Annotated in this window: 109 protein-coding genes and 1 other RNA gene (2 of these 110 only partly in view); 50 read left to right on the top strand and 60 right to left on the bottom strand. The window is 67.0% G+C overall.

From position 1 onward, the window contains the following. The 3 genes from zapE to mdh all read left to right on the top strand — a co-directional run. A protein-coding gene (gene zapE, locus GY40_RS07065; RefSeq protein ID WP_038359758.1) for a cell division protein ZapE crosses the window boundary here: on the top strand, positions 1 to 1087 show its 3' portion. Its footprint begins 92 nt before the window's first position; only the last 1087 of its 1179 coding nucleotides appear in the window; the start codon falls outside the window, past its left edge; it ends in the stop codon at positions 1085 to 1087. Positions 1088 to 1257: 170 nt separating this feature from the next. Beyond that, positions 1258 to 1857 (top strand): TetR/AcrR family transcriptional regulator, encoded by a 600-nt coding sequence (locus GY40_RS07060; RefSeq protein ID WP_038359756.1) that lies wholly within the window; start codon positions 1258 to 1260, stop codon positions 1855 to 1857. Positions 1858 to 2184: 327 nt separating this feature from the next. Next, positions 2185 to 3150 (top strand): malate dehydrogenase, encoded by a 966-nt coding sequence (gene mdh, locus GY40_RS07055; protein ID WP_038359754.1) that lies wholly within the window; start codon positions 2185 to 2187, stop codon positions 3148 to 3150. A gap of 57 nt (positions 3151 to 3207) precedes the next feature. Here the strand turns inward: mdh and GY40_RS07050 are convergent, their stop codons facing one another. Then, complete coding sequence (locus tag GY40_RS07050) at positions 3208 to 3846, bottom strand: 2OG-Fe(II) oxygenase family protein (RefSeq protein WP_038359752.1); 639 nt, start codon at positions 3844 to 3846, stop codon at positions 3208 to 3210. Between the two features lie 176 nt (positions 3847 to 4022). On the opposite strand from GY40_RS07050, the gene sucC reads away from it, so the two are divergent. From sucC to lpdA, 5 genes are all read left to right on the top strand, one after another. Further along, positions 4023 to 5219, top strand: a complete 1197-nt coding sequence (gene sucC, locus GY40_RS07045) for an ADP-forming succinate--CoA ligase subunit beta (RefSeq protein WP_038359749.1) — start codon at positions 4023 to 4025, stop codon at positions 5217 to 5219. 9 nt (positions 5220 to 5228) lie between these two features. Continuing rightward, a complete protein-coding gene (gene sucD / locus GY40_RS07040; protein WP_038359746.1) occupies positions 5229 to 6113 on the top strand; it encodes a succinate--CoA ligase subunit alpha in 885 nt (294 codons plus the stop codon). Positions 6114 to 6331: 218 nt separating this feature from the next. Then, positions 6332 to 9289, top strand: coding sequence for a 2-oxoglutarate dehydrogenase E1 component (locus tag GY40_RS07035; protein ID WP_038360384.1), 2958 nt, complete (start codon positions 6332 to 6334; stop codon positions 9287 to 9289). Between the two features lie 105 nt (positions 9290 to 9394). Further along, the gene (gene odhB, locus GY40_RS07030; RefSeq protein WP_038359743.1) at positions 9395 to 10624 is read left to right on the top strand and encodes a 2-oxoglutarate dehydrogenase complex dihydrolipoyllysine-residue succinyltransferase; all 1230 of its coding nucleotides are present in this window, start codon (positions 9395 to 9397) and stop codon (positions 10622 to 10624) included. Positions 10625 to 10756: 132 nt separating this feature from the next. Continuing rightward, complete coding sequence (gene lpdA, locus GY40_RS07025) at positions 10757 to 12157, top strand: dihydrolipoyl dehydrogenase (protein ID WP_038359742.1); 1401 nt, start codon at positions 10757 to 10759, stop codon at positions 12155 to 12157. Positions 12158 to 12294: 137 nt separating this feature from the next. Here the strand turns inward: lpdA and folD are convergent, their stop codons facing one another. Continuing rightward, entirely contained in the window at positions 12295 to 13155 is an 861-nt protein-coding gene (gene folD, locus GY40_RS07020; protein WP_038359740.1) for a bifunctional methylenetetrahydrofolate dehydrogenase/methenyltetrahydrofolate cyclohydrolase FolD, read from the bottom strand. A 171-nt stretch (positions 13156 to 13326) separates the two neighbouring features. Here folD and GY40_RS07015 point away from each other — a divergent pair, with 171 nt between their 5' ends. From GY40_RS07015 to GY40_RS06995, 5 genes are all read left to right on the top strand, one after another. Next, a complete protein-coding gene (locus GY40_RS07015; protein ID WP_038359737.1) occupies positions 13327 to 14658 on the top strand; it encodes a cytosine deaminase in 1332 nt (443 codons plus the stop codon). Beyond that, positions 14655 to 16079: an FAD-binding oxidoreductase gene (locus GY40_RS07010; protein WP_038359736.1), complete on the top strand. Its 1425-nt coding sequence runs from the start codon at positions 14655 to 14657 to the stop codon at positions 16077 to 16079. Before GY40_RS07015 ends, GY40_RS07010 begins: the two co-directional genes overlap by 4 nt. Before the next feature lie 2 nt (positions 16080 to 16081). Next, complete coding sequence (locus GY40_RS07005) at positions 16082 to 16663, top strand: NAD(P)H-dependent oxidoreductase (protein WP_038359734.1); 582 nt, start codon at positions 16082 to 16084, stop codon at positions 16661 to 16663. Between the two features lie 102 nt (positions 16664 to 16765). After that, positions 16766 to 17248 (top strand): MarR family winged helix-turn-helix transcriptional regulator, encoded by a 483-nt coding sequence (locus GY40_RS07000; protein ID WP_038359732.1) that lies wholly within the window; start codon positions 16766 to 16768, stop codon positions 17246 to 17248. 95 nt (positions 17249 to 17343) lie between these two features. Then, on the top strand, positions 17344 to 18270 hold the full coding sequence (locus GY40_RS06995) for a DMT family transporter (RefSeq protein WP_051987588.1): 927 nt from the start codon (positions 17344 to 17346) through the stop codon (positions 18268 to 18270). 207 nt (positions 18271 to 18477) lie between these two features. Here GY40_RS06995 and GY40_RS06990 read toward each other — a convergent pair whose 3' ends face one another. The 3 genes from GY40_RS06990 to GY40_RS06980 form a co-directional block, all read right to left on the bottom strand. Continuing rightward, entirely contained in the window at positions 18478 to 20442 is a 1965-nt protein-coding gene (locus tag GY40_RS06990; protein ID WP_081925201.1) for a potassium transporter Kup, read from the bottom strand. Between the two features lie 79 nt (positions 20443 to 20521). Continuing rightward, the gene (gene ispG, locus GY40_RS06985) at positions 20522 to 21796 is read right to left on the bottom strand and encodes a flavodoxin-dependent (E)-4-hydroxy-3-methylbut-2-enyl-diphosphate synthase (protein WP_038359730.1); all 1275 of its coding nucleotides are present in this window, start codon (positions 21794 to 21796) and stop codon (positions 20522 to 20524) included. Positions 21797 to 21809: 13 nt separating this feature from the next. Then, positions 21810 to 22358 (bottom strand): Fur family transcriptional regulator, encoded by a 549-nt coding sequence (locus GY40_RS06980; protein ID WP_038359728.1) that lies wholly within the window; start codon positions 22356 to 22358, stop codon positions 21810 to 21812. A gap of 113 nt (positions 22359 to 22471) precedes the next feature. Between GY40_RS06980 and GY40_RS06975 the strand changes: the two genes are divergently transcribed. From GY40_RS06975 to GY40_RS06965, 3 genes are all read left to right on the top strand, one after another. After that, complete coding sequence (locus GY40_RS06975) at positions 22472 to 23257, top strand: 3-hydroxybutyrate dehydrogenase (protein WP_038359726.1); 786 nt, start codon at positions 22472 to 22474, stop codon at positions 23255 to 23257. Further along, entirely contained in the window at positions 23254 to 24327 is a 1074-nt protein-coding gene (locus GY40_RS06970; RefSeq protein WP_051987587.1) for a patatin-like phospholipase family protein, read from the top strand. Before GY40_RS06975 ends, GY40_RS06970 begins: the two co-directional genes overlap by 4 nt. Positions 24328 to 24540: 213 nt before the next feature. Next, entirely contained in the window at positions 24541 to 24957 is a 417-nt protein-coding gene (locus GY40_RS06965; protein ID WP_038359724.1) for a DUF3830 family protein, read from the top strand. Positions 24958 to 25111: 154 nt separating this feature from the next. On the opposite strand, the gene ybaL is transcribed toward GY40_RS06965, so the two are convergent. The 3 genes from ybaL to GY40_RS06950 form a co-directional block, all read right to left on the bottom strand. Beyond that, positions 25112 to 26992, bottom strand: a complete 1881-nt coding sequence (ybaL, locus tag GY40_RS06960; protein WP_081925197.1) for a YbaL family putative K(+) efflux transporter — start codon at positions 26990 to 26992, stop codon at positions 25112 to 25114. A gap of 194 nt (positions 26993 to 27186) precedes the next feature. Continuing rightward, entirely contained in the window at positions 27187 to 27507 is a 321-nt protein-coding gene (locus GY40_RS06955) for a polyhydroxyalkanoic acid system family protein (RefSeq protein WP_038359722.1), read from the bottom strand. A gap of 146 nt (positions 27508 to 27653) precedes the next feature. Beyond that, positions 27654 to 27863 (bottom strand): hypothetical protein, encoded by a 210-nt coding sequence (locus tag GY40_RS06950; RefSeq protein WP_038359720.1) that lies wholly within the window; start codon positions 27861 to 27863, stop codon positions 27654 to 27656. Between the two features lie 175 nt (positions 27864 to 28038). Here GY40_RS06950 and GY40_RS06945 point away from each other — a divergent pair, with 175 nt between their 5' ends. Continuing rightward, positions 28039 to 28716 carry a hypothetical protein gene (locus GY40_RS06945; protein ID WP_038359717.1) on the top strand — a complete coding sequence of 226 codons (678 nt, stop codon included), beginning with the start codon at positions 28039 to 28041 and terminating at the stop codon, positions 28714 to 28716. 104 nt (positions 28717 to 28820) lie between these two features. Here GY40_RS06945 and GY40_RS06940 read toward each other — a convergent pair whose 3' ends face one another. Next, complete coding sequence (locus tag GY40_RS06940) at positions 28821 to 29120, bottom strand: hypothetical protein (protein WP_038359716.1); 300 nt, start codon at positions 29118 to 29120, stop codon at positions 28821 to 28823. Positions 29121 to 29401: 281 nt separating this feature from the next. On the opposite strand from GY40_RS06940, the gene GY40_RS06935 reads away from it, so the two are divergent. Next, positions 29402 to 29716 carry a DUF4156 domain-containing protein gene (locus tag GY40_RS06935; protein ID WP_038359714.1) on the top strand — a complete coding sequence of 105 codons (315 nt, stop codon included), beginning with the start codon at positions 29402 to 29404 and terminating at the stop codon, positions 29714 to 29716. Positions 29717 to 29881: 165 nt separating this feature from the next. On the opposite strand, the gene iolB is transcribed toward GY40_RS06935, so the two are convergent. From iolB to GY40_RS06895, 8 genes are all read right to left on the bottom strand, one after another. Further along, positions 29882 to 30679, bottom strand: coding sequence for a 5-deoxy-glucuronate isomerase (gene iolB, locus GY40_RS06930; RefSeq protein ID WP_038359711.1), 798 nt, complete (start codon positions 30677 to 30679; stop codon positions 29882 to 29884). Positions 30680 to 30831: 152 nt separating this feature from the next. Further along, on the bottom strand, positions 30832 to 31716 hold the full coding sequence (gene iolE, locus GY40_RS06925; protein WP_038359709.1) for a myo-inosose-2 dehydratase: 885 nt from the start codon (positions 31714 to 31716) through the stop codon (positions 30832 to 30834). Between the two features lie 32 nt (positions 31717 to 31748). Continuing rightward, positions 31749 to 33599 carry a 3D-(3,5/4)-trihydroxycyclohexane-1,2-dione acylhydrolase (decyclizing) gene (iolD, locus tag GY40_RS06920; protein WP_156115889.1) on the bottom strand — a complete coding sequence of 617 codons (1851 nt, stop codon included), beginning with the start codon at positions 33597 to 33599 and terminating at the stop codon, positions 31749 to 31751. Between the two features lie 18 nt (positions 33600 to 33617). Beyond that, entirely contained in the window at positions 33618 to 35552 is a 1935-nt protein-coding gene (gene iolC / locus GY40_RS06915; protein WP_038359703.1) for a bifunctional 5-dehydro-2-deoxygluconokinase/5-dehydro-2-deoxyphosphogluconate aldolase, read from the bottom strand. Between the two features lie 97 nt (positions 35553 to 35649). After that, a complete protein-coding gene (locus tag GY40_RS06910; protein ID WP_051987586.1) occupies positions 35650 to 36525 on the bottom strand; it encodes a MurR/RpiR family transcriptional regulator in 876 nt (291 codons plus the stop codon). A gap of 229 nt (positions 36526 to 36754) precedes the next feature. Further along, positions 36755 to 37558, bottom strand: coding sequence for an SDR family NAD(P)-dependent oxidoreductase (locus tag GY40_RS06905; RefSeq protein WP_038360369.1), 804 nt, complete (start codon positions 37556 to 37558; stop codon positions 36755 to 36757). A gap of 157 nt (positions 37559 to 37715) precedes the next feature. Continuing rightward, the gene (locus tag GY40_RS06900; RefSeq protein ID WP_038359701.1) at positions 37716 to 38735 is read right to left on the bottom strand and encodes a TRAP transporter substrate-binding protein; all 1020 of its coding nucleotides are present in this window, start codon (positions 38733 to 38735) and stop codon (positions 37716 to 37718) included. A gap of 56 nt (positions 38736 to 38791) precedes the next feature. Further along, a complete protein-coding gene (locus GY40_RS06895; protein WP_038359699.1) occupies positions 38792 to 40660 on the bottom strand; it encodes a TRAP transporter large permease in 1869 nt (622 codons plus the stop codon). A gap of 335 nt (positions 40661 to 40995) precedes the next feature. On the opposite strand from GY40_RS06895, the gene GY40_RS06890 reads away from it, so the two are divergent. The 3 genes from GY40_RS06890 to GY40_RS06880 are packed head-to-tail and all read left to right on the top strand — an operon-like array spanning position 40996 to position 44362. Next, positions 40996 to 41883 (top strand): IclR family transcriptional regulator, encoded by an 888-nt coding sequence (locus GY40_RS06890; protein WP_051987585.1) that lies wholly within the window; start codon positions 40996 to 40998, stop codon positions 41881 to 41883. Next, entirely contained in the window at positions 41880 to 43514 is a 1635-nt protein-coding gene (locus tag GY40_RS06885; RefSeq protein ID WP_081925195.1) for an acyl-CoA synthetase, read from the top strand. Before GY40_RS06890 ends, GY40_RS06885 begins: the two co-directional genes overlap by 4 nt. Beyond that, the gene (locus tag GY40_RS06880) at positions 43511 to 44362 is read left to right on the top strand and encodes a PCC domain-containing protein (protein ID WP_038359697.1); all 852 of its coding nucleotides are present in this window, start codon (positions 43511 to 43513) and stop codon (positions 44360 to 44362) included. The genes GY40_RS06885 and GY40_RS06880 overlap by 4 nt, the downstream gene beginning before the upstream one ends. Positions 44363 to 44564: 202 nt before the next feature. On the opposite strand, the gene GY40_RS06875 is transcribed toward GY40_RS06880, so the two are convergent. Further along, complete coding sequence (locus tag GY40_RS06875; RefSeq protein WP_038359696.1) at positions 44565 to 46190, bottom strand: acyl-CoA synthetase; 1626 nt, start codon at positions 46188 to 46190, stop codon at positions 44565 to 44567. A 174-nt stretch (positions 46191 to 46364) separates the two neighbouring features. Here GY40_RS06875 and GY40_RS06870 point away from each other — a divergent pair, with 174 nt between their 5' ends. From GY40_RS06870 to pepT, 4 genes are read left to right on the top strand one after another with little or no spacing between them, the layout of a single operon-like run. Further along, positions 46365 to 46625 carry an AbrB/MazE/SpoVT family DNA-binding domain-containing protein gene (locus GY40_RS06870; RefSeq protein WP_051987584.1) on the top strand — a complete coding sequence of 87 codons (261 nt, stop codon included), beginning with the start codon at positions 46365 to 46367 and terminating at the stop codon, positions 46623 to 46625. Beyond that, complete coding sequence (locus GY40_RS06865) at positions 46622 to 47017, top strand: type II toxin-antitoxin system death-on-curing family toxin (RefSeq protein ID WP_038359695.1); 396 nt, start codon at positions 46622 to 46624, stop codon at positions 47015 to 47017. Before GY40_RS06870 ends, GY40_RS06865 begins: the two co-directional genes overlap by 4 nt. Beyond that, the gene (locus tag GY40_RS06860; protein WP_038359694.1) at positions 47014 to 47901 is read left to right on the top strand and encodes a beta-keto acid cleavage family enzyme; all 888 of its coding nucleotides are present in this window, start codon (positions 47014 to 47016) and stop codon (positions 47899 to 47901) included. Before GY40_RS06865 ends, GY40_RS06860 begins: the two co-directional genes overlap by 4 nt. Before the next feature lie 20 nt (positions 47902 to 47921). After that, the gene (pepT, locus tag GY40_RS06855; protein WP_038359693.1) at positions 47922 to 49151 is read left to right on the top strand and encodes a peptidase T; all 1230 of its coding nucleotides are present in this window, start codon (positions 47922 to 47924) and stop codon (positions 49149 to 49151) included. Between the two features lie 103 nt (positions 49152 to 49254). Here the strand turns inward: pepT and GY40_RS06850 are convergent, their stop codons facing one another. Beyond that, complete coding sequence (locus GY40_RS06850) at positions 49255 to 52287, bottom strand: autotransporter family protein (protein WP_051987583.1); 3033 nt, start codon at positions 52285 to 52287, stop codon at positions 49255 to 49257. Positions 52288 to 52597: 310 nt separating this feature from the next. On the opposite strand from GY40_RS06850, the gene GY40_RS06845 reads away from it, so the two are divergent. Then, positions 52598 to 53959, top strand: a complete 1362-nt coding sequence (locus tag GY40_RS06845; protein WP_038359692.1) for an ABC1 kinase family protein — start codon at positions 52598 to 52600, stop codon at positions 53957 to 53959. Positions 53960 to 53970: 11 nt separating this feature from the next. On the opposite strand, the gene GY40_RS06840 is transcribed toward GY40_RS06845, so the two are convergent. Continuing rightward, complete coding sequence (locus GY40_RS06840) at positions 53971 to 54192, bottom strand: hypothetical protein (RefSeq protein ID WP_038359691.1); 222 nt, start codon at positions 54190 to 54192, stop codon at positions 53971 to 53973. Positions 54193 to 54466: 274 nt separating this feature from the next. Here GY40_RS06840 and GY40_RS06835 point away from each other — a divergent pair, with 274 nt between their 5' ends. From GY40_RS06835 to GY40_RS06815, 5 genes are all read left to right on the top strand, one after another. Next, the gene (locus tag GY40_RS06835; RefSeq protein WP_038359690.1) at positions 54467 to 54751 is read left to right on the top strand and encodes an aa3-type cytochrome c oxidase subunit IV; all 285 of its coding nucleotides are present in this window, start codon (positions 54467 to 54469) and stop codon (positions 54749 to 54751) included. A gap of 36 nt (positions 54752 to 54787) precedes the next feature. Further along, complete coding sequence (locus GY40_RS06830) at positions 54788 to 55927, top strand: Re/Si-specific NAD(P)(+) transhydrogenase subunit alpha (RefSeq protein ID WP_038359689.1); 1140 nt, start codon at positions 54788 to 54790, stop codon at positions 55925 to 55927. Between the two features lie 17 nt (positions 55928 to 55944). Then, complete coding sequence (locus tag GY40_RS06825) at positions 55945 to 56379, top strand: NAD(P) transhydrogenase subunit alpha part 2 (RefSeq protein ID WP_038359688.1); 435 nt, start codon at positions 55945 to 55947, stop codon at positions 56377 to 56379. Between the two features lie 3 nt (positions 56380 to 56382). Then, positions 56383 to 57789, top strand: a complete 1407-nt coding sequence (locus GY40_RS06820) for an NAD(P)(+) transhydrogenase (Re/Si-specific) subunit beta (protein ID WP_038359687.1) — start codon at positions 56383 to 56385, stop codon at positions 57787 to 57789. Between the two features lie 129 nt (positions 57790 to 57918). Beyond that, positions 57919 to 58770: an alpha/beta hydrolase gene (locus GY40_RS06815; protein WP_051987634.1), complete on the top strand. Its 852-nt coding sequence runs from the start codon at positions 57919 to 57921 to the stop codon at positions 58768 to 58770. A 56-nt stretch (positions 58771 to 58826) separates the two neighbouring features. On the opposite strand, the gene GY40_RS06810 is transcribed toward GY40_RS06815, so the two are convergent. The 5 genes from GY40_RS06810 to GY40_RS06790 all read right to left on the bottom strand — a co-directional run bounded on the left by GY40_RS06810 (position 58827) and on the right by GY40_RS06790 (position 62248). Beyond that, the gene (locus tag GY40_RS06810; protein ID WP_248311104.1) at positions 58827 to 59684 is read right to left on the bottom strand and encodes a tetratricopeptide repeat protein; all 858 of its coding nucleotides are present in this window, start codon (positions 59682 to 59684) and stop codon (positions 58827 to 58829) included. 246 nt (positions 59685 to 59930) lie between these two features. After that, positions 59931 to 60164 carry a 30S ribosomal protein S21 gene (gene rpsU, locus GY40_RS06805; protein ID WP_038359685.1) on the bottom strand — a complete coding sequence of 78 codons (234 nt, stop codon included), beginning with the start codon at positions 60162 to 60164 and terminating at the stop codon, positions 59931 to 59933. 167 nt (positions 60165 to 60331) lie between these two features. Continuing rightward, positions 60332 to 61432, bottom strand: a complete 1101-nt coding sequence (locus GY40_RS06800) for a 5-(carboxyamino)imidazole ribonucleotide synthase (protein WP_038359684.1) — start codon at positions 61430 to 61432, stop codon at positions 60332 to 60334. Further along, positions 61429 to 61929 (bottom strand): 5-(carboxyamino)imidazole ribonucleotide mutase, encoded by a 501-nt coding sequence (gene purE, locus GY40_RS06795; RefSeq protein WP_038359683.1) that lies wholly within the window; start codon positions 61927 to 61929, stop codon positions 61429 to 61431. The genes GY40_RS06800 and purE overlap by 4 nt, the downstream gene beginning before the upstream one ends. A 100-nt stretch (positions 61930 to 62029) precedes the next feature. Next, entirely contained in the window at positions 62030 to 62248 is a 219-nt protein-coding gene (locus GY40_RS06790) for a YdcH family protein (RefSeq protein ID WP_038360360.1), read from the bottom strand. 229 nt (positions 62249 to 62477) lie between these two features. Here GY40_RS06790 and GY40_RS06785 point away from each other — a divergent pair, with 229 nt between their 5' ends. The 3 genes from GY40_RS06785 (at position 62478) to GY40_RS06775 (ending at position 63613) form a co-directional block, all read left to right on the top strand. Further along, the gene (locus GY40_RS06785; protein ID WP_038359682.1) at positions 62478 to 62666 is read left to right on the top strand and encodes a YdcH family protein; all 189 of its coding nucleotides are present in this window, start codon (positions 62478 to 62480) and stop codon (positions 62664 to 62666) included. 141 nt (positions 62667 to 62807) lie between these two features. Then, entirely contained in the window at positions 62808 to 63068 is a 261-nt protein-coding gene (locus GY40_RS06780) for a GlsB/YeaQ/YmgE family stress response membrane protein (protein ID WP_038359681.1), read from the top strand. A gap of 32 nt (positions 63069 to 63100) precedes the next feature. Continuing rightward, on the top strand, positions 63101 to 63613 hold the full coding sequence (locus GY40_RS06775; RefSeq protein ID WP_248311103.1) for a YidB family protein: 513 nt from the start codon (positions 63101 to 63103) through the stop codon (positions 63611 to 63613). 42 nt (positions 63614 to 63655) lie between these two features. On the opposite strand, the gene GY40_RS06770 is transcribed toward GY40_RS06775, so the two are convergent. Further along, entirely contained in the window at positions 63656 to 65284 is a 1629-nt protein-coding gene (locus GY40_RS06770; protein ID WP_038359680.1) for an acyl-CoA synthetase, read from the bottom strand. A 175-nt stretch (positions 65285 to 65459) separates the two neighbouring features. Between GY40_RS06770 and GY40_RS06765 the strand changes: the two genes are divergently transcribed. After that, complete coding sequence (locus tag GY40_RS06765; RefSeq protein ID WP_051987582.1) at positions 65460 to 66128, top strand: Pr6Pr family membrane protein; 669 nt, start codon at positions 65460 to 65462, stop codon at positions 66126 to 66128. Here GY40_RS06765 and GY40_RS06760 read toward each other — a convergent pair. Further along, positions 66076 to 66846 carry a sulfite exporter TauE/SafE family protein gene (locus GY40_RS06760; RefSeq protein WP_038359679.1) on the bottom strand — a complete coding sequence of 257 codons (771 nt, stop codon included), beginning with the start codon at positions 66844 to 66846 and terminating at the stop codon, positions 66076 to 66078. The two genes, GY40_RS06765 and GY40_RS06760, sit on opposite strands and share 53 nt — an antisense overlap. 174 nt (positions 66847 to 67020) lie before the next feature. Between GY40_RS06760 and GY40_RS06755 the strand changes: the two genes are divergently transcribed. From GY40_RS06755 to GY40_RS06745, 3 genes are all read left to right on the top strand, one after another. Further along, entirely contained in the window at positions 67021 to 68955 is a 1935-nt protein-coding gene (locus GY40_RS06755) for a propionyl-CoA synthetase (RefSeq protein ID WP_038359678.1), read from the top strand. Positions 68956 to 69065: 110 nt separating this feature from the next. Next, positions 69066 to 69365, top strand: coding sequence for a hypothetical protein (locus tag GY40_RS06750; protein ID WP_156115888.1), 300 nt, complete (start codon positions 69066 to 69068; stop codon positions 69363 to 69365). A gap of 23 nt (positions 69366 to 69388) precedes the next feature. Further along, entirely contained in the window at positions 69389 to 71086 is a 1698-nt protein-coding gene (locus GY40_RS06745) for a methyl-accepting chemotaxis protein (RefSeq protein ID WP_156115887.1), read from the top strand. 51 nt (positions 71087 to 71137) lie between these two features. Here GY40_RS06745 and GY40_RS06740 read toward each other — a convergent pair whose 3' ends face one another. Beyond that, positions 71138 to 71866, bottom strand: a complete 729-nt coding sequence (locus GY40_RS06740; protein ID WP_038359672.1) for a DUF1013 domain-containing protein — start codon at positions 71864 to 71866, stop codon at positions 71138 to 71140. 175 nt (positions 71867 to 72041) lie between these two features. Continuing rightward, positions 72042 to 73052: an NAD(P)H-quinone oxidoreductase gene (locus GY40_RS06735; protein ID WP_038359671.1), complete on the bottom strand. Its 1011-nt coding sequence runs from the start codon at positions 73050 to 73052 to the stop codon at positions 72042 to 72044. Positions 73053 to 73241: 189 nt separating this feature from the next. On the opposite strand from GY40_RS06735, the gene GY40_RS06730 reads away from it, so the two are divergent. Both GY40_RS06730 and GY40_RS06725 read left to right on the top strand, forming a co-directional pair. Continuing rightward, positions 73242 to 73442, top strand: coding sequence for a DUF1192 domain-containing protein (locus GY40_RS06730; protein WP_038359669.1), 201 nt, complete (start codon positions 73242 to 73244; stop codon positions 73440 to 73442). Between the two features lie 340 nt (positions 73443 to 73782). Continuing rightward, on the top strand, positions 73783 to 74310 hold the full coding sequence (locus GY40_RS06725; RefSeq protein ID WP_051987581.1) for a protease adaptor protein RcdA: 528 nt from the start codon (positions 73783 to 73785) through the stop codon (positions 74308 to 74310). Positions 74311 to 74518: 208 nt separating this feature from the next. On the opposite strand, the gene rpmE is transcribed toward GY40_RS06725, so the two are convergent. Beyond that, a complete protein-coding gene (rpmE, locus tag GY40_RS06720; protein ID WP_038359667.1) occupies positions 74519 to 74755 on the bottom strand; it encodes a 50S ribosomal protein L31 in 237 nt (78 codons plus the stop codon). A 315-nt stretch (positions 74756 to 75070) separates the two neighbouring features. Here rpmE and GY40_RS06715 point away from each other — a divergent pair, with 315 nt between their 5' ends. Continuing rightward, positions 75071 to 76798, top strand: coding sequence for an ABC transporter transmembrane domain-containing protein (locus GY40_RS06715; protein WP_051987633.1), 1728 nt, complete (start codon positions 75071 to 75073; stop codon positions 76796 to 76798). A 21-nt stretch (positions 76799 to 76819) separates the two neighbouring features. Here GY40_RS06715 and GY40_RS06710 read toward each other — a convergent pair whose 3' ends face one another. The 12 genes from GY40_RS06710 to tkt form a co-directional block, all read right to left on the bottom strand. Then, positions 76820 to 77755: a DUF1015 domain-containing protein gene (locus tag GY40_RS06710; protein WP_038359666.1), complete on the bottom strand. Its 936-nt coding sequence runs from the start codon at positions 77753 to 77755 to the stop codon at positions 76820 to 76822. Positions 77756 to 77778: 23 nt separating this feature from the next. Further along, the gene (locus GY40_RS06705) at positions 77779 to 78798 is read right to left on the bottom strand and encodes a peptidoglycan -binding protein (RefSeq protein ID WP_038359664.1); all 1020 of its coding nucleotides are present in this window, start codon (positions 78796 to 78798) and stop codon (positions 77779 to 77781) included. A gap of 31 nt (positions 78799 to 78829) precedes the next feature. Beyond that, the gene (locus GY40_RS06700) at positions 78830 to 79837 is read right to left on the bottom strand and encodes a flagellar motor protein MotA (protein WP_248311102.1); all 1008 of its coding nucleotides are present in this window, start codon (positions 79835 to 79837) and stop codon (positions 78830 to 78832) included. Between the two features lie 137 nt (positions 79838 to 79974). Continuing rightward, positions 79975 to 80763 (bottom strand): inositol monophosphatase family protein, encoded by a 789-nt coding sequence (locus GY40_RS06695; protein WP_038359662.1) that lies wholly within the window; start codon positions 80761 to 80763, stop codon positions 79975 to 79977. An 87-nt stretch (positions 80764 to 80850) separates the two neighbouring features. Beyond that, positions 80851 to 81777, bottom strand: a complete 927-nt coding sequence (locus GY40_RS06690; protein ID WP_038359660.1) for a tetratricopeptide repeat protein — start codon at positions 81775 to 81777, stop codon at positions 80851 to 80853. Further along, positions 81774 to 82427, bottom strand: coding sequence for a thiamine phosphate synthase (locus GY40_RS06685; RefSeq protein ID WP_038359659.1), 654 nt, complete (start codon positions 82425 to 82427; stop codon positions 81774 to 81776). Before GY40_RS06685 ends, GY40_RS06690 begins: the two co-directional genes overlap by 4 nt. Beyond that, positions 82424 to 83578 carry a benzoate/H(+) symporter BenE family transporter gene (locus GY40_RS06680; protein WP_038359658.1) on the bottom strand — a complete coding sequence of 385 codons (1155 nt, stop codon included), beginning with the start codon at positions 83576 to 83578 and terminating at the stop codon, positions 82424 to 82426. The genes GY40_RS06685 and GY40_RS06680 overlap by 4 nt, the downstream gene beginning before the upstream one ends. A 260-nt stretch (positions 83579 to 83838) precedes the next feature. Then, the gene (fba, locus tag GY40_RS06675; RefSeq protein ID WP_038359656.1) at positions 83839 to 84921 is read right to left on the bottom strand and encodes a class II fructose-bisphosphate aldolase; all 1083 of its coding nucleotides are present in this window, start codon (positions 84919 to 84921) and stop codon (positions 83839 to 83841) included. 139 nt (positions 84922 to 85060) lie between these two features. Next, positions 85061 to 86254: a phosphoglycerate kinase gene (locus GY40_RS06670; protein ID WP_038359655.1), complete on the bottom strand. Its 1194-nt coding sequence runs from the start codon at positions 86252 to 86254 to the stop codon at positions 85061 to 85063. Next, a complete protein-coding gene (locus tag GY40_RS27895; RefSeq protein ID WP_051987580.1) occupies positions 86251 to 86748 on the bottom strand; it encodes a hypothetical protein in 498 nt (165 codons plus the stop codon). The genes GY40_RS06670 and GY40_RS27895 overlap by 4 nt, the downstream gene beginning before the upstream one ends. A 68-nt stretch (positions 86749 to 86816) precedes the next feature. Continuing rightward, positions 86817 to 87827: a type I glyceraldehyde-3-phosphate dehydrogenase gene (gene gap / locus GY40_RS06660; RefSeq protein WP_038359654.1), complete on the bottom strand. Its 1011-nt coding sequence runs from the start codon at positions 87825 to 87827 to the stop codon at positions 86817 to 86819. Positions 87828 to 87946: 119 nt separating this feature from the next. After that, the gene (gene tkt / locus GY40_RS06655; protein ID WP_038359652.1) at positions 87947 to 89944 is read right to left on the bottom strand and encodes a transketolase; all 1998 of its coding nucleotides are present in this window, start codon (positions 89942 to 89944) and stop codon (positions 87947 to 87949) included. Positions 89945 to 90274: 330 nt separating this feature from the next. On the opposite strand from tkt, the gene GY40_RS06645 reads away from it, so the two are divergent. Then, complete coding sequence (locus GY40_RS06645) at positions 90275 to 90589, top strand: DUF4164 family protein (RefSeq protein ID WP_318652320.1); 315 nt, start codon at positions 90275 to 90277, stop codon at positions 90587 to 90589. Between the two features lie 36 nt (positions 90590 to 90625). Further along, complete coding sequence (locus GY40_RS06640; protein ID WP_038359650.1) at positions 90626 to 90994, top strand: cell division protein ZapA; 369 nt, start codon at positions 90626 to 90628, stop codon at positions 90992 to 90994. Positions 90995 to 91180: 186 nt separating this feature from the next. Here the strand turns inward: GY40_RS06640 and pal are convergent, their stop codons facing one another. Next, entirely contained in the window at positions 91181 to 91699 is a 519-nt protein-coding gene (gene pal, locus GY40_RS06635) for a peptidoglycan-associated lipoprotein Pal (protein WP_051987579.1), read from the bottom strand. 366 nt (positions 91700 to 92065) lie between these two features. Between pal and GY40_RS06630 the strand changes: the two genes are divergently transcribed. Further along, positions 92066 to 92866: an aldolase gene (locus tag GY40_RS06630; protein ID WP_038359648.1), complete on the top strand. Its 801-nt coding sequence runs from the start codon at positions 92066 to 92068 to the stop codon at positions 92864 to 92866. A gap of 73 nt (positions 92867 to 92939) precedes the next feature. On the opposite strand, the gene tolB is transcribed toward GY40_RS06630, so the two are convergent. The 5 genes from tolB to GY40_RS06605 all read right to left on the bottom strand — a co-directional run bounded on the left by tolB (position 92940) and on the right by GY40_RS06605 (position 97857). Further along, positions 92940 to 94217, bottom strand: coding sequence for a Tol-Pal system beta propeller repeat protein TolB (gene tolB / locus GY40_RS06625; RefSeq protein WP_051987632.1), 1278 nt, complete (start codon positions 94215 to 94217; stop codon positions 92940 to 92942). A gap of 65 nt (positions 94218 to 94282) precedes the next feature. After that, complete coding sequence (gene tolA, locus GY40_RS06620) at positions 94283 to 95488, bottom strand: cell envelope integrity protein TolA (protein WP_038359645.1); 1206 nt, start codon at positions 95486 to 95488, stop codon at positions 94283 to 94285. 28 nt (positions 95489 to 95516) lie between these two features. After that, positions 95517 to 95966, bottom strand: a complete 450-nt coding sequence (locus tag GY40_RS06615; RefSeq protein WP_038359644.1) for an ExbD/TolR family protein — start codon at positions 95964 to 95966, stop codon at positions 95517 to 95519. A gap of 11 nt (positions 95967 to 95977) precedes the next feature. Next, entirely contained in the window at positions 95978 to 96688 is a 711-nt protein-coding gene (gene tolQ / locus GY40_RS06610; protein ID WP_038359641.1) for a protein TolQ, read from the bottom strand. Positions 96689 to 96942: 254 nt separating this feature from the next. After that, complete coding sequence (locus tag GY40_RS06605) at positions 96943 to 97857, bottom strand: LysR family transcriptional regulator (protein ID WP_051987578.1); 915 nt, start codon at positions 97855 to 97857, stop codon at positions 96943 to 96945. Positions 97858 to 98126: 269 nt separating this feature from the next. On the opposite strand from GY40_RS06605, the gene GY40_RS06600 reads away from it, so the two are divergent. Further along, positions 98127 to 99056, top strand: a complete 930-nt coding sequence (locus tag GY40_RS06600) for an AEC family transporter (protein ID WP_038359639.1) — start codon at positions 98127 to 98129, stop codon at positions 99054 to 99056. Between the two features lie 75 nt (positions 99057 to 99131). Here GY40_RS06600 and GY40_RS06595 read toward each other — a convergent pair whose 3' ends face one another. The 3 genes from GY40_RS06595 to ybgC form a co-directional block, all read right to left on the bottom strand. After that, positions 99132 to 99590: a DUF2852 domain-containing protein gene (locus tag GY40_RS06595; protein WP_038359637.1), complete on the bottom strand. Its 459-nt coding sequence runs from the start codon at positions 99588 to 99590 to the stop codon at positions 99132 to 99134. A gap of 92 nt (positions 99591 to 99682) precedes the next feature. After that, positions 99683 to 100342 (bottom strand): TetR/AcrR family transcriptional regulator, encoded by a 660-nt coding sequence (locus GY40_RS06590; RefSeq protein WP_038359635.1) that lies wholly within the window; start codon positions 100340 to 100342, stop codon positions 99683 to 99685. Between the two features lie 55 nt (positions 100343 to 100397). Next, positions 100398 to 100802, bottom strand: a complete 405-nt coding sequence (gene ybgC, locus GY40_RS06585) for a tol-pal system-associated acyl-CoA thioesterase (RefSeq protein WP_038359633.1) — start codon at positions 100800 to 100802, stop codon at positions 100398 to 100400. A 123-nt stretch (positions 100803 to 100925) separates the two neighbouring features. Between ybgC and GY40_RS06580 the strand changes: the two genes are divergently transcribed. After that, positions 100926 to 101438, top strand: coding sequence for a hypothetical protein (locus tag GY40_RS06580; protein ID WP_038359630.1), 513 nt, complete (start codon positions 100926 to 100928; stop codon positions 101436 to 101438). Between the two features lie 179 nt (positions 101439 to 101617). On the opposite strand, the gene GY40_RS06575 is transcribed toward GY40_RS06580, so the two are convergent. From GY40_RS06575 to ruvC, 5 genes are read right to left on the bottom strand one after another with little or no spacing between them, the layout of a single operon-like run. Further along, the gene (locus GY40_RS06575; RefSeq protein ID WP_038359628.1) at positions 101618 to 102163 is read right to left on the bottom strand and encodes a DUF3828 domain-containing protein; all 546 of its coding nucleotides are present in this window, start codon (positions 102161 to 102163) and stop codon (positions 101618 to 101620) included. After that, positions 102160 to 103185: a Holliday junction branch migration DNA helicase RuvB gene (gene ruvB, locus GY40_RS06570; RefSeq protein WP_051987631.1), complete on the bottom strand. Its 1026-nt coding sequence runs from the start codon at positions 103183 to 103185 to the stop codon at positions 102160 to 102162. The genes GY40_RS06575 and ruvB overlap by 4 nt, the downstream gene beginning before the upstream one ends. A 23-nt stretch (positions 103186 to 103208) precedes the next feature. Beyond that, positions 103209 to 103706, bottom strand: a complete 498-nt coding sequence (locus tag GY40_RS26490; RefSeq protein ID WP_051987577.1) for a hypothetical protein — start codon at positions 103704 to 103706, stop codon at positions 103209 to 103211. Beyond that, positions 103703 to 104320, bottom strand: a complete 618-nt coding sequence (ruvA, locus tag GY40_RS06560; protein ID WP_038359624.1) for a Holliday junction branch migration protein RuvA — start codon at positions 104318 to 104320, stop codon at positions 103703 to 103705. Before ruvA ends, GY40_RS26490 begins: the two co-directional genes overlap by 4 nt. Before the next feature lie 23 nt (positions 104321 to 104343). Then, positions 104344 to 104859, bottom strand: coding sequence for a crossover junction endodeoxyribonuclease RuvC (ruvC, locus tag GY40_RS06555; RefSeq protein ID WP_038359622.1), 516 nt, complete (start codon positions 104857 to 104859; stop codon positions 104344 to 104346). Between the two features lie 154 nt (positions 104860 to 105013). On the opposite strand from ruvC, the gene GY40_RS06550 reads away from it, so the two are divergent. Further along, positions 105014 to 105793 carry a sulfite exporter TauE/SafE family protein gene (locus tag GY40_RS06550; RefSeq protein WP_038359620.1) on the top strand — a complete coding sequence of 260 codons (780 nt, stop codon included), beginning with the start codon at positions 105014 to 105016 and terminating at the stop codon, positions 105791 to 105793. A gap of 131 nt (positions 105794 to 105924) precedes the next feature. On the opposite strand, the gene GY40_RS06545 is transcribed toward GY40_RS06550, so the two are convergent. Next, positions 105925 to 106671, bottom strand: coding sequence for a YebC/PmpR family DNA-binding transcriptional regulator (locus GY40_RS06545; protein WP_038359618.1), 747 nt, complete (start codon positions 106669 to 106671; stop codon positions 105925 to 105927). A gap of 227 nt (positions 106672 to 106898) precedes the next feature. Here GY40_RS06545 and GY40_RS06540 point away from each other — a divergent pair, with 227 nt between their 5' ends. After that, on the top strand, positions 106899 to 108302 hold the full coding sequence (locus tag GY40_RS06540; RefSeq protein WP_051987576.1) for a globin-coupled sensor protein: 1404 nt from the start codon (positions 106899 to 106901) through the stop codon (positions 108300 to 108302). Between the two features lie 67 nt (positions 108303 to 108369). Here the strand turns inward: GY40_RS06540 and GY40_RS06535 are convergent, their stop codons facing one another. The 3 genes from GY40_RS06535 to ssrS all read right to left on the bottom strand — a co-directional run bounded on the left by GY40_RS06535 (position 108370) and on the right by ssrS (position 109996). Continuing rightward, positions 108370 to 109191 carry a TIGR00282 family metallophosphoesterase gene (locus tag GY40_RS06535; RefSeq protein ID WP_038359615.1) on the bottom strand — a complete coding sequence of 274 codons (822 nt, stop codon included), beginning with the start codon at positions 109189 to 109191 and terminating at the stop codon, positions 108370 to 108372. Positions 109192 to 109245: 54 nt separating this feature from the next. Then, positions 109246 to 109833 carry a 5-formyltetrahydrofolate cyclo-ligase gene (locus GY40_RS06530; RefSeq protein ID WP_248311101.1) on the bottom strand — a complete coding sequence of 196 codons (588 nt, stop codon included), beginning with the start codon at positions 109831 to 109833 and terminating at the stop codon, positions 109246 to 109248. A 6-nt stretch (positions 109834 to 109839) separates the two neighbouring features. Then, a non-coding RNA gene (gene ssrS / locus GY40_RS26965) (6S RNA) lies at positions 109840 to 109996 on the bottom strand. A gap of 159 nt (positions 109997 to 110155) precedes the next feature. Between ssrS and ybgF the strand changes: the two genes are divergently transcribed. Together ybgF and tilS are read left to right on the top strand one after the other, a co-directional pair. After that, positions 110156 to 111070 carry a tol-pal system protein YbgF gene (gene ybgF, locus GY40_RS06525; protein WP_051987575.1) on the top strand — a complete coding sequence of 305 codons (915 nt, stop codon included), beginning with the start codon at positions 110156 to 110158 and terminating at the stop codon, positions 111068 to 111070. Positions 111071 to 111129: 59 nt separating this feature from the next. Continuing rightward, a protein-coding gene (gene tilS, locus GY40_RS06520) for a tRNA lysidine(34) synthetase TilS (protein WP_248311100.1) crosses the window boundary here: on the top strand, positions 111130 to 111455 show its start. 667 nt of this gene lie beyond the right edge of the window; 326 of the gene's 993 nt are visible here — the first part of the coding sequence; it begins with the start codon at positions 111130 to 111132; its stop codon lies beyond the right edge, outside the window.

Genomic DNA, 111455 nt, shown 5'->3' with positions numbered 1-111455 from the left:
CGAGGCGCTGAACGCGGCGCTCGCCGCCCGCCGCCTTGCCCGCAAGGGCAGCGCGCTCGGCTGGCTCTTCGGCAAGAAGCCCGACACCGCCGAGGCGCCGAAGGGGCTCTACATCTGGGGCTCGGTCGGCCGCGGCAAGACCATGCTGATGGACATGTTCTTCGAGTCCGCGCCGGTGAAGCGCAAGCTGCGGGTGCATTTCCACGAGTTCTTGGCCGCGGTGCATGGCCGCATCAACGCCCATCGCCAGAAGATCAAGACCGGCGAGGTCAAGGACGGCGATCCGATCGCGCCGGTCGCGGCGGAACTGGCTGAGGAAGCCTATCTGCTCTGCTTCGACGAGTTCACGGTGACCGACATCGCCGATGCAATGATCCTCGGGCGCTTGTTCACGGCGCTCTTCGCCGCCGGCGTCGTCGTGGTCGCGACCTCGAATGTCGAGCCGTCGCGGCTCTATGAGGGCGGGCTCAACCGGGCGCTGTTCCTGCCCTTCATCGATTTGCTTCAGACCAAGGTCGAGGTGCTCAAGCTCGATGCGCGCACCGATTTCCGGCTGGAGAAGCTCGGTGGCGCGCCGGTCTATCACGTGCCGGCCGATGCGAAGGCGAAAGCTGCGCTCGATGCTGCCTTCAAGGGGCTCTCCGGCGTGGCACAGGGGCCGCGGACCGTGCTCAACGTCCAGGGGCACGAACTCGTGCTGCCGCAGGCGGCCGGCGGCGTAGCGCGGGCAAACTTCGTCGATCTCTGCGCCCAGGCCTATGGCGCCTCGGACTATATCGCGCTGGCGCAGCGCTTCCACACGCTGGTGCTCGACGATATCCCGATCCTCGATTTCGACCGACGCAACGAGGCCAAGCGCTTCATCATCCTGATCGACACGCTCTACGAGCACCATGTGAAGCTCGTCGCCTCGGCGGCGGCCGAGCCGCATGAGCTCTATCGCGCGAACAAGGGGCGCGAGGCCTTCGAGTTCGACCGCACCGTCTCGCGCCTGATCGAGATGCGCTCCGAAGAGTATCTCGCGATGCCGCATGGCCGGCCCGACTCGGCGGCGAGCGGCGACACCACCGGGCTGGTCGAGACGTGAGTGCCGCGGCGGGGGAGGGTAAGGCAGTCATCCTGGGCAAGCTGCGCAGCAGCGCCGACCCGGGATCCATGCCTGAACCTTCGTCGGAAACGCTCCGGCATGGATCCCGGGTCAAGCCCGGGATGACCGAGAGGTTCAACGCAATCTCGGGATTGGGGGCCCGCTGAGCCATGCCGCAGCGCGAGCCGAGCGAGACACGCATCCTCACGGTCGCCAGCGAGCACCTGCGGACGTTCGGGCTGAAGCGCTTCACCGTCGTCGCCGTGGCGGAAGAGGCGGGCATGACCCATGCCAATGTCTATCGCTATTTTCCGTCCAAGGGGGCGCTGATCGATGCGGTGGTCGATCTCTGGCTCAAGGCGACGGAGCGGCGGCTCGCCGACATCGCCGATGGCCCCGACCCGGCCGATGACAAGCTCGAGCGGCTGATCCTGGCGCTCGCCAAGGCCAATCGCGACCTGCTGAGCGAGGATCCGCATCTCTTCGCGGCGCTGTCGCTCGCCGTCGCCAAGCGCCATGCCATCAGCCGGCGCAACCGGACGCGGGTCAGAGCGCTGTTCGAGCGCGTCGTCGACGAGGGAATCGCCACCGGCGTGTTCGAGCCGCGCGATCGCGACCGGGCCATCGCCTTCGTCATCGATGCGACGCATCGCTTCATCCATCCGGCCTCGCTGGCGCTGGAAGCCGACGTGCCGCTGGCCTCGGTCGATACCCGCCTCTCGACGCTGATCCGCGTCATCCTGCGGGTGCTCGGTAGCGGCATCGTGTGAAAAAATTTGGTGACCAATTACAATTTCTGTAAATTGTAATTGCCCGATTTTTGCCCCAAACGACTGAAAGTCGACATGGAGCCTCTTGCAAGTCATTGAAAAAAAAGAGGCCGCCTGTTTCGCCGCGCGAATGGGAGCGCCTCGCCCCGCAAAAGCCGTGTTTTCTGCGAGGGTTGCGGCAAAAGGGCGGTTTGGGCCAAAGGAAGCCACGGTTTGGCCGGCCCGCTGGCCATCGTAGCGCCAAGGTATTTTGGCCAAGGCATTCCGGATGTCGAAAGCCGGCCGCAGCCGGCTTCGATCGAAGCGCCAGAAGAGAAGGACTAGGCTATGGCCCGCAAGAAGATTGCCCTCATCGGTTCAGGCCAGATCGGCGGCACGCTCGCCCACCTCGCCGGCCTGAAGGAACTCGGGGACGTCGTCCTCTTCGACATCGCCGAGGGCATCCCGCAGGGCAAGGGCCTCGACATCGCCGAATCCGCGCCGGTCGACGGCTTCGACGCCGGCTACAAGGGCACGAACTCCTACGAGGACATCAAGGGCGCCGACGTGATCATCGTCACCGCCGGCGTGCCCCGCAAGCCCGGCATGAGCCGCGACGACCTGATCGGCATCAACCTCAAGGTGATGAAGGCGGTCGGCGAAGGCATCAAGCAATATGCGCCGAAGGCCTTCGTGATCTGCATCACCAACCCGCTCGATGCGATGGTCTGGGCGCTCCAGAAGTTCTCCGGCGTCAAGCCGAACATGATCTGCGGCATGGCCGGCGTGCTCGATAGCGCCCGCTTCCGCTACTTCCTCGCCGAAGAGTTCAACGTCTCGGTCAAGGACGTCTCGGCCTTCGTGCTCGGCGGCCATGGCGACGACATGGTGCCGCTGGTCCGTTACTCCGGCGTCGCCGGCATCCCGCTGCCCGACCTCGTCAAGATGAAGTGGACGACGCAGGAGAAGCTGGACGCCATCGTCGAGCGTACCCGCAAGGGCGGCGGCGAGATCGTCAACCTGCTCAAGACCGGCTCGGCCTTCTATGCGCCTGCCGCTTCCGCCATCGCGATGGCCGAGAGCTATCTCAAGGACCAGAAGCGCGTGCTGCCGGCGGCCGCCGCGCTGAAGGGCCAGTACGGCGTCAAGGACATGTTCGTCGGCGTGCCGGTGGTGATCGGAGCCAAGGGCGTCGAGCGCGTCGTGAAGATCCGCCTCAACGGCGCCGAGAAGGAGATGCTGGCGAAGTCGGTGGCTTCGGTGCAGAGCCTGATCGACGCCTGCAAGAGCGTCGATCCGTCGCTGGCCGGCTGAGGCATGCGCCCGGCGCAGGCACATATCCGGCAGGTGTTCGGGGGACGGCTCAGCCCGTCACCCGAACCGCAGCACCTTCTTGACCAGATGGGTGAAGGAGCCGCGGCTCTTCTTGCGTTCGACGTCGGCCTGGCTTCTGAGCCAGGTCATCTGGACGACGCGCCGCTCGCCGACGAAGGATGTGTGTCCGTGCCAGGAGTTGTCGGCGCGACGGAACGCGAAGAGCGAGCCGGTGATCGGGCTGATCTCTTCCTTCATGTTCTCGAAATCGGTGCCGTTGTAGAGCACCCGCAGACGTCCGGCCGGCGAGTCCTGCCAGGCGTCGTTGAGATAGACGAGCAAGGTCGCGATCTTCGACTCGCTGTCGGTGTGGATGCGTCCATCCTTAGCGGCGGAGAGCTTGCGGATCGTGATCATCTTCGGCTTGTCGACGAGGTCGATGTCGAGCTTTTCGGAGACGATTTCGGCCATCTCGCGGCTCTTCATCTCCTCCAGGAGTTTCGCGAAGGTGCCGTGCCGGTTGACGTCCTCTTCGGGGTGGTAGCCGGACTCGCGGATGTCGGGGAAGTCGTTGCGCAGGCCGTCCACCGCACCGGGCAGGATGACATCGCTGGCGATGAGATAGTTGTAGGGCTCGCGTTCAGTTCGCGCCGCGCGGACGGAATCGAGGTTGATACAGGAATACGACGTCGCCATTTCACTGTCCTCCCGTCAGATGTTTCATCTGATTGTGGATTTTTATCACCGGAATTCGGACGCGCGCAATCGCAGGCGATGCTCCGCCGCGCCGGGGTTTCGCCATCTTCGATCGTATGGGGCGCCGCACCCGATGCCGGCCCCTTTTTCTTCAAAGCCCAGTCAGGAGCTACCGGATGAACATCCACGAATACCAGGGCAAGGCCATTCTGAAAGAGTATGGCGCGCCCGTCTCCGCCGGCTTCCCGGCGTTGACGGTGGCTGAAGCGGTCGAGGCCGCCAGGAAGCTGCCGGGTCCGCTCTATGTCGTGAAGTCGCAGATCCACGCCGGTGGCCGCGGCAAGGGCAAGTTCAAGGAGCTCGGCCCCGACGCGAAGGGCGGCGTGCGCCTGGCCAAGTCGGTCGAGGAAGTCGAGGCCCACGCCAAGGAAATGCTCGGCAACACGCTGGTCACCGTGCAGACCGGCGAAACCGGCAAGCAGGTCAACCGCCTCTATATCGAGGACGGCTCGGACATCGAGAAGGAGTTCTACCTCTCGGCGCTGGTCGACCGCGAGACCTCGCGCATCGCCTTCGTCATCTCGACCGAGGGCGGCATGGACATCGAGGCCGTCGCCCATGACACGCCCGAGAAGATCGAGACGTTCTCGGTCGATCCCGCGACCGGCATCATGCCGCATCACGGCCGCGCCATGGCGCGCATCCTCGGGCTCTCCGGCGACCTCGCCAAGCAGGCCGGCACCGTGCTCGGCCAGATCTACAACGCGTTCGTGGCCAAGGACATGGACATGCTGGAGATCAACCCGCTGATCGTGACGACCCAGGGCCAGATCAAGTGCCTGGACGCCAAGATCTCGTTCGACTCGAACGCGCTCTATCGCCATCCCGAGATCGTCGCGCTGCGCGATACGACGGAAGAGGACGAGAAGGAGATCGAGGCCTCCAAATACGACCTCGCCTACATCGCGCTCGACGGCACGATCGGCTGCATGGTCAACGGCGCCGGCCTCGCCATGGCGACGCTCGACATCATCCAGCTCTACGGTGAAAGCCCGGCGAACTTCCTCGATGTCGGCGGCGGCGCCAGCGAAGAGAAGGTGACGGCGGCGTTCAAGATCATCACCGCCGATCCGAAGGTGAAGGGCATCCTCGTCAACATCTTCGGCGGCATCATGAAGTGCGACGTCATCGCGCGCGGCGTCATCGCGGCGGTGAAGGCGGTCGGCCTTCAGGTTCCGCTGGTGGTGCGCCTCGAAGGCACCAATGTCGAGGAAGGCAAGCAGATCATCCGCGAGTCCGGCCTCAACGTCATCCCCGCCGATGACCTCGACGACGCCGCGCAGAAGATCGTCGCCGCGGTCAAGAAGGCCTGAGGAGCAGATATGTCCATCCTGATCGACAAGAACACCAAGGTCATCACCCAGGGCTTCACCGGCAAGAACGGGACCTTCCATTCCGAGCAGGCGATCGCCTATGGCACGCAGATGGTCGGCGGCACCTCGCCGGGCAAGGGCGGCGCGATCCATCTGGGTCTGCCCGTCTTCGACACCGTCGCCGAGGCGAAGGAGAAGACCGGCGCCACCGCTTCGGTCGTCTATGTTCCGCCGCCGGGCGCGGCCGATGCGATCTGCGAGGCGATCGACGCCGAGATCCCGCTGATCATCTGCATCACCGAGGGCATTCCGGTGCTCGACATGGTGCGCGTCAAGCGCTCGCTCTCGGGCTCGAAGTCGCGCCTGATCGGCCCGAACTGCCCCGGCGTCGTCACCGCCGGCCAGTCGAAGATCGGCATCATGCCGGCCAACATCTTCAAGCCGGGCTCGGTGGGCATCGTCTCGCGCTCGGGCACGCTGACCTATGAGGCGGTGTTCCAGACCACGCGCGAAGGCCTCGGCCAGACCACGGCCGTCGGCATCGGCGGCGACCCGGTCAAGGGCACCGAGTTCATCGACATGCTCGAGATGTTCCTCGCGGACGACAAGACCGAGTCGATCGTGATGATCGGCGAGATCGGCGGCTCGGCCGAAGAGGACGCGGCGCAGTTCATCAAGGACGAAGCCAAGCGCGGCCGCAAGAAGCCGATGGTCGGCTTCATCGCCGGCCGCACGGCGCCTCCGGGCCGCCGCATGGGCCATGCCGGCGCGATCATCTCGGGCGGCAAGGGCGGCGCCGAGGACAAGATCGCCGCGATGGAAGCGGCCGGCATCCGGGTTTCGCCGTCGCCGGCGCGCCTTGGAAAGACCTTGGTCGAAGTGTTGAAGGGCTGAGGCCCTGGTGCCTTTCCGGGGCGCGTCATGGTTGGGCTTGACCCGACCATGACGTCCCCGAGGAAGCGACGGCAAAACGGCATGAGATGGTCGGCTCAAGGCCGACCATGATGGAAGACCAAATGCTCAGGGCGCAGGCCCGAGCATGACGGCAAGTTGAAGGATGTCCGGGCAAGGGTTCGGACATGTCGCAAGCGGTGAAGGAAGGCAGGAGCATCATGGCTCGCCAGGACATCAACGAGGCTCTCGCACAGACCGGGTTCCTCTACGGCGGCAACGCGGCCTATATCGAGGATCTCTACGCCCGCTACGAGGCCGATCCCAAGTCGGTCGACGAGCAGTGGCAGAGCTTCTTCGGCGCGCTGCAGGACGACAAGCAGTCGGTGCTGGACAACGCCAAGGGCGCCTCCTGGAAAAAGCCGAACTGGCCGGTCGTCGCCAATGGCGAGCTGATCTCGGCGCTCGACGGCAACTGGGCCGTGGTCGAGAAGGTCATCTCCGACAAGCTCGGCGCCAAGGCCAAGGCAGCCGGCACGACGCTCTCCCCCGCCGACGTCCAGCAGGCGACGCGCGATTCCGTGCGCGCGATCATGCTGATCCGCGCCTACCGGATGCGCGGCCATCTCCATGCCAAGCTCGACCCGCTCGGCATCGAGAGCCGCAACGACCCCGAGGAATTGTCGCCGGCCGCCTTCGGCTTCGGCGAGGCCGATCTCGACCGCAAGATCTTCATCGACAACGTGCTCGGCATGGAGTTCGCCACCATCCGCGAGATGGTCTCGATCCTGCAGCGCACCTATTGCGGCACGGTCGGCATCGAGTTCATGCACATCTCCGACCCCGAGCAGAAGGCCTGGCTGCAGGAGCGTATCGAGGGGCCGGACAAGGAGATCGCCTTCACCAAGGAAGGCAAGAAGGCGATCCTCAACAAGCTGGTCGAGACCGAGGGCTTCGAGAAGTTCCTCGACCTGAAGTTCACCGGCACCAAGCGCTTCGGCCTCGACGGCGGCGAGGCGCTGGTTCCGGCGCTGGAGCAGATCATCAAGCGCGGCGGCGCGCTCGGCGTGCGCGACATCGTCTTCGGCATGGCCCATCGCGGCCGCCTCAACGTGCTGACGCAGGTGCTGGGCAAGCCGCACCGCGCGCTGTTCCACGAGTTCAAGGGCGGCTCCTTCGCGCCCGACGACGTCGAGGGCTCGGGCGACGTGAAGTACCATCTCGGTGCCTCCAGCGACCGCGAGTTCGACGGCAACAACGTCCATATCTCGCTGACCGCCAACCCGTCGCATCTCGAGATCGTCGATCCGGTGGTGCTCGGCAAGGTGCGTGCCAAGCAGGATCAGTTCGGCGACGTCGTCGAGCGTTCCAAGGTGCTGCCGCTGCTGATCCATGGCGACGCGGCCTTCGCCGGCCAGGGCGTGGTGGCGGAGTGCCTCGGCCTCTCCGGGCTGAAGGGCCACCGCACCGGCGGCTCGCTGCACTTCATCATCAACAACCAGATCGGCTTCACCACCTATCCGCGCTATTCGCGCTCCTCGCCCTATCCGTCCGACGTGGCGAAGATGGTCGAGGCGCCGGTCTTCCATGTGAATGGCGACGATCCGGAGGCGGTGGTCTTCGCCGCCAAGATCGCGATCGAGTTCCGGCAGAAGTTCCACAAGCCGGTCGTGGTCGACATGTTCTGCTATCGCCGCTTCGGCCATAACGAGGGCGACGAGCCGGGCTTCACCCAGCCGCTGATGTACCGCAAGATCCGCGGCCACAAGACGACGCTGGAGCTTTACGGCGCCAAGCTTGAGGCCGAGGGCGTGGTTCAAGCCGGCGAGCTCGACGAGATGCGCGCCGCCTGGAAGGCGAAGCTGGAGGTCGAGTTCGACGCCGGCCAGGCCTTCAAGCCGAACAAGGCCGACTGGCTCGACGGCCGCTGGGCCGGCATGAAGGCGATCCGCGCCGACGAGGACGATCCGCGCCGCGGCGCCACCGGCGTGCCGGCGGAGACGCTTAAGGAGATCACCGAGAAGATCACGGCCGTTCCGGCCGGCTTCAACGTCCACAAGACGATCCAGCGCTTCCTCGACAACCGCAAGAAGGCGGTCGAGAGCGGCGAGGGCATCGACTGGGCGACGGCCGAGGCGCTCGCTTTCGGCTCGCTGCTGCTTGACGGCAATCCGGTGCGTCTCTCCGGCCAGGATTGCGAGCGCGGCACTTTCTCGCAGCGCCATTCGGTGCTGATCGATCAGGAGACCGAAGCCCGCCACACCTCGCTCAACCATATCCGCGAGGACCAGGCCCGCTACGAGGTCATCAACTCGATGCTCTCGGAAGAGGCCGTGCTCGGCTTCGAATACGGCTACACCCTGTCGGAGCCGAACGCGCTGACGATGTGGGAGGCGCAGTTCGGCGACTTCGCCAATGGTGCGCAGGTGGTGTTCGACCAGTTCATCTCGTCCGGCGAACGCAAATGGCTGCGCATGTCCGGCCTCGTCTGCCTGCTGCCGCACGGCTATGAGGGCCAGGGTCCGGAGCACTCCTCCGCCCGCCTCGAGCGCTTCCTGCAGATGTGCGCCGAGGACAACATGCAGGTGGCGAACTGCTCGACGCCGGCGAGCTATTTCCACATCTTGCGCCGCCAGCTGAAGCGCGACTTCCGCAAGCCGCTGATCCTGATGACGCCGAAGTCGCTGCTGCGCCACAAGCGCGCCGTCTCCGACCTCGCGGACCTCGCCGAGGGCTCGACCTTCCACCGCGTGCTGGCCGATGATGCCGAGCGCGGCAAGTCGACCACCAAGCTGGTCAAGGACTCGAAGATCCGCCGCGTCGTGCTCTGCTCGGGCAAGGTCTATTACGACCTGCTGGAGGAGCGCGAGAAGCGCGGCATCGACGATGTCTATCTGATGCGCGTCGAGCAGCTCTACCCGTTCCCGCTGAAGACGCTGGCGCAGGAGCTGGCGCGCTTCAAGGGCGCCGATGTGGTCTGGTGCCAGGAGGAGCCGAAGAACATGGGCTCCTGGACCTTCGTCGAGCCCTATCTGGAATGGGTGCTGGGCCATGCCGGCTCGAAGTCGAAGCGGCCGCGCTATGTCGGCCGCCCGGCCTCGGCCGCGACGGCGACCGGCCTGATGTCCAAGCATCTCGCCCAGCTCAACGCCTTCCTCGACGAGGCCTTCGCGGCCTGACGACCCTCCCGGCGATGCTTTACGCACTGCCGGATTTCCCTGCCGCATCGGCGTTTCCGCCGGTGCCGATCCGACCGCCAGAGAACGAGACAACAGAGGCCTGACATGGCGACCGAAATCCGCGTACCCACCCTCGGCGAATCCGTTTCCGAGGCGACCATCGGCAAGTGGTTCAAGAAGCCGGGCGAGGCGGTGAAGGCCGACGAGCCTTTGGTCGAGCTCGAGACTGACAAGGTGACGCTGGAGGTCAACGCCCCGGCCGCCGGCGTGCTCGGCGAGATCGTCGCCAAGGAAGGCGATACGGTCGGCGTCAGCGCGCTGCTCGGCATGATCGCCGAAGGCGGTGCGGCTGCTGCCGCGCCCGCTCCGAAGAAGGAAGAGAAGCCCGCCGCCGCGCCGGCTCCGGCCGCTGAGGCTCCGAAGGCTGCCGCCACCAAGGCCGCTGATTCCGGCCCGGCCGTGGCGCGGCTGGCCGCCGAGAGCGGCATCGACGCCTCGTCGGTCCCGGCCTCGGGCAAGGATGGCCGCGTCACCAAGGGCGACATGCTTGCGGCGATCGCGACCGGCGCCAGTGCCGCGCCGGCGGCGCCTGCCGCTCCGGTGCAGGTCCGCGCCCCGTCGGCGCCGGACGATGCCTCGCGCGAAGAGCGCGTCAAGATGACGAAGCTGCGCCAGACCATCGCGCGCCGCCTCAAGGAGGCCCAGTCCACCGCCGCGATGCTGACGACCTTCAACGAGGTCGACATGACCAACGTCATGGCGCTGCGCAACCAGTACAAGGATGCCTTCGAGAAGAAGCACGGCGTCAAGCTCGGCTTCATGGGCTTCTTCGTGAAGGCCTGCGTGCAGGCGCTGAAGGAGATCCCGGCCGTCAACGCCGAGATCGACGGCACCGACATCGTCTACAAGAACTACTACCATATCGGCGTCGCCGTCGGCACCGAGAAGGGCCTGGTGGTTCCGGTGGTGCGCGATGCCGACCAGCTCTCCATCGCCGGCGTCGAGAAGAAGATCGGCGAGTTCGGTCGCAAGGCCCGCGACGGCAAGCTCTCGATCGAGGAGATGCAGGGCGGCACCTTCACCATCTCGAATGGCGGCGTCTACGGCTCGCTGATGTCGACCCCGATCCTGAACGCGCCGCAATCGGCGATCCTGGGCATGCACAAGATCCAGGAGCGCCCGATGGTGGTGAACGGCAAGATCGAGGCCCGGCCGATGATGTATCTCGCGGTCAGCTACGACCACCGCATCATCGACGGCAAGGAGGCCGTGACCTTCCTCGTGCGCATCAAGGAAGGCCTGGAGGATCCGGCGCGGCTCGTGCTCGACCTCTGATCGCGTTTCGCGAGGTTCACTTCGACGTCATGCCCGGGCTTGTCCCGGGCATCCACGACTTTTCTCCCGGCCTCCCGAGACGTGGATGGTCGGGACAAGCCCGACCATGACGGGCACTGCGAGGCTATAGAGATGTCCTACGATCTCGTCGTCATCGGAACCGGCCCCGGGGGCTATGTCTGCGCCATCCGCGCCGCCCAGCTCGGCCTCAAGGTCGCGGTGGTCGAGAAGCGCGCCACTCATGGCGGCACCTGCCTGAATGTCGGCTGCATTCCCTCCAAGGCGCTGCTGCACGCGTCCGAGATGTTCGAGGAGGCCGGCCACACCTTCGAGAAGCTCGGCATCGTCGTCGGCACGCCGAAGCTCGATCTCAAGGCGATGATGGCGCACAAGCAGGAGACCATCGACGCGAACGTCAATGGCGTCGGCTTCCTGCTCAAGAAGAACAAGATCGACGCCTTCCACGGCACGGCTTCGATTCCGGCCGCCGGCAAGGTCGTCGTCACCGCCGAGGACGGCAAGACGCAGGAGATCGAGACCAAGAACATCGTCATCGCGACGGGTTCGGAATCGGCGCCGCTGCCGGGCGTGACCATCGACGAGAAGACCGTCGTCACCTCGACCGGCGCGCTCGAAATCGGCTCCGTGCCGAAGGAGCTCGTCGTCGTCGGCGCCGGCGTGATCGGCCTCGAGATCGGCTCGGTCTGGGCCCGTCTCGGCGCCAAGGTCACCGTCGTCGAGTTCCTCGACCGCATCCTGCCCGGCATGGATGGCGAGGTCGCCAAGCAGTTCCAGCGCATCCTGGAGAAGCAGGGCTTCACCTTCCAGCTCGGCTCCAAGGTCACCAAGGTCGACGTGGCCAAGAAGGGCGGTGCGACCGTCACCGTCGAGCCTGCCGCAGGCGGAGAGGCCAGGACGCTCAATGCCGATATCGTGCTGGTCGCGATCGGCCGCCGTCCCAACACCGATGGTCTCGGCCTCGATAAGGCGGGTGTCGCCACCGAGCGCGGCCGCGTCGTCATCGACGACCATTTCAAGACCAATGTCGCCGGCATCTACGCGATCGGCGACGTGGTGCGCGGGCCGATGCTGGCGCACAAGGCCGAGGATGAGGGCGTCGCGGTCGCCGAGATCATCGCCGGCAAGGCTGGCCATGTGAACTACGACGCCATCCCCGGCATCGTCTACACCGCGCCGGAAGTCGCCGCGATCGGCAAGACCGAGGAAGAGCTGAAGGCGGCCGGCGTCGCCTACAAGATCGGCAAGTTCCCGTTCACGGCCAATGGCCGCGCCCGCGCCATCCGCCACACCGAGGGCTTCGTGAAGGTCCTGGCCGATGCCGCGACCGATCGTGTGCTCGGCTGCCACATCATCGGCCCGCATGCCGGCGACCTGATCGCGGAAGTAACCGTGCTGATGGAGTTCGGCGGCTCGTCCGAGGATCTCGCCCGTACCTGCCACGCGCATCCGACGCTGGCCGAGGCGGTGAAGGAAGCGGCGATGGCCGTGGAGAAGCGCCAGATCCATATGTGATCGGGTTGGCGGGCCGTGCCTCTGGCGCGGCCCTGCTGCAGGAACGAAAAAAGGAGCTGCAGGATTGCAGCTCCTTTTTTTAGGGGCTAACCGAGGAAGGGCCGGGCCGCCCGTGGCGGTCTCGCTGATTGCTGCGCTCAACCTCGTCGGGCGTGAAACGCCGTCAGCGTGTTCTTGAGCAGGCAGGCGATGGTCATCGGGCCGACGCCGCCGGGGACGGGCGTGATCGCGCCCGCGACCTGTACCGCCTCGGCGAAATCGACATCGCCCGTCAGCTTGCCGTCGGGCAGGCGGTTGATGCCGACATCGATCACGGTTGCGCCGGGCTTGATCCAGTCGCCCTTGACCATGCGCGGGCGGCCGACGGCGGCGATGACGATATCGGCGCGCTTCACCACCGCGGGCAGATCGCGCGTGCGCGAATGGGCGATGGTGACGGTGCAATCGGCCTGCAACAGGAGCTGCGCGACCGGGCGGCCGACCAGTTCCGAGCGGCCGATCACCACGGCATCGAGACCCGAAAGCGACGGAAGCGCCTGCTTCAGCAGCAGCATGCTGCCGAGCGGCGTGCAGGGTACGAGGCCGTTCTTGCCGCCGGCGAGCAGGCCGGCATTGATCGGGTGCAGGCCGTCGACATCCTTGGCCGGGTCGATGGCGTCGATGATGCGGCCGGTGTCGATATGCTTCGGCAGGGGCAACTGGACGAGGATGCCGTCGACGCTGTCATCGGCATTGAGTTCGGCGAGCTTGGCCAGCAGTTCGGCCTCGGTCGTCTCAGCCGGCAGGCGATGGGCGACCGAGTTCATGCCGACCTCGACGGCGAGCTTCTCCTTCGAGGCGACATAGACTTTGCTCGCCGGGTCCTCGCCGACGAGGACGACATGGAGGCCAGGGACGATGCCGCGCGCTGCCTTGAGCGCGGCGACCTCGCGGGCGATGCCGGCGCGCAATTCCGCTGCTACGGCCTTGCCGTCGATGATGCGTGCCTGTTGCGCCATGATGCGTCCTCCTGCCGGAAGCCGCTCTCATGCGCGATCCCGCCCGCACGGACAAGCCCGGATGCGACGGCTGCGTGGCCTTCTGCGCCATGGGCCCTGCGGCGGTTGCGCTTGCGGGGCACAGGGCGGGCCGATATCCAGTAGCGGAGGGCCGATGCGGGAGGTGCGGAAGTGACGACGGGTTTCGCCACGCTTCCGGATGCATCCGCCTTCCGCCTGCTCAATATGAGCGCGCCGCTTTGCCTGATCGATGGCGGCTCCTTCGCCGCGGATCGTGACGGGCTTGCCCGGATCGACCTTGCGATTGCCGATGGCCGGATCGAATCGCTGTTGCCGGCGGGAACCGAGACGCTGACGAACGATCGGCCGACGCTCGACCTCGAGGGCGGCATCGTGCTGCCGCGTCTCGTCGACTGCCACACTCATCTCGACAAGGGTCATATCTGGCCGCGCAGTCCCAATCCGGACGGGACGTTTCCGGGCGCGCTCGCTGCCGTCGCCAATGACCGCGAGGCGAACTGGTCGGCGCTGGATGTCCGGACGCGCATGGATTTCTCGCTGCGCACGGCCTTTGCCCATGGCACCGCCGCGATCCGGACGCATCTCGATTCGCTCGGCAAACAGATTGGTATTTCCTGGCCGGTCTATGCGGAGATGCGGGAGCGCTGGGCCGGGCGCATCTCCTTGCAGGCCTCGCCGCTGTTCGGCGTCGAGCAGGCGCTCGATCCGGCGCATATGGCGGTAGTGATCGCGGCGGTGAAGATGCATGGCGACGGGCTTCTCGGCTGCGTCACCTACATGATCCCGGAGCTCGACCGGGCGCTCGACTTCCTGTTCCGGGCGGCGAGCGAGAACGGCTTCGATCTCGATTTCCATGTCGACGAGAGCAACGACCCGGCAGCCCGCTCGCTCGAGCACATCGCCGATGCGGCGCTGCGGCACCGCTTCACGGGCAAGATCCTGTGCGGGCATTGCTGCTCGCTCAGCTTGCAGGCACCGGAGGACGAGGCGCGGATCATCGGCAAGGTGAAGGAGGCCGGCATCGCCGTGGTCTCGCTGCCGCTCTGCAACCTCTACCTGCAGGACCGGCAGATGGGCCGCACGCCACGCTGGCGCGGGGTTACGGCGCTGCATGAGCTGAAGGCGGCCGGTGTGCCGGTGATGGTCGCTTCCGACAACACCCGCGACCCGTTCTATGCCTATGGCGATCTCGACCTCGTCGAGGTGCTGCGCGAGGCGACGCGCATCCTTCAGCTCGATCATTCCGGTTCGGACTGGCCTTGCGCCGTGGCACGGACGCCGGCGGCGGCGATGGGGCTCGACGGCGTCGGCATGCTGGCGGCGGGCGGGCCGGCCGATTTCATCGTGACGCGGGCGCGGAGCTGGACCGAGTTCTTCGCCCGGCCGCAGGGGGACCGCAGCGTGCTGGTCGCGGGCAGGGCGATCGACCGGACCTTGCCGGATTACCGCGAGCTGGATCATCTGATGGGTAGAGCATCATGACGAGCCGCTACGACATCGCGGGGCTGAAAGCCCGCATCAGTGGCGTCCGCACCGAGGAGAACCCGGCGCTGGTGAAACAGAAGAGCCGCGACTTCTTCTGGTATTCGCCGGTGCTGAAGCGCCAGCTCGATCAGGTCGTGGCCGATATCGTCGTGTCTCCGACGAGCGAAGCGGAGGTCATTCAGACGCTCGCCGCCTGCCACGCGCTCGGCATTCCCGTGACGCCGCGCGGCACCGGCACCGGCAATTACGGCCAGGCGATGCCGCTTTCCGGCGGCGTGCTGCTCGATCTCGCCGGTTTCAACAAGGTCAAGGAGATCGGCGCCGGCCGCTATGTCGCCGAGCCCGGCGCGATCATGGCCCGCATCGACGACGAGACACGGGCGCATTCGCGGCAGGAACTCAGGCTGCACCCCTCGACCTATCAGACTGCCTCGATCGGCGGCTTCATCGCCGGCGGCTCGGGCGGCGTCGGCTCGATCAAATGGGGCGGGCTGCGCGACTGGGGCAACATCATCCGGCTCAAGGTCGCGACGATGGAGACCAGCCCGCGCCTGCTCGAATTCGCGGGCGAGGACCTGCACAAGGTCGCCCATGCCTATGGCACCAACGGCATCATCACCGAGGTCGAGATGCCGCTCGGCCCGGCCTATGATTGGGTCGATGTCATCGTCGGCTTCGAAAACCTGCGCGTTGCGACCGAATTCGCCAATGCGGTCGGCGAGCAGGACGGGCTCGCGCTCAAGAACCTCAGCGTCTTTGCCGCGCCGGCGCCGCATGATTATTTCCTGCGCCATCGCAAGTTCCTGCCGCGCGACAGCCATCTCGTCGTCGTCATGGCTGCCGATTTCGCTGTCGATGCGCTTTGCGCCTATGTGCGGCGCTTCCGGGGCGCGGAGCTCCTGCTGCGCTCGGACACGCTCTCACCGGAGGATGCCAAGGGGCTGCCGCCGGCCTACGAGCTCGGCTGGAACCACACGACGCTGCGCGCGCTGCGGGTCGATCCGGCGATCACCTATCTGCAGGTGCTCTATCCCTTCCCGGATCAGGTCGAACTGGTCGAGGCCATCCATCAGCGCTTCGGCGAGGAGCTCATCGCGCATCTCGAATTCGTGCGCTTCGATGGCAAGATCACCTGTTTCGGCCTGCCGCTATTGCGGTTCACGACGGAGGAGCGGCTGGACGAGATCATCGCCATCCATGAGGAGATGGGCGCACCGATCTTCAACCCGCATCGCTACACGCTGGAGGAGGGCGGCATGAAGCAGACCGACGAGACGCAGCTCGCCTTCAAGCGCGAGGCCGATCCGCAGGGGCTGCTCAACCCCGGCAAGATGATCGCCTGGGAGGACCCGGATTACGACTACCGCTCGGGCAAGACCTTCCTGTTCCGCAGCCTGTCCGAAGCCGGGGCCGGCTGACGATGCGCGTGCTCGTCCTCTTCGCCCATCCCGACCCGGAGAGCTATGGCGCCGCCCTGCACCGGACGGTCGTCGAGGGGCTCAGGCGGGCCGGGCACGAGGTCGATGACTGCGACCTCTATGCCGAGGGGTTCGATCCGGTTCTGAGCCCCGACGAGCGCCGCTTCTATCACGACACAGCCAGCAACAGATCGAACGTTGCCGGCTATGTCGCTCGATTGCAGGCGGCCGACGCGTTGCTGCTGTGCTTTCCGGTCTGGAATTTCGGCTATCCGGCGATCCTGAAGGGGTTCTTCGACCGGGTCTTCCTGCCGGGCGTCTCCTTCGAGCTCGTCGATGGCAAGGTCGAGCCGGCGCTCGGCAACATTCGCAAACTCGTCGCAGTGACGAGCTATGGAGCCACGCGCTGGACGGCCTTTCTGATGGGAAATCCGCCGCGCAGGCTGGTTTGCCGGGCGTTGCGGGCCGTTTGCCATCCGGCGGTGCGGACGCTCTATCTGGCGCATTACGGCATGAATCGCGCCACGCCCGAAAGCCGCGCCGCCTTCCTGCAAAAAGTCGCGGCGAAAGTCGCGGTCTTTTAAGACCGACATGGGATTGTCATCTGTCTGTCATGTTGGCGGGCGAATACGCAGCCGGCGAAGCGTCTTCCTTATCCGCGCAAGGATCCGCCGAAGGATGGCTCCATGACCAAGGCTCTCGAGAAAAGCGTCGGTCGCGCCCTGCTCGTGACAGCGCGGCTGCATCGCTCGCGGATGGGCGAAAAGCTGAACGGGCTCGGCCTCTTCCCCGGGCAGGAGCAGGCGCTGAAGGCGTTGCAGCCGGCACCGATGACGATGGGTGAGCTCGCCTCGCTGCTCAGGGTCAAGCCGCCGACCGTCTCGAAGACGATCGGCCGGCTCTCGCTGCAGGGTCTGGTGACGCGCGAGGGCGGCAATCGGGACGGCAGGCTGGTGCAGGTCGCGCTGACGGAAGCCGGGCAGAAGACGGCGGCCGAGCTCGACGCGGTCTGGAACGATGTCGAGGAGGAGTTGCTCGACAAGCTCGATGGCAAGGAGCGCAAGCAATTGCGCAAGCTGCTGCGCAAGGCGGCCAAGGGCCTCTCCAAGGCCGGCGCCGACCATGACGATCCCGAGATCGATGGTGAAGAGGCCGATAGCGACGCCTGATTGATGCATGGAGCGCATGCGTTCCGGTGCTGGCAGGCCGCCTCAAATCGTTTAAGCCTGATCTCCTCATTCGCTCAGATCATAGCGAGGCGGGCTTGCCTGCGCCTTCCCAGAACGTCGACGAGGCGCGCCGCGCGCGCCTGACGGCCATTGGCCTGATGTGCGCTGCCGTCATCTGCTTCGCCCTGCTCGACACCAACGCGAAATGGCTCGGCCTCCACGGCATGGACCCGCTGCTCGTCGCCTTCGCGCGTTACGGCGTCAGCGTCACGCTGGTCTCCTTCCTGATCAATCCGTGGAGCCATCCCGGCGTGCTCGGGGCCAAGCGGCCCTGGCTGCAATTCTTCCGCTCGCTGATGCTGCTTGCCTCGACGGTGCTGAACTTCTTCGCGCTGCGCTATCTGCAGCTCGCCGAGACGATCTCGATCATGTTCGCGGCGCCCTTCCTGGTCGCGCTGGCGTCGGGGCCGCTGCTCGGCGAATGGCCCGGACCGCGCCGCCTCATGGCCATCGGCATCGGTTTCCTCGGCGTGCTGGTGGTGACGCGCCCGGGCGTGGGCGGGATGCATCCGGCGGCGCTGCTCTCGGTCGCCGGCTGCTTCTGCTACGCCTTCTATGCGCTGTCGACACGGGTGCTGGCGGCCTCCGACTCCTCGGAGACCACGATGGTCTATTCCGGGCTCGCCGGCACGCTGGCGCTGCTGCCGGTCCTGCCTTTCGTCTGGACGACGCCGCAGGAACCTCTCGCCTGGGCGGCGCTGTTCGCGACCGGCTTCTTCGGCGCCGTCGGGCACTGGATGCTGATCCTGGCGCATCGGCTGGCGCCGGCGACGGTGCTGGCGCCCTTCATCTATTCGCAGCTCGTCTGGATGGTGCTGATGGGTTGGCTCGTCTTCGGGCAATTGCCCGATCGCTGGACCTTCATCGGCGGCGGCATCGTCATCGCCTCGGGCCTCTACCTGCTCTATCGCGAGCGAGTACGGCATGTGCCCGAAGAGGCGAGTTCGGCGCGGCTGGACTGAGAGGCTCCCGGCAACCCTGCTGCGGTGTCCGACTGACGGCGTTTTCCGCGCGTCCGGTGCTCACGTGCGAAGAGGCGACACGGTGCGGCTGGATCGAGCGTAGCGGGTCGTCATGCTCGGGCTTGACCCGAGCATTTCCTGAGCGAGATATTCTCGGGTCTGTGCTTCGCTCCGCCCGAGAATGACGAGGCGCGTTCGGACTTCCGCTCAGACCGTGACCTGCGTGCCGACCTCGACGACGCGGCCGGTCGGGATCTGGAAGAAGCTCGTCGCGTCGGTCGCGCTCTTGGTCAGGCTGATGAAGAGATTGTCCTGCCAGACCGGCATGCCCGATTGCGGCGAGGGCTTGATCGAGCGGCGTGAGAGGAAGAACGAGGTCGACATGATGTCGAACTTGAAGCCCTGCTTGCGCAGCATGGCCAGCCCCTTGGGCACGTTCGGGCTCTCCATGTAGCCGTAGACCAGATCGACGCGCCAGAAATCGTCGGTGATGCGGGAGAGGCGCACGCGCTCCTCCTCGGCGACGCGGGGCGTGTCGACCGAGCGCACGGTCAGGATGACGTTGCGCTCATGCAGCACCTTGTTGTGCTTGAGATTGTGCAGGAGCGAGGCCGGCGCCGTCTCGGGATCGCTGGTCAGGAAGACCGCCATGCCCTTGACGCGTGCGGGCGGGCTCTTCGACAGCATGCCGACGAGTTCGAGCAGCGGCACATCCGTCTTGCGGGTCTTGTCGAACAGGATCTTGGTGCCGCGCATCCAGGTCCACATCACCACCGTCAGCGCCATGGCGAGCAGCACCGGCACATAGCCGCCATGGAACAGCTTCAGCATGTTGGCCGAGAAGAAGGAGAGGTCGACCAGCAGGAAGGGCAGAATGATCGCCGCGGTGGCCGGCAGGCTCCAGCCCCAGTGGCGCCGGATGACGATCGCCGCGAGCATGGAGGAGACCACCATCGTGCCGAAGACCGAGATGCCGTAGGCGTGTGACAGGCTCGACGAGGTCCGGAACGACCAGACCAGGATCAGGACGACGATGAGCAGCATCAGGTTGACGCGCGGCACGTAGATCTGGCCCGAGGTCTGCTCGGAGGTGTGGCGGATCTCCATGCGCGGCAGCAGCCCCAGCTGGATCGCCTGACGGGTCAGCGAGAAGGCGCCGGTGATCACCGACTGGCTGGCGATGATGGTCGCGACCGTCGCCAGCACGACGAAGGGCAGCAGGAAGCCCTCCGGTGCCAGCCGGTAGAACGGGTTGTCGATGGCGCTCGGGTCGGACAGGATCAGCGCTCCCTGGCCGAGATAGTTGAGCCAGAGCGCCGGGAAGACGACATAGAGCCAGGCGCCACGGATCGGCCCGCGCCCGAAATGACCCATATCGCCATAGAGCGCCTCGGCCCCGGTCACCGCCAGGCAGACCGAGCCGAGCACCGCAAGAGCCACGCCGGCATGGTCGTGGAAGAACATCAGGGCGTAATAGGGGTTGATCGAGCGGAAAATCGTGAGGTCGTCGGCGATGTGGTAGATGCCGAGTCCGGCCAGCGTCACGAACCAGATCAGCATGATCGGGCCGAAGAAGGTCGCCACGCGCTGGGTGCCGTGGCTCTGCACGACGAACAGGCCGATCAGGATCGCCGAGGCGATCCACAGGATGTAGTCGTCGAGCACGGGCGTGACCAGCTTGACGCCCTCGACGGCCGAGAGCACCGAAATCGCCGGGGTGATGACGGTGTCGCCATAGAACAGGCCGGCGCCGATCATGCCGAGCAGCAGAGCGGCCCGGCTGCGGTTGCGGCCCAAGGCGCGCTGCGCCAGCGCCACGAGCGTGAGGATGCCGCCTTCGCCGTTGTTGTCGGCCCGCATCAGCAGGACGACATATTTCAGCGTCACGACGATGACGAGCGACCAGAGGATCAGGGACAGAACGCCGATGACGACCGTCGGCGGAATGACGACATTCTCCTGCCCGCCGGTGGCCGCCAGCAGGGTTTCGCGCAGCGCGTAGAGCGGGCTCGTGCCGATGTCGCCATAGACGACCCCGAGAGCCCCGAGGGCGAGCGCGGTATAGCCGTGCTTGCCGTGGCCGGGGCCGCCGGCGGCACCATGGCCATCGTCCAGACCGAAACGGGAGTCTTCCGGCCTGACGGTCGAAAGACCCGTTTGTTCATGCCCCATTGGGGATCTCCGCTCGTGCTGCAGTGCAGCGGAAGGCCGGGGCCTCTACCATAACGCAGGCGGCTGGCAAAGGGAGCGGTCAGCCGGCTGCGCCGAGCCCGGTACCGAAGCGGTGGGCGATATAGTTTGCGACCATGGCCTTGAACTCCTCCGCGATGCCGGCGCCCCTGAGGGTCGCAACCTTCTTGCCGTCGACGAAGACGGGGGCCGTCGGTGCCTCGCCGGTGCCCGGCAGCGAGATGCCGATATCGGCATGCTTCGACTCGCCGGGGCCGTTGACGATGCAGCCCATCACCGCGACGTTGAGGTTCTCGACGCCGGGATATTGCGTCTTCCACTCGGGCATGGAGTTCGAGATCCAGTTCTGGATATCGCGCGCGAGCTCCTGGAACACGGTCGAGGTCGTGCGGCCGCAGCCGGGGCAGGCGGCGACGAGCGGCACGAAGGCCCGGAAGCCCATGGTCTGGAGCAGCTCCTGCGCCGTCTTGACCTCGAGCGTGCGGTCGCCGCCCGGCTCCGGCGTCAGCGAATAGCGGATGGTGTCGCCGATGCCTTCCTGCAGCAGGATGCCGAGCGCGGCCGAGGAGGCGACGATGCCCTTCGAGCCCATGCCGGCCTCGGTCAGGCCGAGATGGATGGTGTAGTTCGCCCGGCTCGCCAGCATGCGATAGACCGTGATCAGGTCCTGCACGCCGGAGACCTTGGCCGAAAGGATGATGTATTCGCGGCCGAGCCCGATCTCCTCGGCGCGCTCGGCCGAGAGCAGGGCCGACTGGACCATGGCCTCGCGCATGATGGCGCGGGCATCGAGCGGACGGGGCGAACGGGCGTTCTCGTCCATCAGCGCCGTCAGCAGCTCCTGGTCGAGCGAGCCCCAATTGGCGCCGATGCGCACCGGCTTGCCGTGCTTGATCGCCATCTCGACGATCTGGCCGAACTGCTTGTCCTTCTTGTCCTTGAAGCCGACATTGCCCGGATTGATCCGGTATTTCGCCAGCGCCTCGGCACAGGCCGGATGGTCGGCCAGCAGCTTGTGGCCGATATAGTGGAAGTCGCCGACGAGGGGCACGTCGACGCCGATGCGGTCGAGCCTTTCGCGGATCTTCGGCACGGCGGCGGCGGCCTCGTCGCGATCGACCGTGATGCGCACGAGTTCCGAGCCCTGCCGGGCCAGCGCAGCGACCTGCGCGACGGTGGCGGCGATATCGGCCGTGTCGGTATTGGTCATCGACTGGACGACGATGGGTGCCCCGCCGCCGACCGTGACATGGCCGACCTTGACCGGGACGGTGAGCTGGCGGGCCAGCGGGCCTGCGTGTTCCGGCGTCAGATAGGAAAAGGCGCGCTCGTTCATGCGGGCTGCTCTATCACGGGCCGGCGTTCCGGCAATGCTCGCAGCGGCCGACGATCTCGACCATCTGATGCGAGGGCGAGAATTGCCGCGTTTCGGCGATCGCCGCCACCGCTTTCTTCATCGCGGGCGAAGAATCCTCATCGACGCCGCCGCAGACCTCGCAGATCAGGAAGGCGACGACCTCGTTCGCACCATGCCCGTGCAGGCAGGCGACATAGGCGTTCTTCGAGGAGAGCCGGTGGACGAAGCCCTGCTCGACGAGGAAGTCCAGCGCCCGGTAGATCGAGATCGGCGCCAGCCGGCGCCCGCCTTCCGGCGAGATGCGGTCGGCCAGATCATAGGCGCCGACCGGCCGGTGGTCGGCATGGAGCGCCTCCAGCGCCTTGCGCCGGATCGGGGTGAGGCGCAGGCCGCGTTCCCGGCAGATCCTTTCGGCGCGGGCCAGCGCCTCCGCCGCGTGCTGGCGGTGGTCCACCGCATGGCGGCAGGCTTCGTCGCCATGCGTATGCGACGCATGGTCATGTTCGCCGTGATGATGCGCGTTCGACTGCATTTTCGTCATGTTGCGTTGCAAAGACTCATCGGGCAACGTGCGGCGATATCGTGTCGGTGCATTGCCTCGTTCGAACCCGAACCTAAGCATTTTCTCCCCGATTGTCAGGAGCCTTGACGCTCATGTTCCTCAAAGACCGTACTGCCGCCATTACCGGGTCGACCTCCGGCATCGGGCTCGCCTATGCCCGCGCACTGGCCAAGGAAGGCGCCAATCTCGTCATCAACGGCATCATGCCCCCAGCCGATGCCGAGAAGCTGCGCACCGATCTCGAGCAGGAATTCGGTATCAAGGTGGTGTTCTCGCCCGCCGACATGACCAAGCCCGCCGAGATCGCCGGCTTCATCGCCGAGGGCGAGAAGGCCTTCGGCGCCATCGATATCCTGATCAACAACGCCGGCATCCAGTATGTCGCGCCGATCGACGAGTTCCCGCCGGAGAAATGGGATCAGATCATCGCGATCAACCTGTCCTCGGCCTTCCACACCATTCGCGCCGCGCTGCCGAAGATGAAGGAAAAGGGCTGGGGCCGCATCATCAACACCGCTTCGGCGCATGCCTTCGTCGCCTCGCCGTTCAAGAGCGCCTATGTCTCGGCCAAGCACGGCATCGCCGGCCTGACCAAGACGGTGGCGCTCGAGGTCGCGACCAAGGGCATCACCGTCAACGCCATCGCGCCGGGCTATGTCTGGACCCCGCTGGTCGAGAAGCAGATCCCCGACACGATGAAGGCGCGCAACATGACCAAGGAGCAGGTCATCAACGACGTGCTGCTCGACGCCCAGCCGACCAAGGAATTCGTCACGGTCGAGCAGGTGGCGGCGCTCGCCCTGTTCCTCTGCACCGATGCGGCGAAGTCGATCACGGGCGCGACCTTGCCGATCGATGGCGGCTGGACCGCCGCGTGAGCGGGCGCCCGCACCGCCGCTCGGAGCCGGTCAAGGGCCTGGCGGGACCGAAAGCGGAGAAGACCGTCTCGCTCGCCTTGCAGGGTGGTGGCGCGCATGGCGCCTTCACCTGGGGCGTGCTCGACGTGATCCTCGAAGATGGGCGCCTCGGCATTGAGGCGCTGACCGGGACGAGCGCCGGCGCGATGAATGCCGTCGTGCTGGCCGAGGGCTGGCTCGACGGTGGCGCGGACGGTGCCCGCGCCAAGCTCGAAACCTTCTGGCGGGCGATCAGCGTCGACGGCAAATATGGCGGCTCGGAACGCTCGCTGATCGACACCATGCTCGGCGCCTGGGGCAATAGCACGGGAACACCGCCGGGCATGCTGTTCTTCGAGATGTTTTCGAAGGTGGCGAGCCCCTACGACGTCAATCCGCTCAACATCAATCCGCTGCGGGGCGTCGTCGCCGACCTGATCGATTTCGAGAAGGTCAGGGCGCAGGACGCCGTGAAGCTGTTCATCGCCGCCACCAATGTGCGAACCGGCAAGATCGCGGTGTTCGACGGCGCGCAATTGACGCCGGACCATGTGATGGCCTCGGCCTGTCTGCCGATGGTGTTCCAGGCGGTCGAGATCGATGGCGAAGCCTATTGGGACGGCGGCTATATGGGCAATCCCGCCCTGTTCCCGCTGTTCTACAAGGCGCATTGCGACGACATCCTGCTGGTCCAGATCAACCCGATCCAGCGGCGGGAACTGCCGACCAAGGCACGGGAAATCCAGGACCGGCTGAACGAGATCACCTTCAACGCTTCGCTTTTGCGCGAGCTGAGGGCGATCGATTTCGTCAATCGCCTCATCGACGACGGCAAGCTGCCGCGCGACGAATACAAGCGCGTGCTGATGCATCGCATCGACGGCGGCCCGCCCCTGGCGGAGCTGACCTCCTCCTCCCGCATGAATGCGGAATGGGACTTCCTGCTCCGGCTCAGGGATATGGGCCGGGCGGCGGCGAAGCGCTGGCTGAAACGCAACTACGACGCCATCGGCAAGGTCGGCACGCTCGACCTGAAGGAGGCGATTACCTGAAGGCTCCGGCTGTCCGGACCTTCAGTCCTCATCCTTCGAGACGCCGCTTTGCGGCTCCTCAGGATGAGGGCTCGATGCATTCGCGGATGGCGCACGCAGCGAATTCTTCGCTTTTCGGCCTCGCACCTGTTCCGCCGCCACCGCTTGCGCAGGACTGGCCCGCAATGCCATTCACCGGAACCTCAGGCTCCCTTTTAGAGAGACGGTCATCCCATGCAGAAACTTGTCGTCACCGCCGGCCCGTACACCTTCGGCGGAAAGTTCGAGCTCGAGGCGGCCCCGAAGACCTGCGCCGCCTTCCTGCGGCATCTGCCCTTCGTCAGCAAGATCGTCCATGTCCGCTGGAGCGGCGAGGGCGTGTGGATGCCGCTCGGCGATCTCGATTTCGGTGTCGGCTACGAGAACAACACCAGCTATCCCGCGCCGGGGCACATCATCCTCTATCCGGGCGGCGTCAGCGAGACCGAGATCCTGCTCGCCTATGGCGGCGTGCAGTTCGCCAGCAAGGCGGGCCAGCTCTCCGGCAACCACTTCATCACCCTGACCGAGGGGCTGGAGAACCTCTACGCGCTCGGCCGCAAGACGCTCTACGAAGGCGCGCACGACATCCGCTTCGAACTCGTCGGCTGAGGGCGGTCAGGCCGCCATCGCGGTGGCGGTCGCCGGCTCGCGGTCGAGCCTCACCGTCATCCCGGGCTTGACCCGGGATCCATGCCGGAGCGCTTCCGGTCGGGGTTCAGGCATGGATCCCGGCTCTCCGCTTCGCTGCGGCCGGGATGACGCTTCAAGCCGCCGTCGAGGTATCGGCCGGCGGTGGCAATTCCGCCCTGGTGTTCGGCTTCTCCCGCATGGCGGGAGCATCGGCCGGAGGGGCGACATCGGGTCGGGCCTGCGCGTCCGCCGCAGCCTCGCCGTCGCCGCTTCGGGGCGCGCCCGTCGCGGCGTTCAGATTGCCGCACAGCGAGAGCATGGCGCGTGCGATCTCGGCCTCGCCCATGATGGTCAGCGTCGCGCCGCATTTCGTCAGATGCTCGACCTCCGCATCCGAATGGGCGCGGGCGACGATCGGCAGGGTCGTGTTTTCCGTGCGCGCCTGCTGGCAGACCTGCCCGGCCTCGAAGCTGCCAGGGATGGCGACGAAAAGCCGCGTGGCACGGCCGACCGCGGCAGCGGCCAGCACCTCGGGGTCGGCTGCGTTGCCGATGAGAAGCTCGGCGCCGTCGCGCTTCGCCGTCGCGATGGCGTCCGGGTTGTCCTCGATCACCAGGAGCTTGGCGCCTTGCGCCAGCAGCCCCGCGCCGAGCAGGCTGCCGACGCGGCCATAGCCGACCACTACGATATGGTTCGACAGGCTCGTCGGGATGACGTCGCGCTCCGGTTCCACGGCCGGCGCAGGCTGGGCGGCGGGCGCCGCGGCATCGGCCTCGGGCGCGTCGGCCGCGGGCTTGGGCTTGGCGCCGGTGTCGGCACCGAGCCGGTCGATCAGCGCGAACATCAGCGGGTTGAGCAGGATCGACAGGATCGCGCCGGCGAGGATCAGGTCGCGCCCCTGCGACGGCAGGATGCCGAGGCTGGCGGCGAGGCCGGCGAGGATGAAGGAGAATTCGCCGATCTGCGCCAGCGAGGCCGAGATCGTCAGCGCCACCGCGTTCGAGCGGCCGAAGGCGCGCACGATCAGCCAGGCTGCGACCGATTTGCCGATCAGGATGATGGCGAGCGTTCCGAGCAGCGCCCATGGCGCCCGCAGCAGGATGCCGGGGTCGAACAGCATGCCGACCGAGACGAAGAACAGCACGGCGAAGGCGTCCCGCAGCGGCAGGGTCTCCTCGGCGGCGCGCTGGGAGAGCGGCGATTCCGAGAGGATCATGCCGGCGAAGAAGGCGCCGAGCGCGAAGGAGACGCCGAACAGCGTCGCCGACAGGAAGGCGACGCCGAGCGCGACCGCTAGCACGGCGAGCCGGAACAGCTCGCGGGAGCCGGTATGGGCGACCCAGTGCAGCACCCAGGGAATGACCCTGCGCCCGACGATGAGCATGAAGGCGATGAAGGCGGCGACCTTGGCGACGGTGACGCCGAGTACGCCCCACAGGCCGAGATCAAACTGTGCCGAGAGTGGCGAGGGGCCGCCGGACTGTCCGCCGTTGATCGCACTGGCGACGGCGGGGATCGCGACCAGAGCCAGCACCATCGCGAGATCCTCGACGATCAGCCAGCCGACGGCGATCCTGCCCTTTTCCGTCTGCACCAGCCGGCGCTCCTGCAGCGCGCGCAGCAGCACCACGGTGCTGGCGACAGAGAGCGCGAGGCCGAAGACGAGGCCGGCAACCCAGTTCCAGCCGAGCAGCAGGCCGAGGCCAAGCCCGAGCAGGGTCGCGACCGCGATCTGGGCGATGGCGCCGGGAACGGCGATGGTTTTGACCGACAGCAGATCCTTCAGCGAGAAATGCAGGCCGACGCCGAACATCAGCAGGATGACGCCGATCTCAGCCAGTTCGTTGGCGAGGTTCTGGTCGGCGACGAAGCCCGGCGTGAACGGGCCGGCAGCGACGCCGGCGAGAAGATATCCCACCAGCGGGGAGATGCGCAGTTTCTGGGCGATGGCCCCGAAGACGAAAGCAAGGCCGAGGCCCGCGACAATGATGGCGATCAGCGGGCCGTGATGCATGTCTCTCCCGAAATCCGAACGTAAAAATCAAGCCTGTGGAATGATTTCGAGGATGGGGATTTGCGGCGGCGATTTCAACCGAAAGACGTGGAACCTTTGTGCCTGGGCGGCAGTTTTTTTAGGCGCGAGGCAAGGCGTTCGCCGCGGCGGGGAGAGACCGGCGCGATGCGGGCGGGCGGCGGGGCCGGCCTGGCTCAGGCCCTTGGCTTCTCCAGCAGGATCTGTCCCTGCTTCTCGACGCCGATCTTCAGCTTCTCGGCGAAGACGGCGAGCATCCAGGGTAGCGTCACTTCGACGCGCACCAGGGCGTCCTCGACATCCAGCCGCCCATGGACGGTGTGACCGAGCGCCGCGACGCCGAAATACAGGCTGTCGCCTTCCCAGCGCTCCTCGACGAGCTGCATCTTGACCATGCCGAGCCGGTCGCGGATGCGGTCGATGCCGCCCCGCAGGCGATCCAGCGCAGCTGCGCGGCCGAGATCATGCGAGATGGTGATCGAGACAGGCTTCGCCATGGCATTCCGGAAGAGGTTTCGGTTCACGGGGCTTGCCTGCACATGGCAACGGCGCCGGAGGATGTCCAGCGCCGGTGCAGCGATCGGCAGGTTTCCGGGCCCGCGCTTCAGATCCGCGCCAGCCCGTCCGAGGCCAAAGAGGCGGATCAGCTCCGCTCGCTCAGCCGCTTCTGACCTGTTTCGGTGACACGCCAGATCGAGCCGTCGGACTTGACCAGGCCGCGGCCTTCCAGAGCGTGAAGCATGGTTTCATCGAAGATGAAATGCCGGGTTTCTTCCTCGATGCTCTCGAGCGCGATCCATTCGGGATCCGAGAGGATGGAGGGATGCGCGATCTGGAGGTGCTGAACGTGCATAAGCGTCTCCTTCTCGTTTGATGCCCCTGTTGCAGGCTCAGATCGCATCCAATCTTGACGCGGTGATGGCCGAAACATCCTGCATCGATGACGGTGCGTTTTTCTGCCTCGGGCGGAACCCATCTTCCGATCGCCGGTTCACCTCGTAACCCTGTCCAGAAACGGAGTGTTCCCGATGGCGATGACCAACAGCTTCCCGCCCGATGTGCCGAAGGATGCGGAGGAGATGCGCGAGGAGGCGGGTGCCACCGTGCGCAGCCTGCGCAGCAAGGCGAGCGAGATGGCCGACAAGGCCGGCGAGGTGGTCAAGGACCATTACACCCGCGCGAAAGAGGCCGTGACCGATGCCGTCAGCGAGGCCGATCCGATGGAGACGGCCCGTCAGGGTGGGCAGGCCGTGGCCGGCGCCGTCGGGCGGCACCCGCTGGCGGCTTTCGGGCTCGGTGCGCTGAGCGTCGGGCTGATCGCCTGGGCTGCCTTGCGCAGCCGTGAGCCTGCTTCGCGCTGGGAACGCTACCAGCCGGATTACGGACGCTGGCGTAGCTGGCTGCAAGACCAGGGATCGGAAGCGGCCGATGCCGGGAATCAGGTGTTGCGGGCCGGCGGCAAATGGCTGCGCTCCCAGCGGGGCCAGGTCGACGACTATGCCGACCAGGCCAGCGACTATGCGGCGCGGGCACGCGGCTATGCCGATCTCGGCGGGCGCATGCTGGCGAAGCGGGCCGAACGCGAGCCGGTGGCGGCGCTGATCGGCCTGGGGCTTGCCGTTTATGTGATCGGTTCGCTGTTGACGTCGGCCTCGGTCAGCGAGCCGGCCACGGCTCCGGCGCGCAAGCGGGCCGCGCGGCGCTGACGTTTTCCGATAGGCCACAAAAAAAGTCCTGCGACGCCGAGCGCCGCAGGACCGGGATATCCTGGAAGAAGGAGGTGCCTTCCGAAAGAAGGCGCCTCGCTATCTCACCACCAGTAGCCACGGCGGCCGTAATAACCACGGCCGTAGTAAGCGCGGTTGTCGGCGGCAACGAGGGCGCCGCCGATGACGCCGGCGGCCACGCCGGCCGCAACCGCATTGCCGGTCTCGTTCGAGGCCCGGCGATTCTCGACATAGTTCGCCGAACGGCACTGCTGGTAGGCGCGGGTGCCGGGGCGGAAGCCCTGGGACTCGCAGGTGACTTCCGCGTCGGCCATCGATTCCTGCGCGGTCTGGCAACCGGCGAGAAGAGCGGCCATCGCACCAACGATCAAAATGCTACGCATTATTTATTCCTTTTCAGCCTCCCATTGGCCTGCTGGAGACTTAAGAGCAGCCGCGTTGGCAGGTCAAGAATGGGCATCGTGTTTGAGTTAAGTTCGCACGGCTGTTTTGTGACAATAGTGTCGTATCCGGTTCTTGGCGGGAGGCGGCGAAGGTCTTCCGCTTTGGAGACTTGCAACCGTCAGCCGCCGGAGCATTTCCCGATTGGCGTCGGGCTTGCTTTTGTGTCAAAGCGGCGGATCATGCGTTCGATACCTCCGAGAGAGACCATCCGGCCGTGACGATGAAGCCGCGTTTCCTGATCCTTCTGCCCATGCTTCTGCTCGGCGCCTGCGCCTACCAGACCTCGCGCACCAGCATCGTGGTGGTCACCAACACGCAGGGCGTGATCGAGAACTGCCAGAAGCTCGGCGAGATCGACGGCGATTCGGGTTTCGGTTCGGTCGTGCCGCTCGACAAGATGCGCGAGCTGACGCTGAACCGGCTGAAGATTCGCGGCGCCGATATGGGCGGCACGCATGTCTTCTCCGAAGTCGCCGACATCAAATGGGCCGGCGGCAAGACGACCGGCACCGTCTACAAGTGCAATCCGGGCTAGGGTTTCGCCTCCGGCTGCTACGGCGACGATGCTGTGACGCTTCATTCCTCTCGCTTCCCGCCGATCGCTGGGTGACAGCCCGGATCAAAGCGGCAAAGCGGAGCGAAACCGTCCTTTATTCGAAGGACCGGCGCGGCGAGCGGACAATCGCGCCGCGAGGCGGGCTCATCCCTTCAGCAGCCATTCGTGCTCGGCCGCGTTGTGGAATTTCCAGCTCCGCTTCGGGCCGGCCATCACATTGAGATAATAGAGATCGTAGCCGTGGCAGGTGGCGCAGGGGTGATAGCCCTTGGGCACCAGCACCACGTCGCCGTCCTCGATGGCCATGGCCTCGTCGAGGCTGCGGTCGTCGGTATAGACGCGTTGGAAGCCGAAGCCCTGGGGCGGGTTGAGGCGGTGGTAGTAGGTCTCTTCCAGATAGGTTTCGCGCGGCAGGTCGTCCTGGTCGTGCTTGTGCGGCGGATAGCTCGAGGTGTTGCCGGCGGGCGTGATGACCTCGACGACGAGCAGCGAATCGGCAGGTTCGGTCTCTGGCAGGATATTGGTGACATGGCGGGTGTTCGAGCCCTTGCCACGGACCTCCTGACCGAGATCGTCGGGGCGGATGACGCGCACGGGAAGTCCGCCGCCGAGACCCGGTGCCGTGCAGACCGCGAGTTCCAGATCGGTGGTGGCGGTGACGGACCAGGCGGAGCCTTCCGGGAGATAGACCGACCAGGGCTTGCCCTCGAAAGGGCTCATGCGCTGGCCGAGTTCGCCGAGGTTCTCGCCGCCGGCCGTGGCCTTGCCCTTGCCGGTGACGAAGACGAGGCAGGTCTCGCGGTCGCCGGTCTGCGCCGAAACGGTCTCGCCCGGCTTCAGGCGATGCAGGTCGAAGCCGACATAGGTCCAGCCGGCGCTTTCCGGCGTGACATGGGTGACGCGGCCATGGCTGCCGTTGGGCTTGACCTTGAGACGGGACATCGGTGCTTCCTCAAGCAGTCGTGTTCAATCAGGGCGTCATTCCGGGCGCAGCGCAGCGGAGGCCCGGAATCCATCATAAAGCGCATCGGCCTCCGATGGATTCCGGATCGGCGCCGCTTTCGCGGCTTGTCCGGAATGACGGTGGAGGATGTTCAGGCCAGCCCGGCTTCCTGGATGAAGCGCACCAGATTGGCATGCCCCAGCTTGGCATAGGCCGCGGGCTCGGCCTTTTTCGGGTCCTGCTCGGCCTCGACCACGATCCAGCCGGAATAGCCCTGCAGCTCCCTGAGCACGCGGACATAGTCGATCAGCCCGTCACCAGGCACGGTGTAGACGCCGGCGAGCACGGATTCGAGGAAGGACCAGTCCTCGCGATTCGAGCGCCACATCACGGCTTCGCGGATGTCCTTGCAGTGGACATGGTGGATGCGCGCCTTCCAGTGGCGGGCGATGCGGGCGGGATCGCCACCGCCCCAGGTGGCATGGCCGGTGTCGAGCAGGAGGCCCACGGCAGGGCCGGTGACGCCCATGAAGCGGTCGATCTCGGCCTCGGTCTGCACGACCGTGCCCATATGGTGGTGATAGACGAGCTGGAGGCCGTATTCCGCTTTCAGCGCTTCGGCGAAGTTGGTGTAGCGCGCGCCGAACTCGTCCCAGCGCGTCTTCGGCAGGACGGGCCTGGCCGAGAGCGGCTTGGCGATGTCGGAATGGATCGCGTTCGAGGTCTCGGCCGCGATCAGGACCGAGCAGCCCATGTCGCGCAGCAGCGTCGCATGAGCCTTCACCGCTTCCATTTCGGCAGCGACGTCGCGGACGAGCAGTTCGGTGGAATACCAGCCGGAGACCAGGGCATGGCCGTGGGCATCCAGGATCGGCTTGAGCTTGCCGGCCTCGCGCGGAAACTTGTTGCCGAGTTCCATGCCGGTGAAGCCGGCCTCGCGGGCTTGCTTCAGGCAGGTCTCGAGCGGGATGTCGCCGCCGATCTCCAGCATGTCGTCATTCGACCAGCCGATGGGGTTCGCGCCGATGCGGATCATGTCAGGGGTCTTTCTCGCCTATAGGAACGGCTTCAATTGCCGATGTTCTGGTGTTTGCGCAGCTTCTCATAACTCGCCCGCGCCGCGCGGACCTGCTCGCGCTCGCTGACCTCCGGCACCGCCACATCCCACCAGGCGCCGCCGGCTCCGGTCGAGATCAGCGGGTCGGTGTCGATGACCACGACGGTGGTGCGGGCGTTGGCCTTGGCCTGCGCCAGCGCGGCTTCGAGCTCGGCGATGGAGGCCGCCTTCACCGCGATCGCGCCCATGCTGGCAGCGTGCTGGACGAAGTCGATCTCCGGCAGGGTCTCGTGCCGGCAGTCCTTGAGCAGGTTGTTGAAGCTCTGGCCGCCGGTCGCCATCTGCAGGCGGTTGATGCAGCCGAAGCCCCGATTGTCGAGCAGGACGATGGTGAGCTTGAGGCCGAGCATCACCGAGGTCGTGATCTCGGAATTCAGCATGAGATAGGAGCCGTCGCCGACCATGACGACGACCTCCTTGTCGGGCCGCGCCATCTTGGCTCCGAGCCCGCCGGCGATCTCGTAGCCCATGCAGGAGAAGCCGTATTCGGCATGGTAGGAGCCGGGCGCGCCGGCCTGCCAGAGCTTGTGCAATTCGCCGGGCAGGCCGCCTGCTGCATGGAGCAGGATGACGTCCGAGCCGAGCGTGCGCTGGACCGCGCCGATGACCTGCGCATCCGAGGGCAGGGCGGCGTTGCTGGCTCCGGTCGCCTGATCTGCTTCCTTCCGCCACTCGGCCTTGCCGGACCTGGCATTGGCGGTCCAGCTTTCCGGGGCCTTCCAGCTGCCGATGGCTTCGGCCAGCTCGGCCAAGCCCTCGCGGGCGTCGGCAACCAGCGGCAGGGCACGGTGCTTGCCGGCGTCGAAGGGCTGGACGTTGAGGCCGATGATCGTCTTTCCGGCAGCGCCGAACAGCGTCCAGGAGCCGGTGGTGAAGTCCTGCAGGCGCGAACCGACCGCGAGGATCAAGTCGGCTTCCGCCGCGAGACGATTCGCGGCCGCGGTGCCGGTCACGCCGACGGCCGCCATGTTCAATGGATGATTGTCCGGTAGGGAGGACTTGCCCCCTTGCGTCTCGCAGACCGGAATGCCGGTCGCGGCGGAGAAGCGGGCCAATTCGTCACTCGCGCCGGAATAGAGCACGCCGCCGCCGGCGACGATCAGCGGCTTCTTCGCAGATTTCAGGGCGTCGGCTGCGGCCTTGAGTTCGGCGCGGTCGGCGCGCGGACGGCGCGGCGTCCAGAGACGCTCGTCGAAGAAACTCTCTGGGTAATCGTAAGCTTCGGCCTGCACATCCTGGCAGAGCGCGAGCGTGACCGGGCCGCATTCGGCGGGATCGGTCAGCACCTGCATGGCGCGGGTCAGCGCCGGGATGATCTGCTCGGGCCGAGTGATGCGGTCGAAATAGCGCGAGACGGGCTTGAAGCAGTCATTGGCCGAAACCGTGCCGTCACCGAAATCCTCGACCTGCTGCAGGACGGGATCGGGAATGCGGTTGGCGAAGACGTCGCCCGGCAGCAGCAGCACCGGCAGGCGGTTGACATGAGCGAGCGCCGCGGCCGTGACGAGGTTGGTCGCGCCGGGGCCGATCGAGGTGGTCGCAGCCATGAAGCGGCGGCGCATGTTCGCCTTGGCATAGGCGATCGCCGCATGGGCCATCGCCTGCTCGTTATGGGCGCGGAAGGTCGGCAGGCGTTCGCGCTCATGCCAGAGCGCCTCGCCGAGTCCGGCGACATTGCCATGGCCGAAGATCGCCCAGACGCCACCAAAGATCGGCAGGCGCTGCCCGTCGATCTCGGTCATCTGCGCGGCGAGGAAGCGCGTCAGCGCCTGCGCCATGGTGAGGCGGACGGTGCTCATGATCTGTCTCCGAGACGGAAGCTATGCCGCCTTGCGGCCGCGCGTGGCAAGCCAGAGGCCGGTCAGCGCTTCGAAGCGCCTGGCCATGTCGGCGATGGCCGCTTCATCGTCGAGCTTGCCGGAAAGCCAACCTTCCGCCGCGTTCATGAAGATGGTGCGGCCGACGGCGAAGCCCTTGACGATCGGGGCGCTGGCCGTGGCGGCAAAGCCGGCCTCCAGCTCCTCGGCGGGAGCATCGAGTCCGAGCAGCAGCACGCCGCGGCACCAGGGATCGTGCCTCGCGATGGTTCTCTCGATGGCGGCCCAGGCGGCGGCTGAGGATTGCGGCTCGAGCTTCCACCAGTCGGGCTTGATGCCCAGCGCGTAGAGCTCTTCCAGCGCGCGAGCGACGGTGTCGGATCCGAGCGGGCCGTTCTTGCCGGCGATGATCTCGACCAGCAATTCGCGGCCGACCTTGCGCGCCGCCTCGAACAGCCCGCGCAGCTTCTCCTGCTGCTCGCGCTTCAGCTCGGGCGCATCGTCCGGATGGTAGAAGCACAGGCACTTGATGCAGTGATCGACCGGCCATTCCGGCAGGAGCGAACCGATATCCTGGCTCGTCTCGAAGCGCAGCGGGCGCGAGCCCGGCAATTCGACCGGGCGGCCGAGCCAGGAGAAGGGGTGGCGGGCGAATTCGAACAGCGCTTCGCGGCCATGCTTCTCGTCGAGCAGCATGCCGTAGCCGGGGCGGCCATCGGCGACGCGGGCCGCGGCCTTGACCGCCAGAACCTTGAAGTCGCGGATGCGGGCCGGGTCGGCACCGAGCTTGTCGGCGAGCTCTTCCAGTTGGGAGCGATGGTCGCAGGCAAATGCCATCAGCGAGGGGATGTCGCGCCGGCGTGTCGTCGCCCAGTGGATGTGGTTGATGTCCTCATCCTTGCGCAGGGCGCGATGCGGGCTGCCGTTCTTGAGAAAGTACTGAAGCTCCTCGAAGGTCGGAATCTCCGGCGCGCAGAGCAGGCGCGAAACGGCGAAGGCGCCGCAGGCATTGGCCCAGGTCGCGGCGGTAGCGAGGCTCTCTCCGCCGAGCCATCCGCGCAGGAAGCCGGACATGAAGGCGTCGCCGGCACCGAGGACATTGTAGACCTCGATCGGAAAGCCCTTGCCGACGATGCCGTCCTCCAGATCCTCCGAGATCGCCCCCTCATAGACGATGCAGCCCATCGGGCCGCGCTTGAGCACGATGGTCGCTGGCGTCAGCGCGCGGATCGTCTTCAGCGCCTGAAGGAGCTCGCTCTCGCCGGAGGCGATCAGCACCTCCTCCTCCGTGCCGACGATCAGGTCGCAGCCGGGCAGGACCGTCTTCATCCGCTCGGAGACGGCCTGCGAGGCGATATAGCGGTTGTCGCCGGCATCGTGCCCGGCAAGGCCCCAGAGATTGGGTCGGTAGTCGATGTCGAGCACGACCTTGCCGCCGTTCTCGCGCATCAGCTTCATCGCCTTACGCTGAGCGGCCTCTGGCTTGGCCTGAGCGAAATGCGTGCCGGTGACGACGACGGCGCGGGCGCGGGCGATGAAGGCCGGGTCGATATCGCCTTCCTCCAGCGCGATGTCGGCGCAGTTGTCGCGGTAGAACAGCAACGGGAAGGATTTGTCGCTCTCGACCGAGAGGATGGCCAGCGCGGTGAGCCGTTCGGGGTCGGTCTTGAGGCCGTCGAGATTGACGCCCTCACGCGCGAGCTGCTCGCGCAGAAAGCGGCCGAACTGCTCGTTGCCGACGCGGGTGAGCAGGGCGGAGCGCAGGCCAAGCCGCGCCGTGCCGATGGCGATGTTGGCCGGGCAGCCGCCGACCGACTTAGCGAAGGAGGTGACATCCTCCAGCCGCGAGCCGATCTGCTGGCCGTAGAGATCGACCGAGGCGCGGCCGATGGTGATGACGTCGAGCGCCTGCGCCGATCCGCTGAGCGGTCCCGTCATATGCTCCTCCCGGCTGCGATGCTTCTCAGGCCGAACGGCCCTGGCTGCCGGCATGAAATAATAATTCCATTATTTCGTCAATGCGGAATGGATATTCCTATGCTTTTCCAAGCTGGCTGCGGCGGCGGCTCCTGCCGCGGCCGTCGCGGCGCGCCTCGCCGATGCCGACGGTCAGCGCCATCGCCAGCGCCATGGTCGAGGCCAGCGTCCGGAAGCCGCCGAAATCGGCTTCCGCGACCTCGAACCAGAGCTGCGCGAAGCTCGCGAGCGGCGAGAAGGCGCTGTCGGTGATGGCGACGAGCGGCACGCCGCGCTCGGCGAGGCCGCGGGCATCCTCGACGGTGGCCGGCGCATAGGGCGAGAAGCTGACGACGAGCACGGCGTCTTTCGGCGTGGCGAAGGCGATCATCTCGGGGTCGAGCCCGGCCGCCGATTCGACGAGCTGGTAGCGCACGCCGAGCTTGCCGAACGCATAGGCGAGATAGCTCGCGATGGGGTAGGAGCGACGGCGGGCGAGGATGTAGATGGTCTCGGCGCCGGCCAGCAGTTCGATCGCCCGGTCGAGCGTCCCCTCGTCGAGGCTGCGGCTCATCACATCCAGCGATTTGCGCGAGGCGGTGAGGAAACCGTCGAGAATGTGATGGTTGCCGGCCGGGCCTTCGCCGCTCCGCAAGGTGCTGAGGCGTTCCTCGTAGCTGGAATTGCGCTCGCGCAGGCGCTCCCGGAAGACGCCCTGCAGGCTGGTGAAGCCGTCGAAGCCGAGATGCTGGGCGAAGCGAATCAGCGTCGAGGGCTGGACACCGGCGGAAACGGCGATGCTGGCCGCGGTGCCGAAAGCGATTTCGTCGGGATTGTCGAGCGCATAGGCGGCGATCTGCGCGATGCGTTTGGGCAAACTCTCACGCTGGGCGAGGATCAGTGTGCGCAGGCCGTCGAAATCACGCGGCAGTTCCGTCGTCGCCATATCGCTCATGCGTCGTTCGTGCTCGCGGCGGATTCTCTATGCGCGACAGTTCTGGCAGCGATGACGAAATGGAGCAAGCGTTCCAATGGGGGAATGAACAGTCGATGGAGAGAGGGGGAACGTCATGCTCGGGCCTGACCTGAGCAGCTCTTGCCGGGGGCGGTTCCTGCGCCTCTTCCTGCCAGAGATTCTCGGGTCTCCGCTCCGCTTCGCCCGAGAATGACGCGAATGCTCTTGTTCAACCCAGCGGAGCGGTGGCGCAGCTCTGGCCGCCATCGACCGGCAGGCAGACGCCCGTGATGAATTTCGCCTCGTCCGAAGCCAGGAAGATCGCGGCGTTGGCGATGTCCCAGGCGGTGCCCATCTGGCCGAGCGGCACCAGCGCATTGCGGGCGGCGACCATCTCCTCGACGGAAGCGTATTGCGAGGAGATCTGCTTGTAGATCAGCGGCGTGTCGATCAGCCCGGGCATGATGCAGTTCGCCCGGATGCCCTGCCTGGCGTACTGCATCGCGAGCGCGACCGTCGCCTGGTTCACCGCCGCCTTGGTCGCGTAATAGGCGAAGTAGGGATAGCCGGTCCAGCGGATGGCGGCGAGCGAGGAGATGTTCACGATGGCGCCGCCGCCACCCTTCAGCATCTCCGGGATCGCGGCCTTAGCGCAGCGATAGACCGAGCCGAGATTGAGCTGGAGCGAAGCGTTGAACTGCTCCTCCGACAATTCGACCGGGCCGCCCATATGGGTGACGCCGACATTGTTGTGGAGGATGTCGATGCGGCCGAAATGCCGGGCGGTTTCGGCGACGCAGGCCTCGACCGAGGCGAGATCGGTGACATTGGCGGCGAGCGCCAAGGCCTTGCCGCCTTCGCCGGCGATGATCGCGGCGGTTTCCTCGGCGGCCTCGCGGTTCAGGTCGATGCAGGCGACGCTGGCGCCCTCGCGGGCGAAGGCTACGGCCGCGGCCTTGCCATTGCCCCAGCCGGGCCCGGAGGAACCGGCGCCGAAGACGATGGCGATCTTGCCCTTCAGCCGGTCGGCCATGGTCATAATCCGCAGTTCATAGAGAGAGTGTCATTCCGGGCGGAGCGAAGCGGAGACCCGGAATCCATCATAGGGCGATGCGCTCTACGATGGATTCCGGGTCGGCGCCGCTAACGCGGCTTGCCCGGAATGACGGGGTTCATATGCGAGACGCCGATCAGCTCAGCGAGCTGCCGACGGCCTTTTCCAGGATCGCCCAGGCCTCGTCGCCGTATTTCTTCTTCCATTCGGCGTAGAAGCCGGCCTTGCGCAGCGCCTCGCGGAAGGCTTCGGCCTTGGTCTCGTTGATGGCCATGCCCTTGGAGGCGAGCTCGCCCTGCAAGCCGGCATTGAGCTTGGCGACGTCGTCGCGCTCCAGCAGCGCGGCGGCGTTGATGTTCTTGGCGACGATGGCGCGCAGGTCTTCCGGCAGCTTCTCCCAGGCGCGACGGTTCGCCAGGAACCAGAAGCCGTCCCACATATGGTTGGTCAGCGAGAGGTACTTCTGCACCTCGAACAGCTTCGCGGTCGAGATGATCGCGAGTGGGTTCTCCTGGCCGTCGACGATCTTGGTCTGCAGCGCGGTATAGACCTCGGCGAAGTTGATCGAGGCCGGGGCCGACTGGAAGGCGGTGAACATCGAGGTCCAGAGCGGCGAGACCGGCACGCGGATCTTGAAGCCCTTGAGGTCTTCGGGCGTGGCGACCGGGCCCTTGGACGAGGTGATCTGGCGGAAGCCGTTGTCCCAGATCTTGTCCATGACGACGAGATTGGCCTTGTTGATCTGGCCGCGGACATAGGCGCCGAGCTCGCCGTCCATCGCCTTCCAGACGGCGTCGTAGTTCGGGAAGGCGAAGCCGATGCCCGAGAGCGAGGCGTTGGCGACCAGTGTCGAGAGGATCAGCGGCGAGAGCGTGAAGAACTCGACACCGCCCGAGCGCACCTGGCTCAGCATGTCCGTGTCGGAGCCGAGCTGGTTGTTCGGGAAGATCTGGATGTCGACGCGGCCCTTGGTCTCTTCCTTGATCTTGGCCACAGCCTCGTTGGCGCGCATGTTCATCGGGTGCGCGACGGGCAGGTTGTTGGCGTATTTATAGGTGAACTCGGCGGCCTGGGCGTTGGCGCGGCCGATATGGAAGGTGCCGATGGCGGAGGCGGCGGCTGTCGCCTGGAGCAAGGTGCGGCGCGAGATGGTCATGGGCGTTTTCTCCTTGAGAGCGTCTGTTGTTTGTTTCTTGTGGTTGGCGGTGAGCTTCACAGCACCCAGGTCGAGAGGCCGGGGACGAGGGCGATGACGACGAGGCCGACGAGGAGCGCGATGAGATAGGGCCAGATCGCGCCCATCGCCTCGTCGGGCGAGACGTTGCCGATCTTGCAGGCGATGTAGAAGCCGATGCCGATCGGCGGCGCCATCAGGCCGATATTCATCGCAGTGACCACGACCATCGCATAGTGCACGTCGTTGATGCCGAGGCTCTTGGCGATCGGGAACATCAGGGGCGCCAGCAGCACGATCGCCGGCAGGCCTTCCAGCACGCAGCCGAGGATCATGAAGACGACGATCGACACCGCCATGAAGCCGAGCCAGCCGCCGGGCAGGTTCGCCATGAAGGTGGCGAGGTCGCGGGCGAAGCCGGTCTGGGTCAGCGCCCAGGCCATGGCGAGCGCCGTGCCGAGAATGACGAGGATCGCGCCGGAGAGGGCCGCCGTCTCGACCAGCATCTGGTAGAACTTGCGCGGGCTGATGCCGCCATACAGCACGATGCCGATGACCAGGGCATAGAGCACGGCGATGGTCGAGACCTCGGTCGCGGTTGCGACGCCGCCGCCGACTGCGGCGCGGATGATGAAGGGCAGGACGAGCGCGGGAGCGGCGACGAGCGCGACCTTGCCGATCACCGCGAGCGGGGCGCGGCGCACGCCTTTCATGTCCTCCGCCGCTGCTTTCCAGCGGGCGAGGCCGGCGAGCGCCACCAGCAGCACGCCGGCGATGACGAAGCCCGCATTGAACAGGCCGGCGATCGAGACGCCGGCGACGGAGCCGAGCACGATCAGCACGATCGAGGGCGGCACGGTGTCGGCCATCGCGGCGCCGGTGGAGAGCAGCGCGATCAGATCCTTGGGCTTGTAGCCGCGCCGCTTCATCTCCGGGAAGAGCGCGGGGGCGACCGTCGCCATGTCCGAGACCTTGGAGCCCGAAATCCCGGAGACGAGATAGAGCGAGCCCAACAGGACATAGGACATGCCGGCGCGGACATGGCCGAGCAGCGAGGCCAGGAAATCGACGATGGCCTTGCCCATGCCGGTGGCGTCGAGGATGCAGCCGAGCAGGACGAAGATCGGCACGGAGAGCAGGATGAGGCTCGACATGCCCTCGTCCATCCGCCCGATCATCACGAGCATCGGGACGTTGGTCGAGAAGGCGAGGAAGGCGAGCGTCCCCAGCCCGAAGCAGAAGGCGATCGGCACGCCCGCGACGAGGCAGGCGGCGACGACGCCGATCAGGAAGATCAGGATGTTGTAGTAGCCGAGGCCCTTGAGCGTCGGCCCGAGCAGCCAGAAGGCGAGGCCGAAGCCGCCGATAATTGCGGCCGCAGCGGCGATGTCGACGAGGCGCGCGGTCTTGAAGAGATAGCGCAGGGTCAGCAGCCCCATCAGCACGATGCCGACGGCGATGGCCGAGACGCGCCAGCTCACGGGAATGTTGAGCGCGGCGGAGGTGACGTAGCTCTCTTCCACCGCATATTCGATGGCCGGATCGACCATCGCGGCCAGGAAGGCGGCGACGGCGGTCAGCGCCAGCGTCTCGGTGAACTCGCGCAGGCGCGGGGGCATCATGCCGACGAAGAGCGTCAGGCGCAGATGCTCGTTGCGGTCGACGGCGATGGCGGCGCCGAGCATGGCGAGCCAGATGAAGGCGATCGAGGCGACCTCGTCGACCCAGACGAAGGGCAGCGCGAAGACATAGCGCGAGACGACGCCGAGCAGCAGCACGCCGATGATGAAGGCGACCAGCGCGGCTGCGACCATCTCGACCGGGCGCATGATGGCGGAGCCCGGGCGCGCATCCGCGTTCTCGCTCAGGTTCTCAGGAATCGTCAGGGTATCGGCGATATCGCTCATGCGCCGGCCTCAGATGCCGGTCGCAAGATCGTCGCGCGTCCTACCGGACGCGACGTGACGATCTAGCCTTTTGCTTTGGCATCGGATTCTCCCGAAAAGCGCGTTCCGCTTTTCGGTCCGATGCTCAAGGCGCAATCCGCCCGTGATGCAGGATGCCCAAAGGGCCATCGTTCCGTTCCTCCCTTCGCGCCGATCTTGTGTGTCGCCGGCGTCGATTGTGGTCCACACTGTGAATAGCCAGGCAGCGGGACGGCCGGCAGATTACACGAGGGGTGCGGCATTGCAATCCGCAAAGCGCCCATCTAGGGTTGGGATACAAGAATAAGGTCCATATTATGGACTATCTGGAGGAGCGCTTGCCGCAGAATTCCGCGCCCGAAGCCGGCCTGTCCGGCTCGCAGAGCGTCGACCGGGCGCTCGGGCTGCTCTCGCTGATCGGGCGGGAGCCGGCCGAAGGCCTGCCGCTAGGCGAGATCGTTTCAGGCAGCGGGCTCAACAAGCCGACGACGCGGCGCCTGCTGCTGGCCTTGATGCGCGCGGGCCTGGTCGAGCAGGAGCCGCAGACGCGGCGCTATTGCCTGGGCGAGGAGGCCTTCGTGCTCGGCGTGCTGGCGGCGCGGCGCCACGGCCTGCTCGAAATCGCGATGGACGGCCTGCGCCGGTTGTCGGCGGAAACGCAGGATACGAGCTTCCTGACCGTCCGGCGCGAGAATTACGCGATCTGCCTGCATCGCGAGGAGGGGACGTACCCGGTGCGGACCCACGCCTTGCAGGCGGGCGACCAGCATCCGCTCGGGGTCGGCGCCGGTTCGCTCGCGATGCTGGCGGCCCTGCCCGACGATGATGTGGACCGGGTGATCGCGGCGAACGAAGCCGTGCTGCTGGCGCGCTATCCGGGCTTCGCGCCGGATGCCTTGCGGGTCGATATCGCCGAGACGCGCGCGCGCGGCTTCTCGCTCAATCCCGGCCGGCTCGTCGCCAGTTCATGGGGCATCGGGCGGGCCTTCCGCTATCCGGACGGGCGGGTCGCGGGCGCTTTGTCCATCGCCGCGATCGACAGCCGGATGGCGCCAAGCCGACAGGCGGAGCTTGCCGTGCCGCTGGCGCGCGAGGCCGAGCGCATGGAAGCGCTCCTGGCCGAGATGTTCGTATCCAAACGGGCCGGCAGGCCCATGGCGGCCGCTGTGCCGCGATCCATCGAGACAGGGAGAGCCGCAAGATGAGCTCTGCAACAGCCGCCCCGACCGGGGGCGTCGTGCCGATGACCCGGCGCGTGATGAACCTCGCCCATATCGCGACGCAAAATGCGCGGCGCTTGGCCGCGCATCCCGCTTTCATCTGGGGCGACAAGACGCTCGACTGGGCCGAGATCGATGCGCAGGTCTCGGCGCTTTCCGCGGGTTTGAAGGCGCGCGGCATCGGCAAGGGCGACCGCCTGCTCGTCCATTCCAAGAATTGCGACGCGATGTTCGTCTCGATGTTCGCGACCTTCCGGCTCGGCGCCGTCTGGGTGCCCACGAATTTCCGCCTGCTGCCGGACGAGGTCGCCTATCTCGCCACGGCCTCCGGCGCCAAGGGCTTCCTCTGCCATGGCGATTTCCCTGAGCATGCCGCGGCGGTCGCGGCTGCGAGCCCGGCGCCGGAATTCACCTGGCGAATCGGCGGGGGCGCGTTCGGCGAGGACGAGGTCGGCGCCGTCATCGCGCGTCATCGCGGCGAGAGGGTCGAAAATGCTGCGGTCGAGCATGACGATCCCTGCTGGTTCTTCTTCACCTCCGGCACGACCGGGCGCTCCAAGGCCGCCGTGCTGACCCATGGCCAGATGGGCTTCGTGATCACCAACCATCTCTGCGACCTCGTGCCGGGCTCGACCGAAAAAGACGCGTCGCTGGTGGTGGCGCCGCTTTCGCATGGCGCCGGCGTGCACCAGCTCATGATCTCGGCGCGCGGCGCGACCTCGATCCTGCTGCCGACCGAGCGCTTCGATATCGACGAGGCCTATCGGCTGATCGCCAAGCATCGCATCAGCAACATCTTCACCGTGCCGACGATCCTGAAGATGCTGGTCGAGCACCCCGCCGCCGACCAGCACGATCATTCGAGCCTGCGCTACATCATCTATGCGGGCGCGCCGATGTATCGCGAGGACCAGAAGGCGGCACTGAAGAAGCTCGGCAAGGTGATCGTGCAGTATTTCGGGCTGGGCGAGGTCACCGGCAACATCACCGTTCTGCCGCCGGCCCTGCACGAGGCCGAGGACGGGCCGAATGCCCGCGTCGGTACCTGCGGCTTCGAGCGCACGGGCATGCAGGTGCAGATCCAGGACGAAGCGGGCCGGGAGGTCGAGCCCGGCGTGCAGGGCGAGATCTGCGTGATCGGGCCGGCCGTCTTCGCCGGCTATTACGATAACCCGGACGCCAATGCGAAGTCGTTCCGTAACGGCTGGTTCCGCACCGGCGACCTTGGCCATATGGACGCTGAGGGCTTCGTCTACATCACCGGCCGGGCCTCGGACATGTACATCTCCGGTGGCTCGAACATCTATCCGCGCGAGATCGAGGAGAAGATCCTGACCCATCCGGCGATCGCCGAAGTCGCCGTGCTCGGCGTGCCCGACCCGGTCTGGGGCGAGATCGGCATTGCGGTCTGCGTCAACCGGCCCGGCCAGCACGCGACCGAAGCCGAGATCGCGGATTTCCTGTCGCCCAAGATCGCCCGCTACAAGATGCCGAAGCGTTTCCTGTTCTGGGAGGCCCTGCCGAAATCGGGCTATGGCAAGGTGCCGAAGCGCCTCGTCAAGGACGAGCTGGAAAAGCGCGGCGAGCTAGACTTCCTGAAGGGGAAGGCGTCGTGAGGCGGATCGAGCAGCCGGGCACTGGCACACCCGAACGCATCCAGTGGGTGGAATGCGGCGGGCGCGCCTTCTCGCTGACGCTGCCGGCTGGCGTGCCATTGCTCGAGGCGGTGAGGGACGGCTTCGCGGCCGAGGGCTTCACCTCGGGTGTGGTGAAGCTCGACGGGCTGAAGCTCGCGCCTTTCGCCTATGTAATGCCGGCGCTGTCGAAGACGCCGGAGCATGCGGCGTTCTATAGCGAGACCTTCCGGCCTGAGGGCGGGGCGCGGATCGAGGTCGGCGCGATGACCTTCGGCCAGCGCGACGGGGCGCCGTTCTTCCATGCGCATGCCTTGTGGGTGGAAGGAGACGGCAAGCGCAGCGGCGGGCATATTCTCCCGGAGGAGACGACCGTGGCCGAGACGATCACGCTGCAGGCGGTGGGACTCGACGGCGCGGCGTTCGTGGCCGAGCCGGACAGCGAGACCCATTTCAAGCTGTTCGGGCCGGTGGCGGCGTCGGCAGGTGGCGCCGGGGATGGGCGCTTCTTCGCGTTGCGCGTGAAGCCGAATGTCGATTTCTGCGGGGCGCTGGAAGCGTTCTGTGCCGAGCACGGCGTCCGCAAGGCTGTTATCCATGGCGGGGTCGGCTCGACCATCGGGGCGCGGTTCGTCGATGGCGGGTTGGTCGAGAATTTCGCGACGGAGGTCGCCATCACCGATGGTCGGATCGCTCCGGGCGTGGGGGGCTTCGAAGCAGCAATCGATGTCGCGCTGGTCGACTATAGCGGCGCGCTGGCGAGCGGGCGGTTGGTTCGGGGCGACAACCCGGTGCTGATGACCTTCGAACTGGTGCTGGAGGCGCGCTGACGGCTCTTCAGAGCCCGCGGGGAACCCTCTCCCGGAGGGAGAGGGCAGGGTGAGGGGTAGGCCGCTCACCGTGTTTGCCGTGAGGTGGTCGCTGCGTAGCGGTGAGGTCGCAGTTCACTGCTCCAGGGGCCTACACCTCACCCCTACCCCTCTCCTTATAGGAGAGGGGTTCCCGCGCTCTTCCGGCTCGTTGTCAGCCTTTTCAACCGCCCTTCTGCTTCGCGATCTCCCGGTTGCGCAGATCCTTGCGCATGATCTTGCCGGTTGCGGTCAGCGGCAATTCCGTCACGAACTCGACCTCGCGCGGGTACTGGTAGGCTGCCAGCCGGTCGCGCACGAAGGCCTGGATTTCGGTCGCCAGGTCCGCCGTCGGCGTCACATCCGGCTTCGGCAGGACGAAGGCCTTGACGATCTCGGTGCGGACGGGATCGGGCACGCCGACGACCGCGACCATCAGCACGGCCGGGTGGCGGATGATGCAGTCCTCTATATCGCCGGGGCCGATGCGGTAGGAGCCCGAGGAAATGATGTCGTCGTCGCGGCCCTGGAACCAGAAATAGCCGTCCTCGTCGCGGGCGCCGCTATCGCCGGTGACAAGCCAGTCGCCGATGAATTTCGCCGCCGTGGCCTCGGGCTGGTTCCAGTATTCCAGCATCATCACCGGATCGGGCCGCGCAACCGCGATCAGTCCCTGCTCGCCATCGGGCAATTCCTGGCCCTCGGGGGAGATCACTGCGACGCGGTGGCCCGGCACGGCGCGGCCCATCGAGCCGGGCTTCACGGGATAGAGGCTCGCGCAGTTGGCGACGAGCAGGTTCGCCTCGGTCTGGCCGTAGAATTCGTTGATCGGGAAGCCGAAGGTCTCGCGGCTCCAGTCGAGCATGTCGGCGCCGAGCGTCTCGCCGCCGGTGCCGATCGAGCGCATCGCGTAGCCGAAGCGCTTGGGATCACGGACCTGCCGCATCAGCTTGAGCGCGGTCGGCGGCAGGAAGGCGTTGCGGACCTTGTGCCGCGCCATCAACGCGAAGGCGGCCTCGGGATCGAATTTGCGGGCACGGGAGGCCAGTACGGGAACACCGCAATAGAGGCTGGGCAGGAGCACATCGAGCAGGCCGCCGATCCAGGCCCAGTCGGCCGGTGTCCAGAACAGGTCGCCCGGTTGCGGGAAGAAGTCCTGCGGCATCTGCACGCCCGGCAGATGGCCGAGCAGGACGCGATGCGCGTGCAGGGCGCCCTTCGGTTTACCGGTGGTGCCGGAGGTGTAGATGATCACGGCCGGGTCGTCGGCGCGCGTATCAGCTGCGGTGAAACGGTCGGAGGCCTTCGCCATCTCCGCTTCGAAATCGAGATGGCCGGCGCCGCCGACGACGAAGATCTTGCGCAGGTTCGGGAGGGCGTCGCGGATCGCCTCGACCTTGCCGATATTCTCAACGTCGGTGACCAGCACGCTGGCGCCGCTATGGCCGAGGCGGTGTTCCAGCGCCTCCGGGCCGAACAGGATGAAGAGCGGCAGGGCGATCGCGCCGCGCTTATAGGCGCCGAGATGGGCGATAGCGGTCTGCGGCGATTGCGGCAGGAGGATGCCGACGCGTTCGCCCGACCCGATGCCGTGATGGGCGAGGAGGTTGGCGAAGCGGTTCGAGGCGCGGGATAGCTCGTCGAAGGAGAGCGTCGCGAGTTTTCCGCCGTCCTCCTCGAAGATCAGCGCGGGCTTGCCGGTGCCGTCGGCATGCGCGTCCGAGCAGGCCGTGCCGATATTGAAGCGCTCGGGGATGCGCCAGGCGAAGCGGCGCAACGTGTCGTCGTAGGTGGTGCCGCGTTCGAGCATGTCGGGCCTCGGCGTTCTGGCAGAGCCTCGATTAGGCGTGCGACGCGGTGAACTGGCAAGCTGCGGACAGGCTCATCGGATTTTGGGAGAAGGGCACCCTGCTCTGAAATCGTGAAAGGGTCGCGGCGATACTCATTTTATGTTATACGTTCTGTATAACAGGAGGGCGGGGCCATGAGCGAGCTGAAAAAGGTCGAGGAGACCGAGGCGACGGTGCTGCAGATCCGCAAGATCGGCAATTCGCTCGGGCTGATCCTGCCCAAGGATCTGCTGGCGCAACTCGGTTTCAGCGAGGGAGACAAGCTCGAGATCGTTCGGCAGCCGGAGGGAGCGCTCAAGCTGCAGCGGCATGAGGATTTGCATGCCCGTGCGATGGCCATCGCACGGAAGGCCATGAAGGATTACGCTGGGACGTTGCGAGAACTTGCCAAATGACGGAGCCGCTTTGGCTTCCGCTGGAAGCGATCTGCGACATCCATTCCGAACAACTCGTGCTTTTTGGCGGACCCGACGGCATTCGTGACGCGGGTCTGCTTGAATCGGCATTGGCGCGCCCGATCAATCGTTTCTCCTATGGCGAGACCGACCTTGCCGTGTTGGCTGCCTGCTATGCATTCGGCATCGCGCGCAACCATCCTTTCATCGATGGCAACAAGCGCGTCGCTTTCCTCGCAATGATGACCTTCCTGCGATTGAATGGCGTCGCCTTCGCACCCTCGCAAGCCGATGCCGCAGCCGCTATCCTCGCGCTCGCGGCCGGCGAGGTCGATGAGGCCGGACTGACGCGCTGGATCCGCGACAATTGGCCGAAGGATATGCCGGCATGACCACCCCGATCTGGATCGAGGCCGCGATCAACGGTCCCTGGGGCAAGGAGCGCCAACCCGGCATCCCGATCAGCATCCCCGACATCGTCGCGGACGGCATCGCGGCGGTCGAGGCGGGCGCGGCGATCGTGCATCTGCATGTCTATGACGTCGAAACCGGGCGCCAGCGCGACGATTGGGAGCTCTATGCGCGGGCGATCGAGGGCATCCGCGCCAAGGTCGATGCCATCGTCTACCCGACGATCCCGATCCTCGGTTCCTCCTATGCCGGCGACATGATCAATTCCGGGCGCTACACCCATCTGGAAGAGCTGGCGAAGCGCGGCCTCGCCGAATGGGGCGTGCTCGATCCCGGCTCCTGCAACTGGACGAGTTTTGCCGGTATTCCGCAGGGCGAGGCCGGCTTTATCTACCAGAATCCCGGCGAGCATATCCGCGAGGGCATCGACGTCGCCCGGCGCAACAAGGTGCATCCGAGCTATGCGATCTACGAGCCCGGCTTCACGCGGCTCGGTGCCGCCCTGGCGCGGGCCCATCCCGACCTGCCCGTGCCGATCTACCGGCTGATGTTCTCGGATGCCTTCGCCTGGGGCTTTCCGCCGCGCGAATGGGCGCTCGAAGCGCATCTGAAGCTGCTGGCCGAAGATGCACCTGGCGCTCCGGTGATGATCGCGGGGCTCGGCGTGGATCTGTCCGAATTGATCGGGCCAGCCGTGGCGCGCGGCGTCCATGTCCGCGGCGGGCTGGAGGACGCGCCCTTCGGCTGCGCGAAAACGAATGCGCAGTTGATCGCGGAGACGGTCCGCCGGGTCGAGGCGGCAGGTGGTCGCGCGGCTGACGTCGACGAGGTACGAAGCAGCCTCGCCCGAGCGGGCGGAAGCTGAGAATCAGGGAATTGCGTTCGATGAGCCTGCGAGACGAGTTGCTGGAGCGGTTCTTCCGCTATGTCGCGGTCGAGAGCCAGAGCGATGGCGCGGCGACGACGCTGCCGAGCACACCGGGCCAGCAGGAGCTGGCGGAATTGCTCGCGGGTGAACTGCGCGCGCTCGGGCTTGAGGATGTCGTTATCGACGCGCATGCGACGGTCACCGCAGTGAAGCGTGGCACGCGCCCGAACGCCCCGCGCATCGGCTTCATCGCCCATGTCGATACGGTCGATGTGGGCTTGTCGCCGATCGTCAAGCCGCAATTGCTGCGCTTCGCGGGCGAGGATCTTCGTCTGAACGAGGCGCAGGACATCTGGCTGCGCGTGGCGGAGCATCCGGAGATCCTGCCCTGGAAGGGCCATGACGTCGTCTTCAGCGACGGCACCAGCGTGCTCGGAGCGGACAACAAGGCGGCGGTCGCGATCGTGATGACGCTGCTCGCGCGGCTTAAGGCCGAGGACGAGCATGGCGATATCCATGTCGCCTTCGTGCCCGACGAGGAGATCGGGCTGCGCGGCGCCAAGGCGCTCGATCTCGCCCGCTTCCCCTGCGATTTCGCCTATACGATCGATAGCTGCGAACTCGGCGAAGTCGTCTACGAGAACTTCAATGCCGCCGGCGCCGAGATCGTCTTCACTGGCGTCACCGCCCATCCGATGTCGGCCAAGGGCGTGCTGGTGAACCCGCTGCTGATGGCGCAGGATTTCATCGCCGCCTTCGACAGGGCGCAGACGCCCGAGAACACCGAAGGGCGCGAGGGGTATGTCTGGTTTACCGGCCTCGACGCGAATGCCTCACAGGCGGTGCTCAAGGCCAATATCCGCGATTTCGACCGCGACTCCTTCGCGGCGCGCAAGCGCAGGATCGGTGAGGTCGCTGAGGATATCGCCGGCCGCTATCCGACCGGCAAGGTGACCTGGAAGGTGAGCGACACCTACGGCAATATCAGCGACAGCCTGGGCGAGGACCGCCGCTCGGTCGAGCTGCTGATGACCGCGCTGAAGGAACTCCAGATCGCGCCGAAGCTCATCCCGATGCGCGGCGGCACCGATGGCGCGGCGCTCTCGGCACGCGGGTTGCCGACGCCGAATTTCTTCACCGGCGGCCTCAATTTCCATTCGCGCTTCGAGTGCCTGCCGGTGCCAGCTTTCGAAGCCTCCTATGAGGTGGCGCGGCGGATCTGCCTGCTGGCGGGGAGCGGCACCTAGAGCATCGGACCGAAAAGCGGATTCCCCTTTTCGATCCGATGAGACGGAGGTCGGGCGTAAGGGATCGTCGTCCACATGGCGACGATCCGCGATCCGCGAAGGGCTACCAGGTCACCTGCAACCCGACATTGCCCGAGATGCCGCGGCTGCGCTCGGAGGAGGCGTTCGTCAGATAGCTCGCCTTGGCGAAGAGGCTGACATTGCTTGCGACCTCCGCGGCGACGCCGCCGCCGATCTCGACAGCCGTCGCGCCATAGCGCGTGGTGATCAGATTGGCGTCGAACAGGGTTTTGTCGTTGCCGTCGAAGGTATGCCAGAGATCGACGGTGAGATAGGGCCGCACCGGAATCGCGCCCCAGGTGAAACTGCCCTGCAGGCGCGCGCCGATGCGGCCGGAGACGACATTCGCATCGCGGTGGTCGATCGATGAGAACAGGTCGTTCGTCCGGTCGAGCATCGAGCGCTGCCAGACGAGCTGTGCCTGCGGCTCCAGCACGAGGCCGGCGCCGAGCGCGATCGGATAGCCGCCCTCGATCGACCCGGTGAGGACCGAGCCCGTCGCATCCGCCTTGAGGCCGCGGTCCGAGCGCGGGTTGCCGTCGAGCCAGCTATGCATCGCGACCGCGTCGACATACCAGCCGCTCGGGCCGATATGGGTCCAGTAGCCGCCGAGGCTGTAGCTGTTGAGCGAGAGCCTGCCGGCCCGCGCGCGGAGCTGCCCGAGCGCGAAGCCGCGGGTGTCGCCTTCGGCCCGGCCGTAGCCGAAGAACAGGCCGAAGCGGTCGCGATGCCCGTCCGGCCTGTCGATGCCGTAGAGGTCGAGACCGGTCTGGAGCCCGACGATATTGCCCTTGAACTCCGGGCTGACGGTACCGGACTGCGCCTGTTCGCGATGCTCGCCGAAGATGCGGCCCCAGGCGGCCGAGCTCTGCTCGCCGCGGTTCAGCAGATACTGGTCGCCCCGGCGCTGGTGGAAGGTGCCGAGCGTGCTCAGCGCGACCATGCGGGCCGTGGATGGCGTCAGCGTGTTGGCGGCGACCTCGGGCCGATAGAGCGGGACCGTCGCACCTGCCGGGGCCGGCGCGACGGCGGGCATGCCGGGCGCCTGCTGCGGTACAGGCGGTTCAGGCACCCCGGGAGGAGTAGGTGTTGCAGGCGCCGCGGGAGGGGCAGTCGAGCGCAGATACCAGTTCTGCTCGCTGCCCGGCGTCACGCCGCCATGATACAGCAGATATTCGAAGGCGCCGGCGGCGATCGGCCCCGCTTGCGTGAAGGCTCCTGCGGTGGTCGCGCCGTTAACGGCACTGATCACCTCGATGCCGTTGCCAAGCGTCAGGGCGCCAGGGCCGCCCAGATTGACGACGCCAATGGCCGTGCTCCCATTGGCCGTGCCGTTGGAGATGATCAGCCGGTCGGAGGGGGAGGCGCTGTCGCCGAGGACGGTCTGAAGGCTGAGCCTGCCGTTCTGGCCGGTATAGTTGCCGAGGATGGTGAGGCTGTCCGTCGCCGCTGCGGGCCCGTTGGTGAGATCGATCAGGCCGGCATTGGTCACGGTCGCGAGCTGCCCGGCCGTGAACGGCACGATGGCGTGGCTGCCATTGCCGGCGAAGACAGTGCTGGTCGCATCCACCGTCAGCGTTCCGGTTCCCGTGCCCGCGTCGCCGAGCGTGAGCGTGCTGGCGAAGGTCAGGCGGGAGTTGTTCGTCAGCTCGATCAGCTCCCAGTTGATGAAGCGGGCGACGCCTGTGGCGCTTGTGTTCACCCAGGTCAGACGGTCGGTCCCGGTGCCGCCGTCGATCACGGCCGTCGGCACCAGATTGGCGTCCGTCAGGTTGGTGAAGATGGCGGTGTCGTTGCCGGCGCCGAGCTGGAAGCCCGAGGACAGCACGCCGCCGCCGTTCCAGTTGACGATGTCGCTGCCGTTGCCGCTGATGAGCGCACCGGCGACGGTGCCGCCGCTGACGTTGAAGACGTTGTCGCCATTGCCGAAATTGACGAAGCCGCCGATCGAGCCGCCCGAGAGGTTGAGCGTGTCGTTGTTCTGCGCGGCCAGGATGTTGCCGACGACCGTGCCGCCCGACATGGTCACGACGTTGTTGGCGAGCGTCATGTTGATCGAGCCGATCTGGCCGCCGGTGATCGTCACGAAGTCACCCTCGTTCAGGCCACCCGTGATGACGCCGCCGGAAATCGTCGCGAAGTCGAGCTCGCCGCCCTGATCGACCGAGCCGTTGATCGTGCCGCCGGTCATGATGAAGGTGTCGACGCCGTCGCCAAGGCCGCTGCCCTGGTCGAGATTCCCGTTCAGGGTGCCGCCGCGCATGATGAAGGTGTCGTTATTGTTGCCCTGGCTGACATTGCCGTTGATGGTTCCGGCGTTGTCGATCGTGAGCCTGTCATTGCCAGAGCTGAGGATCGCGCCGTTGATGGTTCCGCTGGCCAGATTGGTGACGGTGTAGACACCATTCCCGGCGAAGTTGAGCGCAGCTCCCGCGCCGCCATTGATCTGGGCGGCGCTGCCGCCGACGCCGTTGGTGATGGCGATGGTCTGTGCCGCGCCGGCGGCGCCTGTGCCGGCTGCGATGCCGTCGGTCGTTCCCTGGATGATGCCGCTGTTGTCGATCACCAGCGCCCGCGCCGCGGCGCCCGCCGCGAAGGTCTGGCTGATGCCCGCGCCAGCGCCGCCTGCCGCCGTGCCGGCGATCGTGGCGCCGGCATTGTTGACGATCCGGATCGTCGAGGCCGCATTGCCCTGCAGGATCGCGATGCCGGTCGCGGCACCTGCTCCGGTGTTCGTCGCGGATATCGTGCCGAAATTATTGAAGAGATTGCTTCCCGCACCAGCTCCCGAGGAAAAGCTCAGGCCGGTGAAAGCTCCGGCACCATTGCCCGTCGCGACGATGGAGCCGTTGTTGTTCAGCGTGTTCCCGAAGGTGTTGGTCCCGAATGTCAGCGCCTGGCCGCTCGGGGCCTGCTGGATCGTCGCGCCGGGGTTGACGTTAACGGTGACCGGCACGCCTGCAGGCGCTGCGAATCCGTCAGGGTCGGTGCCCGAACAGGTGACCGTCGCGCCCGCGCCGGGTGGGTCCGGCAAGCATTGCGCCTGAACAGGCAGCGCCGCGAGGAGGCTGCTCATGCCGGCCGCCAGTGCGATGGGGCTGCTTTCCAAGAACGGAAGCCGGAAACGCCGCTTTCTCAGCCGCGCATCACGCGTCTGGACTTGTCCAGACCGTTCGGTGCCAGAGCATCGCCGCATGCTCGCCTCACATCTGCTGATCCTGCACGCAAGATGCAGTGCGAATCGCTCGCAAGCAACCAAAGCGCGAGCATCAGCGTCGTGCTTCGGTGGCAACCGTCTCCAAAAAGTTAAAAGGCGTGGTGGGCTTGGTCGCGGCGGTGGCGATCCCTAGATGGCTGTTGTGGATCGAGCCGAACCCGAGAGACCGATGTCCGAACGCGATAGCGAAGCCAACCGATTCTCCGCCCGCGCGGCACGCTATGCCCGGGTGGGCGCGAATGTCGGCGGGGTGGCGGCGCGGATCGCGGGCGCCAGGCTCTTCGGCGTCGAGGGGCGCGACGCCTCCAATGCCGAGGCGCTGGCCAAGGCGCTGGGCGGGCTGAAGGGCCCGATCATGAAGGTGGCGCAGCTCGTCGCCACCATTCCCGATGTGGTGCCGCCGGAATATGCCGCCGAATTGCAGAAGCTGCAGTCGCAGGCGCCGCCGATGGGTGCAGCCTTCGTCAAGCGCCGGATGATGGCCGAGCTCGGCGCCAATTGGCGCGAGCGCTTCGACGAATTCGACCTGAAGCCGGCTGCGGCCGCTTCACTGGGGCAGGTGCATCGCGCGACGACGCTGGAAGGCACTCCGCTCGCCTGCAAGCTGCAATATCCCGACATGGAATCGGCGGTGGAGGCCGATATCGCCCAGCTCGAGGTGCTGTTCTCGCTGCACCGGCGCATGGGCGCGGTGATCGACACCAGCGAGATCGCCAAGGAGATCGGCGCCCGCGTCCGCGAGGAGCTCGATTACAAGCGCGAAGCCAGGCATGTCGCGCTCTATCAGGCGATCCTGGCGGAGACGCCGCAAGTGCGCGTGCCGGCTCTGGAGCCGGCGCTCTCGACCCGGCGGCTGCTGACCATGCACTGGCTCGACGGCAGTCCGATCCTCTCGCACAAGCAGGACGGGCAGGCGGTGCGCGACCGCATCTCGACCGCGATGTTCAAGGCCTGGTGGCGGCCCTTCAGCCATCACGGCGTCATCCATGGCGACCCGCATCTCGGGAACTACACGGTGTTTTCGGAGGGCGGCGAGCCGCGGGGCATCAACCTGCTCGACTATGGCTGCATCCGCATCTTCCCGCCTTCATTCGTCGGTGGCGTGGTCGACCTCTATCGCGGCCTGCAGCAGGGTGACGATGCCCGCGTCGTCCATGCCTATGAGACCTGGGGCTTCAAGGGGCTGACCAAGGACTTGGTCGACACGCTCAACATCTGGGCGCGCTTCATCTACGGGCCGTTGCTGGAGGACCGCGTCCGGCGCATCGCGGAGGACGTCAGCCCCGCCGAATATGGCCGCAAGCAGGCCTTCCAGGTGCATCAGGCGCTGAAGAAGCGCGGGCCGGTGACGGTGCCGCGCGAATTCGTCTTCATGGACCGGGCCGCGATCGGGCTCGGCGGCGTCTTCCTGCATCTTGACGCCGAATTGAATTTCCACCGGCTGTTCGAGGCGGAGATCGGGGGGTTCACGGTGGAGGGCGTCGCCGAGCGGCAGCACGCAGCGTTGGTCGAGGTCGGGTTGAAGCCCTAGGCTCGCGCGGCTCAGTCGCCACCACCGCCGCAATCGCCGCCGCCGCTGTCGTCACCGAAGCCTCCGCTTCCTCCGTCACCGCCGCCGGAGGTGCGGCGCCAGGCCGCGATGTCCTCCTCGTCGCGCTTGGTCTGCTCGCGCGCCTCGGCGAACCAGCGCCTGGCCCTCTCGCGCAGGGCAGGGTCGAGCGCGAAGGGATCATCCCCTTCGGTATCCTTGCGCGGGTCGTCCACGAAAAGCGCCTCCCTTCGATTGCGAGAATTTAGCCGAATCCGGAGGAGTCGTCCTCGCCGTCGCCGAAATGGCGTTAATCGCGGTCGCACGCAGGTTGTAAATTGCGCATGGTTGGCGTTGTTAAATCGATTTAAGTTTCGTATTTTCACCGAAACTGGACAGAAGGCCGCGAGGGCGCGGTTCATTTCACCGGCGCGCGACGCTGCCGCGTTGCCCGTCCGTCGCGGGTGCGCTACAGGCTAGAGAGACTGTGTCTTTTTCAGGATCGAGACCATGGCCGACCACGCCCATCACGCCGACATTCCCGCGATGGACTATCCCGAGCATGAGCGCACTTATGGCGGCTTCGTGCACATGGCCGAAGTCGGCACGGTGGCCTGCCTCGCCATCGTCGCGGTGCTCGCGGTTGGCGGCACCAAGCACGCCTGGGGCACCGCCCTGGTGGGCACGCTCCTCACGGTGATCGGAACCGGCGTCGGCATCGCCTCGGAGAAGATCTCCTGGCGCGCGCCGCTCGTGGCGCTCGTGCTGATGCTGCTCGCGCTGCTCCTCTACTGATCCGCTTCCCGTAACGCCGGAAAGGCCTGCCCCGCCATGCGCATTGCTGTCCCAGCCGAAACGCAAGGGGCGGAGACCCGCGTCGCCGCGACGCCGGAAACCGTCCGCAAGTTCAAGGGCCTCGGCGCCGAGATCGTCGTCGAAACCGGCGCCGGCAAAGCCTCCGGCATCCTCGATGCCGATTACGAGGCGGCGGGCGCAACGATTGCGAAGACGGCGGCGAAGACGCTTGCCGGGGCGAATATCGTGCTGAAGGTGCGCCGTCCGGGCGAAAGCGAGATTGCCGGGCTGCCGGCGGGCGCGCTCGTCATCGCGACGATGGATCCCTATGGCAACGAGGCACAGGTCGAGGCGCTGGCCAAGGCCAATGTCGCCGCCTTCGCCATGGAGTTCATGCCGCGCATCACTCGCGCGCAGGTGATGGACGTGCTGTCGTCGCAGGCCAACCTCGCCGGCTACCGCGCCGTGATCGACGGCGCCGCCGAATACGGCCGCGCGCTGCCGATGATGATGACGGCGGCGGGCACCGTGCCGGCCGCGAAGATCTTCGTGATGGGCGTCGGCGTCGCCGGCCTGCAGGCGATCGCGACGGCGCGTCGGTTGGGCGCCATCGTGACCGCGACCGATGTGCGCCCCGCCACCAAGGAGCAGGTCGAGTCGCTCGGCGCCAAGTTCCTCGCCGTCGAGGACGAGGAGTTCAAGCAGGCGCAGACGGCCGGCGGCTACGCCAAGGAGATGTCCAAGGAATACCAGGCCAAGCAGGCGGAACTGACCGCCAGCCACATCGCCAAGCAGGACATCGTCATCACCACCGCGCTGATCCCGGGCCGCCCGGCGCCGAAGCTGATCTCGGCGGCGATGGTCGAGAGCATGAAGCCCGGCTCCGTCATCGTCGATCTCGCCGTCGAGCGCGGCGGCAATTGCGAGCTGGCCAAGGCGGGCGAAGTCGTCGTCACGCCGAACGGCGTCAAGGTCGTCGGCCATCTCAACGTGCCGGGCCGGCTCGCCGCAACCTCTTCGGCGCTCTACGCCAAGAACCTCTATGCCTTCGTCGAGACGCTGATCGACAAGGCCGAGAAGAAGCTCGCAGTGAACTGGGACGACGAGCTGGTGAAGGCGACCGCCCTGACGAAGGACGGCGCCGTCATCCATCCGAATTTCGCGCCGAAGGCCTGAGCGAAGGAATTCCGACCATGGCAAATCCCTCTCCCGAACAGGCCATCGAAAGCGCCCGCAACGCCGCGGCGCTGGCCAGGCAGGCGGCCGAGCTCGCCGAGCGCTATGCCGACCAGGCGGCGGCAGCGGCCAGCATCGCCACCGGCGGCGTCGATCCGACGATCTTCCGCCTCGCCATCTTCGTGCTCGCCGTCTTCGTCGGCTACTACGTCGTCTGGTCGGTGACGCCGGCGCTGCACACGCCGCTGATGTCCGTCACCAACGCGATCTCCTCGGTCATCGTCGTCGGCGCGCTGCTCGCCGTCGGCGTCGAGGCTCTCCCGGCGCTCGGCGACGGGCCGATCTGGGCCAAGATCTTCGGCTTCGTCGCCCTCGTGCTCGCCTCGGTGAACATCTTCGGCGGCTTCCTCGTCACCGAGCGCATGCTCGCGATGTACAAGAAGAAGGGCTGACGCATGGCCGCCAACCTCTCAGCCCTGCTCTACGTCGTTTCCGGCGTCCTGTTCATCATGGCCCTGCGGGGCCTGTCGCATCCGACCAGCTCCCGCCAGGGCAACCGCTACGGCATGATCGGCATGGGGCTCGCCATCCTGACGACGGTGGTGTTCTTCCCGCCGTCGGGCTTCTCGGGCTGGCTGCTCGTCATCCTCGGCATCGCCATCGGCGGCGGCATCGGCGCCTTCATGGCCAAGCGCGTGCAGATGACGCAGATGCCGCAGCTCGTCGCCTTCTTCCACTCGCTGGTCGGCCTCGCCGCCGTGCTGGTGGCGGCGGCGGCGCTCTATGCGCCGGAGGCCTTCGGCATCGGCCATGTCGGCTCGATCCACGGCTCGAGCCTGTTCGAGATGGCGCTCGGCGTCGCGATCGGCGCGGTCACCTTCACTGGCTCGATCATCGCCTTCCTCAAGCTCGACGGGCGCATGAGCGGCAAGCCGATCATGCTGCCGCAGCGCCATGGCATCAATATCGGCCTCGCCATCGCGCTCGTCGTCCTGCTGGCGATCTTCATCAAGACCGAGAGCCACGGCGTCTTCTGGCTGATCGTGCTGGTTTCGCTGGTGCTCGGCGTGCTGCTGATCGTGCCGATCGGCGGCGCGGACATGCCGGTCGTCGTGTCCATGCTGAACTCCTATTCCGGCTGGGCTGCCGCCGGCATCGGCTTCACGCTCGGCAACATGGCGCTGATCATCACCGGCGCGCTGGTCGGTTCGTCCGGCGCGATCCTGTCCTACATCATGTGCAAGGGCATGAACCGCTCCTTCATCTCGGTGATCCTCGGCGGCTTCGGCGGCGAGACGGCCGCGGCCGGCGCGGCCGGTGCGGTCGAGGCGCGGCCGGTGAAGCAGGGCTCGCCGGACGATGCCGCCTACATCATGAAGAACGCCGCCAAAGTCATCATCGTGCCGGGCTACGGCATGGCGGTGGCGCAGGCGCAGCACGCTCTGCGCGAGATGGCGGACACGCTCAAGAAGGAAGGCGTCGAGGTCAAATACGCGATCCATCCGGTTGCGGGCCGCATGCCCGGCCATATGAACGTGCTGCTGGCCGAGGCCAACGTGCCCTATGACGAGGTCTTCGAGCTCGAGGACATCAACTCGGAATTCGGCCAGGCCGACGTCGCCTTCGTCATCGGCGCCAACGACGTCACCAACCCGGCGGCGAAGACCGATCCGCAATCGCCGATCTACGGCATGCCGATCCTCGACGTCGAGAAGGCCAAGACGGTGCTGTTCATCAAGCGCGGCATGGGCTCCGGCTATGCGGGCGTCGAGAACGAGCTGTTCTTCAAGCCCAACACCATGATGCTGTTCGGCGACGCCAAGAAGGTCACCGACGAGATCGTCAAGGCGCTGGCGCACTGAACGCCCCGCAAAAGCGGGAGCCGCTTTTGCGATGAGGGCTGTTCGAGACCAAACCCGCGCGCCGTCATCGGAATGCTGCAATGGGCCGGCTTGATCGCCGGCCCTTTTGCTTTCCGGATCCCCCGCCCGATGCTTCTGCGCCTGACCAGGATTGTGCTGCTGCTGGCGCTGGCGGCCTATCTCGCCACGCTCGGCCTGCTTTATGCCTACCAGCGCGACCTGGTTTTTCCGCTCAATCCGGCGAAGGCGGATATCGCCTCGGCGGGACTTCCGGCGGCCGAGGAGGTGTCGGTGACGACCGCCGATGGCGAGCGGCTCGTCGCCTGGGCGGTGGCGCCGCGGGGCGACAAGCCGGTGCTGCTCTATTTCCAGGGCAATGCCGGCAATCTCGGCGGGCGGGGCCGTGCAGAGAGGCTGAGGGCGCTGACCGCGGACGGGACCGGTCTTTTCGCGATCAGCTATCGCGGCTATGGCGGCTCGACCGGCAGCCCGAGCGAGGAAGGCCTGCAGGAGGATGCCCGGGCCGCCTATGCGGCGGCGGCGCAGCGCTACGGGGCCGACCGCCTGGTGGGCTATGGCGAGTCGCTGGGAACCGGCGTGGTGCTGAAGCTCGCGGCCGAGAGGCCGCTCAAGGCGGTGGTGCTGGAGGCACCCTATCTTTCGGCGCTGGCGGTGGCCGAGGCGCGCTATCCCTATCTGCCGCTCGGTCCCTTCATGCGAGACCCTTTCCGCTCGGACACGGTCATCGAGAGGGTCAACGCGCCGCTGCTGATCATGCATGGCGAGCGCGACGGGGTGATTCCCATCACCCAGGGGCAGGCGCTCTACGATCTCGCAAAGCCGCCCAAGCGCTTCCTGCGCTTCCCGGAGGGCCGGCATGCGGACCTGCCGGAGCATGGCGCGATCCCGGAAGTGCGGCGCTTTCTGGCGGATGTCGGGCAGGGGCAATTCAGCGGTGCGCAGGTCCGGACCGTACCATGACAAAGGCCGCCGGATCCGATCCGGCGGCCTCGATCTTCACAGTGCTTCGTCCGCGCTCAGCTCCTGAAGAGGCCGCCGCCACCGCCGCCGCCGAGGCGGGACTGGCCGGCGCGGGCCTGGGCATTGTTGCCGTCGAGGCTGAGCGCCCGCTGATAGGATTGCTGCGCCTCGGACTTGTTGCCCAGCTTCTCCTGGGCGAAGCCGCGGCCGGCCCAGGCATCGGCGTTGCGGTTGTCGACATTGAGGGCCGCGGTGAAGTCCTCCAGCGCGGCATCGTATTTGCCGAGCGCGTTCAGGCTCTGGCCGCGCGCCACATAGGGCGGGGCGGTGTAGGGGTTGCGGTCGATCACCGAGTCGAAATCGGTGACGGCATGTTGGTGCTGGCCTTCCTTCTGATAGACGAGGCCGCGCGAATGGAAGGCTTCGGGCGATTCCGGGTTCAGCCGGATCGCGGTGTTGAGGTCGCTGAGCGCCTGCTGCAGGTTGCCTTGCTGGCGCAGCAGATTGGCGCGGGCGACATAGGCCGGCCCGTAATTGGGGTTGACGGTGGTGGCCTTGTTGAAATCGGCCATGGCCGCATCGTTGCGACCGCTCTGGCGCAGGGCCAGGCCGCGATTCGTATAAGCCGAGGCGAGGTTCGGATCGAGCTGGACCGCCTTGGTGAAATCGCCGATCGCGTCCGAGAAGCGGCCGATGCGGGCGTAGGCGGCGCCGCGGGTGTTGTAGGCGCCGGGATCGTTCTGGTTGCGGCTGATGACCTCGCTCAGCGAGCCGATATTGACGCTGGCATCAGCGTTGTCGCTGGTGTCGAGCACGGCCACGGCTGGCTGGGAGGAGAGACCGGATACGCTGTCGCATCCGGCCAGAGCCACCGCCATGCCAGCGGCCGCCAGCCAATAACTGCCTCGGATCATGCTTCGCCTCATCGATCTCGGCCTCATCGGTCTCGTGCTTCGTCTGCCGCTGAGTCCCAAGCCTCAAGCCCGGGCTCCTTGCGGCGTGATCGCGCTCCCCAGCCGAACAGCGCCTCGTCAGACAAGACGCCCCAAACCCGCCAAAACTTGGTTAACTCCGGCAAAAAACAAGAGCGCCCGGAGCGGACTCCAGGCGCCTGTCATTCTCGGACCCGCCCAGCGCCGCACAAGGCGGCTTGGCCAGGCTCAGGGGCGCTTCGGCTTCACCGGCGCGGGCAGGAGGCCTTCGCGCTGCAGCTTCTTGCGGACCAGCTTGCGGGCGCGGCGGACGGCCTCGGCCTTCTCGCGCGCCTTCTTCTCGGAAGGCTTCTCGTAATGGCCGCGGAGCTTCATCTCGCGGAAAATGCCTTCGCGCTGCATCTTCTTCTTGAGGGCGCGGAGAGCCTGGTCGACATTGTTGTCGCGAACGAGAACCTGCACGTGAAACGTCCGTCCTTAGCGGGTTGATCCAAAAATACGGGCCGGCGATGCCGCATGCGGATCGCTCGAAGGTTCGTGCGGATAACAGAATTCGATTTGGCTGTCCACGGCGCGATGCCGCGAAAATGCAGCCGTGGCACGCTTTTTCGCCGGATCGGGGCGAGCGCTCAGCCGCGCTCGGACAAAACCCGGGTGACATGGCCCATCTTGCGGCCCGGACGAGCGTCGCGCTTGCCGTAGAGATGCAGATGCGCACCGGGCTCGGCGAGGATCTCGCGCCAGCGCAAAGCGGCGTCGCCGATCAGGTTCTCCATCTCGACGCGGCCGCGCAGCGCGGCGGAGCCAAGCGGAAAGCCGCAGACGGCGCGGACATGCTGATGGAACTGCGAGGTCTCGGCGCCCTCGCTGGTCCAGTGCCCGGAGTTATGCACGCGCGGGGCGATCTCGTTGACGATGACGCGCTCGGTGCCGCCGTCCTCCAGCACGAACATCTCGACGGCGAAGACGCCGACATAGCCGAGCGCCTCGCCGATCCGGCGTGCCGCATCGATGGCGGCGTCCGAGGCCGTCCTGCCCAGCTTCGCCGGCACGCGGGTGAAGGCGAGGATATGGTCGCGATGCTCGTTCTCGCAGACGTCGAAGGCGGCGAAGGCGCCGTCGAGCCCGCGCGCGGCGACGACCGAGACCTCGCGCTCGAAGGGCACGAAACCTTCGAGGATCGCGGGAAAGCGGCCGATCGCCTCATAGGCCTCGGCGAGGTCGGTGCCGGGAGCGATCTTGACCTGCCCCTTGCCGTCATAGCCGAAGCGGCGTGTCTTCAGGATCGAGGGGCGGCCGAGCGCGGCGACGGCGGCCTCGAGATCGGCCAGCGAATCGACGGCGCGAAACGGCGCGACCGCAAGGCCGAGATCGGCGACGAAGCTTTTCTCGCTCAGCCGGTCCTGCGTCACGGCAAGCGCGCGGGCTCCGGGATGCAGCGGCGTGCGCGCGGCGAGGAAGGCGGCGGTCGCCGCCGGCACGTTCTCGAATTCATAGGTCACGACGTCGACGGCGTCGGCGAAGTTGGCGAGGGCCGCTTCGTCGTCATAATCGGCGACGGTATGGCGGGTGGCCACGTCGAAGGCCGGGCTGTCCGCCTCCGGTGCGAAGACATGGCAGCGTATGCCGAGATCGGCGGCGGCGAGCGCCATCATCCGGGCGAGCTGCCCGCCGCCGAGGATGCCGAGCATGGCGCCCGGCGCGAGGCCGGTCGGAACAGGCGCGCTCATGCCTCGTCCCGATTCGGGCGCTCGGCGATGCCGGCGCTCTGGCGGGCGCGATAGGCCTCGAGACGTTCCGCCAGGGCCTCGTCCGAGAGCGCGAGCACGGCGGCCGCCAGGAGCGCGGCATTGACCGCGCCGGCACGGCCGATGGCGAGGGTGCCGACCGGGATGCCGGCGGGCATCTGCACGATGGAGAGCAGGCTGTCCTGCCCCGAGAGCGCCTTGGATTCGACCGGGACGCCGAAGACCGGCAGCGGCGTCAGCGAGGCGGTCATCCCCGGCAGATGGGCGGCGCCACCGGCACCGGCGATCACCACCTTGAAGCCTTCGGCCTTGGCGCCCTTGGCGAAGGAAAACAGCCGGTCCGGCGTGCGATGGGCCGAGACGATGCGGGCGTCATAGGGGATGGCGAGGGCGTCGAGCGCTTCGGCAGCATGACGCATCGTCGCCCAGTCGGACTGGCTGCCCATGATGATGGCGACGGGTGGGCTGGTCTTGGCCATGGATGCGCTCGGGCTTCGCCTTGGGAAGCGCGCGATCTAGACTGCCCGGCGCCCGATAAGCAAGGGCGAATCGGGTCTGGCGCCCATCGAATCGCCGTGCTCAGGCGATGATGTCGGGCGTCAGCGCATCCTCGATCTGCGAAATGCGGTCCTTCAGGTAGAGCTTGCGCTTCTTCAGCCGCTGCACCTGGATCTGGTTGATCGCGCCGACCCGCTCCAGCGCGTCGATGGCGCTGTCGAGATCGCGGTGCTCCTCGCGCAGCCGCGCCAGCTCCGCGGTGAAGGTCTCGACCTCTTCCGGGCTGAGCTCGAATCCCATGGCCATCTCATCATCGCCGCACTTGGCCGCGACTATGCCTTCGCCGCGATGCGCCTCGCAAGAGCGCGTGTCGCTGCCCAAGCCTCCGGGAGCCTTCTATTCACGGCTTCCGGGAAGGGAGCCGGAGTCGATCACAGAATCTCATGAATGCCGTGTGACAGTGCAGGGCAGACGTGAAGCCGGCTTTCTGTCAGATTGGTACGTCAACTGTTCATCAGGAGGATCCCAGATGTCGTTGCAGACCCGTCTTGTCGAACTCGAGCGCAAGCATCGCCAACTCGAGGACGCGATCGCCCGAGCCGTGGCGAGCCCTTCCTCCAGCGACCTCAGCGTGGCCGAGCTCAAGCGGAAGAAGTTGCAACTGAAGGATGAGATCGAACGCGTAAGGCTGACCATGCCGGGGCGAACCCTGCACTGAGACGACATTCCGCTTCGCCCGCGGGGCGTTACATGGATGCGGACTCGAACCGGCCCGAAAGGGCCGGTTCTTTTTTGCGCTATGGAACCTTCCCGGGATGTCGCATGTTGAAGCGTGGCGTTTCAACATGGGAGGGATAGCATGGGCATTATCTGGACCATCATCATCGGCTTTGTCGCCGGGATCATCGCCAAATTCATCACGCCGGGCTCGAACGAGCCGTCCGGCTTCATTCTGACAACAATCCTCGGCATCGTCGGCGCCTTCGTGGCGACCTATCTCGGTCAATCGCTCGGCTGGTATGCGCCGGGGCAGGGGGCAGGGCTGGTCGGCGCGGTGATCGGCGCCGTCATCGTCCTGTTGGTTTGGGCGATGATCAATGGCCGCCGCGGTTCTGTCTGATCCTGATCGAGTCCAGAAAAGGAGTTCCTGCCATGAGCAATGACAACGGGACCAGCAGCGGTTTTCCGTCGATGACGGCCCTGCTTGGGCTGCTCGCCGTCGCGGGCTACCAGCATCGCGACCAGATCTCGGAGTGGATCAGCAACAAGATGGGCGGCGGGCAGGGCGCCGCTCCGCCGGCCCCAGGGCAGGCGGGGGCCGCGCCCGGTCAGCAGCAGGCTGGCGGTGGCCTTCTCGGTAGCCTGGGCGGCTTGCTCGGCGCTGGCGGCGCCGGAGCGATCCTGAACAGCGGCCTCGGCGAGCTGGTCGACCGCTTCAACCAATCCGGGCAGGGCGACAAGGCCAATTCCTGGGTCGGGACGGGCCCCAACCAGGATGTCGCGCCGGGCGATCTCGAGCAGGCGCTGGGACCGGAGGTGCTCGACGCCATCGCCAAGCAGACCGGCCTCTCGCGCGAGGACCTGCTGGCCCGGCTCTCGAAAGTCCTGCCCGATGCGGTCGATCGCTATACGCCGGGCGGCAATCTCGGCAGCGCCAGGGGCTGAACGCTCCGGACGTAAGAGACATCGCCATGGCAGTGGCGCGGGCTAGAGGGTCCGCGCCATTTCGCGCAGGCGGAATTTCTGGATCTTGCCGGTCGAGGTCTTGGGGATCTCGGTGAAGATCACGGTCCTCGGGCATTTGAACGAGGCCAGATGCCGCTTGCACCAGGCGATCAGCTCCGCCTCGGTCGCGGGCTTGCCCGGCTTGAGCTCGATGAAGGCGCAGGGCGTCTCGCCCCATTTCTCGTCAGGCCGGGCGACGACCGCGGCGGCCTGCACCGCCGGATGCTTGTAGAGCGCATCCTCGACCTCGATCGAGGAGATGTTCTCGCCGCCGGAGATGATGATGTCCTTGGAGCGGTCCTTGAGCTGGATGTAGCCGTCGGGATAGCGCACGCCGAGGTCGCCGGTGTGGAACCAGCCGCCGGCGAAGGCGGCGCCGGTCGATCTCGGGTTCTTCAGATAGCCCTTCATCACGACGTTGCCGCGCATCATCACCTCGCCGAGCGTCTGGCCGTCGCGCGGGACGGGCTGCATCGTGTCGGGATCGAGCACGTCGAGCCCCTCCAATGCGGGATAACGCACGCCCTGGCGGGCTTTCTTCGCGGCCTGCTCGGCCGGCGGGAGCGTGTCCCAGTCGTCGTTCCACTCATTGACCACGGCCGGGCCATAGCACTCGGTCAGGCCGTAGAGATGGGTGACCTCGAAGCCGGCCTGCTTCATGCCGGCGAGCACCGCTTCGGGCGGCGGGGCGGCGGCGGTGAAGAAGGAAACGGTCTGCGGGAAGTCGCGCCGCTCCTCTTCCGGGGCGTTGAGCAGCGTCGACATCACGATCGGCGCGCCGCAGAGATGGGTCACGCCATGGTCGGCGAGCGCGTCATACATCGCCTTGGCCCGGACCTGGCGCAGGCAGACATGGGTGCCGGCGACGATCGAGATCGTCCAGGGGAAGCACCAGCCGTTGCAGTGGAACATCGGCAGCGTCCAGAGATAGACCGGATGGCGACCGAGATTGCCGGTGATGACGTTGGAGGTGGCGAGCAGATTGGCGCCGCGATGGTGATAGACCACGCCCTTGGGGTCGCCGGTGGTGCCGGAGGTGTAGTTCAGCGCGATCGCGTCCCATTCATCGTCCGGCATCCGCCACGCGAATTCGGGATCGCCGGAGGCGACGAAATCCTCGTAGTCGACGCTGCCGAGGCGCTCGCCCGGCCCGTCATAGACCGGGTCGTCATAGTCGATGACGAGCGGCTTCGCCTTGCAGAGCGACAGGGCCTCCCGGATCGTGCCGGAGAATTCGCGGTCGGTGATCAGCACCTTCGCTTCGCCATGGTCGAGCGAGAAGGCGATGATGGCGGCGTCGAGCCTGGTGTTGAGCGTGTTGAGCACTGCACCGGCCATCGGCACGCCGTAATGGCATTCGAGCATGGCGGGCGTGTTCGGCAGCATCGCTGCGACCGTGTCGTTCTTGCCGATGCCGTGTTTCGCCAGCGCCGAGGCGAGGCGGCGGGAGCGAGCATAGAACTCGGCATAGGAGCGGGCGAGCGGGCCGTGGACGATCGCGGTGTGGCTGGGGAAGATCGCGGCGGCGCGCTCGAGGAAGGTGAGCGGCGTCAGCGGCTGGTGATTGGCCGGGTTGCGGTCGAGATCGGTGTCATAGGGCGTGGTCTTCATCTTGGGCCTTCCGCCGTCGTGTCGCCGCAGGATTAGCCGCTCGCCGGCTCAACCGTAATCCATCCCTTTTGCCGATGCGGCGCAATCGTCGATGGCGGCGGGCTTGCGGTGCGGAAGGCTTGCGGTGCGGAAGGCTTCTCGCCACGATGCCATGGAACCGGTCTGGAGAGAGACGATGCGGGTCTTTGCTGCCCTGGCGGGGATGACCGGCTGGGTGGCGCTGGCGCTCCAGTTCTACCTGAGCGTGGTCAACGGCAGCGCGCGGGGGCTGCCTGCCGGCGAGATGGTGCTGCGTTATTTCAGCTTCTTCACGATCCTGACCAACATGCTGGTCGCGCTCGTCCTGACGCGGGCTGTGCTCGCTCCCGGTCGCGGCATCCTCGGCCGGCCCGCAGTGCAGGCGGCGACAGCCGGCTATATCGCCGTTGTCGGCCTGATCTATGTCGTCATCCTGCGCCACACATGGGCGCCGACCGGCCTGCAATGGTGGGTGGATGTGGCGTTGCACTATGCCATGCCGCTGCTCTATCTCGCCTTCTGGCTGGCCTTCGCGGCCAAGGGCAGGCTGCGCTGGGCGATGCCGCTGGGCTGGCTCGCCTATCCCGGGCTCTATCTCGCCTGGGTGCTGGCACGTGGCGCGGCTTCGGGCTTCTACCCCTATCCGTTCATCGACGTGGCGAGGCTCGGCTATGGCCGGATGGCCGCGAACGCGCTCGGCATGATGCTGCTGTTCCTGCTGGTCGGCTTCGCCTTCGTCGCGCTCGATCGCCTTCTGACGCGGGGCCGGGCGCTCACCCCCACAGGCGCAGACCCAGGCCGCCGAGCCCATCGAAGACGAGCTTGAGCCCCACCACGACCAGCAGCCAGTAGATGATGCCGTAGAAGCGCTCGGCCGGGACGCGACGGACCAGCCAGACCCCGGCGAAAGTCGCGGCGATGGCGAAGGGCAGCAGCGCGGCGGAGGCGATGAGGTTTGCGGCGCTGAACTGCCCGAGCGCGATATAGGGAATGATCTTCACCCAGTTCATCGCGGCGAAGAAGATCGCGCCGGTGCCGACGAAGACGGCGGGCGGCAGCTTCTGCGGCATGGCGTAGATCTGGAAGGGCGGGCCGCCGGCATGGGCGACCATGCTGGTGAACCCGCAGAAGAAACCCCAGAAGCTGCCCGCGCCCCAGCTCGCCTGCGTCGCGACAGTCGGCTTCTTGCCGTCGCTCAGCATGCGGCGCAGCGCGAAGCCGACCGAGATCAGCCCGACCGCCAGGACGACGGCTGCGTCCGAGACCTTCGCCGCCAGCAGATAACCCATGAGGATGCCCAGGAGCGCGCCGGGCGCCAGCGTCGCCAGATTGCGGCGATCAAATTCGCGCCGGTAGGACCAGACCGAGACCACGTCCTGCGCGATCAGCAGCGGCAGCATGATCGCCGCCGCCGTCACCGGCGAGACGACCAGCGCCATCAGCGGCAGGGACAAGAGGCCGATCCCAGAAAAGCCGCCTTTCGCCAGCCCGGTCAGGATGACGGCCGGCACCATGGCGGCGAAGAAGACGAGATCGAAGGGCATGGAGGAATGCTGCGCCGCAGGGCCGAGAGGTTCGGAAGGGGTGGGCGAAAGTCTTAAAGCAGCGCGCTTGCACTGGCTGAGGGGAGTGCGCAGGATTCCGCGCAAAACCAGCCCCGCCAACGCCGGCTCGCCACGGGGCTTTAGGATGAAACCCGGCGCAGAGGAACGCTTCCCATGAATGGCTCCCATGCGGCGCCCGCCCGCCCGGCGCAAGGCTATCGCGAAACCTATGCAAGCTGGCAGGCCGACCCCGAAGCCTATTGGCTCGACATCGCCAAGGGGATCGACTGGATCAGGCCGCCGCAAAAGGCCTTCGACGCCGCTGCCGGTATCTATGGCCGCTGGTTCCCGGATGCGACCTGCAACACCTGCTTCAACGCGCTCGACCGGCATGTGCGCGACGGGCGTGGGCAACAGGTCGCGCTGATCCATGACAGTCCCGTCACCGGAACGAAGGCCAGATACACCTATGCCGAGATGCTCGACGAGGTCGCGACGCTCGGCGCCGTGCTGCAGGACCTTGGCGTCGGCAAGGGCGACCGCGTCCTGATCTATATGCCGATGGTGCCGGAGGCGGCCTTCGCCATGCTCGCCTGCGCGCGGATCGGCGCCGTGCATTCGGTGGTGTTCGGCGGCTTCGCTGCCAAGGAACTGGCGACGCGCATCGACGATGCCGAGCCCAAGGTGATCCTGAGCGCAACCTGCGGCATCGAGCCGACGCGGGTGGTCGAGTACAAGCCGCTGCTCGACGGCGCGATCGCAATGGCCCGGCACAAGCCGCAGGCTTGCGTGATCCTGCAGCGGCCGCAGGCCGAGGCCTCGATGCATGCGGCGCGCGACAAGAACTGGCGCATGCTGGTCGCGGCCGCGAAGGCCACCGGGCGCAAGGCCGATTGCGTCGAGGTCGCCGCGACCGATCCGCTCTACATCCTCTACACCTCCGGCACGACCGGCCGGCCCAAGGGCGTGGTCCGCGATAATGGCGGCCACATGGTCGTGCTCAAGGCGACGATGGACCAGCTCTTCGATGTCGGGCCGGGCGAAGTGATGTTCTGCGCCTCCGATGTCGGCTGGGTCGTCGGCCATGGCTATATCGTCTATGCGCCGCTGATCCAGGGCGCGACCAGCGTGCTCTATGAAGGCAAGCCGGTCGGCACGCCCGATCCCGGCGCCTTCTGGCGGGTGATCGCCGAGCACGGGGTGAAGGTGCTGTTCACGGCCCCGACCGCCTTCCGCGCCATCCGCAAGGAGGACCCGGAAGGCAAGCACCTCGCCGGGCACGATCTCTCGCGCTTCAGGGCGCTGTTCCTCGCCGGCGAGCGGGCCGATCCCGAGACGCTGAAATGGGCCGAGGCGCTGCTGAAGGTGCCGGTGATCGACCATTGGTGGCAGACGGAAAGCGGCTCGCCGATCGTCGGCGACCCGATGGGCCTGGGCCTGCTGCCGATCAAGCACGGCTCGCCGACCGTGCCGCTGCCGGGCTGGGACGTGCAGTGCCTCGACGAAGGCGGCCGGCCGGTCGAGGCGGGCAAGATGGGCGCGATCGTGCTGAAGCTGCCGCTGCCGCCGGGCGCGCTGCCGACGCTGTGGAATGACGATGCGCGCTTCCGGGAGGCCTATCTCACGACTTATCCGGGCTATTACAACACCTCGGATGCCGGCTACATCGATGCGGATGGCTATGTCTTCATCATGGGCCGCACCGACGACATCATCAACGTCGCCGGCCACCGGCTCTCGACCGGCGGCATGGAGGAGGTTCTGGCGGCCCATCCGGCCGTGGCGGAATGCGCGGTCGTCGGCATCCGCGACGCGCTCAAGGGCGAGCAGCCCTGCGGCTTCGTGGTGCTGAAGGCAGGGGTGACGCAGTCGCCGGCGGAGGTCGAGCGAGAACTCGTCGCGCTGGTGCGCGAGCGGATCGGGCCGGTGGCGGCCTTCAAGCTGGCGGTGACGGTCAACCGGCTGCCGAAGACGCGCTCCGGCAAGATCCTGCGGGCGACGATGAAGAAGATCGCCGATGGCGAGGATTATGCGGTGCCGGCGACGATCGAGGATGTCGGGGTGCTCGACGAGATCGGCGCGGTGCTGAAGGGCAGGGGGCTAGGCTGACCACGCACATCGCCGTTGCGTGAGGTTTCGCAACGGCAATACAACTTCACGTTGAATTTACGGTTTGGTGGCAAGATCGACTGTGGTGGGGATAGCCGCAGGCGCTGAATATGGCTGCTTTGCAAGCTGGCCGGATCTTGTTGCCATTGATCGTCGCGCTGGCGCCGTTCGCGCTGGTGCTGGCGCCGCGCGATAACGCGTCGGTGATTGTCTTCGCAGCCGATGGGCGGGCAGCGGCGGCCGCGATCGCGCATGCCGGCGGTACGGTGCTGGCGCGTTTCAGCTCGTTCGGATTCGTTGCCCGCGCCGAGAGTCCGGGCTTCGCGATGCGTCTCTATCTCGCAGGAGCTCTTCTCGTCCTGGACGGCGCCGGTCGCGGCGGCTGCCTGGCCTCGACAGGGCGTTCATGACTCGTGACGGAAGGGTGGATCCGGTGAGCCGCAGCCTCAATGACATTCGTCAGGCCTTCACGACGCCGCTGATGTACGGGCAATGGGGGTTCGTTCCGATCGTCGCCCTCGTTGCCTGGTTCAACGGGCATTCCATGGTTGCGGTCGCTCTGGTCTCCGCGCTTCTCGCGGGCGGCGGAGCGCTGGCCTGGGCGCAGGACAGGACCGGCCTCTCGACGCGGATCACCTCGACGGTCGCGCTGTGCGGGCAGGTCGCCCTGCTGGTGCTGGCCTGCGAAGGCACGCGCTACCAGATCGACATGCACATGGCCTTCTTCGCCGCGCTCGCGGTCACGACGGCGTGGTGCTGCTGGCGGGCGATCCTGGCCGCGACGGCGGTGGTCGCAGTCCACCATCTCGTCCTCAACCTGATCTATCCGCTGGCGGTGTTTCCGGACGGGGCGGAATTCCTGCGCGTCGTCACCCATGCCGTGATTCTGCTGGCCGAGGCCGGCGCACTCGTCTGGCTGGCGCTGCGGCTCGAAAAGGCATTGTTTACGGCCGATGTGGCGACGGATACCGCCATTGCGAACCAGCAGCGTGAGGATGACCTGCGGCGCGAGGCCGGGCTTGCCGACGAGCGGCGCGACATCATGGAAGCCAGGCTGCTTGCCGCCGTCGGAACGACGGTCGAGGCGGCGCGGCGCGGCGACTTCTCGGTCCGGACGACGCAGACATCCGATCTCGGCCGGCTGAGCTCGCTCGTGCAGGGCGTCGACGAACTCGCCGGCGTCTGCGAAGGCTTTCTCGACGAGACGGACCGGGCGCTGGCGGCGCTGGCGGCGGGCGATCTGGCGGCGCGGATGGCGACCGGGTTCGAGGGGCGGCTGGCCGGGGTGGCGGTGAATTTCAATCGCTCGGCCGAGGCGCTGGGCAGCCTGCTGGCTGATGTCACGCAGAGCGCTTCCGATACGCGTCAGGCCGCCGATGCGATCCTGTCGGCGACGGACGACCTGTCGCAACGCGGCGAAAGTCAGGCCGCGGCTCTGGAAGACACGTCCACCGCGATCGAGGGGATTGCCGCGACGATCCGGGCGACGGCGGAGAAGGTTTCCTCAGCCGCCAGCAAGGCCCGCAGCACGGCCGACAGCGCCGATGCAGGCGCGGCCGTTGCCGGCAGCGCCGTGGCGGCGATCGACAGGATCGACGATCAGGCAAGGCGGATCGTCGATATCGTCGAGGTGATGGACGGGCTTGCCTTCCAGACCAATCTGCTTGCGCTCAACGCCTCGGTCGAGGCGGCACGCGCCGGTGAGGGCGGGCGCGGTTTCGCCGTGGTCGCCACCGAGGTCCGGCGGCTGGCTCAGCAATCGGCCGATGCGGCGCGGGATGTCCGGCTGCTGATCGACGAGACCAAGACGCAGGTCGATGAAGGCGTGAGATTGGTGCGCGAGGTTGGGCAAAGCCTGAACCTCGTCTCGGGCGACGCGGCCACGGTGGCGCGGGTCTTCGAGGAAATCAGCGACTCCACACGGGAGCAGACCCGGGCGGTGGGCGCGATCGAGCAGACGCTGGCGCAGATGGGTGCCCTGACACAAGACGGCGCGCTCGCCGCTGCCCGTACCAGCGCTGCCGGGCATGGCATGGTGGCGACCGCGGAAACGTTGACGCGGCAGACGGAGCGCTTCCGGAGCGCCGCGATATCCACTCCCGAGCGTGAACGCCAGCGGCGCGTGGCATAATCACCGAGCCGTCCCTGGGGGAGAGCGGCTCGGTCACGCATCGGTCGAGCCTCAGTCCTCGTCGTCCTCGTCGGCCGGGCGCTTGATCTGCTTCAGCTTGGCGAAGACGGAATCGACGTCGATCGCGGCTTCTTCCTCGCGCTTCGGCCGGCTCATGTCGGCGAAGGGCTGGGTCTCCGTCCGCACGGGCTCCGGAGCGGTCGCTTCCTCGACCGAGAGCAGGGTCGAGCCGGCCTCGGCCAGCGCGGCCGGCCGGTCCTTGGCGGCGCGGGCGACCTCGAAGTCCAGGTCGATCTGCGAGCATAGGCCGAGGCTGACCGGGTCGATCGGATTGAGCTGCTGGGCGTTCCAATGCGTCCGGTCGCGGATCTGCGCGATGGTCGACTTGGTGGTGCCGATCAGGCGAATGATCTGCGCGTCCTTGAGCTCGGGGTGGTTGCGCAGCAGCCAGAGGATGGCGTTCGGACGGTCCTGGCGCTTCGAGACCGGGGTGTAGCGCGGGCCCTTGGTGCGCTTGATCTCCGGCACCTTCACCTTGCGCTCGGCGAGGCGCAGATGATGGTTCGGGTTCGCGGCGGCGCGCTCGAGCTCCTCGCGGGTGAGCTGGCCGGAGGTGATCGGGTCGAGGCCCTTGATGCCCGCCGCCACTTCGCCATCGGCAATGCCGCGGACCTCGAGCGGGTGCAGCTTGCAGAACTCGGCGATCTGCTCGAAGGTCAGCGAGGTGTTCTCGACCAGCCAGACCGCAGTGGCCTTGGGCATCAGCGGGGGTTGTGACACGGGGGGCGTCTCCTGAATTGCCCTGGCGCCGTCTCAGGCTCGGCAGGGCAGGGTCGCGGACAATAGCTCTCATGCGCCGACCGGCCTCCTCGGCCGGCCATCCAAATCATCGACGATGAGCAGGATGGCGCGCCTTATAGGCGAGCGCGTGGCAGGTGTCCATGGAAAGTGACGTTCATATCGTCAGCACGATCTTACCGATATGGGCGCTCGATTCCATCAGGCGGTGCGCCTGCGCCGCTTCCGCCAGCGGGAAGGTCGCGCTGATCAGCGGCTTGCAGCGTCCGGCGTCCAGCAGCGGCCAGACCTTCTCCTGCAATTCCGCTGCGATGGCGGCCTTCTCGGCGACGGTGCGGGGCCGCAGCGTCGAGCCGGTATGGGTCAGACGCTTCAGCATCAGCCGGCTGAAATTGACTGTCGCTTTCGGCCCGTTGAGGAAGGCGATCTGGACGATGCGGCCCTGATCGGCGGCGGCCTCGTAATTGCGGTCGATATAGTCCCCGCCGACCATGTCGAGGGTCAGGTTTACGCCGCGCCCGGCGGTCGCGGCCTTCGCCGCCGCGACAAAATCTTCCGTGCGGTAGTTGATGGCGTGGTCGGCGCCGAGCTCGCGGCAGGCCTGGCACTTCTCGTCCGAGCCCGCGGTCGCCAGCACGGTCGCGCCGAAGGCCTTGGCGAGCTGGATCGCCGTGGTGCCGATGCCCGACGAGCCGCCATGGACGAGGAAGCTCTCGCCCGCCTGCAGGCGCCCGCGCTGGAAGACATTGGTCCAGACGGTGAAATAGGTCTCGGGGACGGCGCCCGCCTCGATCAGCGAAAGCCCTTTCGGCACGGGCAGGGCGTTGCTCTCGTGGACGACGGCGTATTGCGCATAGCCGCCGCCGGCGACGAGGCCGCAAACCTGGTCGCCGAGCGCGAAGCGCGTCGCGCCCTCGCCGAGCGCGACGACCGTGCCGGCGATCTCGAGGCCCGGGATGTCGGAAGCGCCGGGCGGCGGGTTGTAGCCGCCCTGCCTCTGTAGCACGTCGGGCCGGTTGACCCCGGCTGCCGCGACCGCGACGAGAATCTCGCCGGCAGCCGGCTGCGGGACGGGGCGCGTCTGCGGTTTCAGCACGTCGGGGCCGCCGGGGGCCTCCATGCCGATCGCGATCATGGTCCGGGGAACGATGCTCGAAGCGGTGTTCATGAGGCTCTCCTGCTGGGTCGAATGGCGTAATCGATCCGACGAGATAGGTCTTTGTTTTAACGTTGGCTTTTCCCGAAAACCGCATTTGGTTTTCGGGCCGCTGCCCCCGGCATGTTGCGGCGCAGCTTGGCGGCATGGGTCAGAGTTGTTTAGCCTACCCCTTCGAGTTTGGTGAGATGCGAGGCCGCCATGTCGTTATTCCCGGAGGATGATCGCCCGAAGCCGAAGCGCGTCCATGAGATCGGGCAGGATCTGTCGACCCTGTCGCTGGGCGAGCTGGAGGAGCGGATCGCCGCGCTGAAGGCCGAAATCGAGCGGCTGACCGAGGCGCGGGCGAGCAAGAGCGCGTCGCGCGCGGCGGCGGACGCCTTCTTCCGCCGGCCGGCCTGAAATTGGGGCGGGCCGGGTCCCGTTAAGGGATCATTAATGATTCCAAAGTATGAATCGCATCATCCAGTTTGTCTGGATGTGAGTGGCTCCTGCCTACTCTGTTTGACGCCTCCCTGTTGACCTTCACGAGCCGCCTTTGGCGGCTCTTTTTTTATCCGGGGGGCATCCGGGGTACTGGCGGCGGACTGCCTTGTTGCCGCCATGGATGTCTACCTCCATTAAGGTTAACGACATCTTACCGGGGCCGGTCATCGTTAACGGCGCTATCCTTGCGGTGTCGTGGGCATGATCCGCGTTGCGTTCCAGAGGCGCACGCGATTGTGCCGATGGGAGACACCGTATGAACGACGCCCAGTTGCTCGAACTGCCCCGGGAAGGAACGATCTCCTTCGCGCGCGGCTTCGTTCGATCCGATGCCTTCATGATCCTGTTCCGCGAGGGCATGGGGCTGGTCGAGCAGACCGCGGCCTATCTCGATGGCGAGGGCCGCAAGGAATCGGCGGCGCTGCCGCGCGAGGTCGCGCTGACCTATGCCACCGAGAGCATGCGCCTGACGACGCGGCTGATGCAGATCGCTTCCTGGCTGCTGGTGCAGCGAGCCGTCGCGGAGGGCGAGATGACGGCCGAGCAGGCGCGGGCCGAGCACAGCAAGGTCAAGATCGGCGATCCGATGATCCCGCCGGCCGAGCACATCGTCGCCCGGCTGCCCGAGCGGCTGCGCCAATTGATGGACCATTCGGTCCGCCTTCAGGCGCGCATCCGCCATCTCGAGGAGCAGATGTCGGGCCATGCTCCGCTGCCGGAGACCGCGAATCCGGTGCAGGACCAGCTCGCCAGCCTGCAGGCGCGGCTTGAGCTGCGGGGGTGAGGGCTGGGGCGTACCTCATCGTCATTCCGGGCTTGACCCGGAATCCATCGCAGAGCCGCGGAGTCCTATGATGGATTCCGGATCTGCGCTGCTGTGCAGCTTGTCCGGAATGACGGAGATCGTCGCTCGATGAGCCCGAAACAAAAAACCCGGCCGCGAGGCCGGGTTTTTGCATTTTCGGAGGAAGCGGCCTTGCGACCGCTTCGACTTACTTCTTGCCGATCGTGCCGAGGCCAGCGAAGCGCGAGTTGAAGCGCGAGACACGGCCGCCGCGGTCCAGCATATGCTGCGTGCCGCCGGTCCAGGCCGGGTGGGTCTTCGGGTCGATGTCAAGGTTCAGCGTGTCGCCTTCCTTGCCGTAGGTCGAGCGCGTCGCATACTCGCTGCCATCGGTCATGACGACCTTGATGGTGTGGTAGTCGGGGTGGATGCCGGCCTTGGCCATGACGAAATCCTCGAAGCTTACAAAAACGGGCGTGTCGACAAGCAGGCGGACCTGCCCGGCCCGTCGAAAGAATTCGGATGAGCCTGTCGTGAAGTCGCGAGCACATATCGCAGACGCAGGCGCAGCGCAAGTTTGACGGTGCCGAACCACGCCTGCGGCGTTGCGACATTTGCCAAGGCTTGCCCGATCGGCTTTGTCCGGTGTTGAAGATTGCTATCGTTCCAGGGCGCGCGAAGCGCGCGATTGCAGCAGGAGTTCCGGCGCGTGGCCGAAGCTGACGGGAAAGACGACAAGGCGCGGCCGGATTTCCGTTCGCTGGCGACCTTCTGGCCCTATGCGCGGGCGCAGAAGCGGCGCATCGCCGCGGCTCTGGTCGCGCTCATCGTGGCCTCGCTGGCGACGCTGATCCTGCCCGTCGCGGTCCGGCGCGTCATCGATGTCGGCTTTGCCGGCGGGGAGCAGCAGCTCGCCAACAGCTATTTCATCCTGCTGATCGGCGTCGTCGCCGTGCTGGCGCTGGCGAGCTCGGCGCGATTCTATCTGGTGATGACAGTGGGAGAGCGCATCGTCGCCTCGCTGCGTGCCGACGTCTTCCGGCATCTGACACGGCTGGAACCTGCCTTCTTCGATTCGAGCAAGGCGGGCGACCTCGTCTCGCGGCTCACCGCCGACACGACGCAGATCAAGTCCACCTTCGCCTCGACGGCCTCGATCGCTCTGCGCAACGCCATCATGGCGCTGGGCGCGCTCGGGCTGATGGTGGCGACGAGCCCGCGGCTCTCGGCCATCGTCATCGGCGTGATCCCGCTGATCGTCATCCCGCTGGTGATGTCGGGGCGCTCGGTCAGGCACCGCGCCCGGGCGGCGCAGGATCGGCTGGCCGAGGCTTCCGCCTTCGCGGCGGAGGCGGTCGGCGCCATCCGCACCATGCAATCCTTCGGCGCGGCTGCGCAGACATCGGCCCGCTTCGAGGCGGCCTCGGACGGGGCCTATGGTGCCTCGCGGGAGGCGACGGCCTCGCGGGCGTTGCTTTCGGGTGTGGCGATCTTCCTGGTCTCGGCCAGCGTCGTCTGCGTGCTGTGGGTCGGCGCGACCGAGGTGTTCGACGGGCGCATGACGGGCGGGCGCCTCTCCCAGTTCATCCTCTATGCGGTGCTGGCGGCGAGCTCGCTCGGCCAGCTCTCGGAGGTCTATGGCGATATCAGCGCCGCGGCGGGCGCCTCCGGCCGGCTTGGCGAGATCCTGGCGATGAAGCCTGCCATCGCCGCGCCGCCGATGCCTAAGCCGATGCCCGAGGCTTCGCTCGGCGAGCTCGCCTTCGAGGATGTTTCGTTCAGCTATCCCGGGCGGGACGCCTCGGCGCTCCATCATCTCAGCTTCTCGATCCGGCCGGGCGAGCGGATCGCGCTGGTCGGCCCGTCCGGCGCGGGCAAGAGCACGGTGCTGCAGCTGGCCTTGCGCTTCTACGATCCGCAGGGCGGGCGTGTCGTCGTCGATGGCGTGGCCGGGCCCGAGGCTGATCCGGAGGTCTGGCGGCAGCGCTTCGCGCTGGTGCCGCAGGAGCCGACCGTCTTCGGTGTCTCGGTTCGGGACAATATCGCCTATGGCCGCCCCGATGCCACGCAGGCCGAGGTCGAGGAGGCGGCACGGTTGGCGGCGGCGGACGGCTTCATCCGGGCCCTGCCGCAGGGCTACGACACCATCGTCGGCGAGCGTGGCGTGACGCTCTCGGGCGGGCAGCGGCAGCGGCTCGCCATCGCACGTGCGGTGCTGAAGGACGCGCCGATCCTGCTGCTCGACGAGGCGACGAGCGCGCTCGATTCCGAAAGCGAGCGGGCGGTGCAGGATGCGCTCGACCGGTTGATGCAGGGGCGCACGACGCTGGTCGTCGCGCATCGCCTCGCGACCATCCTCTCGGCCGACCGCATCCTCGTGATGGAGGAAGGGCGCATCGTCGAGCAGGGCACCCATGCCGAGCTCAAGGCGCGCGGCGGGCTCTATGCGAGGCTGGCGGCATTGCAGTTCGGGCTGGAGGCGGCCTGACGTTCCCGTAGCGCTCCCGGCCTATTGAGAGGCAGGGAGATGCGCGAGCATTTCACGCCACGTGAGCCGGTACCATTTGTCGTCGTGTACGATATGGAATGTATCGCCTTTTCCGTCGACTGAATTCAAATACTTGGGCCGCTCGCCTTCGATATCGAATTCCAAGCGTCCGATAAATTCAGAGTTTGGCGGTTCCAGGAGGCGGAAAACACTGATCCTGTATCGGTTCTCGTCGTAACGTCCTATCCGCGCGACAATTCCGTCTTTAACGGCAAGCGCTGTCGCTCCATTGTTTTCGGTCATCCATGATCTTGCACTGCCATCGGCTTCGAAGCGCCTAATGAGCATCGAATCGTAATACTGTGCCCAGCCAGAGCCTTCGATGACATTCAGTGCGTAGCAGCACCACATCGGCATGCCGTCAACGTGATCGGGGCCAGTCCAGTTATGATGGAAAAGTTCCGCTCCACTCGCTGCGAAATATGTGATGCCGCCGAGCTTGGCGCCGTCTGACCGGTCTTCGTCATCGTGACCGATCCAGAATGATCCGTCCTTGCTCACTTGGATGAATGCGATCGCGCCCCCACCATTGAGCAAATGGATGGCTTCACCTTCTGCGTCGTAGATCGTCGTGTCTCGAACGTCTTCCGTGCCAATGCGCCGGCTCGTTCTTCCAACGAGCCATCCTCCCTGCGGCCTTACCGCAAAAACGACCCAGGCCGATTGGATGCGAAATTTTCGCAGAGGCTTTGCCTGACCTGCTTGGTCAAAAAGGACGATCAGAGCATCTCCGCTCGGATCGGGAACCATCTTCCATTCTTCGCCTACATTAAGCCATTGGGGCGAGGCGTTGCTGTAGAGGGCGGCAAGCACATTCGTGTCGACTACCGATGTCTGAATGCGCCTGAGGCCGTCAAAAACCTTGGGCAGCTCGATGCCATTCGCGAGGCTGATCATTTTTGACATCAGTCTGGAACCGCTCAGCGCTCCGTGATCTTGAATTCGATGCGCCGGTTACGGCGATGGGCCTCGTCGGTGTTGGCGAGGTCTAGCGGCTGGTATTCGCCGAAGCCGGTCGCCGCGACGCGGTCATTGGGCAGGCCGCGCGACATCAGATACTCCACCACCGCGATGGCGCGGGCCGCGGAGAGATACCAGTTCGACGGGAACTGCGCCGTCTTGATCGGGCGGTTATCGGTGTGGCCGTCTACGCGCAGGATCCAGGGCAGGTCCGGCGGCATCTCGCGGGCGAGGTCGAGCAGGACCGTGGCGAATTTGTCGAGCTCGGCCTGGCCCTCCGGCTTCAGCACCGCCTGGCCGGCATCGAAGAAGATCTCGGACTGGAAGACGAAGCGGTCGCCGACGGTGCGGATGTCCGGCCGCGTGCCGAGCACCTGCCGCAGCCGTCCGAAGAAATCGGAGCGGTAGCGCGCCAGCTCCTGCACGCGCTGGGCCAGCGCCACGTTGAGGCGCGAGCCGAGATCGGCGATGCGGGTCTGCGAATCCCTGTCCTTGGCCTCGGAGGCGGCGAGCGCCTCCTCCAGCGCCGCGAGCTGGCGGCGCATCGCGGCGATCTGCTGGTTGACGAGGTCGACCGAGGCCTGGGCGCGGGCGGAGAGCTGCTTCTCGTTCTCCAGCGCCTTCTGGGCCTCGGCGAGCTGGGCGCCCGCATTGCCGTTCTTCTGAGTGTCGAGCAGTCCCTGCAGGCGGGTGCTCTCGCCCTGCGACTGGGCCAATGTCGACTGCATGAGCTGCAGGCTCTCCTGCCCCTGCCGGTTGGAGGAGCGCTCCAGGGCGAGCAGGTCGGTGAGCTCCGAGATCTGCCTGTTGAGTCGCTCCAGCGCGGTGTCCTTGCCGGTCAATTCCTGCGAGAGGAAGAACTGGCCGAGCACGAAGACGGTGAGCAGGAAGACGATGCCGATCAGCATCGTCGAGAGCGCATCGACGAAGCCGGGCCAGAAATTCACGTCCTCGCGGCGGTGGGCGCGGGAAAGGGCCATCGTCAGTTTCCTGCTGCGGTTGCGGGGCGGATCATGGCTCCGTGATGTGGTCCGCGGTGAGGCGTTCGATGAGCCGCTTCATGTCCTTCTCGCGGGTGGCCTGCGCCTCGACCCAGTCGCGGATCATTTGCTGCTCGGAACGCATGTGCTGGACGAGGCCCTGGATGCCCTCGGCGAGATTGGCGAGCGCCTGCGTGGCCGCCCGGTTGTTGGCGGCGCCGTCGGCCATCGCCGCGCTCAGCTTGTCGAAGCGGTCGGCCAGCGGGTTGCCTGACGGCAGGAGCGGGGTCACGCCCGGCAAGGCGGTGCGCGTGCCGAGCCAGCTTTCGATCTCGTTGCGGAAGCGGCGCTGCGCCTGCGCGACCTGCAGGTCGAGAAAGCCGAGGATCAGCGAGCCGGCGATGCCGAAGAGCGAGGAGGAGAAGGACAGGCCCATGCCGGCGAGCGGCGCCGAGAGCCCGGCCTTGAGATCGTCGAAGAGCACGCCGGCTTCCGCCCCGGTGCGCAGCGAGTTGATGACCGAGCCGACCGAGCCGACCGTTTCGAGCAGGCCCCAGAAGGTGCCGAGCAGGCCGAGGAAGACGAGCAGGCCGGCGAGATAGCGCAGCACCTCGCGCCCGTCATCGAGCCGGACGGAGACCGATTCGACGATGGAGACGGCCTGGGCCGGTGCGAGGCTGGCCTCGTCCAGCGCCGGCAGCACGGAGCCGAGCGGCGCGATGACCTCGCCGCGGCGGATTTCGGCATGGCGCGGCGCCGCGGCGAGGCGGGTGGCGGCGCGCGCCTCGCTGTGCAGCCGCCAGAGCTCGCGCAGCGCGACCAGCACGCCGACGAGCAGCGCGCCGAGGATGAGGCCGTTCAGTCCCGGATTGGTCATGAAGGCCTTGGCCAGCCCGGCTTGCAGGATGTAGCCGAGGAAGCCGATCAGCGCGAGGAAGACCAGCGCGCGGACGACATAGCGGAGAGGCCGGGAGAAGCGGGTGTCGTCTCGCGGGGGTGCGACCGTGATCTCTTCGGCCGCCAGATCCTCGTTCGCCATGCTTCGTCTTCCGTTCGCCTCGGATCGCAGAGCGCGCGATTCCCCGACCAGCTGGTTCAACCCGGTCGGATCCTGCTCGCAGGGAACTGTCGCCTCCCCTACGGACAGGATCAAGCCTGAAAGATCAAGGTTCTATGTCAGCCGGCCGTCTTGAGGGCCGCGCGCAGCGCCTGTTCACAGGCTTCGTTGCCGCAGATGACGTCCTTCGCGCTGGTCACCTGCTTGCCGTCGAGCGTGCCGAAGGTGCCGCCGGCTTCGCGGATCAGCACGCTGCCGGCCGCGAAATCCCAGGTGTTGAGCCCGCGCTCCCAATAGCCGTCGAGGCGGCCTGCGGCGACATAAGCGATGTCGAGCGCGGCCGAGCCCAGGCGGCGGACATTGGCGAAGCGCGGCATCACGGCCGCAAGTTCGCGCAGGAACTGGCCGTGCCCGCCCTTGCCGATATGCGGAATGCCGGTGCCGACCAGCATCTCCGTCGGCTCGCGGAGGCCGGAGACGCGCAGGCGGCGGTTGTTGACATAGGCGCCCTTGCCCTTCTCGGCCATGAACAGTTCGTCCTTGGCCGCGTCGTAGACGATGCCGGCGATGAACTGGTTGTCGCGCTCCAGCGCGACCGAGATGTTCCAGTGCGGGATGCCGCGCAGGAAGTTGTGGGTGCCGTCGAGCGGGTCGATATGCCAGCGGTTGCTCTCGTCCGTGCCGTGGACGACGCCGCTCTCCTCCATGACGAAGCCGTAGCCGGGACGGGCCTTCTCCAGCGACTCGCGCAGGATCTGTTCGGCCTTGTGATCCGCCTTGGAGACGAAGTCGCCCGGTCCCTTGGCGAGCACCTGCAGATTCTCGACCTCGCCGAAATCGCGCTTCAGCGAACGGGACGCCTTCATCACGGCGTCGGTCATCACGGTCATCAACGGAGAACGAATCATCTGAACCTCTTGCGCGCCGTCACGGCACGGTGAGCCTGCGGCAGCGTAGCGCGCGGCGAAAATAGCGTGCCGTCACTTGCGCGGCTCTTAGGGCGCCGTCAAGACGAAGCTGCTGATGCGGGAGGCGGCCATGCCGGCGGCGCGGCCCTTCTGCTCGGGATTGAGACGGTCGAACAGCTCGTCCAGGGCCGCGTCGTCGAGCCCTTGTGAGCGGGCGGCGAGATGCCAGGCGGCGGCCTCGATCGTGTCGGGCGCGATGCCGAGGCCGAACTGATAGAGCTTGGCGAGGCGGTTCTGGGCGATGGCGTTGCCCTGATAGGCGGCGTGCAGGAAGAGTTTCGCCGCGGCGGCTTCGTCCTTCGGCACGCCGGTGCCGTTGAACAGCATGATGGCGTATTCGACCTCGCCCGGCACATTGCCGGCGGCTGCGGCCTTCTTCAGCCAGCCGGCCGCGACTTCCCCGGATTGCGGCAGGCCGCGACCCTGCCTGGCAAGGACGCCGAGCGCATGCATCGCATCGCCGATCTGGGCCTTCGCGGCGACCTGAAGGCAGGCGATGGCGCGCTTGTCGTCAGCCTCGCGGCCCGTCGCCAGCAGCGCGAGGGCGAGGTTGTAGTTGGCCAGCGGGTGGCCGGCGGCGGCGGCCTTCTCCAGCAATTGCCCGGCGCGGACGGGATCGGGCTTGCCGCTGTTCGGGTCGAGCAATTCGGTCGCCAGCGCGAAGGTGGCGTTGATGTCGCCGCGCGCATCCGCCTGCTGGTACCATTCGGTGGCCGCCTTCTGGTCGGGCGCCACGCCGAGGCCCTGGCGGTAGATCTCGCCCAGCAGCGTCATCGCGGCGGCATCGTTGTGGTCGGCCTCGACGCGCTTCAGCGCCTCGGTCTGGGCGCGCCGGTAGTGGCCGGCCTGATAGGCGCCATAGGCGAGGTCCTCGAACGGCGCGCCGGCGGCGCTCGTCGTGCCCACGGCGCCGAGCGAGGCTGCCAGCAGGATCGCGCAGCCCGCTCGATTCATCGGGCGGCCTTCCGCGCCGCGCAGGCGGACATGGCGGCATTGGCGGCCTCGACCAGGGCGCGGATGTCTTGCCCCTCGGCAAAGGCCCAGGCGCCGAGGGCCACGAATTCGGCCCCGGTTTCGATCAGCGGCTCGATCGAGTCGGCATCCGGCGCATAGGCGACGCAGGGCGTCTCGAAGATCTCGGCCCACCAGCCGGCGCGCTCGATCACCGCCGGCAGGGGCGGCATGCTGCCGTCCGGCCGCGGCTCGCCGAACATGACGTAGTCGACGCCGGCCTCGCCGGCATCCATGGCGTCATGGCGCGCCCTGAGGCCGCCGACGCCGATGATGCGCTCGGTCTTGAGGCTGGCGCGCGCCTCCGCGATCGCCTGCGGGCCGCCGGTGATATGCACGCCGTCAGCGCCGCCGCGCGCGGCGACCAGCGCATTGTCCTCGACGATGAGGGCGACGCTGTTGCCTTGCACCGGGCCGGCGAGGCGCTTGACGCGCTCGATGCGGCTGCGGTCGTCGCCGGGCGTCAGCCGGAGCAGGATGGCCGCGACATCGCCGCCGGCCATCGCCTGCATCAGGCGGAAGGCCATGGCGTCGGCGTCCTCGACCGGCGGGGTGACGAGCATCAGGCGAGTGGGGGAAGGATGTGTTGTCATGATCGGCTGCGCAAACGGCCCGCAGCGAAGTCCAATGTCAAGACCGCAAGCCCGGCAACGAGGCTCCAGAAGGCCGAGCCGATGCCGAAAAGCGAAAGACTCGACGCCGCGACGCAGAATGCGATCGCCGCGGCGAAGCGCTCCCGGTCCGACGACATCGCTTGCGCAACCGCGCCGGTGAAGGAGCCGGCGAGGCCCAAGCCCGCTACGGCGACGATGAGCGCCTTCGGCAACGCCAGCAGGAGCGCGATCAGCAGGCCGGTGCAGCCGGCGATGACGAGATAGGAAAAGCCGTAGATCACGCCCGCCTTCCAGCGCTGCTTCGGATCGGGATGGGTGTCGCTGCCGGTGCAGATCGAGGCTGATATCGCCGCCATGTTGGACATATGCGCGCCGAAGGGCGCGGTCAGCAGCGAGACGAGCCCGGTGGCGAACAGGGCCGGCGCCGTCGGGGGATTGTAGCCGGCGGCGCGCAGCACGGCGAAGCCCGGCAGGTTCTGGGCTGCCATGGTGACGAGATAGAGCGGGACGCCGATACCGAGCATGGCGCCAATATCGAAGCGCGGCGTGACGAATTCGAGGCTGGTGAGCGCGATCCCGCCTGCCGGCCAGTGGGCGAGCCCGCCCAGGAAGCTGATGACGACGCCAGCGACCAGCGCCGCGACGACGCCCAGGAACGGGTTGAGAAGCCGCGCGACGAAGAAGATCGCGAGCAGGGGCAGCACGAGCAGCGGCGATATCCGCATTTCGTCGAAGACGGCGACGACGAAACGGAAGATCACGCCCGCCAGCATCGCCGAGGCGATCGGCATCGGGATGCGCTCGATCAGTCGGCCGAGCGGGCGGAAGGCGGCGGTCAGCATCATCAGCACGGCGGCGACGAGGAAGGCGCCGACGGCCGAGGCCATGTCGAAGCCGCTGGCGGCGGCGATCAGCGCCGCACCCGGCGTCGACCAGGCGCAGATCATCGGCATGCGGTAGCGCCAGGACAGCCAGATGCTGGGCAGGCCGGTGCCGATGGCGAGGGCGGCGACCATGGAAACGGTCTGCTCGGGCGTGGCGCCGAGCGCCTGCGCGGCCGAAAGAATGACCGCGACCGAGGCGGCGAAGCCGACGAAGACCGCAACGAGGGCGGAGAAGACGATCGACATGGGGCTTTCAGGGCTCAGGCGGGAGCCCGTCGTTGAATCAGAAATCGTTGCACGCGGAAAGAGCGGCTGGCGCAGGCTAGGGCTGCGACATTCCCTTCTCCCCTTGCGGGAGAAGGTGGCTCGGCGAAGCCGAGACGGATGAGGGGGCGCGCGGCGCTCACCGTGCAACCCCTCGATCCTATTGGCGACAGAGGCCAGCGCGACCCCTCATCCGGCGCTTCGCGCCACCCTCTCCCGCAAGGGGAGAAGCGCAGTCGGCGTTACGCCGCCTTCTTCGCGCCGAAGGTCGGGTCGAGCTCGCCCTTGGCGTAGCGCTTGGCCATCTCGGCCAGCGTGATCACGCGCTTGATCTTGGAGGCCTGGCCGGCGGTGTTGAACTCCTCCAGCCGCTTCTTGCAGAGCGCGGTCATCGCCTCCATGGCGGGCTTCAGATACTTGCGCGGATCGAACTCGCCGGGGTTCTCGGACAGGATCTTGCGGATCTGGCCGGTCATCGCCATGCGGTTGTCGGTGTCGATGTTGATCTTGCGCACGCCGTGCTTGATGCCGCGCTGGATCTCCTCGACCGGCACGCCCCAGGTCTGGGGCATCTTGCCGCCATACTGGTTGATGATGTCCTGGAGGTCCTGCGGAACGCTGGACGAGCCGTGCATGACGAGATGCATGTTCGGCAGCTTCTTGTGGATCTCCTCGATGACGTTCATCGCGAGGATCGCGCCGTCGGGCTTGCGGGTGAATTTGTAGGCGCCGTGCGAGGTACCCATGGCGATGGCGAGCGCATCGACCTTGGTCTCGGCGACGAACTTCACCGCCTCGTCGGGATTGGTCAGGAGCTGGTCGTGGCTGAGCTTGCCCTCGAAGCCGTGGCCGTCCTCCTTCTCGCCCTCGCCGGATTCCAGCGAGCCGAGCACGCCGAGCTCGCCCTCGACCGAGATGCCGCCGAGATGGGCCATGTCGGTGACGGTCTTGGTCACGCCGACATTGTAGTCCCAGTCGCCCGGGGTCTTGCCGTCGGCCTTGAGCGAGCCGTCCATCATCACCGAGGTGAAGCCGGCCTGGATCGCGGTCATGCAGGTCGCCGGCTCGTTGCCGTGGTCGAGATGCACGCAGACCGGGATATGCGGATAGATCTCGGTGACGGCGTCCATCATGTGCTTGAGCATGATGTCGTTGGCGTAGCTGCGGGCGCCGCGCGAGGCCTGGATGATGACCGGCGCGTCGGTGGCGTCCGCTGCCGCCATGATCGCCAGCGCCTGCTCCATGTTGTTGATGTTGAAGGCGGGCACGCCGTAGTCGTTCTCGGCGGCATGGTCGAGCAACTGGCGAAGCGTGATACGGGCCACGATGGCACTCCCCTTTGGCTAAATCGGTATGACGGTTGGATTTAGTGCGTAAGCGCCGCTCGCGCAAAGCCAAAGCGGCGACGTGCTGAAAATGCGAAGGGCCGCCCGTTGCCGGGCGGCCCCTGAAAAACAGCCGGAATCAGGCCTTCCGAAGCGCCTCGACGCCCGGCAGGGGCTTGCCTTCCATCCATTCAAGGAAGGCGCCGCCCGCCGTCGAGACATAGGTCAGCTCGTCGGCGACGCCGGCATGGTTCATCGCCGAGACGGTGTCGCCGCCGCCGGCAACGGCAACCAGCTCGCCGGCCGCGACCCGCTTGGCGACGGCCTTGGCGACAGCGACGGTCGCGGTATCGAAGGGCGGCAATTCGAAGGCGCCGAAGGGCCCGTTCCAGACCAGCGTCTTCACCTTGCCGAGCCGCAGCACGACCTCGGCGATCGAGAGCGGGCCGGCATCGAGGATCATCTCGTCGGCCTCGACCCCATCGACCGGCACGACGCGATAGCCCGGATGGGCCTTGAACTCGCGGGCCACCAGCGCATCGACCGGCAGCAGGATCTCGCAGCCGGCGGCCTTGGCCTTCTCCTCGATCTCGCGGGCGGTGCCGGCGAGATCGTGCTCGCACAGCGACTTGCCGACATTGACGCCGCGGGCGGCGAGGAAGGTGTTGGCCATGCCGCCGCCGATGACGAGGATGTCGACCTTCTTCACGAGATTGCCGAGCAGGTCGAGCTTGGTCGAGACCTTGGCGCCGCCGACGATGGCCATCACCGGGCGGGCGGGGTTGTCGAGGCCGGCGGAGAGCGCCTCCAGCTCGGCCTGCATGGTGCGGCCGGCATAGGCCGGCAGGACATGGGCGAGACCCTCGGTCGAGGCGTGGGCCCGGTGCGCGGCCGAAAAGGCGTCGTTGACATAGAGATCGCCATTGGCGGCGATCGCCCTCACGAAGTCCGGATCGTTCTTCTCGTCGCCTGCGTGGAAGCGGGTGTTCTCCAGCAACAGAACGTCGCCGTTCTTTGCAGCCGTCACGGCCTTGGCGACGTCGTCGCCGATGCAGTCCTCGACGAAGGTGACGGGCCGGCCGAGCGCATGCGCCAGCGCCGGCACGACCTGCTTCAGGCTGTTCTTGTCGTCGCGGCCCTTGGGGCGGCCGAAATGGGCGAGGAGGATGACCTTGCCGCCCTTGTCGGCGATCTCGCGAATGGTCGGCAGCACGCGGTCGATGCGGGTGGTGTCGCTGACTTGGCCGTCCTCCATCGGGACGTTGAGATCGACGCGGACGAGGACGCGCTTGCCGGCTACGTCAGCATCGTCGAGGGTACGGAAGGCGCTCATCGAGGCAGCAGGCCCCCGAACAGGCCGGGCACGCCGAATTTCAGCACGAGGATGGTGAGGATGACCGTCAGCACCGCGGTGACGATGGCGGTCATGAACAGGGTGCCGGCACGCGGCGTCGCGTCGACGCGGCTGCGCAGATTGGCGATCTCGCCGCGGATCGCGGCGAAGTCCATGGTGCCGGCTGCGGCGTCGACCTTGTGGGCGCTGCGCTCCAGCGAGGCCTCGGCACGGGTCAGCACCGCCTCGTAACGGGCGAACTTCTCCTCGATGCGGGCGGCCTTCTCCTCGATGCGGGAGAGCTGGTCGAGGCCACGCGGCTCCTGCCTGGAAGCGGGTTCGGCGGAGGCCGGCACCGCGGAGCCGACGATCGCGGCAGGGGCAGGCGTCGCCGGCGCAGGAGCGGCCGGGGCCGGGCTCGGTGCGGGGGGCGGCGTCACGGCGGGCGTCTCGACAGGGGCCGGGGACGTGACGGTCGGCTCGATCTTGGCCATGGGCTCTCCGCAGTTTGAAGGAAACGGGCGAGGCCGCGCCGGAACGCGGCCTCGCTTTCAGAGGTCGATCAGAGCAGCGCGCCCATGGCGACGGCGGTGTCGCTCATGCGGTTCGAGAAGCCCCATTCGTTGTCGTACCAGGACAGCACGCGCACGAACTTGTCGTCCATGACCTTGGTCTGGTCGAGGGCGAAGGTCGAGGAATGCGGATCGTGGTTGAAGTCGATCGAGACGTTCGGCTGGTCGGTGACGCCGAGAATACCCTTCAGCGGGCCGCGCTTCGAGGCCTTGATGATGGCCTCGTTGACCTTCTCGACCGTGGTCTTGCGCTTCGAGATGAACTTGAAGTCGACGACCGAGACGTTCGGGGTGGGAACGCGGATCGAGGTGCCGTCGAGACGGCCCTTGAGCTCGGGGATGACGAGGCCGATCGCCTTGGCGGCACCGGTCGATGTCGGGATCATCGACATCGCGGCGGCGCGGGCGCGGTAGAGATCCTTGTGCATCGTGTCCAGCGTCGGCTGGTCGCCGGTATAGGCGTGGATCGTGGTCATGAAGCCCTTGTCGATGCCGACGGCGTCATGGAGCACGCGCACGACCGGCGCGAGGCAGTTCGTCGTGCAGGAGGCGTTCGAGACGATCAGGTGGTCCTTGGTCAGCTCGTGCTGGTTGACGCCGAAGACGACGGTCAGGTCGGCGCCGTCGCAGGGAGCCGAGACCAGGACGCGCTTGGCGCCGGCGGCGAGATGGGCGGCGGCCTTCTCCTTGGTGGTGAAGAGGCCGGTGCATTCCAGCGCGATGTCGACGCCGAGCGCCTTGTGCGGCAGCTCCTTCGGGTCGCGGATGGCGGTGACCTTGATCGGGCCGCGGCCGACATCGATCGTGTCGCCGGAGACGGTCACCGTGCCGGGGAAGCGGCCATGGACGGAGTCGAAGCGGAAGAGATGGGCGTTGGTCTCGACCGGGCCGAGATCGTTGATCGCCACGACCTCGATGTCCTTGCGCTTCGACTCGATGATCGCGCGCAGAACGTTGCGCCCGATGCGGCCGAAGCCGTTGATCGCTACCTTCACCGTCATGTCTTCCTCTCCTTCGCCGAGCGTCCGGCGTGAGCCGTCGCTATCCACGCGGGCAATTCGGCCAAAGCATGGCCGAATGCAAGACTTGTCTCGGGAAACTCAGCCCGGTGGCCTGAAAATCAGCCGTTATGCTTCTTCATCGCTGCATCGGCGACGGCTTCCGCCGTGATGCCGAAATGCTTGTAGACGTCCTTGTAGGGGCCGCTCGCCCCGAAGGAGTGCATGCCGACGAAGCCGCCGTCATGCCCGATCACCGCATCCCAGCCGAAGCGGACGCCGGCCTCGACCGCGACCTTGATCGGGGCGGAGCCGATGATCGCAGCCTGCGTCGCCTCGTCCTGCGCCAGCAGGAGCTCGAGCGAGGGCACCGAGACGACGCGCGCACGCACGCCCTTCTCGGCCAGCAGCTTGCGGGCGTTCACCGCCAGCTCGACCTCGGAGCCGGAGGCGAAGAGCGAGACCTGGGCCTTGCCGCCCTCGGCCGCCAGCAATTCATAGGCGCCAGCCGCGGAGCGGTTCTTCGCCGAGGCGTCGGTGCGCAGCTGCGGCAGGTTCTGGCGCGTGAGGGCCAGAACCGTCGGGCCATCCGTGCGCTCCAGCGCGATCTGCCAGGCCTCCGCCGTTTCGATCGTATCGGCCGGGCGGAAGACGCGCATGTTCGGCATGGAGCGCAACGAGGCGATCTGCTCGACCGGCTGGTGGGTCGGGCCGTCCTCGCCGAGCCCGATAGAGTCATGCGTCATGACGTAGATCACCGGAACACCCATCAGCGCGGCAAGCCGCATCGACGGGCGGGCATAGTCGGCAAAGACCAGGAAGGTGCCGCCAGCGGTGCGGAAGCCGCCATGCAGGGTGATGCCGTTCATCGCCGCGGCCATGCCGTGCTCGCGGATGCCGTAGCGGACATAGCGGCCCTTCGGGGTCTTCGGGGTGAAGTCCTCCGCCGCCTTGGTGCGGGTGTTGTTCGACGGCGTCAGGTCGGCCGAGCCCATCACCAGCTCCGGCATCACCGGGATGATGGCTTCGAGCGCGAGCTCCGAGGCCTTGCGGGTGGCCACAGCCTGCGGCGCGGCGATCAGCGCCTTCTTATGGGCGAGGATCGCCTTGTCGAGCTTGGCCGGCACGATATGCGCCAGACGGCGCTCGAACTCGCCGCGCTTGCGCTCGGAGAGCAGGCCGAAACGGCTCCTCCAGCTGGCGTGGGCATTCGCGCCGGCCGCGCCGGCGGCGCGCCAGGCCTTCAGCACATCGGCCGGGACCTCGAAGGGGCCGCCGGTGATGCCGAGCGCCTTCTTGGCGGCGGCAAGCTCCTCGGCGCCGAGCGGCTCGCCATGAGCCTTGGAGGTGCCGGCCTTCTTCGGCGCGCCGAAGCCGATCACGGTCTTGCAGGCGATCATGGTCGGCTTGTTCGACTTCTGGGCGCGGCGGATCGCGGCCTCGATCGCGTCGGGATCATGGCCGTCGACGCGCTCGGAGCGCCAGCCGCAGGCCTTGAAGCGCGCGACCTGGTCGACATTGTCGGTGATGGTCAGCGGGCCGTCGATCGAGATGCCGTTATCGTCCCAGAACACGATCAGCTTGTTGAGCTTCTGATGGCCGGCGAGCGCGATCGCCTCCTGGCTGATGCCTTCCATCAGGTCGCCGTCGGACGCCAGCACATAGGTATGGTGGTCGACGACTTTCTTGCCAAATTCGGCGGCGAGCATGCGCTCGGCCATCGCCATGCCGACGGCGGTGGCGAGGCCCTGGCCGAGCGGGCCGGTGGTGGTCTCGACGCCGGCGGTCTCGAAATTCTCGGGGTGGCCGGGAGTGTTGGAACCGAGCTGGCGGAACTTCTCGAGGTCGGCGAGCTCCATGCCGGGCGTGCCGGTGAGATAGAGCAGGGCGTACAGCAGCATCGAGCCGTGGCCGGCGGAAAGCACGAAGCGATCGCGGTCCGGCCAGCGCGGATCGGCGGCGTCGTATTTCATCACGCGGGTGAACAGCACCGTCGCGACGTCGGCGGCGCCCATCGGCAGGCCGGGATGGCCGGACTTGGCCTTCTCGACGCCGTCCATCGCCAAGCCGCGGATGGCATTGGCGAGCTTGTCGTGCTGGGCGCGGTCGATGGTGGTCATGGTGATCTCGTGGCTCCGTCTGGCGGGCGGGGCGGTCCGGCCCGACCCCGCGCGAGGCGGGCAGGACGGTCCGACAAAGGCAAGCGCAGATGACTTCGAAAGGACGGCTGGATTAGGCCCGGCGCTCGCCTTGAGTCAATTCGCGGCGGGCGGTTTCGTGCCTCGGAAGGCGCGGCGCAGGGTCGTTTCCGCAAGCTTTGCCTCAGCGCATGTGGACAAGCCCTTGGCAATCGCAGGTTTCCTGCGGCCGGGATTCACGTTTCCCACGCTTCTGCTGTAAATTCAGGCACGAATCGCGTGAGCCGGCTTCGATCTGAAAGGAGAGCGATGGTGGCGAGCCTGATGCTGGACAATGCGCTGGCGCGCCTCGATGCGGCGCTGGGGCAGTTGGAAGCGGCGGCACGGCGACGGGTCGAGGCCGAGCGCGGCCGGGCCAATCTCGAGACCGAGCTGGCGCTGATGCAGGACGACCGGGCGCGGCTGGCGGCCGAGCTCGACGGGACGATGGCCCGGCTCGGCCATGTCGAGGCGGCGGCTGGTGACGTCGACCAGCGCCTGATGCGGGCGATGAACGTGATCGGCGCGGTTATCGAGCGGGTGCAGGCCCAGCAGCCGGCGGAGGTCGAGGCCGAGGAGACGGAGTGATCTGTCCCGCATGGGAGGTCACGGGAAGGAGAGGCGATGCCGCAAGTCAACGTCACGATCGCCGGCAAGGCCTATCGGATGGCCTGCGGGGAAGGCGAGGAAGCGCATCTGGAAGAGCTCGCGCGCTTCTATGACGGCAAGATCGGCGAGATGCGGGAGGCCTTCGGCGAGATCGGAGACATGCGCCTGCATGTCATGGCGGCGCTGATGGTCGCCGACGAGATGTCCGAGCTGAGACAGCGGCTCGCCAAGCTGGAATCCGATCTGGCGGCGACGCAGGGCGATGCCGGCGCGGCCGACCAGCGACTCAGCGAGGTCGAGGACCGGGCCGCGGAAGCCCTTGTCGGCGCTGCCGAACGGATCGAGGGCGTGGCACGGAGCCTGATCCCGACGCCGGTGGGGTGAGACGCTGATCGAGGGCGTCACGCTCGGGCTCGACCCGAGCATCTCATGAAGGAGGGGCGCCTGTTTCTGCCCGAGATTCTCGGGTCTGCGCTTCGCTCCGCCCGAGAATGACGGCCAGAGCGTATCCTTTGCAAAAGCCCCGGACGTTGCCGTCCGGGGCTTCGTGTTTTCAGAGGGTCGCGGCGCTCAGACGCCCGGGGCGCCGCCGGCGCCGTCCAGGACCGTCACGGCGCGGCGGTTCTGCGACCAGCAGGAGATGTCGTTGCAGACCGCGACCGGGTGCTCCTTGCCGTAGGAGATGGTGCGGATGCGGTTGGCCTGGATGCCGCGCGAGGCGAGGTAGTCGCGCACGGTCTGGGCACGGCGGGCGCCGAGCGAGTAGTTGTATTCGCGGGTGCCGCGCTCGTCGGCGTGACCCTCGACGACGAAGCTGTAGCGCGGATAACGCTGCAGCCAGGAAGCCTGCTTGTCGAGGGTCGCGGTCGCGGTCGAGGTCAGGTCGGTGGAGTCGGTCTCGAAGAAGACGCGGTCGCCGACATTGACGACGAAGTCCTGCGCGCTGCCGGGCGTCGCGGCGCCGCCGGCGCCGAAGCCCGACGCATCCGCGTTCTGGTTGTTGTTCGCACAGGCGCCGAGTGCGAGCGTGGCTGCGAGGGCGGCGGCGAAGCGGACGGTGCGGCCGCCGGCGAGGAGGGTGGTCAACATGGCTGAACTCCGGGCGATCGAAATCATATGGCGGCGCGCTTCAGGACAGCGTTGCCTCGCTGCCATCAATGAAGCGTCAACCTAAACGAGACCTTGCCAGATCAAGGCGAAGTGGCGGCATTGCGGCGTATGGTTAACCAAATGTGGCGAAGGGCCATTTGCGGGCTTGGCTGTAACACGGGAGACACAGCTTTCCCGTGCGGGCATGGGCTGAGATCCCAGCCTCAAGACGCGGGGCTTGTGAAACGAGTTTGCAAATCGGGGCACCGATTGCAGCGCATTTTTCCTCCGGATGGCGATATCGTCGGGCGAGACGCCGGCCCGATGCTTGCTTCGTTTTCCGTTTTCGCTCGACTGGAGATTGCGATGGCCCATTCCCTCAAGCCCGGCGTTTCGAGCACGGCGCCTGCGCGGGGCCCCAACCAACCCGATCTCGACTCGGAGGTGGTGTGGGAGGCCCGCCGGGATCTCGCCGCGACGTTCCGGATGGCGGCGCGCTATGGCTTCGAGGAGGGCATCTGCAACCATTTCTCGGCGCTGGTGCCGGGCTATGACGACCTGTTTATCGTCAACCCCTATGGCTGGGCCTTTCGGGAGCTGACCGCCTCGAAGCTGCTGATCTGCGACTTCCACGGCAACGTCGTCTCGGGCGAGGGCCAGCCGGAGGCGACCGCCTTCTACATCCATGCCCGGATCCACAAGAACCTCCCGCGCGCCAAGGTCGCCTTCCACACCCATATGCCCTATGCGACGGCACTCTCGATGACGGAGGGTGAGCCGCTGATCTTCGCCGGTCAGACGGCGCTCAAGTTCTACGGCCGCACGGCGGTCGACCGGGATTATAACGGCCTTGCCCTCGACGAGAGCGAGGGCGATCGCATCGCCGCCGCAGTTGGCGATGCCGATATCGTCTTCATGAAGCATCACGGCGTCATGGTGCTCGGACCGACGATCGCCGAAGCCTGGGACGATCTCTATTATCTGGAGCGCGCCTGCGAGGTGCAGGCGCTGGCGCTCTCGACGGGGCGCGAGGTTCTGCCGGTCAAGCCCGAGATCGCCGAGGCCGCCTATCGCCAGATGCGCGAGGGCGATCCGGAATCGGCGCGCCTGCACCTGGCCTCGATCCGCCGGCAGCTCGATGCCGAGGAGCCGATCTACCGCGACTGAGCGACCGACTCCACACAAGCAAAAGCCGCCCGGCGCAGGCCGGGCGGCGCGTTCGTCCTCGCCGATGCTCGTCTCAGCGAGCCGGGCCGCTCAGCAGCGGCGACCAGGTCGGGTCGGAGGCATAGGCCGGAGTCGGTACCGGCACTTCGACGCGGCCGGTGATGTCGACCATGTAGAGCTTGCCGCCGGTCTCGCCGCCGGGGTCGCGGAAGAACATCAGGTACTGGCCGTTCGGTGCCCAGTTCGGCGCCTCGTTGTGGAAGCCTTCCGTCAGGATGCGCTCGCCCGAGCCGTCGGGCCGCATCACGCCGATGGCGAAGCCGTTCGGGCTCTGCCGGGTGAAGGCGATGAGGTCGCCGCGCGGCGACCAGGTGGGCTGCGAATAGCGGCCCTGGCCGAAGGAGATGCGCTGGCCCTCGCCGCCGCCGGCCGGCATCACATAGAGCTGCTGCGAGCCGCCGCGGTCGCTCTCGAAGACGATCTTGGAGCCGTCGGGCGCATAGGAGGGCGAGGTGTCGATCGCCGCCGTCGAGGTCAGCCGCGTCGTCGAGCGCGAGGCGATGTCGATGGCGTAGAGATTGGCGTTGCCGCCCTGCTGCAGCGAGAGCGCGATGCGCTGGCCGTTCGGCGCGAAGCGCGGGCTCGAGGTCATGTCGGGGAAGTTGCCGACGATCTGGCGCTGGCCGGTCTCGATGTTGAGCACCTGCACGCGCGGCTGCTCGCCATGGCGCTGCGACATGAAGGTCACATCCTGCCCGACCGGCGAATAGCGGGGGGTCACGACCGAGACGTCGCCATTGGTCAGGTAGCGCACATTGGCGCCGTCCTGATCCATGATGGCGAGGCGCTTGCGGCGGTTCTCCTTGGTGCCGGATTCATCGACGAAGACGATGCGGGTGTCGAAGAAGCCGCCGAGCCCGGTGATCTTCGAAAAGATCGCGTCCGAGATGATGTGACCGACGCGGCGGCTGTTGCTCGGGTCGGTGAAATACTGCTGGCCGTCGGTCTGGGTGCCCGTGCCGACGTCCCAGAGGCGGAATTCGGCGCGGATGCGGCCGGCCTCGCGGGCGACGCGGCCGGTGACCAGCGCCTGCACGCCGGCGGCCTGCCAGGCCTGGAATTGCGGGGCGGCGTCGAAGGGCGGGTTCTTCTCGGGGAAGCGGCCCTTGTCGACGGGCAGGAAATAGCCGCAGCGCTTCAGATTGTTGGTGATGACGCTGGAGACGAGAACGCCGCCCTCGCCGGCGAAATCCGCGATCGCGATCGGCATCGGCTGGAAGGTGCCGCCGCGCAGGTCGATGACGAGCTCGGCTCTCGCCGCTGCGGGCACGAGCAGGCTCGCGCCGGCCATGGCGAGGAGGCCGCGGCGCGTCGGGGCCGAAGCGAGGAAGGGGAGGGGAGTGCGGTCGATCAGGGTCACAGTACGTCCCTTGCGTCGAAATTGACGACGACGTCACGCCAGTCGTCATAATAGGCGGCAAATTGAGCCGGAATGCGCAAAGGCGCGCAGCGGCGGGTCGCGGTCAATGCCGAGCTGGCCGCGACCTGGAAGAGCGGATCGGCAGACCGGTTGATTACGCCGGGCTCGGCGGCGAGCGAGCCGTCGGTGTTCAGTTTCATGCGCACCGTCGGCACGACACTGGCGTTGCCATGCGCGTTGGCAAGCGCGATCGGCACGTTCCAGCACTTCAGCAGCTGATCCTGGATGATGCCGATGAGCTGCGCCTTGAGCGAGGGGCTGAGCTTCTGCGAGGAGCCGGTCTGGGTGCCGAGCGAGGCGGTGCGATTGACCTGCGGCGCCGAGGAGCCGGTGGACTGCGCCTTTTCCTTCGACTGCAGCAGCCGCTCGATGTCGGTGGCGTTGAAGTTCTTGGCGATCTGCGCCTCTTTCTTCGCCTTGGCCTCGGCCTCCTGCTTGGCCTTCGCCTCGGCGGCGAGCTTGGCCTTCGCGGCCGCCTCCGCCTTGGCCTTCGCGGCGGCCTCGGCCTGTTCCTTGGCGGCCTTGTCGGCTTCGGCCTTGGCGAGCGCGTCGGCCTTGGCCTTCGCGTCTGCCTTGGCTTTCGCCTGCTGGGCGTCAGCCTCGGCCTTCGCCTTGGCGGCGGCCTTGGCCTGTTCCTCGGCCTGCTTGGCCTTGGAGGCGATTTCGGCGTCTTCGGCGAGCTTGGCCAGCTCCTGGCGCTTCTGCTCGGCCTCCTGCGCGGCGGCGGCCTCCGATTTCTGCGGCGGCTTGACGGGCTCGGGCGGCTTCGCCTCGGGCTTGGGCTGCTCGACCGGGCGGGCCGGCGGCAGCGGCGCGGCGGCATTCTCGTCGGCCGTCTTCAGCTCGGGCGGGCGCGTGGGCGGGGCGGGGTTGTCGGCCTTGGCCTCGCCGGCCTCCTTGCGCTCGACCACGTCGGACTGGCGCTCGGCGCGCGGGGTCGGCTTTTCCTCGACCTTCTGCGCGTTGCGCTCGCCGCGGGTGATCTGGTTCAGCGCGTTGGGATCGACGAGCTCGACGGCGATCGCCTCCTGATGCTCCGGCAGCGGCGCAGGCGACGAGAACGCCAGCAGCCCGACGACGAGCGCCGTCGTGTGGCCAAGCGCCGACACCAGCATGCCAGGTTCGGAGGTCGAAAGCTTCACGCCCTGAGTACCCTTACTTCCATCGTCCTCAGCGGTTCGCCGGTTCCGTCACCAGAGCGACCCGCTTGAAGCCGGCGGCGGTGATGGTCGACATGACCGAAGCGACGCGGCCGTAATCGACCAGCTTGTCGGCGCGCACATAGATGCGCTCGTCGAAACCCTGCTTGGCGAGGCCCTGCAATTTGGTGACGAGGTCGGGCTCGAGCGTCGCCTCGTCCTGCAGGAAGATCTGGCCCTTGCCGTCGATGGCGATCGTGACCGGCTTCTGGTCGACATTGATCGGCTTCGCCCCGGTCTGCGGCAGGTCGAGCGGCACGCCGGTGGCAATCAGCGGTGCCGCGACCATGAAGATGATGAGCAACACCAGCATGACGTCGATGAACGGCGTCATGTTGATCTCGGCGATGGCGCGGTGGCGGCGCGAGCGGCGGCCCCGACGGCCCCCGCCCTGTTGCGCTCCGGCTGCGGACATTCCCATCGTTCAGCCCCTCACGCGGCCATGCGCTCGTCGATCTGCCGCGACAGGATCGCGGAGAACTCGTCGGCGAAGGCTTCGAGGCGCCCTTGCGCCTTGGCGACCTCGGATTGCAGCTTGTTGTAGGCCATCAGCGCGGGAATGGCGGCGAAGAGGCCGATGGCGGTGGCGAAGAGCGCCTCCGCGATGCCGGGCGCGACGACCGCGAGCGAGGAATTCTTGGAAACCGCGATCGCGGTGAACGAGGTCATGATGCCCCAGACCGTGCCGAACAGGCCGATGAAGGGCGCGGCCGAGGCGATGGTCGAAAGCACGAGCAGCCCCGATTCCAGCCGCTCCGTTTCGCGCTGGATGGTGACGTCGAGCACCTTGTCGATGCGCTGGGGCAGGCTGGCGACCGAGCGCCCGCCATTCTCGAAGGAGCGCTTCCACTCCCGCATCGCCGCAACGAAGACGGCCGCCATGTCGGCGACGGGCTTGCTGGCGAGGTCGCGATAGAGCTCCTCGAGCGAGCGGCCGGACCAGAACACCTCCTCGAAGGCGTCCATATCCTTGCGGGTGCGCCGGTAGAGCAGCGTCTTGTCGATGATGATCGACCAGCACCAGATCGAGGCGCCGAGCAGGCCCATCATGACGAGCTTGACGACGATATGAGCGTGCCAGAACAGCGTCCAGAACGACATGTCGATCTGCGGCGCGGCCTGCGCGACGTCGGCGGGGTTCATCCTGTCATCCTTCCAACCCAGGCGGTGCGACCAGAAGCTTGGCCTAGAGGCTCACGGTCCTGATCCAAACCCCGCCGTTCGCGTCGCGGAAGACCCACGCCGCCGCCCTTTTCACGATCCGGGGAAATGCCGTACCCTGTCTTTCGCGCGCGAATCCGGCGAAAGATGGGCCGAACCGGGGTTTCCCACGAAACGCATGCTCCGGTTCGAGTTAAGCCCCCGGCAAGGTTAATGTCCGGTATACGGGGCGGCGCTTACGGCGAACCCTGTGCGGAGACAGCTTCCAGAGTTCCTGCTCCGCGCCCCCCGGCTTCGACGAGGGCGTGCGTCAACGCTTCGGCCAGCCGCTCCGTTCGACGATCCTGTCGCTCGAGCAGGACGATACGCCGGGTCAACTGGGGCGTGCCGAACGGCAGACATATCAGGTCGAGATGCAGGCGCGCATCATCGGATAGCGGGGCAATCGCGACGCCGAGCCCTTTCTCGACCATGTGCAGGATGACTTCCTGGCTATCCAGAACCATTTCCTCTCGCACGGTCATGCGCTGCCGGCGCAGCTCTCGATCGATGACCCTGCCGGCCCAGGCACGGCTGTCGAATCTGATGAAAGGCAGCTCGTTCAACAGCTCCCGCTGATCCTTCCGCTCGTTGCCTTTCGGCGCGACAAGCCAGAAACGATCGCTGTACAGGGGCGTCCAGACCAGATCGGGCGGATGAGGGCGGACAGGCTCCGTCGTGACCGCCGCATCCAGCTCGCCACCGGCCACCTGAGCCGCGAGCTCCGCCGACATGCCGGCGACGACGTGAACCCGGATGCGGGGGTGAGCCCGCTTCAACGTGATCAGCGCGTCGGGCAGGGCGCCTGACAAGGCCGTCTGGATCGCACCGATCTTCAAGCGGCCGGCCAGCGCGTGCTCGTCACCCAGCGCCTCGGGGATCCGGTCATAGAGCGCCAGAACCTCTTCCGATTTCGCGAGGACGATCTTGCCGGCTTCGGTCAAGACCGGCAGCCGTCGTGACCGATCGAACAGGCGCACACCGAATTCGTCCTCGAGAGACTTCACCTGCAAGCTCACGGCAGATTGGGTCAGCCCCACGGCCTCGCCGGCGCGCGCGAAGGAGCCATGGCGCGCAATGGCATGCAAGGTCCGAAGGGCACGCAGCGACATGGCGAATCCTTCCCATCGCGGTCGAGGTATATCAACAAGTATTTCTCATTGATTGAAAGAGAATTCAGAATTTTTCCTGGCGAATGGGAACTGGTAGGTCTTCGTCCGGTTTTGCGGCGCGAGTTTGACATGGCAGCCTTCCCAAGCGTAGCGTCCGGCAGTCCGGCAGGGGCTGATCCGGCTCGGCGGGATTCAGATCATTCCCAAGCGAGCCTGGCGATGCCGGCGGAGCGGAGCCGGCGTATCGCTGCGAGCCGCGGCGCGCGGCCATGACGGAGCAGGTGCTTCTGGCCCTTCTGCCCGTCATCATCTTGATCGGACTGGGGATGGCGCTGCGCCAGCGGCGCATTCTGGCCGACAGCTTCTGGCCCCAGGCGGAGCGGCTCGGCTACTATGTCCTGCTCCCCAGCCTGTTCTTCCACGGCCTGGCAACGGCGCATCTTGAAGCGTTGCCGGTTCGTGACCTGGCCTTGACGCTGATCCTTTCGACGATTGCGGTCGCGGCGCTGGTCATGGCCGTCCGGCCGTTGCTGAATCTGGACGGCCCGGCATTCACCTCGGTGTTTCAGGGCAGCGTGCGGTTCAACAACTATGTGGGCGTGACCCTTGCGGGAGGGCTGTTCGGAGCCCAGGGCATCGCGCTGGCCGCGATCTGCAATGCCGCGATCGTGCCGACGGTCAATGTCCTGTGCGTGCTGGTGTTTGCCCGCCATGGCTCGGCCAAGCTGAATGGCCGAGCCATTCTCAAGCAGCTCGTCACGAACCCGCTGGTGGTGGCTTCGCTCGGCGGGATCGCTTTCCAGCTGATCGGCCTCGGCATTCCGCGCGGCCTTGAGTCGGCCATGCGCTCGCTGGGGGCGGCCTCATTGCCCCTTGGTCTGCTCTGCGTCGGCGCCGCGCTCGATTTCAGCTCGGCGCGCCGATGGATCGGACCAGTCGCTTCGTCGTCGATGATGAAATTCCTGGCCATGCCCGCCGCAACGGTGCTCGTGGCCATGGTCACGGGGCTGAACGGCCCGGCCCTGACGACGGCGCTGCTTTTCCAGGCCCTGCCGACGGCGTCCTCCGCTTACATCATGGCTCGGCAGCTCGGTGGCGATGCGCCTTTGATGGCCGGGATCACAGCGATCCAGACCGCCCTCGCCATGGCGGCGATCCCTCTCGTGCTGATCGGTCTGACGGGCTGGCTCGCGGCTTGATGCAAAAAACCCGCTCCGGCTGACCGGAGCGGGCTCGTCTCATGGCTGTTGATCTCGGCTTTCGCCGCGACAGGTTCAGGCCGCGTCGGGCTGGGCCGGGGGATTGGCCGGCGGGTTGTTGCGGCGGTCGTTCATGAACTGATCGAACTCGGCCTTGTCGCGGGCCATGCGCAGGCGGCCCAGGAAATCGTGGAACTCGCGCTGCTCGTCCTCGAGCCGGCGCAGCGTCTCGGCCTTATACTCGTCGAAGGCACGGTTGCCGCTCGAGGGCTCGCGGCCCCAGCCGCCGAAGCCGCCGCCGAAACCGCGGCCCTCACGGCCCGCCATGCGCTCGCGCATCCGGTCCATCTTGCCCTGCAGGCGGCTCATCCGATGTTCGTAACGGTCTCCGGCATATCCGCAACCCATGCGTCCACTCCCAAACAGAAAGGCCAGGGTCGCCAGACCCAGCGGCCACCACACGATGAAGCCGAGCACCGCGAAGGCGATCCAGGCTCCTCTTCCGTATTCGTCAAGCTTCGTGACGATCGGCATCTTTCTCCTCCGCTCATCGACGTGAATGTAAATCACATTCACATAGATGCTTGCGAGGGTCCGGCTTGTCAAGAATGGCCGGCGAAAAATCGTCAGACGGCGGGTGGGGGTGCGGTTTCCGGGCCGATTCCCAGGCCCTGGAGATAGATCAGCATGCCCGCCTCGAGCAGCTCGGCGGCCGACATGGGCAGCGGCCGCCGGCCGCCATCGGCGCGGCCGAACAGGGCGGCGATGCCATGCGACATCGCCCAGATGTGCAGCGCCATCATCAGCGCGGGCGGGCGCTTGTTCTGCGGCAGCCGGGCGATCAAGGCCTCGGCCGCCTGCCGCAGATTGGCGAAGGCGCGGTCGGCGGCAGCCCGCAATTCCGGGCTTGCATCGAGCGACACGCCGGCCTCGAACATGGCGGAATAATAGGCCGGCTCGTCATGGGCGAAAGCCAGATAGGCGCGGCCGAGCCGGTGGAAGGCAGATTCGGGGTCGGGACGCCCCTGGTCCCAGGCGCGCGACAGCGACGCCTCGAAGGCCTGGAAGCCGCGCGCGGCCACATCGGCCAGCAACTCGTCGCGGTCACGGAAATGCCGATAGGGCGCGGCCGGGCTGACGCCGGCCATGCGCGCGGCCTCGGCGAAGGTGAAGCCGTTCGGTCCCTTTTCCCCGATCAGCCCCAGCGCGGCCCGCACCAGCTCCTCCTTGAGGTTGCCGTGATGATAGCCGCGGGGCGTTTCGGGTCTGTCGCGCTTCCAGCTCATGTTAAGAGCGCTAACATGCGGGTGGGCCTTACGTCGATGGTCATGCGCGGCAGCGTCAGTCGTCGAGCATCAGCCGTTTGCGCAAGCCGTCGGGAATGCGCCGTGCCCGGCCGCCGCCGATGCAGGCGACCATGACCTGCGCCGCGATCAGCACTTCTTCGCCGCGCAGCACGCGCTGCTCGAGATCCATGGTGGCGCCACGCGCGGCGGTGCAGTGCGTCTCGACCGTCAGCAGGTCGTCCATCACGGCCGGGCGCAGGAAGTCGATCGTCATCTTGCGGACGGCGAAGCCCAGCGCCGTCTCGCCGTCGAAGAGCTCGCGCTGCTCGATGCCGAGCGCGCGGATGAGCTCGGTGCGGCCACGCTCCATGAAGCGCAGATAGGAGGCGTGATAGACCACGCCGGAGAAGTCGGTGTCCTCATAGTAGACGCGGATGTCGAGGCGATGGACCCTGCTCATGGTGCTCCGGAGGGGTATCGAACGGTTGCCGCTGCCATAGACCAATCGATACGGCTTCGGAAAGGCTGGAACTGCTCAGCCGGAGCGGCGTTACCCGTTGCGTGACCCATGGGAGGACAAGTGATGGCGCAATCCAGCAAGGCGACCGCGCGGCTGCTCGACAAGACCGAGCTCGATCTCGTCGCACGCACCCAGCGCGGTGCGATCGGTGCTCTTCCGGACGATGAATTGCGCGATCTCGCCGCCAAGCTGCGCGAGCGCCGCGACAAGGCGCGCGACGGTGCCCGCCGGCAGAAGCGCGAGATGCGCGGCAAGGCGGAGCCCAAAGGCGCGAAGCCCGCGAGCGACAACAGCGGCACCAAGGCCAAGGCCGACGCGCTGACCGCGGCGCTGAAGCGCGTCGGAGCCGAGCGTACGCGCCGGGCCGAGAAGGAAAAGGCTCCGAGCCAGCGCAGCCTCGCCCGCAAGGCGCTGGCACTGAAGCAACGCCAGAGCGCGGCGCAACGTCCCGCCAGCCGCACGGCCGGCAAGGGCATGCGGCCGGTCGAAAACCCCAAGGCGGTCAAGTCCGGCGCGCTGAACGATGCCGGCGCCCGCCCGGCGATGATGCGCTCGAAGATCGCGCGTCAGTCGTAGCGGGGTGCCGATTTCCGACGGAGACGTGGCGTCATCCCGGACAAGCTGCGTAGCAGCGCAGATTCGGGATCCATCGTAATGCTCCGCAGCCCTTTGATGGGCCCCGGGGCAAGCCCGGGATGACCCAGCAGTTCCGAGAATGGTCGGAACGCTCCAGCCATATCGAGCCCTGCAGACGCTCAGCGCTTGCAGGGCTTGTTCATGAAGGAGCCGCAGTCATAGGGCTGCGAGAGCTGCTCGCGGATCGAAGAGTCCTTGCCTTCGAAGCGGTTGACGATGTCGTCGATGCGCCAGCCGCCGTCCTCCCTGATCATCTGGAATTGGACGGTCACGGGCTTGCCGAAGCTGCGGAAATTGGCCAGCACCGTTGCCTTTCCGGCCGCGACCGGGATCGTGTCGAAGTTCAGCTTCTTGATCTCGCCGTCCTGGCCGTTGAGGAAGGGGTCGGCGCCGATCTGACCCATATCGCCGCTCTCGTCCTGATAAAGGTCGTCGCGGGCGAAGAGCGCGGCCAGGCTCCTGCTCATCAGCCGGTCGCGATGCGGCGGGCGCCAGGCCGGCGGCGGGGCCTTGCCCTTGGCGGCGAGCATCTTGATCGTGATGGCGTAGCCTTCTTCCACCGGCCCGCGCGGCACGTCGTCACCGGCGCGAGCCGAAACCGCCAGGACGGCGAACAGGCCGGTGAGGGCGAGCGCCAGCGCGACATTCCGAAGGATCTGCCTCACGCCTCGTCCTCGTCGTTTCCAAACAGGCCGAACTGGGCCGTCTCGCGCGAGGGCTCGGGCATGCCGAGATGGCGGAAGGCGTGCGGCGTCAGCAGGCGCCCGCGCGGGGTGCGCTGGATGAAGCCCTGCTGGAGCAGGAAGGGCTCGATGATCTCTTCGATCGCGTCGCGCGGCTCGGAGAGCGAGGCGGCGATGGTCTCGATGCCGACCGGGCCGCCGCCGAAATTGATCGCGACGGTGGTGAGATAGCGCCGGTCCATCTGGTCGAGGCCGATCGCGTCGACGTCGAGCAGGGAGAGCGCCTTGTCGGCGACCTTGCGGGTAACGATCGGGTCGCCGTCGACGATGGCGAAATCGCGCACGCGGCGCAGCAGGCGCCCGGCGATGCGCGGCGTCCCGCGGGAGCGCTTGGCGATCTCGTTGGCGCCGTCGTCGGACATCGGCACGCCGAGCACGCGGGCGCCGCGCGAGACGATGCCCTGCAATTCCTCGACCGTGTAGAACTGCAGGCGGATCGGGATGCCGAAGCGGTCGCGCAGCGGCGTGGTCAGCAGGCCGGCGCGGGTGGTGGCGCCGACGAGCGTGAATTTGGGCAGGTCGATCTTGACCGAGCGGGCGGCCGGGCCTTCGCCGATGATCAGATCGAGCTGATAGTCCTCCATCGCCGGATAGAGGATTTCCTCGACCGCCGGGTTGAGGCGGTGGATCTCGTCGATGAAGAGCACGTCGCGCTCTTCGAGATTGGTGAGCTGGGCCGCGAGATCGCCGGCCTTGGCGATGACGGGGCCGGAGGTCGAGCGGAAATTGACGCCGAGCTCGCGCGCCACGATCTGCGCCAGCGTCGTCTTGCCGAGACCGGGTGGGCCGACGAAGAGGACATGGTCGAGCGCGTCGCCACGGGTCCTGGCTGCATTGATGAAGACCTGGAGATTGGCGCGCGCCGCCGCCTGCCCGGTGAAATCGGACAGCGAAAGCGGGCGCAGCGAGGTCTCGCTGTCGTCCTCGCGGCGTTCGGCCGTCATCAGCCCGGAGCGCTTGGGTTCGCTCACAGTGCGATCTCCAGCTCGATGGCGTCGTGGATCGGAATGTCCTTGTATCCCGTCTTGATGATGGTCGGCACGACGGAGCGATAGGCGTCGATCGCGTCGAGATAAAGCCCGGACAGCCGAAAGCCGCGCCGCTGATAGAAGACGAGGCCCGGCATGTTGTCGTTGGTCAGCATGGCCTTGAGCCGTTTCGCCCCCGCCGCTCTCGCGGCCGCGATCACCGCATCGAGCATCCGGATGGCGACGCCTTCGCCGGGTCTCAGCGAATGCAAGGCGCAGAGATAGGCCGTCTCGCCCCGGATCGTCCAGCTCGCCAGCGCGGCGGTACGCCCGTTCGGCTCGTAGAGGCCGAGGGCGTCGATCTCGGCCACGTCATAGACGTGGAGGTCGATCATCATGCGGTGCGAGCCCCAGGCCACCATCATGATCTTGAGCAGTTCGCCCTTGTCGGTGACGACGCGCAGTTCGAGATCGTCCGGCTCGCCGGCCGGGCTCACTTCGCCAGCTCCTTCAGGCCGAGCTTGATGAGCTGGGCGGTGCCGGCGCCGTCCCCGGCCTCCTTCGCCGCCGCGGCGATCGCGGCGATGGCCTGGGCCTGCGGGTAGCCGAGATTGGCCAGCGCCGAGACGGCATCGGCCACGGGCTGGGGCAGCTTCCTGTCCTCGAGCGCGCCGGAGAGCTGGGCGAGACTCGGATCGACATGGCCGAAGGCCGGCGCCTTGTCCTTCAGCTCGGCGCAGAGGCGCTGCGCCAGCTTGGGGCCGACGCCCGGCGCGCGGGCGATGGCCGCCTTGTCATTGGTGGCGATGGCGGTGGCGAGGCCGCCGGGGTCGAGCGTCGAGAGGATGGCGAGCGCGACCTTGGCACCGACGCCCTGCACCACCTGCATCAGCCGGAACCAGTCGCGCTCGACATCGGACATGAAGCCGTAGAGGCGGATCGCATCCTCGCGGACATGGGTCTCGATCGAGAGCACGGCCGCCTCGCCGGGCTTGGGAAGCCGCTGGAGCGTGCGCGAGGAGCATTGCACGACATAGCCGACGCCCTGCACGTCGATGATGACGTGATCCTCGCCATAGGAGTCGATCAGGCCCTTGAGCTTGCCGATCATCGTGTGGATTCCCCGGCCGTCATTCAGCCCGCCGCGCGCATCTGCGCGACCAGGGCCCTCATGCCGCGATGCTGGGCATGGCAGATCGCGACGGCCAGCGCATCCGCCGCGTCGGCGGAGCTGGTCTCGGCCTTGGGCAGCAGCACGCGGATCATCGCCTGCACCTGCTTCTTGTCGGCATGGCCGACGCCGACCACGGTCTTCTTGACGAGGTTCGCCGCATATTCCGCCACGCTCAGCCCCGCCAGCGATGGCACCACCAGCGCGATGCCGCGGGCCTGTCCGAGTTTCAGCGCCGATTGCGGGTCGCGGTTGACGAAGGTCTCCTCCACCGCCGCCTCATGCGGCCTGTGGGCGGCGATCACCTTGCCGATGCCTTCGTGAAGCTGCCGCAGCCGGTCGCCGAGCGGCAGCGCGCCATCGCTCTCGATACAGCCGCAGGCGACGAAGGAGAGCTTGCTGCCCTCCGATATGACGATCCCCCAGCCGGTCTTCCGGAGGCCGGGATCGATGCCGAGGATGCGAATCGGAGGTGCCATGGTGCCTCAAACTAGCGGGTGTTTCGGATTTGTCCCATGCGACGCGCCGGCATGGATGAATTCTCCTCATCGGACACATCAGAAAGGACGATTTCCTTTTCCGGCCGGGCAAGGACATGGTGCAGTTCGTTTCCCTCCTCGCATTTCTCCCGTGATGTCCGGCCTACAAAACCTGTTCTTTCCGGCTCTCGCCGGCGACGGCGTCGTCGTTCTCCTCGCCGCCACATTGCTGGGGGGGCTGGTGCGCGGCTTCACCGGCTTCGGCTTCGCGATGGTGTTCATGCCGCTCGCCTCGGTGGTGCTGGGGCCGGTCGCGGCGCTGGGGCTGATCTGGTTCATCGACCTGCCCGTGGCCCTGCCGGTCGCTGCCCGGAGCGCGAAACAGGCCGAATGGCGGGAGATCGTGCCGCTGCTCGTGACCGCGACGCTCGCCTTGCCGGCCGGCGTCTGGCTGCTCACCTGGCTCGATCGCGAAACGATGCGCTGGGTGCTGGCGCTGCTGGTGCTGGCGGCCGTCGGGCTGATGGCCTCGGGCTGGCGCTATCACGGGCGGCCGACCGTCTCGCTCTCGCTCGGCGTCGGCGCGCTCTCCGGCTTGTGCAACGGCATGGCCTCGATCGGCGGGATGCCGCTCGCCGTGTTCTGGCTCGGCGCGCAGCGCAACGACCGCCACAAGACGCGCGCCAACCTGCAGACCTTTTTCGGGATCTCGACCTTCATCAGCGGCGCGGTGCTGTGGTGGAAAGGCATCCTCACCCTACAGGCGCTGCTGACGGCGGTGCCGCTTTTCGCCGTCTACGCGATCGGCTTCTGGGGCGGCGTGCATGGCTTCCGCCTCGCCTCGGAGGCGAGCTTCCGGCGCGGCGCCTATCTGGTGATCTTCCTCAGCGCCCTGGTCAGCCTGCCGCTCTGGGATGCGATGATCGGGCGCTGAGGGGCGTCATGCTCGGGCTCGCCCCGAGCATCTCATCGAAAGGGAGGCTCCAGAGCCTCTTTCGGCCCGGGATTCTCGGGTCTGCGCTTCGCTTCGCCCGAGAATGACGCCGTGAAGCGAGCCGGCTCCCCTCAGGCGCTGAGCTTGGCCATGATGTCGTCGGCGATCTCGAAATTGGCGAAGACGTTCTGGACGTCGTCGTCGTTGTCGAGGGCTTCCATCAATCGCATCATCGAGGCGGCCTTCTCCTCGTCGAGCGGGGCCGAGGTCGTCGGCCGCCAGACGGGCTTCGCCGAAGCCGGCGCGCCGAGCGCGGCTTCGAGGGCCTTGGAGACCTCGTTCAGGGCGTCGAAGGCGCAGAGGATGGTGTGGCCGTTCTCGTCCGAGATCACGTCGTCGGCGCCGGCCTCGATCGCCGCTTCCATCACGGTGTCGGCGTCGCCGGCCTCCGGCGGATAGCTGATCTCGCCGACGCGGTTGAACATGAAGGAGACGGAGTTGCTTTCGCCGAGCGCGCCGCCCGACTTGGTGAAGTAGGAGCGCACGGCGGAAGCCGTGCGGTTGCGGTTGTCGGTCAGCGCCTCGACGATGACGGCTGCGCCGCCCGGGCCGTAGCCCTCGTAGCGGACCTCGTCATAATTGTCGCCTTCGCCGCCGGCCGCCTTGTTGATGGCGCGCTGGATATTGTCCTTCGGCATGTTCTCGGCCCGGGCGGCGAGCACGGCCATGCGCAGGCGCGGGTTCATGTTGGGATCCGGCATGCCCATCTTGGCGGCGACGGTGATTTCGCGGGCCAGTTTCGAGAACAGCTTGGAACGCACCGCGTCCTGCTTGCCCTTGCGGTGCATGATGTTCTTGAACTGTGAATGGCCGGCCATGGGCTTCCGTTGCCTTCTGCGATTGATCCGTAACGCGCCTGGTCCGGGCGGCGTTCCAGCCCAGTGATCCAGCAAAGCGGCCTTATAGGCGGCGGATTTGCCCGCAGGCAAGCGGGATGCGGCCCTGTCCGAGCCTGCCATTAGATGAATCTTTACCGTGCAAGCGCAGCATTCAGGGCAGTATCGACCCGCGCCCCGCTACCGCTCCCGCCATCCCGAGTGACATCTTGACCACCAAAACGATCGCCGGGCAGGAGCACCGTTTTCGCGCCTTCCAGATCTCGGAGCGCGACCTGGCGCTGCTGGGGGCGCTGGCGGGTTTCGCGCGCGCACGCCTGCCCTCGCTATTGCCGCAACTGCACGAACAGTTCGCGCCCTGGCCTGAGATCGCCAAGGCGCTGAGCCAGCCGCAGGTTCACGAGCGACGGCTGGCGCATTGGATCCGGTTGGCCTCGGGCGATTTCGGTGAAGGGTTCACGGAGTCGGCCCGCAGCCTGGCGACGGCTTTCCACGAGCATGGCGTCCCGATCTATGCGGTCGTCATCTGCCACGGCATCGTGGTCAACGCCCTGATCGCCGAACTCGGGCTCGACCAGCGCAGATTGACGAGCCTGAGCGGGCGCTGGCGCCGTGCGCGCCTCGATACCGGGATCGCCACGCGTGCGGCCCTGTCCAAGGCCGCCCAGTTCGATCTCGAGCTCCTCCTCGAAACCTATGCGCTGGTCGAGCAGGACCGCGGTGACGCGACGCGCCGGCAGATCGAAGCCTTCGAGGGCACGGTCCGCGATGTCGTGAGTGCCGTGGGCTCGGGCGCGGTGAAGGTCGAGAGCCTGGCCGCCACCATGGAGGCCGTCGTCGGCGAGACCAGCGCGCAGGCTTTCATGGCCGTGCGGACCGCGGACGACGCGTCGAGCAATGTCAGCAATGTCGCGGCGGCCACGAACGAGCTGTCGATCTCGCTCGACCATGTCGCGGCGGAGGTCGTCCGCGCCTCGGAACTGGCCCATGAGGCGGATGCGGCCGCGCAGCAGACGGATGCGATCGTCCAGAGCCTGTCGCGTTCGGCCAACACGATCGGCTCGGTCGTGGAGCTGATCCAGATGATCGCGAGCCAGACCAATCTGCTCGCCCTCAACGCCACGATCGAGGCGGCGCGCGCCGGCGAGGCCGGGCGCGGCTTCGCCGTCGTCGCGACGGAGGTGAAGCAATTGTCGGCCCGGACGGCGCAGGCGACAGGCGAGATCGCCGCGCAGGTGCCGGCGATGCAGGCGGCGACTCGCGAGGCGGTCGCGGCGCTCGAACGCATCGTCGCCTTCGTCAGCCAGGTCAGCGGGATCGCCTCGGTCGTCGCCGCCAGCATCGACGAGCAGCGGGCTGCGACGCAGGAGATCGCCCGCAGCGCGCATCAGGCCGCGGTGGGCACGGAGGCGAATGCCGATGCGATCGGCAAGCTGAGCACGCGGGCGCAGGAGGCGGGCAATGCCGTCTCCGAGGTGCTGGGTGTCGCCGGCGCGCTCTCCCGGCACGCGGCCGGCATGAGCGAGGCCTTCGAGACCTTGATCCGGCAGTCCCGCGCCGTCGCTTCCGACCGGAAAGCGGAGCCGGCTTTCCGGAATCATAGGTTGCAATGACAAGCAGATAGATCGCCGCTCATGGGTCCGCTGGGACGCGCGGCGATCTAACCGAGCGGGCCTTGGCTCAGGCGGCCCAGCCGGGCAGGGCCTCGCTCAGATGCGGGCCGATGCGGACCGCCCAAGTGGCTTTGGCCAGCCCGGTCGCGTCGTCGATCTCGACGGCGATGCCCGAGAGCGTGCCTTCGCCGGTGGCCGGCTCCAGTCGCGCGCCCGGCACCTTCTGCAGGAAGCGGCGCACCGGCTCGTCCTTCTGCATGCCGAGCACGGAATCATAGTCGCCGCACATGCCGGCATCGGATTGATAGGCGGTTCCGGCCGGCAGGATGCGCGTGTCCGAGGTCGGAGCGTGGGTATGGGTACCCACCACGAGGCTGGCGCGGCCATCGAGGAAATAGGCCATGGCCTGTTTCTCGCTCGTCGCCTCGGCATGAACATCGACGATGACGGCATCCGCGACCTCGCCGAGCGGGCAAGCGGCAAGCTCGCGCTCGACGGCGGCGAAGGGGTCGTCCAGCGGGTCCATGAAGAGCCGGCCCATGACGTTGACGACGAGCACCCGGGCGCCGTTGCGGGCTTCGACGACCGTGGCGCCACGGCCGGGCGTGCCGGGCGGATAATTGGCCGGGCGGATCAGCCTGTCCTGCCTGTTGATGAAGACGAGGGCCTCGCGCTGGTCCCAGGAATGGTTGCCCAGCGTGATCACATCGGCGCCGGCGGCGAGGATCTCATCGCAGATCGCCTCGGTGATGCCGAAGCCGCCGGCGGAGTTCTCGCCGTTGATGACGACGCAGTCGAGCTTCCAGGCTTCGCGCAGGGCAGGCAGGCGCTCCTGCACCGCAATCCGGCCCGGGCGGCCGACGATGTCACCGAGGAAGAGAAGACGCATGAAACCGGTCCGCAGGCTGTGATGCTTCCTCCGTGGCCCGAAAGCCCGGCGGAATCAACCGCAGCGGATGGTTTCGCGCTCGGTCACGATCCAGTCGAGGCGCCGGTCGTGCGGTTGGTCGGGCACGGCTTCGATCTCCTGCGCCGCATAGGCGATGCCGATGCTGACGGTCGGGCCGAGCTCGGCCAGCGCGCGATCGTAATAGCCCCGGCCGTAGCCGATGCGGTAGCCGCGCCGGTCGAAGGCGGCCAGCGGCACGATCAGGATGCGCGGCGCGATCTCGGGCTGCTGCGGGGACGGAACGAGCGTGCCGAAACCGCCCGGAACGATCGGCTCATAGGGCGCCCATCGGCGGAAGATCATGCGCCCGGCGACGATCGCGGGCAGGCAGAGCGGCAGGCCGCGCCGGTGCAGCTCTTCCAGGACCGGGCGTGGATCGGCCTCCGAGCGCATCGGCCAATAGGCAGAAACCGGGCCGTCTGCATTCCAGAACGGCAAAGCCAGCGTCCGTTCCGCGATGTCGGGGTCCCATTCGAGGCGGTCGTCGATTTCGAGCGCATCACGCCGGGCGAGCGCCGACGCGCGTAGTGCTGCCTTGACGGCGGAAGGCTGGGGAAGGGTCTCGGACGCCATGCTGGTCATAAAGGCTGCGGAGCCACCTCGGCCGTGGAGTTTTGAATCCCGGGACACCTACAGAAGTAGGTGGGCGCCGTGTGTCCGGATCCAGGGACCCGGTCAGGGACAGCTCCCTAGGGAGTCGTATGGGCCCGGGGAATGCTGTCTCGCACGCACCAGGCAGCCCCGCCCAACCAATGTAGGCAACGCGCCGGCAAAGCGCCAGAGGCGTTTTGCCGGCGCCAGCCGAATTTCGCAGGCGGTTCATGAAGTTGTTCATATTTTGGCCGTGGTGCGTGAGTGATATAAGAGATGCGCGACAGTTTCAGTTAAGGAACCGGTTTTTCAGATGCCTGGCTTTTCCCTTGCCCGCCTCCTCGCCCGTCCGGCATTGCCGGCGCTCGCGCTCGCTGCGGGGCTTTTCGGAGCGGCCCTGCCGGCTTCGGCGCAGGATGCCGCCGATCTGCTGGTGCGCACCACCCGGCTCGAAAACCAGCTCCGCCAGATGGCCGGACAGATCGAGCAGCTCCAGTTCGAGAACAAGCGCCTGAGCGACCAGCTCAGCCGCTTTCAGCAGGATGTCGATTTCCGCCTGAACGAAAAGGGCGGTGCGCGTCCCTCCGCCACGCCTCCCGCCGGCGGGACGCCGCAGCGCCAGCGCCGCGGCGATGCCTTCGACCCGACGACCCAGCAGGGTGCGGCCGGGGCCCCCCAACAGCTTGGCGGCGGCATCGCCGGCATCATCGAGGACGAGTATTCCGGAGGTCCGGCGACGGGCCAGCCGCTCGATCTGCAAGGCGTCGGGCGCCCGGTCCAGCAGGGCGGGGCGGCTCCGGGCGTCCCGCGCGGCCAGAGCGTCGCTGCCGCGAGCGGTCCGGCCACGGCCAAGGAAGCCTATGACGGCGCCTATGCGGCGTTCCAGCGCCGCGAATACGAGCAGGCCGAGATGGGCTTTCGCCAGTTCCTGCAGAGCTATCCGCGTGACCGGCTCGCCACCGACGCGACCTTCTGGCTCGGCGAGAGCTACATGCAGCGCCAGCGTTATCGCGAGGCGGCGGAGCAGTTCCTGAAGATTTCCAAGGAATCGCCGCGCGCCGGCAAGGCGCCCGACAGCCTGCTCAGGCTCGGCATGGCGCTGAACGGGCTCGGCGCCAAGGAGCAGGCCTGCGCCACCTATGCCAAGGTCGGCGTGGATTATCCGCAGGCCTCCAGTGCCGTGCGGCAGGCGGTCGAGCGCGAGCGCCGCCGTTCCGGCTGCGCTTGAGCGCGGTTCTCCCTCTCGATCCTTCGGCGGCGCCGGTCTCGGCTGCCGAGGCCTGTGCCTTGTTCGAGCCTCTGGCAGATGAGCCGGGGCTGCTCGTCGCCGTCTCGGGCGGGCCCGATTCCGTTGCTGTGCTGGCGCTGCTGGCGGATTGGGCGAAGCTGCCGGGGCGTCCCTCCCTCCAGGCCGCGACGGTCGATCACGGCTTGCGGCCGGAGGCCGCCGGCGAGGCCGAGGCGGTCGCGAGGCTTTGCGGGCGGCTGGGCGTCGCACACAGAATCCTGCGCTGGGCCGGGCCGAAGCCCGCCAACGGCCTGCAGGCCGCCGCGCGGCAGGCTCGCTACGACCTCCTCGCGGAGGAAGCGTTGCGGCGCGGCAACGCGGCCAT

This window comes from Allobosea sp. UNC402CLCol (assembly GCF_000745475.1).
In the GTDB taxonomy this organism is placed as follows: Bacteria; Pseudomonadota; Alphaproteobacteria; order Rhizobiales; family Beijerinckiaceae; genus Allobosea; species Allobosea spartocytisi.
The sequence above is the reverse complement of the archived record's forward strand: the minus strand, read 5'-3'. Positions and strand labels throughout refer to the sequence as shown.

Bases quoted from the DNA above. Each gene is read 5' to 3' on its own strand.
- GY40_RS07060 (WP_038359756.1), top strand. From the start codon at position 1,258: ATGCCGCAGCGCGAGCCGAGCGAGACACGCATCCTCACGGTCGCCAGC.
- mdh (WP_038359754.1), top strand. From the start codon at position 2,185: ATGGCCCGCAAGAAGATTGCCCTCATCGGTTCAGGCCAGATCGGCGGC.
- GY40_RS07050 (WP_038359752.1), bottom strand. From the start codon at position 3,846: ATGGCGACGTCGTATTCCTGTATCAACCTCGATTCCGTCCGCGCGGCG.
- sucC (WP_038359749.1), top strand. From the start codon at position 4,023: ATGAACATCCACGAATACCAGGGCAAGGCCATTCTGAAAGAGTATGGC.
- sucD (WP_038359746.1), top strand. From the start codon at position 5,229: ATGTCCATCCTGATCGACAAGAACACCAAGGTCATCACCCAGGGCTTC.
- GY40_RS07035 (WP_038360384.1), top strand. From the start codon at position 6,332: ATGGCTCGCCAGGACATCAACGAGGCTCTCGCACAGACCGGGTTCCTC.
- odhB (WP_038359743.1), top strand. From the start codon at position 9,395: ATGGCGACCGAAATCCGCGTACCCACCCTCGGCGAATCCGTTTCCGAG.
- lpdA (WP_038359742.1), top strand. From the start codon at position 10,757: ATGTCCTACGATCTCGTCGTCATCGGAACCGGCCCCGGGGGCTATGTC.
- folD (WP_038359740.1), bottom strand. From the start codon at position 13,155: ATGGCGCAACAGGCACGCATCATCGACGGCAAGGCCGTAGCAGCGGAA.
- GY40_RS07010 (WP_038359736.1), top strand. From the start codon at position 14,655: ATGACGAGCCGCTACGACATCGCGGGGCTGAAAGCCCGCATCAGTGGC.
- GY40_RS07005 (WP_038359734.1), top strand. From the start codon at position 16,082: ATGCGCGTGCTCGTCCTCTTCGCCCATCCCGACCCGGAGAGCTATGGC.
- GY40_RS07000 (WP_038359732.1), top strand. From the start codon at position 16,766: ATGACCAAGGCTCTCGAGAAAAGCGTCGGTCGCGCCCTGCTCGTGACA.
- GY40_RS06990 (WP_081925201.1), bottom strand. From the start codon at position 20,442: ATGGGGCATGAACAAACGGGTCTTTCGACCGTCAGGCCGGAAGACTCC.
- ispG (WP_038359730.1), bottom strand. From the start codon at position 21,796: ATGAACGAGCGCGCCTTTTCCTATCTGACGCCGGAACACGCAGGCCCG.
- GY40_RS06980 (WP_038359728.1), bottom strand. From the start codon at position 22,358: ATGACGAAAATGCAGTCGAACGCGCATCATCACGGCGAACATGACCAT.
- GY40_RS06975 (WP_038359726.1), top strand. From the start codon at position 22,472: ATGTTCCTCAAAGACCGTACTGCCGCCATTACCGGGTCGACCTCCGGC.
- GY40_RS06965 (WP_038359724.1), top strand. From the start codon at position 24,541: ATGCAGAAACTTGTCGTCACCGCCGGCCCGTACACCTTCGGCGGAAAG.
- ybaL (WP_081925197.1), bottom strand. From the start codon at position 26,992: ATGCATCACGGCCCGCTGATCGCCATCATTGTCGCGGGCCTCGGCCTT.
- GY40_RS06955 (WP_038359722.1), bottom strand. From the start codon at position 27,507: ATGGCGAAGCCTGTCTCGATCACCATCTCGCATGATCTCGGCCGCGCA.
- GY40_RS06950 (WP_038359720.1), bottom strand. From the start codon at position 27,863: ATGCACGTTCAGCACCTCCAGATCGCGCATCCCTCCATCCTCTCGGAT.
- GY40_RS06945 (WP_038359717.1), top strand. From the start codon at position 28,039: ATGGCGATGACCAACAGCTTCCCGCCCGATGTGCCGAAGGATGCGGAG.
- GY40_RS06940 (WP_038359716.1), bottom strand. From the start codon at position 29,120: ATGCGTAGCATTTTGATCGTTGGTGCGATGGCCGCTCTTCTCGCCGGT.
- GY40_RS06935 (WP_038359714.1), top strand. From the start codon at position 29,402: ATGAAGCCGCGTTTCCTGATCCTTCTGCCCATGCTTCTGCTCGGCGCC.
- iolB (WP_038359711.1), bottom strand. From the start codon at position 30,679: ATGTCCCGTCTCAAGGTCAAGCCCAACGGCAGCCATGGCCGCGTCACC.
- iolE (WP_038359709.1), bottom strand. From the start codon at position 31,716: ATGATCCGCATCGGCGCGAACCCCATCGGCTGGTCGAATGACGACATG.
- iolC (WP_038359703.1), bottom strand. From the start codon at position 35,552: ATGACGGGACCGCTCAGCGGATCGGCGCAGGCGCTCGACGTCATCACC.
- GY40_RS06910 (WP_051987586.1), bottom strand. From the start codon at position 36,525: ATGAGCGATATGGCGACGACGGAACTGCCGCGTGATTTCGACGGCCTG.
- GY40_RS06905 (WP_038360369.1), bottom strand. From the start codon at position 37,558: ATGGCCGACCGGCTGAAGGGCAAGATCGCCATCGTCTTCGGCGCCGGT.
- GY40_RS06900 (WP_038359701.1), bottom strand. From the start codon at position 38,735: ATGACCATCTCGCGCCGCACCTTGCTCCAGGCGACAGCCGCCGCCTCC.
- GY40_RS06895 (WP_038359699.1), bottom strand. From the start codon at position 40,660: ATGAGCGATATCGCCGATACCCTGACGATTCCTGAGAACCTGAGCGAG.
- GY40_RS06890 (WP_051987585.1), top strand. From the start codon at position 40,996: ATGGACTATCTGGAGGAGCGCTTGCCGCAGAATTCCGCGCCCGAAGCC.
- GY40_RS06885 (WP_081925195.1), top strand. From the start codon at position 41,880: ATGAGCTCTGCAACAGCCGCCCCGACCGGGGGCGTCGTGCCGATGACC.
- GY40_RS06875 (WP_038359696.1), bottom strand. From the start codon at position 46,190: ATGCTCGAACGCGGCACCACCTACGACGACACGTTGCGCCGCTTCGCC.
- GY40_RS06870 (WP_051987584.1), top strand. From the start codon at position 46,365: ATGAGCGAGCTGAAAAAGGTCGAGGAGACCGAGGCGACGGTGCTGCAG.
- GY40_RS06865 (WP_038359695.1), top strand. From the start codon at position 46,622: ATGACGGAGCCGCTTTGGCTTCCGCTGGAAGCGATCTGCGACATCCAT.
- GY40_RS06860 (WP_038359694.1), top strand. From the start codon at position 47,014: ATGACCACCCCGATCTGGATCGAGGCCGCGATCAACGGTCCCTGGGGC.
- pepT (WP_038359693.1), top strand. From the start codon at position 47,922: ATGAGCCTGCGAGACGAGTTGCTGGAGCGGTTCTTCCGCTATGTCGCG.
- GY40_RS06850 (WP_051987583.1), bottom strand. From the start codon at position 52,287: ATGAGCAGCCTCCTCGCGGCGCTGCCTGTTCAGGCGCAATGCTTGCCG.
- GY40_RS06845 (WP_038359692.1), top strand. From the start codon at position 52,598: ATGTCCGAACGCGATAGCGAAGCCAACCGATTCTCCGCCCGCGCGGCA.
- GY40_RS06835 (WP_038359690.1), top strand. From the start codon at position 54,467: ATGGCCGACCACGCCCATCACGCCGACATTCCCGCGATGGACTATCCC.
- GY40_RS06830 (WP_038359689.1), top strand. From the start codon at position 54,788: ATGCGCATTGCTGTCCCAGCCGAAACGCAAGGGGCGGAGACCCGCGTC.
- GY40_RS06825 (WP_038359688.1), top strand. From the start codon at position 55,945: ATGGCAAATCCCTCTCCCGAACAGGCCATCGAAAGCGCCCGCAACGCC.
- GY40_RS06820 (WP_038359687.1), top strand. From the start codon at position 56,383: ATGGCCGCCAACCTCTCAGCCCTGCTCTACGTCGTTTCCGGCGTCCTG.
- GY40_RS06815 (WP_051987634.1), top strand. From the start codon at position 57,919: ATGCTTCTGCGCCTGACCAGGATTGTGCTGCTGCTGGCGCTGGCGGCC.
- GY40_RS06810 (WP_248311104.1), bottom strand. From the start codon at position 59,684: ATGATCCGAGGCAGTTATTGGCTGGCGGCCGCTGGCATGGCGGTGGCT.
- GY40_RS06800 (WP_038359684.1), bottom strand. From the start codon at position 61,432: ATGAGCGCGCCTGTTCCGACCGGCCTCGCGCCGGGCGCCATGCTCGGC.
- purE (WP_038359683.1), bottom strand. From the start codon at position 61,929: ATGGCCAAGACCAGCCCACCCGTCGCCATCATCATGGGCAGCCAGTCC.
- GY40_RS06790 (WP_038360360.1), bottom strand. From the start codon at position 62,248: ATGGGATTCGAGCTCAGCCCGGAAGAGGTCGAGACCTTCACCGCGGAG.
- GY40_RS06785 (WP_038359682.1), top strand. From the start codon at position 62,478: ATGTCGTTGCAGACCCGTCTTGTCGAACTCGAGCGCAAGCATCGCCAA.
- GY40_RS06780 (WP_038359681.1), top strand. From the start codon at position 62,808: ATGGGCATTATCTGGACCATCATCATCGGCTTTGTCGCCGGGATCATC.
- GY40_RS06775 (WP_248311103.1), top strand. From the start codon at position 63,101: ATGAGCAATGACAACGGGACCAGCAGCGGTTTTCCGTCGATGACGGCC.
- GY40_RS06770 (WP_038359680.1), bottom strand. From the start codon at position 65,284: ATGAAGACCACGCCCTATGACACCGATCTCGACCGCAACCCGGCCAAT.
- GY40_RS06765 (WP_051987582.1), top strand. From the start codon at position 65,460: ATGCGGGTCTTTGCTGCCCTGGCGGGGATGACCGGCTGGGTGGCGCTG.
- GY40_RS06760 (WP_038359679.1), bottom strand. From the start codon at position 66,846: ATGCCCTTCGATCTCGTCTTCTTCGCCGCCATGGTGCCGGCCGTCATC.
- GY40_RS06755 (WP_038359678.1), top strand. From the start codon at position 67,021: ATGAATGGCTCCCATGCGGCGCCCGCCCGCCCGGCGCAAGGCTATCGC.
- GY40_RS06750 (WP_156115888.1), top strand. From the start codon at position 69,066: ATGGCTGCTTTGCAAGCTGGCCGGATCTTGTTGCCATTGATCGTCGCG.
- GY40_RS06735 (WP_038359671.1), bottom strand. From the start codon at position 73,052: ATGAACACCGCTTCGAGCATCGTTCCCCGGACCATGATCGCGATCGGC.
- GY40_RS06730 (WP_038359669.1), top strand. From the start codon at position 73,242: ATGTCGTTATTCCCGGAGGATGATCGCCCGAAGCCGAAGCGCGTCCAT.
- GY40_RS06725 (WP_051987581.1), top strand. From the start codon at position 73,783: ATGAACGACGCCCAGTTGCTCGAACTGCCCCGGGAAGGAACGATCTCC.
- rpmE (WP_038359667.1), bottom strand. From the start codon at position 74,755: ATGGCCAAGGCCGGCATCCACCCCGACTACCACACCATCAAGGTCGTC.
- GY40_RS06710 (WP_038359666.1), bottom strand. From the start codon at position 77,755: ATGATCAGCCTCGCGAATGGCATCGAGCTGCCCAAGGTTTTTGACGGC.
- GY40_RS06705 (WP_038359664.1), bottom strand. From the start codon at position 78,798: ATGGCCCTTTCCCGCGCCCACCGCCGCGAGGACGTGAATTTCTGGCCC.
- GY40_RS06700 (WP_248311102.1), bottom strand. From the start codon at position 79,837: ATGGCGAACGAGGATCTGGCGGCCGAAGAGATCACGGTCGCACCCCCG.
- GY40_RS06695 (WP_038359662.1), bottom strand. From the start codon at position 80,763: ATGATTCGTTCTCCGTTGATGACCGTGATGACCGACGCCGTGATGAAG.
- GY40_RS06690 (WP_038359660.1), bottom strand. From the start codon at position 81,777: ATGAATCGAGCGGGCTGCGCGATCCTGCTGGCAGCCTCGCTCGGCGCC.
- GY40_RS06685 (WP_038359659.1), bottom strand. From the start codon at position 82,427: ATGACAACACATCCTTCCCCCACTCGCCTGATGCTCGTCACCCCGCCG.
- GY40_RS06680 (WP_038359658.1), bottom strand. From the start codon at position 83,578: ATGTCGATCGTCTTCTCCGCCCTCGTTGCGGTCTTCGTCGGCTTCGCC.
- GY40_RS06670 (WP_038359655.1), bottom strand. From the start codon at position 86,254: ATGAGCGCCTTCCGTACCCTCGACGATGCTGACGTAGCCGGCAAGCGC.
- GY40_RS27895 (WP_051987580.1), bottom strand. From the start codon at position 86,748: ATGGCCAAGATCGAGCCGACCGTCACGTCCCCGGCCCCTGTCGAGACG.
- gap (WP_038359654.1), bottom strand. From the start codon at position 87,827: ATGACGGTGAAGGTAGCGATCAACGGCTTCGGCCGCATCGGGCGCAAC.
- tkt (WP_038359652.1), bottom strand. From the start codon at position 89,944: ATGACCACCATCGACCGCGCCCAGCACGACAAGCTCGCCAATGCCATC.
- GY40_RS06640 (WP_038359650.1), top strand. From the start codon at position 90,626: ATGCCGCAAGTCAACGTCACGATCGCCGGCAAGGCCTATCGGATGGCC.
- pal (WP_051987579.1), bottom strand. From the start codon at position 91,699: ATGTTGACCACCCTCCTCGCCGGCGGCCGCACCGTCCGCTTCGCCGCC.
- GY40_RS06630 (WP_038359648.1), top strand. From the start codon at position 92,066: ATGGCCCATTCCCTCAAGCCCGGCGTTTCGAGCACGGCGCCTGCGCGG.
- tolB (WP_051987632.1), bottom strand. From the start codon at position 94,217: ATGGCCGGCGCGAGCCTGCTCGTGCCCGCAGCGGCGAGAGCCGAGCTC.
- GY40_RS06615 (WP_038359644.1), bottom strand. From the start codon at position 95,966: ATGGGAATGTCCGCAGCCGGAGCGCAACAGGGCGGGGGCCGTCGGGGC.
- tolQ (WP_038359641.1), bottom strand. From the start codon at position 96,688: ATGAACCCCGCCGACGTCGCGCAGGCCGCGCCGCAGATCGACATGTCG.
- GY40_RS06605 (WP_051987578.1), bottom strand. From the start codon at position 97,857: ATGTCGCTGCGTGCCCTTCGGACCTTGCATGCCATTGCGCGCCATGGC.
- GY40_RS06600 (WP_038359639.1), top strand. From the start codon at position 98,127: ATGACGGAGCAGGTGCTTCTGGCCCTTCTGCCCGTCATCATCTTGATC.
- GY40_RS06595 (WP_038359637.1), bottom strand. From the start codon at position 99,590: ATGCCGATCGTCACGAAGCTTGACGAATACGGAAGAGGAGCCTGGATC.
- GY40_RS06590 (WP_038359635.1), bottom strand. From the start codon at position 100,342: ATGAGCTGGAAGCGCGACAGACCCGAAACGCCCCGCGGCTATCATCAC.
- ybgC (WP_038359633.1), bottom strand. From the start codon at position 100,802: ATGAGCAGGGTCCATCGCCTCGACATCCGCGTCTACTATGAGGACACC.
- GY40_RS06580 (WP_038359630.1), top strand. From the start codon at position 100,926: ATGGCGCAATCCAGCAAGGCGACCGCGCGGCTGCTCGACAAGACCGAG.
- ruvB (WP_051987631.1), bottom strand. From the start codon at position 103,185: ATGACGGCCGAACGCCGCGAGGACGACAGCGAGACCTCGCTGCGCCCG.
- ruvA (WP_038359624.1), bottom strand. From the start codon at position 104,320: ATGATCGGCAAGCTCAAGGGCCTGATCGACTCCTATGGCGAGGATCAC.
- ruvC (WP_038359622.1), bottom strand. From the start codon at position 104,859: ATGGCACCTCCGATTCGCATCCTCGGCATCGATCCCGGCCTCCGGAAG.
- GY40_RS06550 (WP_038359620.1), top strand. From the start codon at position 105,014: ATGTCCGGCCTACAAAACCTGTTCTTTCCGGCTCTCGCCGGCGACGGC.
- GY40_RS06545 (WP_038359618.1), bottom strand. From the start codon at position 106,671: ATGGCCGGCCATTCACAGTTCAAGAACATCATGCACCGCAAGGGCAAG.
- GY40_RS06535 (WP_038359615.1), bottom strand. From the start codon at position 109,191: ATGCGTCTTCTCTTCCTCGGTGACATCGTCGGCCGCCCGGGCCGGATT.
- GY40_RS06530 (WP_248311101.1), bottom strand. From the start codon at position 109,833: ATGACCAGCATGGCGTCCGAGACCCTTCCCCAGCCTTCCGCCGTCAAG.
- ybgF (WP_051987575.1), top strand. From the start codon at position 110,156: ATGCCTGGCTTTTCCCTTGCCCGCCTCCTCGCCCGTCCGGCATTGCCG.